Raw genomic sequence first — 115,343 nt, 5'->3', positions numbered from 1 at the left:
TAGTTGATGGTTATGTTAAAGCTAGTGGAAAATTAGTTGGAGCAAAAATACATTTTGATAAAATCTCAGTAGGAGCTACCGAAAATACAATTTTAGCTGCAGTTTATGCAAAAGGTAAAACCACTATTATAAATGCAGCTTGTGAGCCTGAAATAGTTAATTTATGCGATTTTTTAACAAAAGCTGGCGTAGAAATTAAAGGAATAGGGACAAATACTTTAGAAATTAACGGAGTTGATAATTTAAAGAGCGATTTTACTTGCGAAATTATTCCTGATAGAATAGAAGCAGGAACCTATCTTTGTGCAGGTGCAATCACAAAATCAAATATAGAAGTTAAAAATATAATTCCTGAGCATTTAGGTGCGTTACTTGCTAAATTTGATGAAATGGGTATTAAATACGAAAGCTTAAATAATTCTATAAAAATATTTTCATCAGATTATAAAGCAGCAAATATTCAAACTTCAGAATATCCAGGCTTTCCAACTGATATGCAAGCACAATTTATGGCACTTTGTCTTAAAGCAAAAGAAGAAAGCATTATTGATGAAAGATTATTTGAAAATCGCTTTATGCATGTAAGTGAGCTAAATCGTATGGGAGCAAACATTAAGCTAAATGGACATATCGCTAATGTTAAAAACTCTAATTTACAAGGCACACATGTAATGGCAACTGATTTAAGAGCTAGTTCAGCACTAATCTTAGCAGCACTTGCAGCAGAAGGTATAACTTATATTCACAGAATCTATCACTTAGAGCGTGGATATGAGAATTTATGCGAAAAGCTTAGCAAATTAGGTGCAGATATTACCGAACTAAAGGAAGAAGAATGAAAATTCAAGATGCCTTAAATAATATAGAATTAATTAAAGAAATAAATAATACCGAAATAATAAATTTATTTGAAGCAAAAGGAAGAGTTTTAGCAAATGATTTTTATGCTAAATGCAATGCTCCTTTATTTACAAACTCAGCAATGGATGGCTATGCCTTAAAAGCAAGTGAGTTTAACAAAGGTCTTAAAGTTATAAAAACTATTTTTGCAGGAGATATGAGTGAATGCGAAATTAAAAGTGGCGAATGTGTTAAGATTATGACAGGAGCAAAGTTACCAAAAGGTGCTGATAGTGTTTTGATGGTTGAAAAATCAATCATTAAAGATGATTTAATGTATGCTACAAGCGATAGTTTAAGAGTAGGCGAAGCTATAAGATACGAGGGCGAAGAATACAAAGTAGGTGATTTAATCATTAAAAAAGGTGTAATTACTGATGAAATCATAATGATGTTAGCTAGCAACGGAGTTTTTAATATTGAAGTATTAAAAGAAATTAAAGTAGGAATTTATGCAAGTGGCTTAGAAATCATTGAGCCATATTCAAAAGGGTTTGGAGTATATAATTCTAATGCTTATGGTATCTTTTCAGCATTTAAAGATTTTTCAAAGCCAACTTATTTGGGTATTTTAAAAGATGAATATGAGTATGTTAAAAATGCTTTAATAGGTGCTTTTGATAATTTTGATTTAGTAGTAAGCATTGGAGCTGCAAGTGTAGGCGATGCTGATTTTATCAAAAAGGCTTTAAATGAATTAGGCTTTACTCCTATTTTTACAAAGGTAAAAATGAAACCTGCAGGTCCTGTTAGCTTGTATCATAAAGATAATAAATATATTTTAGTTTTACCAGGCAATCCTATGAGTGCTTATATAGGAGCTTTAATTTATGCTAGAAAAATTATTTATAAAATGCTTGGAATTTCATTTAGGAATTTATCTTACGAATGTCCTATTTCACAAGATTTAAGCATTAAAAATGCTAAAGAAAACATTGTAATAGGTAATATTATTGATGATTGTTTTGTGCCTTTTAATAACGCAAAGCTTAGCAGTGGTCAAATTAGTCCATTAAGCAAATGCACTCATTATATAATTTGCGATATTGATTGTGATATAAAACAAGGTGAAAAAGTAAGAGTTTATGAACAAAGCATTTAGCCTATTTATATTAAGCCTTAGCTTGTTTGCAAATAATATAAGCGAAGATTTGATAAAACATTGGAAAAAACAAGATAGTTTTTTAGAAGTTACTAGCCTTAGTTTTAAACCTAAACTTAATAATAATTGCAAAATAATTAGCTATCCAGCTCTTAGTAAGCAAGGCTTTTTTAAAGTAAATTGCGGCGAAGAAACTAAGCAAATTTCTTTTAAATTACAAGCTTTAAGTAAGGTTTATATACTTAAAAAGAGTGTTTTAAAAGATGAGCTTATAAGCATTCTTGATTTAAAAAGTGAAAAGATTGATTTTTCTAAAGTTCCTTTTAATGCTTTAAGGGATTTAAATCAAGAAATTAGATTTAAAACCAAAGCAAATGCAGGAAGCATTGTAAAGTATTCAATGCTTATGCCAAATTATTTAATCAATAAAGATGATAATGTTGTGGGTATTTTAGATGATGGGGATTTGAGTGTTTTTATTGACTTAATAGCTTTACAAAGTGGCGTAAAGGGTCAAAAAATACGCCTTAAAAATACTCAAGGACATAATCTAACAGGCGAAATAATAAATGAAAAACAGGTTTTAATAAAATGAGATTTTTAGTAGCAATCAATGGAGCTAGTGGGGTTAATCTTGCTTTAAAATTAGCAAAAGTTTTAAGTAAAGAAAATAAAGTATATTTAATCCTTAGCAAAGGTGCTTTAAAAGTTTTAAAAGAAGAAAACAATAAAAAATTAAAAAAATATATAAAAAATACAAATATTACTCTTTTAAAAAACGATGATTTAGCTGCTTCTGTTTCAAGTGGAAGCTTTAAGCTTGATGCGGCTTTTTATTATGCAAGTAGTGATTTTTTAGCAAAGGCTAGTTATGGCTTTAGCGATACTTTAATATTAAGAAGTCTTGCAGTAAATCTTAAAGAAAATAGAAAAATAATAATAGCACCAAGAGAAATGCCACTTAATGAAATAATGCTTAAAAATATTTTAAAATTAAATAAATTAGGCTGTATAATAGCCCCTGCAATTTATGCTAAATATTCAAAGAGTTCTTTTAAAGAATTTGTAATAGGAAAATGGTGTGACTTGCTTGGTGTTGAATATAAAAAATTTAAAAGATGGAAGAGCGAATGAAAAAAGCAATTTATCCAGGGACTTTTGATCCTATCACTAACGGGCATTTAGATGTAATCACAAGAGCACTTAAGATAGTTGATAAATTAGTAATTGCAGTTGCTAAAAATGATAAAAAACAACCTAGCTATGATTTAGAAACTAGATTAAATTTAGTAAGAAGTGCTACAAAAAATTTAAATGTAGAAGTAATAGGCTTTGATAATTTATTAGTTGATTTTGCAAAAGAGCAAAAGATTTTTACGATAGTAAGAGGGCTTAGAGCGGTTAGTGATTTTGAATACGAATTACAAATGCATTATGCAAACGCTGAATTAAACGAAGAAATAGATACTATTTATCTAATGCCAAGTCTTAAAAATGCTTTCATATCAAGCTCAATTGTAAGAAGTATAAAAGCTCATGGCGGAGATATTTCAAAGCTAGTTCCTGCAAGTATTTTAAAGGATTTAAAATGAATTATTACGCATTTGAAGGAATTGACACTTTAGGTAAAAGCACTCAAATTGAGCTATTAAAATCTTTGCCAAATTCCTATTTCAAATTCCAACCGATTTTTGTAAAAGAGCCAGGCGAAACTAAGCTAGGAATAAAATTAAGAGAATTGATATTAAACGAAAAAATGAGCAAAAGAGCTAGAATGTTTTTATTTTTAGCAGATAGAGCTGAGTTATTTTCTACGATTGATTTTAAAAAAGAATTTATAATAGCTGATAGAAGTTTAATATCGCATTTAGCATATGAAGTTGATAGTGATTATAAACAATTGCTAGATTTTAATCTATTTGCAACTAATAATATTTTGCCAAATCATATAATATTTTTTAAAGGCGATGAAGAATTATTAAAAGATAGATTAGCAAATAAATCTCTTGATATGATAGAGCAAAAAGGTGTAGAATACTTTTTAAAAGTTCAAGAAAATTATGAAAAAATAATAAAAGCTTTAAATATTAATGTTTTAAATATAGATGCAAGATTAAATATAGAAGAAATAAATAAGATTATTAAGGAGTATATAAATGATACATGCAATTAAAGGAATGAATGATTTATTAGATGAAGATGCGTTAATTTATGAAAAGATTATAAAAACTAGCGAAGAAGTAGCAAAAACTTATGGTTATAGCTATATTGAAGTGCCGCATTTAGAAGTTACTCCTTTATTTAAAAGGAGCGTAGGAGAAAGTAGCGATATTGTAGGCAAAGAAATGTATGAATTCTTAGATAAAGGTGGAGATAGCGTATGTCTTAGACCTGAAGGAACTGCTGGGGTTGTAAGAGCTTTTATTGAGCGTAAAATGGATAAAGCTGGAGTTGTTAAAAGATGGTTTTATCATGGTTCAATGTTTCGCTATGAAAAACCACAACGTGGAAGATATAGAGAATTTCATCAATTTGGCTTAGAATGTTTTAATATAGCAAGTGTTTATGAAGACGCTAGTGTTATTATGATACTTGCTAGGATTTTTGAAAAGCTTGATATTGCTTATACTCTTAAAATTAATTCTTTAGGCTCGCCTGAATGCTTACAAAATTATAGAGCAGCACTTAGAGATTATTTAACAAAGGTTGAATCAAATTCCGATTTTAAATTCTGCGAAGATTGTGCAAAAAGAAGACTTACGAATGTAATAAGAGTGCTAGATTGTAAAAACGATAATTGTTCAAAACATTTAGTTAATGCACCTAAATTAAGTGAGTTTTTAGATGATGAGAGTAGGGCTGATTTTGCTAAATTACAAGAGATTTTAAAAGATAATGGAATTAGTTTTGTAATTGATGAAAGATTAGTTCGTGGGCTTGATTATTATTCAAAAACAGCATTTGAGTTTGAAAGTAGCGAAATAGGTGCAAAGGCAGCAATAGCAGGCGGTGGAAGATATGATTATTTGGTTGAATATTTAGGTGGAGCTAAGAGTTATGGAGTAGGTTTTGCTATGGGTGTTGAGCGTGTAATGGATATTTTAAAAAGCAAAAAAACAGAGCAAAAACCACAAAATACTTATTTTTGTGTGCTTGATACAGAATTATTAGAGCTCGCTTATAAATTAGTTGATGATCTACGCAAAGCAGGTAAAATAATAAACCTAAGCTATGATGCAAAAAAACTAATAAAACACTTAAATACAGCTGATAAACAAAATTATAAATATTTTATAGCAATCGGTAGCGATGAAGCTAGTAAAAATGAAGTGTTTTTTAAAGACTTAGAAAGTGGCGAACAAAAAAGCATAAAATATGAAGTTTTAAAGGAAATTTTATGAACGATTATGGCATAGATATTTGGGGAGATGATAATTTTATTATAAAAAATGGTAAGGTTTGTTTAAAATACGGAAGTGAGCCTGCTATTATTGATATAGTAAATACTCTTTTAGATGATGGTTATAAAGGTCCTATAATTTTAAGATTTAATCATTTAATCAAAAAACAAATAGAACAAATTTATACAAATTTTAATAACGCTATAAAAGAATTTGATTATCGTGGGAGCTTTAATGCTGTTTATCCATTAAAAGTTAATCAATTCCCAGGCTTTGTAAAAAGTCTTGTAAAGCTTGGAAAAAATCTAAATTATGGTCTTGAAGCTGGTAGTAAAGGTGAATTACTACTTGCTATGGCTTATAATAATGAAGGTGCTCCAATTACCGTTAATGGCTTTAAGGATAAAGAATTAATTACTATGGGCTTTATTGCTGCTGAAATGGGGCATAATATAACTTTAACTATTGAAGGTATTAATGAGCTTGAAGTAATTATTAAAACAGCAAAAGAGCGTTTTGGGATAAAACCAAAAATAGGGCTTAGAGTAAGGCTACATTCTTTAGGAAGTGGCACTTGGGCTAAAAGTGGTGGAATTAATTCTAAGTTCGGATTAACTTCAACTGAATTAATTGAAGCAGTAGGATTGTTAAAAGAAAATGATTTGCTAGATTGCTTTACTATGATACATTTTCACATAGGCTCACAAATAAATGATATTCATCCACTTAAAAAGGCTTTAAGTGAAGCAGGAAATATCTATTTTGAATTACGCAAAATGGGTGCAAATAATCTTGAAAATATTGATATAGGTGGTGGTTTAGCTATTGAATATTCTCAATTTCAAAAAACTTCACAAAGAAACTATACTTTAAGCGAATATGCAAACGATATTGTATTTATTTTAAAAACTCTAGCAGCACAAAAGCAAGAAATAGAGCCTAATATTTACATAGAAAGTGGTCGTTTTGTAAGTGGCTCTCATGCTGTTTTAGTTGCTCCTGTGCTTGAGCTTTTTTCTCAAGAATACTCAGAAAGCAAAATGCAACTAAAAGAAAAAAATCCACAATTAATAGATGAATTATGCGATTTGTATAAGAACATAAAACCTAGCAACGCAGTTGAATATATGCACGATAGTTATGATCATTTAGATAGTATTTTAACTTTATTTGACTTAGGTTATGTGGATTTACAAGATCGCTCAAATGCTGAAATCTTAGTTCATTTAATAGGCAAAAAAGCTGTTTCTATGCTTAGCCCAAAACACTTATTAAGAACTCAAAAAGAAGTTCAAGAAAGATATTTAGTGAATTTTTCAATTTTTCAAAGCTTGCCTGATTTTTGGGGCTTAGGACAAGAATTCCCTGTAATGCCACTTGATAGATTAAACACTCCGCCTACAAGATCAGCTAGTATTTGGGATATTACTTGTGATAGTGATGGCGAGATTTCTTATGATGCTAATAAAAGACCATTATTTTTACACGATGTTGATGTTGAACAAGAAGATTATTTCTTAGGATTCTTCTTAGTTGGAGCTTATCAAGAAGTCTTAGGAATGAAACATAACTTATTTACTCATCCAACGCAAGTAAGCATTGATATAGATGAAAAAGGTTATGAGATTGAAAGCATTATTGAAAGTCAATCAATTAGAGATATTTTAGAAGATTTAGATTATGATATTCGTGAAATTGATGAAAAAATTCAAGACAAAATCAATTCTTCAGAATTGATAAACGAAAAGACTAAAAAGCATATTTTAGGAGAGCTTTTTATATTTATGCACGATAATGGATATTTAAAGAAAATTTAAAAGGAGAGAGAATGCAATTTTCACAAAAAATTAAAGGTTTGGAAGAATCAATAACTTTAGCAATCACAGCTAAAGCAAAATTACTTAAAGAACAAGGTGTTAAAGTTATTAGTTTTAGTGCAGGAGAGCCTGATTTTGATACTCCACAAATAGTAAAAAATGCAGCAATTAAAGCTATTAATGATGGTTGTGGTAAATACACTCCTGTTGCAGGAACTACTGAAGTTTTAAAAGCAATTTGCACAAAACTTAAAAGAGATCATAATTTAGATTATGAAATAAGCGAAGTTATAGCTAATGTTGGAGCAAAGCATAGTTTATTTAACGCTATTCAAGCTCTTGTTTGTGATGGTGATGAAGTAATAATTCCAGCTCCATACTGGGTAACTTATCCTGAGCAAGTTAAGTATTCTGGCGGAGTTCCTGTAATCATAACTCCAAAAAATAATTTCAAATTAAGTGCTGAAGAACTAAAAGCAGCTATTACACCTAAGACAAAAATATTAATTTTAAACAACCCTAGCAATCCTACTGGTGCTTTATATACTAAAGATGAATTAATGGCTTTAGCAAAAGTTTTAGAAGGCACAAATATTGTAGTATTAGCTGATGAAATGTATGAAAAATTAGTTTATGATGGAGAATTTGTAGCTTTTGCAAGTTTAAGCGAAGATGCGCTAAATCGCACCGTTACTATTAATGGACTTAGCAAGTGTGCTGCTATGCCAGGCTATCGTTTTGGTTATAGTGCGAGTAAAAATAAAGAATTAAATAAACTTATGAAAAATCTTCAAGGACAATGCACAAGTAATATTTGCAGTATTACTCAAGCAGCTGCAATTCCTGCTTTAGTAGGAGAAATTGATAGTGACATTGCTATGATGAAAGAAGAATTTAAGAAAAGAAGAGATAAAGCTTGTGAAATGATAAGCGATATTAAAGGGCTTAAATTACTTTCAAAACCTAGTGGAGCATTTTATTTATTCATAGATTGCTCTAGTATTAATCCTGATGATGTTGAGTTTTGCGCTAAGCTTTTAGATGAGAAAAAAGTAGCTTGCGTTCCTGGAAGTGGCTTTGGTATGAAGGGTTATTTTAGAATATCTTATGCAACTTCAATGGAAAATATTATAGCGGGTATAGAAAAAATAGCTGAGTTTGTTAAGGAATATAAGTGAGTAAAATTGCTATAAGTATTTTAAGTGGTGGGCTTGATAGTTGTGTAAGCACTGCTTGTGCTATTCGTGATGGTTATAAGGTTATTGCAATTCACTTTAATTATCATCAAAGAACAGAGCAAAGAGAGCTAAAAGCATTTAATGATATTTGTGATTTTTATAAAATACAAAAAATGGCAATAGATATGGATTTTTTTAAACAAATCGGCGGCTCAAGCCTAACAGATATTAGTTTAGAAGTTCCAAAAGGCACTTTAGGAGAAAACGGAAAAGTGCCTAATACTTATGTGCCGTTTAGAAATGGTATTTTTTATAGTATTGCAGCAGCAATTGTACAAAGATTTAATGCAAGTGCTATATATACAGGTTTAGTTAGCGAAGATTCTAGCAATTATCCTGATACTACTTTAGATTTTGTAGAAAAAACTGCAGCATTTATTAAAGAAGGAAGTGGAGAAGATATAAAAATCATTACTCCACTAATTAAACTTAAAAAATCTGAAATCGTAAAACTTGGAATGAGTTTAAAAGCACCTTTAGAGCTTAGTTATAGTTGTTATGATAGCAATGAATTAGCTTGTGGCAAATGCGAATCTTGTCAATTAAGATTAAAAGGTTTTAGCGAAGCAGGATTTAAGGATTTAATAAAATACGAAAGTAATTCCTAATTCAAATTCTTTAAATTATATATAGCTTATTTAAGTTATTTAGATTTATTATATTCGTTAGCTAATGTAGTTTTATCTAGTTTAGACAGCAAACCTAATTCCTAATTCAAATTCTTTTTTTTGAATTAGGAATTTGAATTAGGAAATTAAAATAAAGCTTCTTTATTTTCTTCTACTTTAGGTATGAATAATTTAAGCCCACCTAACATATGAAAATGTAAATGAAATACTTCTTGTCCTGCATCAGCACCAACATTTGTAAGTAGTTTATAACCACTCTTATCAAGGCCTAATAATTTTGCAACTTCATGAATAAAATCAGTCATTTTAGCCATTGTAGCACCATCAACTTCTTGAAAACTTGTAAATCTTTTTTTAGGAATAATCAAAATATGAACAGGAGCTTTTGGGTCAATATCGTGAAAAGCTAAAAATTCATCATTTTCTAATACTTTACTTGAAGGAAGCTCTCCGATAACAATTCTTTCAAAAACATTTAAATCACTCATTTTCTTTCCTTTTTTAATAATTTTAATCGTTTATTTATGTAATTTACACTAAAATTGTAAAAAATCAACAAAAAGGCTAACTCTTGGAAGATATTTTAAAAAGTTTAAATAATTGTTCTTCGCTTGAAGAATTAGAGCAAATTAAGGTGCAAATTCTTGGTAAAAAAGGATATTTAACAAGTGAATTTGCTAAGTTAAAAGACTTAGAAGGCGATGAAAAGAAACAAAGAGCAGAAATTTTAAATAAGCTAAGAGATGAATTTAATGATAATTTTGCTCAAAAACAAAAGGTTTTAAAAGATGAGTTTATAAAAGCAAAAGCAAAAAAAGATGCTTTTAACTTTGCTTATTTTGATGAAAAATCAAGTTCAGGGGCACTTCATCCTGTAATGAGCACAATGGATAAGATTATTGATTATTTTGTAAGACAAAATTTTAGCTTAGAAGAAGGTCCATTAATTGAAGATGATTTTCATAATTTTGAGGCTTTAAATTTACCTAAATCTCACCCTGCAAGAGATATGCAAGATACTTTTTATTTCATTGATAAAATGCTACTTAGAACACAAACAAGTCCAGTTCAAATAAGAACAATGCAAAAACAAAATCCACCTATTAGAATGATTGCACCTGGTGCTGTGTTTAGAAGAGATTTTGATATGACTCATACACCGATGTTTCATCAAATTGAAATGCTTGTAGTAGAAGAGGGTGATAAAATATCTTTTGCTAACTTAAAATATGTATTAGAAGAGTTTTTAAGATATATGTTTGGTGATGTTAAAGTTAGATTTCGTCCTAGCTTTTTTCCATTTACTGAACCTAGTGCTGAAGTTGATATTTCTTGTGTATTTTGTGGCGGTTGTGGTTGCAGAGTATGTAAAAAAACAGGCTTTATAGAAGTTATGGGTTGTGGAATGGTGCATCCTAATGTATTTAAAAATGTAGGTTACAAAAATGTTAGTGGATATGCTTTTGGTTTAGGTGTTGAAAGATTTGCTATGTTACTTCATAAAATTCCTGATTTAAGGTCGTTATTTGAAGGAGATTTAAGATTATTGGAGCAATTTAAATGATTATTAGTAAAAATTGGTTGAATGAATTTATAGATTTAAAAAATATAAGTACAGATGAATTAGTAACAACTTTAAATAGTATAGGATTAGAAGTAGATGGCGTTCATACTCTAATAGCTCCTGCTAAAGTAGTAGTGGCAAAAGTTTTAAGCAAAGAAAAACACCCAGATGCTGAAAAATTAAGCGTATGCCAAGTAGATGTTGGTAATGAGACTTTACAAATAGTTTGTGGCGCTAAAAATGTGGAAGCAGGACAATTTGTAGCAGTTAGTTTAGAAGGTGCTAAAATAGGTGAAATTACTATTAAAAAAGCTAAATTACGTGGAGTTGAGAGTAATGGTATGATATGCTCATCAACCGAGCTTGGTTTTGCAAAAATCAATGATGGAATAATGGTTTTAGATGATAGTATAGGAGAGCTTGTTTTAGGAAAAGAACTTTGTGAATATTCTTTATTTAATGATGAATTAATTGAAATTGAACTTACTCCTAATCGTGGGGATTGCCTTAGTATAAATGGAGTTGCTAGGGATTTAAGTGCTGCATTAGACATTAATCTAAAAGAAAGAAAAGCTTTTAAAGATATTGATAATGCAGAAGGCATTAGAAGAATTTTAAATGTTCATTTTAGCGATGGAATAGATGGTAATGTAAGTATAAAAGCCATTGAGTTATTAGAAGATATTGAAAATTCTCTAAAAGTAAAATTAAGATTAGCAAGCATTGAAGAGCTTAAATCAAATTCTATTGAAAATTTATTATCATATTCAACCCATGCAAGCGGTGTATTATTTAATGCTTTTGATTTAAACAAAATATGTGATGAATGCGAACAAATTAGCCTTGATGTTAAAACAAAAGAAAATAAAGAATTTGCAATCAGATTTAAAGATAAAGAATTAGCCGTTTTAGGAATTACTCAAAATGAAGATTTTAAAATCAGCAATGAAAGTAAGAAGATATTAATAGTAGCTAATTATGTAAATCCAAACATCATAGCAAATACTCATAAAAACTATAAAAATACGGATATTTATAGAAGTTTTAGAGGTTGTGAGCCTGAGTTAAATATTGGAATTGATTATTTATTTAATCTTTTACAGCTTGATAAAAATATTAAAATTTATGGAAGCTCATGTCAAAACACTCCAACCAAAGAAAAGCTTTCAATAAGTTGCAATATTTTAGAATTAGAAAAAATGATAGGTCAAAGCTGTGAGAAAAACGATGTTGTAAAAATATTAAAAAGATTGGGTTTTGAGCTAAGTATTGCGGAAGATAATATATATCTTAAAATTCCTTTTTATAGACACGATATAAGCAATTCAGCAGATATTTGCGAAGAAATTGTAAGAATGATAGGAATTGATAATATAGAGCCAAAACCTTTAGAATTTTATGAATCAAATAGAACAAATAAAACTTATTTAAATTATCAAAAATCTTTAGAGCTTAGAAAAAGAGCTTTAATGAGTGGATATTTTGAAAGCGTTGGTTATGTATTTGATAGTAAAGAATTCTTAGAAAAATTAGGATTAAAATATATTAAAAATGAAATCATAAATCCTATTACAAGTGATATGAATACTTTAAGAAGTTCTATTATGGCTACTTTATTAAAGCAAGCTCAATTTAACTTTAATAACTCAAGAAAATCAGTTAAATTATTTGAAATCGGTAGCACTTTTGATGAAGCAGGTAATGAGAGTAAAAAAATTGCTTTTATTAGTTCAGGTTTAAATGAAAGCTCAAATATTAAAAATCATGCAAAAGCAAAAAATATTGATTTCTTTACATTTTTAAGTGAATTAAAGACAATTTTAAAAGAATTTGAATTAAGAACTAGCGATTTTCATTTATTTAGTGAATTTGAAAGAGCTGATATTTATAAAAATGGAGTAAAAATCGGAGTAGTTGGAAGACTTGATTTACATTTAGAAAATGAATTAGAACTACCTATTACTTATTTGTGTGAAATTGATTTTAATGCTTTAGTTTATGATTTTATTCAAGCAAAATCTTATTCTAAATTCCAAGGAACAACAAGAGATTTAAGCATATTAGTACCTAAAAATTATGATTATTCAATTATTAAAAACTTAATTAATAATCTAAATATTAAAAATCTAAAAGAGTTTAAAATCATAGATTTATATCAAGATGAAAGCTTAAAAGATTTTGAAAGTTTAAGTATTAATTTTAGTTTTGTAGATGATGAAAAAGTATTGAAAAATGATGATGTAAATAATGAAATTAGCCAAATCATAAGTGAATTAGAAAAAATAGGATTAAAGTTAAGATGAAAATTCCAACAATAAAAAAAGAATTTAATATAGTTTTAGAAAATATAGCAGCCGATAAATCAATATCACATAGAGCTGCTTTGTTTTCTTTACTAACTAACGGCGAATGTAGGGTGCTTAATTATTTATATGCGCAAGATTGCTTGCATACTTTAGAAGTAATAAAGCAATTAGGTGCAAAAGTTCAAATTAAAGAAGATGAATTAATAATAACTCCGCCTGAAGAATTAATTTCTCCTAATGTGGTTCTTGATTGCGGTAACTCAGGAACTTTAATGAGATTACTTATAGGTTTTTTAGCTAGCTCTAAAGGTTTTTTTGTTTTAAGCGGAGATGAATATTTAAATAAAAGACCTATGAAAAGAGTTAGTGCTATATTAAATGATTTAGGTGCAAATATTTACGGAAGAGATGAAGCAAATTACGCACCTTTGGCAATTGCAGGCAAAAATATAAAGTACTTTAAATACCATAACTATCTAAAATCGGCTCAGGTAAAAACTGCTTTAATTTTAGCTGGATTGTTAAGTAATGGTTGTGAAGTTAGCGAAGATGAATTAAGCAGAGATCATTCTGAAAATTTATTAAAACTAATGAACGCACCTATAAAAGTAGAAAATAATATAGTTAGGGTTGAACCAATAACTCAAAAATTAAAGCCATATTCAATAAAAGTGCCAAACGATCCTTCTTCAGCATTTTTCTTTGCAGTTTTATGTGCTATTAGCAAAAACTCTACATTGAAATTAAAAAATGTATTGTTAAATAAAACTAGAATTGAAGCTTTTGTTGTTTTAGAAAAAATGGGAGCTAATATTAAATATGAAATTAAAGAAAATAATTATGAATGCATAGGTGATATTATAATTAAAAGCTCTGAGCTTAAAGCAGTGGAAGTAAGCGAAAATATTTCTTGGCTAATTGATGAAATACCAGCACTTTCAATAGCGTTTTTATATGCTAATGGAAAATCTATTGTAAAAAATGCAAAAGAATTAAGAGTAAAAGAAAGCGATAGAATAAAAGCAGTGCTTGAAAATTATAAACTTTTAGGCGTTGAATACGAAGAATTTGAAGACGGATTTAGCGTTATTGGAAAAAGCGTTAAAGGAAATAATTTTAATTTAAAAAGCTTTGCAGATCATAGAATTGCTATGAGTTTTTCTTTACTAGCAAAAGACTATGAAATTAATATAGATGATACAAAATGTGTAGATGCGTCTTTTACTAATTTTTATGATATTTTAAGTAATTTTGGTATTAATAATGAAAATTGAATTAGCTAAAAGTTATGGATTTTGTTTTGGTGTAAAAAGAGCTATAAAACAAGCAGAAAAAACAAAAGATGCTGCAACAATTGGGCCATTAATTCATAATAATGATGAAATAACAAGATTAAAGAATGATTTTAATGTTAATACCTTAAATGATATTAGCGAATTAGGAAATGAAAAAAAAGCAATAATTAGAACACACGGAATTACTAAACAAGATTTAGATAATTTAAAAACAAGTGGCAGAGAAATTATTGATGCAACTTGTCCTTTTGTTAAAAAACCACAAGAAATAGTTGAAAAAATGAGTAGTGAAGGGTATGAAATAGTAATTTTTGGAGATAGTAATCATCCTGAAGTAAAAAGTGTTAGAAGTTACGCAACTACTAATAATTATGTGGTTTTAGATGAAAACGAATTAAACGAAGTAAAATTTAAAAATAAAGTAGCTTTGGTTAGTCAAACAACAAAAAAAGTAGAAAAATTTATGCAAATTGCAAATTATTTGATGTTAAAAGTAAAAGAAGTAAGAGTTTTTAATACAATTTGCGATGCAACTTTTAAAAACCAAGAAGCAATTAAGTCGCTTGCTATGAAAAGTGATGTGATGATTATAGTAGGTGGAAAAAATAGCTCTAATACAAAACAATTATTTTTAATTGCAAAAGAACATTGTAATGATAGTTACTTAATTGAAAATGAAAATGAATTAGATTATAGATGGTTTAATAATAAAAAACTATGTGGAGTAAGTGCTGGAGCTAGTACGCCTGATTGGATTATTGAAAAAGTAGTAAAAAAAATTGAAAATTTTTCATAGATATTTATTACTTGTAAGTTAAATAGTGATAGAATAGGGCATAATCATTTCTTAATTTGATTAATTTTATTACAAAAGGACCAAAATGGCTAAGTTAAATGGAGCTCATAACAATTTAGAAGATTTAGAAAACATTGATTTCGCGACAATGTTAGATGAGTTTGAAAGCGAAAAAAACCCTGAAAATATTGCAATTATTGAAGGTAAAATAATTAAAATCGAAGGCGATGAAGTTTTTGTTGATATTCAAGACAAATCAGAAGGCGTTTTAAATATAGCAGAAATAACAAAAGATGACAAATTATTATTCAATATAGATGACACTATTAAAGTTACTATCGTTGGTAGTAGTAATGGTCGTAGAATTTTATCTTATAAAAAAGCACTTAGAAAAGAAAAAGTTGTTGAATTTATAAAAAATTATAATGAAGATAATAATGAAATTTTTGATGTTAAAGTAATAGGTAAAAATCGTGGTGGTTTTGTAGCAGTAGATGCTAATGAAGTAGAATTCTTTTTACCAAAATCTCAATGCTCACATAAAGAATTAAACACTTTAATGAACAAGAAAATTAAAGTTAAAATTTTAAAAATTGATGAAGAAACACAAAGCATTGTAGTTTCTAAGAAAAAAGCGAACGATGAAGAACGCAAAAAGAGAAAAGAACTAATTACAAATATAGTAAATGATACTGAATTAAAAGAAGGTGTTGTAAGAAAACTTACAAGTTATGGTATGTTTGTTGATATCGGTGGCGTTGATGGATTAGTTCATTATAGTGAAATCTCTTATAAAGGGCCAGTTAATCCTAGCACTCTTTATAAAGAAGGTGATAAAGTAGTTGTAAAAATTGTTGGTTATGATGAAGAGAAAAAACACATATCATTATCAATCAAAGCAGCTCTTAGTGATCCATGGGATGAAATTAAAGATAGTTTAGAAATAGGTGATGTTTTAAAAGTAGTTGTTTCTAACATTGAAAATTATGGTGCTTTTGTAGATTTAGGAAATGATATAGAAGGATTTTTACATATTAGTGAAATTTCATGGGATAAAAATGTTAAAAATCCAAGAGATTACTTAAAAGAAGGTCAAGAAATTGATGTTGAAGTAATTGAAATAGATTGTGAAAAACGCCGCTTAAGGGTATCTTTAAAAAGCTTATTACCAAAACCATTTGATGGTTTTAGTGAGAAGTTTAAAGTTGGAGATATAATAGAAGGTGAAATCAGCACAATTACTAATTTTGGTGCATTTGTAAAAATTGATAATGTTGAAGGTTTATTATTAAATGATGATATTTCTTGGACAGAAAATGAAACTTGCAAAAAAGTTTACAAAGTTGGTGATAAAATTAAAATAAAAATAAGAAAAATAGATTCAGAAAATCAAAAAATATCTTTAAGTGTTAAGCACCTAGAAGAAAGTCCTAGTGCATTATTTACAAAAGATCACAAACTAGGTGATATTATTAAAGGTGTTGTAAGTGACATTAAAGATTTCGGAGTTTTTGTTAAGGTAAATGATAAAGTTGAAGCTTTAATTAAAAATGAAGATTTAGGAGAAGCTAAGCCTAATATTGGAGATGAAATTGAAGGAGCTTTAATATTTACAAGAAATGGAAAAATCCGTCTAAGTGTAAAAAAATTAAACATCATCAAAACTCGCGAAGATTTAGAGAAATTTAATTCTGATGATAAAATAACAATTGGAGATATTATTAAAGACCAATTACAATAATAATGAAAAGTAATTTACTTTATTTAATATTCGGTATTATCTCAAGTATTTTGATAATATCACTTATTTTAGTATTGAAATCTGTAAATCCAAAAGATATACAGATTTCTAAAATTATAGATGAAAAAGTAGAGAGTATTAAAAAGGTTATTGCTAATAATGATTGGTATTTGAAATTAGCAAATACTAATTCAAATGATTTTTTTCCTATATCTAATGAGCTTTATATTCATTTTGAATTGCAAGATACAGGAAATTTAAGTAAAAAGAAATTTTTTAAGTTAAATATTGATAAAAGTGACACATATTCAATGTTTTGTGTTAAGCAAACAATATCTAATTTAAACCTTAAATATTTTTTAATTAATAATAAAAAATATTCACAAATAGTGATTGATACAAATAACATTTCTTTGCTACATTACTTAGTAGATAGCTTAAAAAGTTATAATATCAATTCTAATTTTGAAGAAATTTGGATTTAATTTAATAAAAGGAAATAAAATGGCATCATATTCAATGGGTGATTTAAAAAAAGGCTTAAAAATTGAAATAGAAGGTATTCCATATAAAATTGTTGAATACCAACACGTAAAACCTGGTAAAGGTCCTGCTTTTGTAAGAATAAAAATCAAGTCTTTTGTAAATGGTAAGGTTTTAGAAAAAACATTCCACGCAGGCGATAAGTGTGAATCTCCAAATCTTATAGAAAAAGAAATGCAATATCTTTATGATGATGGTGAATTCTGCCAATTTATGGATACTGAAACTTACGAGCAAGTTGCGATCAGTGAAGAAGATGTAGGCGAAAGTAGAAAATGGATGATTGATGGAATGAATGTTAGTGTATTATTCCACAACGGAAAAGCTATAGGTGTTGAAGTTCCACAAGTTGTTGAGTTAAAAATCGTTGAAACTCAGCCAAACTTTAAAGGTGACACTCAAGGCTCAAATAAAAAACCTGCAACTTTAGAAAGTGGAGCAGTAGTTCAAATACCATTCCATGTTTTAGAAGGTGAAGTAATTAGAGTAGATACTCAAAGAGGCGAGTATATAGAAAGAGCTAACAAGTAATATGAATGATAAAGCAAAGCGTGTTAAATATTTAAGAGCACTTGAAAAAGTTGCTCACCGCTTTGTTTTAGCTCTAAAAAAAGAAAATTTTTCTCAAGAATTATTTAAATTAAGCATAGAGCAAAATATAAAATTAATCAATAAATGCGAACCTACTTATCTTGATTCTTCTTATTCTAAAGAGCTTGAAAATTTTGTAAATTTATGTTGTTTTTCTGAATTAAGTAAGGAAGAATTAATTAATAAGTATAACAATTTAGAAAAAATTAAAAAACAAAATCAATATAAAAAAATCAAACATAAAAATCAAATATATAGTGATTATTAAAGGTAATAAAATGGATGAATTTGATAAATTATTTGAAACAACCCCTGAAGAAAAATTAATTGATGTATTACAAAATGCACCAAGAGGTGCAGTTCATAATAGCGTTGTAAATTATTGCAAAGAAATTGTAGCTTTAAGAATATTATTAGAAAAAAACAATATTGATAGCTATCAAATAGAAAAATTTATGTTTGAAAACGATGCATTATTAGAAGATAAGGCAAATGATGTTTATATAGAGTTTTGTGCAAAAATTTTAGGACATGAAGGCTAAAATGAAATTAAATTTTGGTGATATTGTTGAAATTGTTGATGATAGTTTAAATAATGAAGAAATATTGCAAAAAGCAATATCTTTAAAGCCTTGGAGAAAAGGACCTTTTAAGATTAATGATTTACTCATAGATAGCGAATGGAGAAGTAATGTAAAATTTAATCTTTTAAAAGATCATTTAGGCTGTATTGAAAATAAAGTAGTAGCAGACATAGGATGTAATAATGGATATTATATGTTTAGAATGCTTGACTTTAAACCTACAAAAATCGTTGGCTTTGATCCTAGTAAAAGATGTTATGAACAATTTCAATTTTTAAATTCTTTATTTAAAACAAACATAGATTTTGAACTTTTAGGTGTGGCTGATGTTCCCAATTATAAACATAAATTTGATGTAATATTTTGCTTAGGTGTAATTTATCACAGAAGTGATCCAGTTCAAATGTTAAAACAAATCAAACAAAGTTTAAATAAAGATGGAGTAGTGTTTCTTGATACTATATATATTGAAAACGAGCAACCTTTTGCACTTGTTCCTGATACAAGTTATGCAAAAATGTCTAATGTGTATTTTATACCGACAATAAGTGCTTTAAAAAACTGGTGTAAAAAAGCTAATTTCAAAGATTTTGAAGTTTTAACAACTTGCAAAACAACGATTGAAGAACAAAGAAAAACCGAATGGATAGATGGGTTTAGTCTAGAAGACTTTTTAGCTGATGATGATTTTACCAAAGAAGGTTATCCTGCACCAAAAAGAGTTTATGTAAAATTAAAGGTTTGATATGGCAGAAGAAAAAGTAGAAACAACAGAAGGTGAAGTAAAAACAAATATTGAAGCTTGTCCTTCTATTAACAATGAATTAAGCGGATATATAACAGAAATAGAAGAAAATAGGGCTGTTCTACAATTAAAAATAACTTCTGAGCTTATATGCGATAGCGAAGGTCTAGCACATAATGGTTTTATTTATTCATCTGCTGCTTATGTAGCGCAAGCTGCAATTAATAAGAAAAATACTTGTGTAATTGGCTCAAGGACAAGTTTTTATGCTCCAGCAAAAGTTGGAGATGTTTTAACTTATGAAGCTAATGCTAAATTTGATAATAGTAAAAAAAGAGAAGTAGTCGTAAAAGCCTTTATAAGAGATGTTTGTGTCTTAGAAGCAGTTTTTCATGTAATAGTAACTGAAGAGCATATTTTAAAAATGCAAAAAAGCGAATTAGCAAAATATCAAAGCAAAAAGCAAGATTAATAAGTTAGCTTAATGGCTAACTTGGATTATAGTATTTAAATTATAATTAGTATTGAAAACTATAATTTTCACATTTTAACTTTTTTACTCTTTTAATATGTTTGATCCAAGAAAAAGATGTATTATTTGCACTCTTTTATTATTTATTTATTTTAATTAATTTAAATTGATTTATAGATTAATTTATTAGTATTCTATTCTATTATGAAAGCAATTAAATTACAAATAGAAAATTTTTTCAATTTTCAAATATTTTACTTTATAAAAATATTTGCTCAAAATAATTTAATAAATATTCATTTGAATTGCAGTATTTTTAAAATTATGTATTAAAAATACGAAAATTAGTATAAATCATATTTTAATCATATTATTTTATGTATAATTATATGCAAAATAATCATATTAAAATACTTATAATTTTCAAATTATTTTATGATTTAAAAAAGTATTGAAAACAATAAAAATTTTTAATAATCTTAATCTAAGTATATTATCATTATAAAATCTTAAAATAAATACTTTAAAGGACATATATGAAACACCCGCTTGATTGTGAAGATAATTTTTCTAATTCATTATTGTTTTGGATTGCAAGGTATTTAAAACATAAATTAAATTCCTTATCTAATAAACTTTTAGAAAAAGCTGAAGAATTAAGAGAAATTAACATCGCATTAAATGCCTTACATAATATTGAAGAATTAGATGAGTTAGCTAAAAAAGCAAGAAATATTGGAATGATAGGAATAAATACATATTTTAACCCTATTAAAAAGTTTTATGAGCAAATCATTCACTATAAGCCCTACTCTTTAAAACAAATTGATGAAGAACTAGTAATTGAAATTTTATCAACTATTACTGCAGGTTTAAGTGATGCTAGTAAAAAAAATTACAAAATAGCTATTGTTAATTTCTTTAAATATTTAAGCTCACAAAACAAAGATGAAGAAGGAAGCCATTATTATGAAATTGAGCTTAAAAACTGGTCTGGACTAAACTCAAGCTCGGGAACTAAACTTCCTGAATATATGAGTGAAGAACAAATGAAATTATTTTTAAGCACTTTAAATGATTTTCAATACAAAAGCAATAGCGATAGAAACAAACTAGCAATTAAAATAATATTATTTACTGGTGTTCGTGTGAATGAGGTTTTAAGGCTTAGACTAAAAGATATTAGCTATGAAAATGATTTGATTAGCCTTAGGATTCATGCTAAAGGTAATAAATATAGAGTTGTTTTGCTTAATGTAAATTCAATAAAAGAGCATTTAGAATATTTCAAGCAAATTGCTAGTCCTGATGATTATTTATTCACAAACAAGCAAGGCAAACCGCTAACTCAAGCATATATTTCAAGACTAATTGAAAATGTTTTAATGCAAGCAGGCATTAGAAAAGAAAAAAACGGAGCTCATATGCTAAGGCATAGCTTTGCTACCCTACTTTATAAAAAAGAAAAAGATTTGCTATTAGTCCAAGAAGCTTTAGGACACGCATCGCTAAATACTTCTAGGATTTATACACACTTTGATAATGATAAGCTCAAATTAGCTGCAAAAATAGCAAATAATTTAAAAAACGATTAATACAAATTCCTGTTTCAAATTCTCATAATTTTTAAAGGAATTTGAAAACGGAATTTAGATTTATTTTATCTTAAAAGGTTTTTGTATAGCCTTATTTGCTTTAAAAGCTTTAATTTCATTAGGCTTTAAGGTTATAAAAGTATTTAAAATTCCTATTTCAAATTCTTTTTAAAATCTGCTTTGGATTAGTTATATAACTTTCTCCTTATTAAACTTTTCTTCTATAAGCTGTGATTGCGATTTTTGTAAAATCACCCCTTATATTATCATCATCTATTAGATTTGTAATGACTGCTTTATAAGTTTTATTCTCAGGTATAAAATAAAATCCAAGATATCTTACCGCCATAAAAACTTTTTCATTTTTTATACTCATAGTTCTACGACTGCCTACATTTGTATTTGCATTTGGCGTAGCGATTTTATCAAATACCAATATTTCATCACCATCTTTAGTAAGCTCATATATTTTAATATCAAGTGCAAGTGGATAATAAGAATTATCTCGTATATTATCTTCTATTTTTTTATCATATAAATCAACTGAATAAAAATCCTTACCTACTTCACCATATTCAAAACGCAAAGGATAAAAAGCATAAAATCCTAAATGCTCTCCTATATCTTTTCTTTGTGGCTTAAAGATTATTTCAAATTTAGTGCCTTTTTTACTTAAATCAAATAAAGTATATATAGGAGTTTTTGGTGTTTTATCTTTATGAAATATATCAAATAATCCAGTAATTAATAACGAAACTAGAATAAGCAATAAGCAAGTCTTTTTAAACATTTAAATTCCTTTATATAAGTTCAAATTCCTATTTCAAATTCTCATGATTTTTCAAGGAATTTGAATTAGGAATTAGAAGTTTTATACCCTACTTTCTTTTATTTATTATGTTTTTTATTTTCATTAATTTCATCAATCTCTGCTCTTATTCTTTTTCTTAATTCTTTTTCATTAGGACAAGAATTTTCTAAAACTCCTAATATTTCTAAACTTGTTCCAGAGAAAGAAAGGGAATAATTCTTTGTAGTTTTTACATAATCAATAATTTTTTGAAAATTATCGTATATTTCAAATATATCTTTTTTATAACATATATCTTGTGGGATTATTGCTGGTTCAATCATTTTTCCGTTTTCATCACCTTGTAAATTTAAGTATATATCTTTAGCATGAAGCATAACCACTGTATTTATATAAATGTAATAAAAATATTCCTTTGACTTTTGCGAATCAAAGTATCTTTTATAAGCCATATCTAAATATTTATATACTTCATCATGTTTATTTGATTCTTCTTTTAAATAATATACAAATCTATCAGTATCTAAATCTGTATATATTGAAACAAGCTTTAACATAGTTGCAAAGCGATTTTGATTTAGCTCAATATTATCAAAATAATTTTTCCCATATGGTAAGCGTTCAATCATTGAATAAATCTCATTAAAAAATTCATCTTTATAAGTATTTGCAACATACTTAGCATACGATAAATCATCACTTTTAAAAAACATATTTCTATTTAAAATCATCCACCATAAAATATCTTCTATGCTATCTTTTGGTAAAAGCTCTTTACCTTCTTTAAATTTATCATTCATTTGATTTATAAGAAATACCATTATAAAATTATCATAATTCAAATATGTATGCAATAATTCAATAACAATTCTATATTCCATCGCATTTACAAATTTAGCAGAAGCTTCTGGGTTTTTACTATATTGTATGTCAAAAGTTTCTTTTTGAGTTTCGCTAACCATTGCATAAAAACTTCCTATAATAAGAAAAATTATAGTAAAGACAAAAGCTATTACTTTTTTAAAAATGATTTTTAAATATTTTTTGTAATTTACTTGCATATTTAACCTTAATAAAATAATAGTTTAAATTATAATATATAAAAATAATTATTAAAATTATTTAATCAAATTCCTATTTCAAATTCTAAGGATTTTTCAAGGAATTTGAAATAGGAATTAGGACTTATTTTACTAAGCCCTTTTTTAAATCTCTTATTAAAAATCTAGCAGGATGAAGTGCGTGTTCGTATCTTTTAAACATTCCGCTAGGTGTATTATTAAAATAACTAGTAATTAATCTAGCCGATGTTAAGGCACTTGCAAGTCCCCTTGAACCATGCGCTGTGCTAATAAACACCCTACTTCTTGGAGCGTTGGTCTGAGGTTTGTGTTTATCAAACTGAAGAGCTTTATAAGTGCTTTTGTATTTATTCTCATTAAAATAAGCTCCTACGATAGGAAATCTATCCGATGAATAACTTCTATAACCTACCCTATTTCCTATAATTAAATGAGAATAATCAGCTTTAAAAATCTCTTTAAAATTATTAATATTAACTTCATCATAAACACTGCTAGCATCTGCTATAAGATTTCTATCATAAGTAGCACCTAATAACACAATGCCATCTTTAGCACCTGTAATATAGGCTTTTGAGCTTATTGGGTGTTTGTATTTTACTTGATTTTTTAGCCAAGTTGCTTGACCTCTTACTACTGATAAAGGAAGATTATTAAATATTTCTTTAGAATAAGCTCCTGTTGCAAAAATCACTGCATCAAAAGTCATTGTTTTGTTTTCAAAATCTAATTCTACTCTATCATAAAATTCTCTAAAGCCATTAAGCTTGTAGTTTAAAAATATCCTAGCATTTGATAAGGCAAATATTTTAGGAACTAATTTACAAGGCTCTAGCGTTCCGCCGTCTTTTAAAAAAGCAAAATCAAAATGTAATTTAATTAAAGGATTATCCTTTTGCATTTTAAATCTATCTTGCAGTTCTTTTGTATAAGCATGCTCTAAAACCCCTTCTAATTTGTAACCTAATTTTTTGTATAGTTTTGAACTATGCCAGAACGAAAACTGACTAAATTCTCCTAATAAACTTGAAGGATTTTGTATAAGAGCTGTTAATAAGCCGATTTTATTACCGCTGCCTTCGTTTGCTAAAGTATGGCTTTGCTCAAATACGCTTATAGTTTTACCTAATTTTGATAATTCATAAGCTAAGGTTGCACCAGCTATTCCACCACCTATTATTGCAATATTATTTACTTCTAGGTAATTTTTATGAAAATAACCATCAAGCTCTTCTTTTTGAACTTTATTTTTTAATATTGCTAAAGTGCTTTCTCTTTTAATACCTATTTCTATATTATTTATTTCAAAACCTAGTTCAATTAGGGCTTTTTTAAAATTAGAATTTGAACTATAACTTATTAATTTACCATTTGGTTTTAAAAGTTTTTTTACTTTTTCTAAAGTGTTAATTGAAAACATTTCTTGATTTTTACTAGGAGAAAATCCATCAGCATATACAACATCAGCTAAAAAATCCAAATCATCTAAAGCCACATCAACATCTTGAAAAACCAAATCAAGAGTAATTCCGTCAAATTCAATTCTATAAATACCATTTTTACAAGGCGGATAGTCGTTTATGAAGCTTTTGTTTAGTTCTATATTAAATTTTTTGCAAAAAAACTTAATATCTTCAATACTTTGATAATGATTTTCTATTGCTACATAATTTAGTTTTATTCCTTGTTCTATTGCTTTTTTTGCACTTAAAAAAAAGTTAAGCCCAAGACCAAAACCTAATTCTAATATAGTTAATTTATTATTTGCATTTAAAAAAGCATTCTCAACATAAATGCCATTTCTTTCTTTTAAAGGCTCTTTAATATTGTAATAAAAATCATCAAAATCTAAAGAAAAAATTTCATCGTTTTTTAGTACCCAATTAGCCTTTCTCATATAATTCTCCTTTATTTGTTCTTAATAAAATAATTTTCTATCCCATTAACAATACCATTTACTAAAAAATCTTGATATTTACTATCTGCTATATTTTTCCCTTCAATAGGATGAGAAATATAGCCTATCTCAATCAATACAGCAGGCATTAAAGCTCCTACTAATACCCAAAATGGTGCTTCTTTAACCCCGCCATCTTTTTTAAGATAATTTTTAGGAATTGAACTTAAAATCCCGCCTTGTATATCAATGGCTAGTTTATTAGACGATATTATTTTTTCTCTATTTAAAAAGTTTAAAAATGTTTGCTTAGAAAAATAATTCATTTCTTCTATATCACTTTTGTTTTCAATAGCTGCAGCATTTTTGCTTCTTTCACTTCTTGCTGGTGAGAGAAAATATGTTTCTATGCCGTAAATTTTATCTGTTTTTGACTTATCAGCAATTGAGTTTGCGTGTATGCTTATAAACAAATCACTCTTTTTATCATTTGCCATTTTTGTTCTGTCACGAAGACCTATATATATATCTTTATTTCTTGTTAAAAATACTTTATAGCCTTTATTTTTCAATGCTTTACTAAGCTTTAATGCTACCGATAAGGTAATATCTTTTTCATTTCTTCCAAAAGCATTTGCCCCTGTATCTTTCCCACCATGCCCTGCATCAATTGTAATTAATAAATTCGCTTTATTAAAACTCGCTTTACTTGATTTTAATTCTTCAGTAGAAAAAACAACTTCATTATCATCAATATTAAAAAATAGCTTTTGCTGTGCTTTAGTATATAAAACTACTCTTGTTTTTTTAGGGTTAAATTGAAGAATACTGATAGAATAATTTTTAAAATCATAGTTTTTTCTACCACCTAACAATACTCCATCAAATTCAATTATTTGATTTGTTCCATAGTTTATTGTTTTGATATTTTCTATTTCATAGCTTGTATTAAATTTAATACCATTACTTGTTTTTGTAACTTTACTTATGTTATTAGTGCCTTTTGTTTCTGCTTTTTCTTGATTTTTTTCTTCTATTTTTAATGAAGGCTTGATTATTTCTTCAGTTTTTTTGATTTGAGTATTTGCTGGTTTTTCTTCTTTTTTTACCGATGGTTTTTCTTCTTTTTTATTTACTATATTTTGTGTTTTTGATAAAACTTCTATATTAAATCCACTATCAATATTATATTTTATATCTATTTCATCTTTACTTCTAGCTACAATTCTAATTCTTTTCGGATTAAATTGCACTATGCTTATTTCGTAATTTTTATCAATAAAGGTTTCTTTTTTAGCATCTAAAATGCCATCAAATTCAAGGATTTTATTGTTTATTTCTTTGGTATTGTAAGTGCTTAAAGATATTGATTTTTCATCAATATTTCCTTTAATATTAAAATTAATTTTATTATCTTCTTTAATGATTTTTGTAATATAAAAATTACTATTAGTTTGAACTACCTTTTCACTAACTTTTGTAGTATCAGTTGGCTTTTGTATAGGCTTTTTGGTATCGTTTGTCTTAAAACTTAGTTTTTTAGCATTAATCCCTAATTCTTCTAATTCTTTTTGATAAGTAGAAGAATCAAGTTTTAATATATTTGAACTTAAAACTATTCTTTTTAAAACTTCTTTTTTAGTATCTAAATCGCCTGAAATTATACTTTTTATATAAATAGTTTTAAGTTTTTGATGAGTTGCTAATTGCTCTGTTTTGCTAGAAACTAGAAAATTCTTATCAAAATTTTTCAAATCTTCATCAAAGCTTCCAGCAAATAAAGCAATACTAAAAATTAGCAAAAAGAGTTTATTCATCTTCGCCATTAACTAATTTTTCAATTAACTCTTTAACACTAATTAATTCATTTAATCTATAACCATTAGCACCTGTAAAGAATAATCCACTCTCAACTTTTCCACTATAAGCATCATAAAGTCTTTCAGCTATACAATAGCCTACTTTTTTAGCTCCCCTACCACGCTCACATGGTGCAACACAGTTTGCTACACAAGATATTTTTGGAGCTGTGCCTTCTTCTATCATTTTTTGAAGATTAGTTCTAATTCCACGAGCTGGATAACCTACTGGGCTTTTTAATAATTCAATATCTTCTTTTTTAGCATTAAGCAATACTTGTTTAAACTCTAATGCAGCATCACACTCATGAGTTCCTATAAAGCGAGTTCCCATTTGAACCCCATTAGCACCTAAGCTAATTGCATGTAAAATATCATTCCTATTCCAAATTCCACCCGCTGCAATTAAAGGAATATTATTTCCCCATTCATCAAGCTCTGCTCTTACTTCAGGTATTAATTTATCTAATTGATAATTAGGGTCTAAGCATTGCTCGTAGGTAAAGCCTTGATGACCCCCGCTAAGTGGTCCTTCTAATACAACAGCATCAGGTAATCTATCATATCTTTGAGTCCATCTTTTGCAAATTATCTTAAGTGCTTTTGCTGATGATACAATAGGAATTAGTGCAACTTCTGGAAAATCCTTTGTAAATTCAGGTAAATTTGTAGGAAGTCCTGCGCCGCTAATAATCGCATTAAAGCCTACATTACAGGCATCTTTTACAATTCTTTCATATTCATTTGAAGCATGCATTATATTACAGCCCAGTGGTGCATCATTGCAAATCTTTCTTGCATTAGTAATTACTGCTTTTAAACCTTTGCTTGAATAAAAGTTTTCACTTCCGTAAGGCTTTCCATTTAGCTCTTTATTTATATGAGCTCTATTTTCATAAAAACCTGTTCCAACTGAAGAAATAATTCCTAAAGCACCATTTAAACTAACATTACCAGCCAATCTATCCCAACTAATTCCAAGTCCCATTCCACCTTGAAATACAGGAACTTTTAAAGTAAAATTTCTTATTTTTAATTCTGGTAAGCTCATTTTTATCCTTTAATCATTACTTTTGCGAATTTTCTTTTTCCAACTTGAATAATAAATTCACCATTATTTAATTTTAATTGCTCATCACTAATCTTTTCGCCATTAACGCTAACTGAATTAGCTTTTATCGCTCTTCTTGCTTCACTTCCTGAACTTGCAAGATTAGTATCCTGCATTAATTTTACAATCCATTGCTCTTCATTAAAACTAAACTCGGCAATATCACTTGGAAGTTCATTTTTGCTATGGATATTATCAAATTCTTCTTTAGCCTTAAGAGCTAATTCTTTACCCCAAAATCTTTCAACAATTTCTAAAGCTAAATTTTCTTTAGCTATTTTTGGATGTAAAGAATTATTGTTAATGCTTTCAAATATTTCATTAATTTCTTTTGTAGTTTTAAAACTTAAATAATCATAATAATTTTTCATAAGCTCATCGCTAATACTAAGAACTTTTGCATACATAGTATTAGGTTCTTCGCTAACTCCTATATAATTACCTAAGCTTTTACTCATCTTATTTACACCATCAAGCCCAACTAATAATGGCATCATTATAATACCTTGTTCTTTACCTGTATTATAAGTTCTTTGTAAAGTTCTTCCCATTAGTAGGTTGAATTTTTGATCAGTTCCACCCATTTCAATATCGCATTTTAATGCTACGCTATCATACCCTTGTAATAATGGATATAAAAATTCGCTAATAGATATAGGACTTTGTTCTTTAAATCTTTTTGTAAAATCATCACGCTCAAGCATTCTAGCTACACTAAAAGTTGAAGTTAATTCAACAATACCAACTGCACCTAATTTGTTTAACCAAGTTGAGTTAAATTTTAATTCAGTTTTATCTTTATCTAAAATCTTAAAAACTTGTTCTTCATAAGTTTTTGCATTTTTTAAAACTTCTTCTTTGCTTAGTTGTTTTCTTGTTGCACTTTTGCCTGTTGGATCACCTATTTGAGCTGTAAAATCACCTATTAAAAATTGAACAATAGCTCCATGGTTTTGTAAAAATCTCATCTTATTTAAAACCACACTATGACCTAAATGTAAATCAGGTGCTGTTGGATCAAACCCTGCTTTTACATAAAAATGTTCGCCTTTTTCATAGTAGTTTTTGATTAAATTTTTTATTTTTTCTAAATCTATAAATTCAGAAACTCCACGTTCTAAATCTTCATATATTTCATTTAAATTCATTTTCTATCCTTTATTCGCTATAAGCATCATTTAATGATACAAATTCGTAGATTTTACATTTTGATTTAATTTTTTCTTTTGCTATTTCAATATTTTGATTATCAGGAACTTCAAAAATTATTTCAAAATATTCTAATAAACTATCGGTATTTTTAGAAATATTAATACTGCTTATATTAATTTGAAGTTTTAATAACTCTGATAATAAAGCTAATAATGTGCCTTTTTTATTTTCTAACGAAAAAATCATTTTGTAATTTTTAGGCGCATGTTTTGACCATTTTATAAGAACCATTTCTGCCTTATTATCTTCCATTAATTTACTTGCTCTTTCGCATAATTTATTGTGTATAGTAACAGAATGATTATGCTTAAAAGCAATAATATCATCTCCTCTTTTTGGATTACAGCAATAATCAAAATCTATATTATTGATTTTGTAATTTGAATAAACTACAAGATTTTCAATTCTTTGTTTTTTTAAATCATAGTTTTTTACAAGCCAAATTCTTTTTGCGTATTTTTTTAAACTATCAATTGCTTTGCTTAAGGTTATATTATCACTTGCACATTTTTTAACAATTTTTGATAATTTTTCATTATTAATCCAAGTATTAATTTTTTCTTCATCAGCACTAAAAATAGTTTGCAATAATCTTAAGCCTACTTTTTGATCTATACTTGAAATTCTTTGTTTGCAATGTGATTTAATCATAGCCTTTGCTCTAGCTGTTACAACACTATCTAGCCAAGAACATCTTGGCTTTGCATTATCATCAATTTCTATTCTTACAATATCTCCATTTTTAAGGCTTGTAAGTAATGGCGATCTAACTCTATTAATATAAGCATGGCTTGCTTTAAGACCAATTTGTGAATGAACTTCAAAAGCAAAATCAAGTGCAGTAGAGCCCCTAGGAAGTGTAAAAATCTCGCCTTTTGGTGAATATACTGCAATATCTTCTACATACAAACTATCTTTTGCGTATTCGTAAAATTCTAAATCATTGTCCTTTTCTTCTAAAGAATTATTTGTAGCAATATCGCTAACCCAATCAGCCTTAAAGTCTTCTTTATCATTTTTGTATTTCCAGTGAGCTGCAATTCCTAATTCTGCAGTTTCGTGCATTTTATAAGTTCTAATTTGTGCTTCAATAATTGATTGAGCATCAAATAATGTTGTATGAATTGTCTGATAACCATTTTGTTTTGGTAATGCAATATAATCTTTAAATCTTGAAGCAAGTGGGTTAAAATGAACATGTAAAAGCCCTAAAACAATATAACAATCTTTCACATCTTTTACTAATATTCTAATACCTAATAAGTCAAGAACTTCTTCAATACTAACGCCTTTTCTTTGCATTTTTAAATATATTGAATAAACATGCTTAATTCTTTTTTCTATTTTAAAATCTACATCTTCAATATATCCATTATCACGCATAAGATTTATGATTTTTTCTATAAAATCATTTAAGGTTAATTGTAATTGAACATTATTTGCTTTTAAATAATCAGCAATCTCCTTAAACTCAGTTGGCATTAAGTATTTAAAGCTTAAATCTTCTAAATAGTTTTTAATACTTGAAATCCCTAATCTATGAGCTATCGGAGCATAAACCATTAAGGTTTCTTCCGCAATTCTTTTTTGTTTTGCTTCTTTTAAAGCATCAAGAGTTAGCATATTGTGTAGTCTATCACATAATTTAACTAATAAAACTCTACTATCTTCAATGCTTACCATAAGCATATTTCTAAAAGTCATTGCTGATTTTCTAAGTTTTTCATTAGATTCTGAGCTAGCTAGATTATCCCCACGAATTTCAACAATTTTAGTCATACCTTCAACCAAAATGCCAACCGAATGACCAAACATATTCACAAGTTCTTCTTGAGTGCATTCTGTATCTTCTACAACATCATGCAATAATGCAGCTAATATCATGCTTTCATCTTTTGAAAAGAAAGCTACAAAACAAGCCACTAAAATAGGATGAATAGAATAAGGTTCTCCACTCTTTCTAAATTGTCCTTCGTGAGATTTTATACAAAAATCTAAAGCTTTTTCAAGCATAGGAGTGCTTGAAAATAAAGAATATAATAATTCCTTAGCTTTATTTAAATCATTGCAGTATCTAACATCTTCTAATAATGTTTCAAAACTTAGAATATTTTTCATTGTATTATTCGTTAATTACACCATCAAAAATTATTTTTTCTTCTGCAACTTCTAACATTGCAATATCGCTAAACTTCATTTTACCTTTTTCTACTTTTACTAAAGGAGTTGCACCATCGCTTAACTCTCTAGCTCTCTTTGCTACTATTAAAGATAAAATATATCTATCATTTCCTACTTTTTCTAATGCTTTTGCTGCTATTTGTTCTGTTCTCATATAAATTCCTTTAAAATTATTGATTTTTTACTATTGAGCAATTACTAAAATCATCTTTAATAATTTTTAAAATATTACCTTCTTCAAACATATTGCAAACTACAATAGGAAGTTTATTATCTTTTGCAAGTGCGATTGCTGTATCATCCATAACCTTAATGTCATCGCCCATTGCAAGCTCATAACTTAATTCATCATATCTTTTTGCATCTTCAAATTTCATAGGGTCTTTATCATATACACCATTAACTTTTGTTGCTTTTATAATCATTTCAGCATTAATTTCAATCGCTCTTAATACTGCTGCAGTATCTGTTGTAAAGAATGGATTTCCCGTTCCAGCTGCAAAAATTACAACTCTACCTTTTTCTAAATGTCTTTGAGCTCTTCTCATAATGAAAGTTTCACAAAATGCTTCCATTTGAATAGCACTTTGAACTCTTACGCTAATTCCACAGCTTTCAAGTGCTTCTTGCATAGCAATAGAATTAATTACAGTAGATAGCATTCCCATATGATCGCCACTAACACGCTTTATAATACCATCTTTTGCAGCACTAACACCACGAATAATGTTACCACCACCGATTACTATACCTATTTGTGTGCCTTCATCTACTAGTTGTTTTATTTGTTCTGCAATAAATTTTAAAATATGTGTATCAATGCCAAAACCTTGCGAACCCGCTAAAGCTTCGCCTGAAAATTTAATTAAAACTCTTTTAGCCATAACTTCTCCTTGAATAATAAACGCGATACTACAAAAAAACTTTTAACGCTTAAACTCAAGCAAAAATTTTTCAATTTGATATCTATCTCTATAAGCAGAACTCATTAAATGTATTAAACAATCTCCTAAATCAAGAACACTCCACTCATCAGCACACTCTTCATAATATACTTTGCTATTATGTTTTTTTATTAATTCTTTTATATCTTCTATTAAAGCAATAGATTGCTTACTTGATATCATAGTAGCTATTATTACTTCATCTACAAAATATTCACTTCCTTTTAAGCTAATTAGCTCTACATTTTCAGCTTTTTTCTCATCTAAAAGCTTAATTATCTCTTCGTTTCTACTCATTTTTTTCCTTTGTAAAATTCTTTTACTTCATCTTTTATTTTTGGATTAACTTTTTCTAAAACTAAATTATCTCTTATAAAACTTGATGATATATCTTCGTTAATATCAAGCTTTAAATAATCATTAGGTATAAAAATATTATCCCTACTTGCTATTACAAAAACAACATTTCTTGATAATTCTTCATAATTATGCCATTTATGTAAAGTTTTTAAATGATCTGCTCCTATTATAAAATAAATTAAACTAGGATTTAGTAAATTTTTAAAATACATTACACTATCAAAGCTAGGAACAGGTCTATTTTGTTTAACTTCATAATCACTTATTATTAATTTGTCACTTTTTGTAAAAATTTTTTCAAGCCATGAAATTCTTAACTCAGGACTTGCACTAAAATTTTCTTTAAACAAACTAATGTAAGTAGGTAATATTATAAGCTTATCAATATCTAATGTATTTAACGCTACATTTACTACTTTTTCATGACCTAAATGCACAGGGTCAAAACTACCGCCAAAAATTGCTATTTTCAAAATCTCTTAACCTTTTTTTATTAGTATTATCTCAAATTTTTTAAATAAAGGGTTAAAAATGGGAGTAAATGTAGCGATAAATGGATTCGGAAGAATCGGAAGATGTCTTAGTAGAATAATTCTTAGCGAAAACAAGCTAAATTTGGTGGCAATTAATTGCTCGTGGGATATGAAAAGTATTAAATACCTTCTAAAATACGATAGCGTTCATGGGAATTTCAATCAAGAAATTGATAATGATGGAGAAGATGTATTAATAGTAGGAAATAAAAGAATTCAAATAATTAGAAGTAGAGAAATTGAAAATATTGATTTTGCTAAATACGGAGCTAGTTTAGTTTTTGAATGCACGGGAGCTTTTTTAACACAAGAAAAAACTAAAGCTTATTTAGATAATGGTATTAAAAAAGTAATCATGTCAGCACCACCAAAAGATAATACTCCTATGTTTGTAATGGATGTAAATCATAATAATTATAAAGGTGAAGCAATTATTTCAAATGCAAGTTGCACAACAAACTGCCTTGCACCAATGGCAAAAGTTTTAGATGAAAATTTTGGTATTAAAAAAGCCTTAATGAATACAATTCACGCTTATACAGCAACTCAAGAGCTTTGCGATACAAAATGCCCTAAAGATATTAGAAGGGGTCGTGCAGCAGCACTAAACTTAGTTCCTTCAAGCACAGGTGCAGCTAAATCAATAGGAAAAGTTATACCAAATCTTTTAGGTAAAGTTGATGGTCAAAGCGTAAGAACTAGCTTAGCAAATGTTTCAATGCTAGATTTAACATTATTACTAGAGAAAAAAACTTCAAAAGAAGAAATAAACGAAACCTTTATAAAAGCTAGTAAAAATATGAGCGAAATATTAGCGATTGATTATGATTGCTGCGTTTCAAGTGATTTTTGCACTAGCACTTATGGTTGTGTTTTTGTTCCTGATTTAACTCAAATAATTGATGAAGATTTTGTAAAAGTTCTAGCTTGGTATGACAACGAATACGGATATTCATATCAATTAAATAGACTAGCTCAACATATTAGCAAGGAGTTATAAAATGCCTTTAATTTCCATAAAAGATGTTGATTTAACAAATAAATGTGTTTTTATTAGATGTGATTTTAACGTTCCGCAAGATGAGTTCGGAAATATTAGTGATGATAGAAGAATAAAATCTGCTATTCCTACTATTAAATACTGCCTTGATAATGATGCTAGAGTAATTCTTGCAAGCCATTTAGGTCGCCCAAAAGAAGTAAGCGATAAATATTCATTAAAACCTATTGCAAAAAGACTTTCAAAACTACTAGGAACTGAAGTAATTATGGCAAATGATGTAATAGGAGATGATGCTAAGGCTAAAGCTAGTGAATTAAAGCAAGGTGAAGTTTTATTGCTTGAAAATCTAAGATTTATTAAAGGTGAAACAAAAAATGATGAAGAACTAGCTAAAAGCTTGGCTTCAATGTGTGATGTATATTGCAATGATGCTTTTGGAGTTTGTCATAGAGCACATTCAAGCGTTGAAGCAATTACTAGATTTGCTAAAGAAATTTGTGCAGGATTTTTACTACAAAAAGAATTTAATTTCGCTCAAGATTTATTAAAATCACCTGCTAGACCATTTGTAGCTGTTGTTGGTGGTAGTAAGGTTAGCGGAAAATTACAAGCTTTACACAACCTACTTCCTAAGGTAGATAAAATTATCATAGGTGGTGGAATGGCATTTACTTTTCTTAAAGCAAATGGCTTAAATGTAGGCAATTCTATCGTAGAAGATGATTTAATTGAAGATGCTAAACAAATTATGCAAACAGCAAAAGAACTTGGAGTTAAGCTATATTTACCTGTTGATGTGCTTGCAGCTCAAAGCTTTTCAAATGATAGTGTTGTTAAAAAAGTTAGCGTTCAAGAAATACCAAATGGCTGGATGGGGCTTGACATTGGACCTGCTAGTTCAATATTATTTAAAGAGATTTTAAGTGATGCTCAAACTATATGGTGGAATGGACCTATGGGAGTTTTTGAGTTTGATAAATTTTCTAAAGGTAGCTTTAAAATGAGCCATTATATAAGCGATTCTTACGCAACTAGCGTTGCTGGTGGTGGAGATACTGCTGATGTTATAAATCGTGCAGGAGATGCTGATGATTTTAGCTTTATTTCTACTGGCGGTGGAGCTAGCTTAGAACTAATTGAAGGTAAAGAATTACCTGCTATAAAACCACTTATATTAAAGGAAGAATATTAATGATTATTGCTGCAAATTTTAAATGTAATCACACTAGAAAAGGCTTTGCTGAATATGCAAAAAAGCTTAATGCTTATCTTAGATTTAGCGACTTTTCAAACCTAGAAGTTATAGTTGCTCCGAGCGCAACTTCATTTATTGATAGTGAGTTTAGCTTCATTCAAGCTGCACAAAATATATACCCAGCTTATAATGGAGCATTTACAGGAGAAATAGGATTATCTCACTTGCAAGAATTTGGGATAAAAACTATTATTTTAGGTCATTGTGAAAGAAGAAATTTGGGTGAAAATGATGAATTTTTGGCACAAAAATTTGATTTTTGTGCTGAAAACGATTTAAGAGTTATTTATTGCATAGGAGAAGATTTTGCTACTTATGAAAAGAACAAAAGCATAGAATTTTTAGAAAAGCAACTTAATGCAATTGATTTAAAATACAATAAATTAATTCTAGCTTATGAGCCAATTTATAGTATCGGCAAAAGCGCTGCAAAATTAGAAGATATTGAAAAAATTATGCAATATCTAAAAAGCAAAACAAAACAACCTATTTTATATGGTGGTAGTGTTAATTCTAGCAATATTGCTGAGATTAATAGACTTTGTGATGGTGTTTTGGTTGGTGGCGCTAGTCTTAATGTAGATGGCTTTATAGATTTAATAAATGCTGCAATAAGGGGCTAATTTGATAGGCTTAATCGGCGGGATGAGTTATGCTAGCACTATAACTTATTATAAATTAATAAATGAGTTTAGCCAAACTCATCATAATTCTTTATCTCGTGCAAAGATTTTAATATCAAGCGTAGATTTTGATGAGATTGAAAAATATCAACATAATAATGAGTGGCAAAAAGCTGCAAGTTTATTAAACGAAGAAGCAAAAAGATTAGAAAAAGCTGGTGCAAGTATAATCGCACTTTGCACAAATACTATGCATAAAGTTGCAAATGAATTGCAAAAAGATTTAAAGGCAAAATTCATCCATATAGCCCATTCAAGCCTTGATGAGCTAAATCTCAATAATATAAAAGATGTTTTATTGCTAGGCACTAAATACACTATGCAAGAAGACTTTTATAAAAATGAGCTAAAAGGCTTAAATGTTATCACTCCAAATAACGATGATATGAATACGATAAATGATATTATCTTTAATGAACTTTGCAAAGATTTAATAATACAAAGTAGCAAAGAAAAGTTTATAAATATCGTAAATAAACATAAAGTTCAAGGAGTTTTACTAGCCTGCACTGAGATTTCACTACTAATTAACGAAAGTGATTTTGATAATTTAAGGGTATTTGATACAACTTACATTCATGCAAAAGATATTTTTAATCAAAGCTTAAAGAATTTGAATTAGGAATTAGCTTTAGGCTAATTCTTATTAAATCTATATTTTAATTAATATTTACACTTATAAAACGCTTTTTGTTTTATCACTTGATTATTGTTGTTGTATCCTTGATAATACTCATCTTTAGAATACTCAAAAAACTCAAGATAAAAATCTATATGCTTATTTTGTAATTTTATATTTTTCATCATACTGCAAATTTCATTGCTTGTAGTTCTATCTACATTATTATAAATATTTAAATAAATATTATTAAAAGCCGAATCGTATAAAACATAAGCTTTATTATCACAATCTTCTTTAGAGTTGCAATAATTATTTTTAATAAGAATTTCTTGTATTTTATCAATAGATAAACTAACGGTATCTATAATCTCACTATCAGCTTTGCCATAACTTAAAAAAACTAAAAAACCAACAATAAAAAAGATTAGAAAAATCATTATATATAATACAGTTTTAAACAATTTAAGTATTTTCATCAAACCATACCTTTAGCTCTATTAATCAAACCAATTATAACGCTTGATATTGTGGTTTTGTAAAATTTCAATAAAACTATTAAACTCATCTTGAGAAAACAATTCTTGATTTATATGTAAAGGTAATTTAAATTTTTTAAATTTTAACATCAAAGAACACATAACACCACAATTAGGCAAATAAGATTTAAACTCATTATAATAAAATTTTTGCATAAAAAATGCTCTCCTAATTACGAAAAAGTCTTGATAACAAACAATAAATTTAATATCAAACAAGTAAAAAAATCCATAAAAAGTAAAAAATATTAAAAATATACCAACGATTTTTGCAAGAATACTTTCTAAAAGTATAGAGCCAATGCCAAATAATAGCATTGTTAAATGCACGATAACAGCAAGTGTATAATAAATAAAAAGCGATTTTTTTCTAGTCATTATAAATATAGCTTCATTATCATTCTTCATTTTCTCTCCTTATTTATATAAATTTTAAAAAGAATTTGAAATAGGAATTAACTATCTTTTATAATCTAAATCTACCTTTAGAACTTATTGCTTTATATCTATTTTCAATATAACCACAACTATCTATAAAAAACTCTTCACTAACTTCTTTAAAATCATTATTTTCATCAAAGTAATAATACTTCACAAACAATCTTTCAGATTCAAAAACAAATGAAGTTTCATTATAAAAATATTTATCATTTTTTATTACTAGCTCATTATTAAAATTATTTATTTTTGAAGTTTTTAATAAGTCTTTGTTAAATTCTTTTATTTCTTTTATTTCATCTATGTTTTTATAATTTTGAACTTTTTCTAATTTTTCTACATTTGCATGACGATTAAAATAATCTTTTATAGCGAGTTTTTGTCGTTCTAGGTATTCAATTCTACACTTATAGCCGAATTTATTATAATCTATTTTATAAGTTTTATCGGTATTAAAATCATAATAGCTCAAATTATTCTCACTTAGGTCTGCTTCAATTCTATATAATTTTGATTTAAGCTCATTAAATTCTTTTAATGGGTCGGTATTATTACTTATAAAATAAGTTAATGCAAAATAACACAAAGCAAGTATTAAACATAATAAACCTATAACAAATATCAGTGTTTTTATTAATTTAACTATTCTAAAAAACATTTAAAATCCTAATAATTATTAATTATTTTCATATTATCTCTTTTACTACATACGCTCAATATAACCACAATCATCTATTAAAAACTCATAATTTTCTTCAAGCAAATTATTATTAAAATCAAAGTAGTAATATTTTACAAATAATTTTCCATCTTTAAAAATAAAAGAATTTTTATCATAAAAATGCCCAAAGCCATCAATTGTTAGCTCGTAATTAAATTCATAGATTTGTGAAGTTTCTAATAAATCTTTGCTAAATTTTTTTATTTCTTTTATTTCATCTATACTTTTATAATTATTGATTTTTTCTAATTGCGTTTGTAGGTATCTCTCAAAAAAATTTTGAATAGCGTATTCTTGTTTTTGTAACTCATCAATAATGCAACCATATCCAAGTTCATTGTAATTTACCTTATATGTTCTTTTATCACCAAAATCATAATATGGTTTATATCCTTGCTTTAATAAAATTTCTTCAACTTTTTTTAATTCTTTAGTTACTTTAACAAAATCACTATAATCGTAAGGTTGAAAAAAATTATATATCGTCATAGAAACAATACCAATCATTAAAATTATTAATGCAAAAAGAAGTACAAACAAATAATATAATGATTTTTTTATAAACTCTATCAGCTTAGAATACATTTATCGCTCCGTCTGTTTAAATTGCAATAATATATCTAAAAATAATTATTAAAATTATTTAATCAAATTCCTATTTCAAATTCTAAGGATTTTGCAAGGAATTTGAATTAGGAATTTGCTTTGTAATGAATCTCTTCAATTCTTTTATTTTTATAAATTAAAGTTATGAAAATTGTCTTGCCAAACACTACATTTTTATAACAAATATTAGCGTTTTTATAACATCTTAGCATTTTAAATTCTTTAAAATATTCATAAACTTCATAAGGATTTTTATCCTTTATGTTTTCATTAAGGGCTTTAATTAAATTGATATCATCTACTAAAAAATAATCATCAAAATTAATCTTTTTAGCCTTTATAATCTGCATTATAAGTTCATTTGGCTGTTTTAAAAAATAATCATAATATTTATAAGCACAAAATACCAATAATAAAGCCAAAGCAAATACTTGATATTTAACTACATTCTTATTAAAAAGCTTATAAATCATGAAAAACAAAATCGCATAAATAAGATCTAAAATAAAATCATTTTTTACATAAAGATTAAACAAAGCATTAGCTAAAGCAATAAACATTACATAAAATAATAAATGCTTTAAAACACTATAAAACCTATCTTTTAAATATATTTCAAAGTTTTTTGACCTTTTAGAAATTATGCAATAAAGCATAAAACATAAGCTTGAAATTATAAAATAAATTATGAAATCTAAGTGATTATTAAAGCTTAGTGGATTTATATAAACTAAATAAAACAAAACTAAAGCTACAAAAAAGCAAAACCAAGCTAGATAAAAAAGCATATTTTTAATTAAGAAAATAAAATCATTTTTAAAAGCCATTACTATATCCTTCTAGCTTATACCCTATTGTGTTTTGCTAAATTTTTAGATAATTTATGTATTATGATATTAATAACTTTATCGTTTTCAAGTGCAAAATCAATACCAATTACTTCACCTAAAATCATTTTATAGCAATAAAAATAATCTGGCTCTTTCGTATCTAAATCATATTGCTTTAAAATTTCTTTTATTTCACTATAACTTTTGCCTTTGATTTGATTATTTATATCATCATAGATACTACTATCATTTACAAAATAACCATTTTCGTATTTTCTAGGTTCTAACTTAGCTTGTAAAATCTTTGTTATAAAAGCATTTGGTTGTTTTATATAATCATTATAATACCAATAAGCACAAAATATAGCAAAAAATAAAATAAAATATATTTTAAAATAAATCTTATAGTTCTTACAAACTCTAATAAGATATAAATATACAATGCCAGAAATTATTACATATACAATATTAGCAGTAATTTGAACATTTTTATAAGCAATATCATTATAAAGACACATAACATATATAATTTTCATAAAATACAAGCAAGATATGTAAAACATAATATTTTTTAAAATTAAATAAAATTTATCTTTAAAGATTATTTGATTTTTTACATCATTTTTAGTTGTAAAAAGATATGCTCTATAAAAAATAAAAGTACAAAACCAATAGACAACATCACCTAGATAGAAAAAAGCTACAAAAAAGCAAAACCAAGCTGTATAAAAAAGTATATTTTTAATTAAAAAAATAAAATCATTTTTAAAAGCCATTTCATTCCTTTATACCCTATCCCAAAAGCCTAATTCCTATTTCAAATTCTTTTATATTTTTTGCAGTTTTTTTATCTCATCTCTATAAAATGCCGCTTGTTCAAAATCAAGCTCTTTTGCTGCAAGGTGCATTTTTTCTCTTAATTCTTTTACTAATTTTGCTCGCTCATTTGCTGGCATTTTTTCTATTTTGCTCTTTTTAAGAGTTTCATCAGTTTGTTTTAATGTATGCTCTAATTTTCGCTCAACACTTCTTGGAATAATTCCATGCTCTTTATTATAAGCTTGTTGAAGACTTCTTCGCTCACTTGTAATATCAATTGCTTCTTGCATTGATTTTGTGATTTTTTTAGCATATAAAATTACTCTACCATTGACATTTCTTGCTGCTCTTCCCATTGTTTGAATTAAACTAGTAGTTGAGCGTAAAAAGCCTTCCTTATCAGCATCTAAAATAGCTATAAGACTAACTTCAGGTAAATCAAGTCCTTCACGAAGCAAGTTAATACCTATTAAAACATCGTAATCGCCATTTCTAAGACCAATTATTAATTCATTTCGCTCAATCGCATCTATATCTGAGTGCATATATTTACACTTTATCCCTAATTCTGTGTAGTATCTTTGCAATTCTTCTGCCATTTTTTTAGTTAGCGTTGTGATTAATACACGCTCATTTCTTGCGATTACCTTTTTAATCTCATCGTATAAATGCTCTATTTGGTTTTCACTATCAACTATACTAATTTCAGGATCAAGCAGTCCCGTTGGACGCATAATCTGCTGATATACACACTCACCACTAAGCTCTAGCTCTAATTCAGCCGGAGTTGCACTAACAAATAAGAAAAAGCAATCCTTATTAATAAATTCATCAAATTGTAATGGGCGATTATCCAAAGCGCTTGGCAAACGAAAGCCATAATCAACCAAAACTTCCTTTCTAGCCCTATCTCCTGCATACATTCCCCTAAATTGTGGCAAACTAACATGGCTTTCATCTACAATTACTAAAAACGGCTTTTGCTTAATCTTAAAATAATCAAATAAAGTATAAGGAGTCTCCCCTGCATTAAGCCCACTTAAATGCCTTGAATAGTTTTCTATTCCTTTAGTCATTCCGGTAGTTTCTAGCATTTCTAAATCAAATTCCACTCTTTGCTCAAGGCGTTGAGCTTCTAATAATTTGCCTTGCTTTTTGAAATATTCAAGCCTTTCATCAAGCTCATTTTTTATATCTATACAAGCTTTTTCAAGCGTAGGTTTTGCAACGATGAATTGATTTGCAGCATAAAGAGTAAATTTATCTAAATCTTTGATTTTTTTATTATCAAATGTATTAAAAGTATAGATTTTTTCTAATTCATCATCAAAAAACTCAAGTCTTATGGCATCATCTTCATAATAAGCTGGATAAATATCTATTATTTCTCCATTTACTCTAAAATTTGCTCTATCAAAAAATGTATCATTTCTACTATATCCCATAGCTACTAGATGAAGTAATAATTCTTTTTGTTTATAGCATTTACCTACTTCAAAAAACTCTACCATTCCTATATATTCAGCAGGATTTCCTAAACCATAATTAGCACTTACACTTGCAATGCAAACACAATCATCATAAGCTAAAAGCGAAGCGGTTGAGCTTAGGCGAAGTCTTTCTAAATCGCTATTAACTGCACTATCTTTTTCTATAAATGTATCGGTTCTTGGAATATAAGCTTCAGGCTGATAATAATCATAATAACTTATGAAATACTCCACATGATTTTTAGCAAAAAAGCCCTTAAATTCGCTATATAATTGAGCGCAAAGTGATTTATTGTGACTCATTATTAGTGTTGGCATTTTAAGTTCATTTATAACATTTGCCATAGTAAAGGTTTTACCTGAGCCAGTAACCCCTAAAAGAGTTTGATATTTATTACCATTCTTTATACCTTTTACAATTTTTTCTATTGCTTGTTTTTGATCTGGTGATGGTGTATAATTACTTGTTAGTTCTAACATTTTTATCCTAAAAACATTTTTTTTATTATTATATTAACTATAAATAATTAAAATCATAGCTTTAAAATTTTACTAAGGATAAACAAAATGAGCGATAACATAACAAACACTTTAAGTCAAAAAATAGTTGAATTAATGGAAAAATATAAATACCTTGTTAGTGAAAATGAAAGACTTATGAATGAACTAACACAAGCAAAAGCAAAATGTGAAGCACAAGCTTATGAAATAAGCAAATTAGAAGAAGAATTATTAAATAAGAATTTAATAGAAGAAGAAACATTAAGATCAATCGAGCAACTACTTGGAAACAACTAAGTTTACGATAACCCTAGGAGCTAGGGGTTATAATTTCAATGTTCCGACTAAGGATTTTTTAGCTTATTTAAATGATGATATTAAGAAAATTAATCCTAGTAATGGCAATATTGAAATTCCACAATTTATTAATTTATACCTTAAGAAGTGTTATTCACACTTTCAATTAATGCAAGAATTTGAAAAAGCAAAAGAAGAAAACGAAAGATTAAAATCAGAATTACAAAACTTAAGAAATGAATTGGTAGATATTCTAAATATTCTTAATCATAAAGGAAAAGCAGATGAAGAAAGCCTTTAGTATGATAGAAATGATTTTTGCAATTGCAGTTATAGGAATATTATCAGCGATTGCGATACCTAAAATGATGGCAAACAGAGAAACAGCTCATATTGTTAAATTAAAAGAACAAGTTGAAGCTATTAGAAAAGGTATTGAAACCTACGCAGGAAATCAATATCTTGAAAAAGGATTTAAAGAATATCCAAAGAATACTTTATGTGCATATAAAAATCCAGCATTTTATAACAATATGACTTGTAAAGGAGCTAAAGTTTTTGCGGATAAAGTAGCTACCGGAATACACAGAAGAGCTGCTAATTCTATTGGTTGGGATAATTTTGATGAAGATTTAATTTTTGTAACAAATTCAAAAAATAAAAGAGCTGTTTTCTTTAATTATGATGAAAATTTAGGAACTTTTAAATGCGATACAAGTAAAGCTAGGGGTGGCTGGGCAGCAGAAAATTGTTCTATTATAGGAGAGTAATATGAAAAAAGCTATGAGTATGATAGAAATTATTTTCGTAATCGTAATTATAGGAACTTTAGCAGGAGTTGCAATACCGAAATTATTCGCTGGTCGTGATGATGCTTATGCTTTAAAACTAAAAGAACAACACGCTTTAATCATCACTAATTTAGAGCAATATTCTCAAAGTATGCTTTATGAAACAGGTTCAAAAAAATTCCCTAAAAATATATATTTTGGAAATAAGACCGGGGTAGTTACGGATAGTGAAAATTTGGTGTTTAATAAATTAGCAGAATGCAATTCTTCTAAATCAAATGCACCTTGTTGGACTTCAGTAAATAATGGCACAGGAGAAAATACTATAACATTTTATTTTAATAACAAAAAGAGCATAAGTTTTGCATATTCACAAACTAATAAAAGTTTAATTTGTAATAATATTAGTGAGTGTAATAAATTAAAAATAGGAAAATAAAGTGAAAAAAGCTTTTACTATGATTGAATTAATATTTGCCATTGTAATAATAGGAATATTATCAGCAGTTGCTTTACCTAAATTTTTTGATTTAAGATTTAAGACAGAATTAACAAGCCTAAAAACAGGAATTGATACAATTAATTCTAAAGCTAATAATCAATTACTTAAAAATATAATCATAGGTCAAAACGAAAGCTATAACGATTTTGAAAAAAAAGCAGCAGATGCTAGTAAAATTTTTACAAATTTATTTAAAGATGGTTTAGATAGAGGAGATGAGGATAAGGGTTGGTTTTTTCTTGGTTTAAAAGAAAAAGCTAACACCACATTCACACCTTGGAGTGCTACTTATGACCCTGAATTAGATTACGGAAACTATCTAACAAGCGTTAGTGATAGAGCTCAAGATGGAATTTATTTAATCTATAAGTATTCTGTTAATAGTAATATTTATTTTAATTTAATTTACAAAAGCTTAACTGGCAAATTCGAATGCGCAAAAGCAACTTGTAATGGTTGCAATAGAAGTAGAATTGATTCAATTAACAATCTAATACCTTGCTTTGAACCCGCAACAATATAATGTATTTTTATAAAGTAGCTATCCTAGGTCATAATTTAGAAGAATTAACCTACGAAAGCTCTTTAGAAATAAAATTATTCACTAAAGTTGAAGTTGAACTTAGTAAAAAAATAGTTCAAGCAGTTATAATTTCTAAATGTGAAAAACCTGAATTTAAAACAAAAGAAATTATTAAAATATACGATGATAGCCTAAGCCCTACTCAAATTGAATTAGCTAATTTTATGAGTAGATACTATGCTGCTAATATTTCATTATGTCTTGATAGCTTTGTTTTTAGTAAAAATTTAGAAAAAACCACAACTAAAATTTGTAGCGAAACTAACATAGAGCTAAATGAAAAACAAGAACAATGCTTAAAGAGTATTCAAGAAAATAAAATGAATTTAATTTTTGGAGATACAGGCAGTGGAAAAACAGAAATATATGCAAAATTAATAGATGAATGCATAAAAAGCGGAAAACAAGCTTTGTTTTTAATGCCTGAGATTAGCCTAACTCCGCAAATGCAAAAAAGAATGAAAGTATATTTTAAAGATTCATTCATAACTTGGCATAGCAAGATAACTAAGGCAAAAAAACAAAAAGATTTAATAGAATTTGAATTAGGAAATAAGCCTTTAGTAATCGGAGCAAGATCAGCACTTTTTTTACCATTTACTAATCTAGGCTTAATCATTGTAGATGAAGAACACGATAATTCGTATAAATCTTCAAAATATCCTTGTTATAACGCTAGAGATTTAGCCATTTATCTAGCTAGTATTTCAAATGCTAAAATAGTCTTAGGTTCTGCAACACCAAGTCTTCAAAGTTTTTTTAATACTAATATTAATAAGTTTAGACTTAAAGGAACGTATTTTAAAAGCGAAAAAGAAATTCTTTTTGATAGCGATAATGAAATAATAAGTCCATATTTACTAGATTTATTAGAAGAAAATTTAGAGAAAAAAGAACAAAGTATGATTTTCTTACCAGTTCGTGGAAATTATAGACAAGTAGTTTGCAAAGACTGCAATACAAGAAAAATTTGCCCTAATTGTTCAGTTCCAATGAGCTTACACAATAAAACTTATAAGTGCCATTATTGTGGTAAAAAAGAATATTTAAAAAACACTTGCGAAAATTGTGGTAGCACGATGCTTGAGAGTAAAATCATAGGCACAGCACAATTATGCGAAAATCTTAAAATCGCCCTACCTAGTGCAAGAATAGCTAAATTAGATAGCGATGAGCTAAGCTCAAACACAAAATTAAAAGAAATCTTAGAAGAATTTGAATTAGGAAATATAGATATTTTAGTAGGAACTCAACTTATCTCAAAAGGACATGATTATAAAAATGTTACATTTTGTGCGATTTTAGGTCTTGATGAGTATTTATTCTATCCTGATTTTAAAGCTCGTGAAAATACACTTGCACTTGCTATTCAAGTAGCAGGTCGTGCAGGAAGAAGCAAAAAAGCAAAAGTTTTAATCAATACTCAAAATAAAGATTTTTTTGAAAAATATCTAACAAATTATGATGAGTTCTTAGAAGATGAAAAATTATATAGAAACAATTACCCACCATTTAAAAGATTATTAAGGCTAATAATATCATCAACAAATGAAATGGAAGCTTCTAATTTATGTGATGAACTAGCAAATCATCTAAAAAATAGTAAAGAAAATTACGATGATTACGAAATTATTGGCTATGGAAAATGCGCCATTGAAAAGATAGATAAAAAATACAGATATTATGTATTAATTAGATCAAGCAAGAAAATTTTGTTAAGTAAATTAGCAAGCCATTATAAAAAGTTACAAAAAGTAACAATAGATATTGACCCTATTCATTTTTCGTAAAAATATACTAATTCATTATTTAAATAACCTACAATTTTTAAAAATTTTAAAGGAGTTAACATGGCATTTTTAGATGAATATCAAAAATTAGTTGATGAGCGTGCGGCTTTAAATGTCCCTGCACTAGCGTTAAATGTAGAGCAAACTAAGAAATTATGTGAGTTGTTAGAAAATAACGATAGCAATAGTGAAAAATTAAAAGATTTATTAGCTAATCGTGTTGGTGTTGGTGTTGATGATTCGGCATTAATTAAGTGTGATTTTTTAGAAAAAATCTTATTTGATAAAAGCAAATGCACCTGTATATCAAAAGCTGAAGCAATTTCAATGCTAAGCACAATGCTAGGTGGATACAATGTAAGAGTATTGTTAAAAGCATTAGAAAACAACGAAATAGCAGAACTTGCTGCAAATGCTTTAGAAGATATTATTTTCGTTCATGATGGTTTTGATAAAGTTGTAGAACTTCATAAAAATGGTAATAAATACGCTACAAAAGTTCTTACAAGCTGGGCAAATGCTGAATGGTTTATCAAAAGAGCAGAAGTTGCAAAGCAAATTGAATGCGTTTGCTTTAAGGTAAATGGCGAAACAAATACCGATGATTTAAGCCCTGCTAGTGAAGCATTTACAAGAAGTGATATTCCTTTACACGCTCAAGCAATGCTTGTAAGAAGACAAGAAGGAAGTATTGAAAAAATCGCAGAACTTAAAAAAGCAGGAGTTGAAGTTGCTTATGTAGGTGATGTTGTAGGAACTGGCTCAAGCCGTAAATCAGCAATAAATTCAGTTCAATGGCACTTAGGTAAAGATATAAAAGGAGTTCCAAATAAACGCACAGGTGGTGTTATTTTAGGTCAAACTATTGCTCCGATTTTCTTTAATACTGCTCAAGATAGTGGAGCTTTACCTATTGTTTGTGATGTAACAAGCCTTGAAATGGGTGATAAATTTATAATAGATATCGAAAAAGGCGAAATAAGAAAAGAAGGAAAGGTAATTTCTACTTTTGAGCTTACACCAAATACACTTTTAGATGAAGTTCGTGCAGGTGGTAGAATCCCACTAATTGTAGGTCGTGGATTATGTGCTAAAGCTAGAGAAGTTTTAAGAATGCCAAAAGAAGAAATATTTAAAAAACCAGCTCAACCTGAAGTTAAAGTTAAAGGTTATACCTTAGCTCAAAAAATGTTAGGTCGTGCTTGCGGCTTAGATGGAGTTGTTCCTGGAATGTATATTGAGCCAAAAACAACTACCGTTGGCTCACAAGATACAACAGGACCAATGACAAGAGACGAGATAAAAGAACTTGCAAGCTTAGGATTTAATGCTGATTTTGTTATGCAAAGCTTCTGCCATACTGCAGCTTATCCAAAATCAAGCGATGTAAATACTCATCAAACTCTACCTAGTTTTATGAGCTCAAGAGGTGGGGTATCACTTAAGCCTGGTGATGGTGTTATTCATAGTTGGTTAAATCGCTTTGCTATGCCTGATGAGGTTGGAACTGGTGCTGATTCACATACAAGATTTCCAATAGGAATAAGCTTTCCAGCTGGAAGTGGTCTAGTAGCATTTGCTGCTGTTACAGGGGCTATGCCACTTAACGTGCCTGAGAGCATTTTAGTTCGCTTTAAAGGTGAGTTACAACCTGGAGTAACTCTTAGAGATTTAGTAAATCTAATCCCTTATGTAGCGATTAAAGAAGGTTATTTAACGGTTGAGAAGAAAGGCAAAAAGAATATTTTTGCAGGTAAAATCTTAGAAATTGAAGGACTTGAAAATCTAAAAGTAGAACAAGCATTTGAATTAAGCGATGCAAGTGCTGAAAGAAGTGCAGCAGCTTGTTGTGTTAATCTTAGTAAAGAAAGCATTGCTGAATACTTAAAATCAAATATAAGCTTAATTGATGCAATGGTTGAAGCAGGTTATAATGATAAAAATACGCTTTTAAGAAGAAAGGCAAGAATGCAAGAATGGCTTAACAACCCTACTTTATTAAGAGCTGATAAAGATGCAGAGTATGAGCATATCTTTGAAATAGACTTAAATCAAGTAAAAGAGCCTATTTTAGCATGCCCTAATGATCCTGATGATGTTGCAACTTTAAGCGAAGTTTTAGCTGATAGTAATCGCCCTAAGAATATTGATGAGATATTTATAGGTTCTTGTATGACAAATATAGGACATTATAGAGCTTTAGGTGAGATTATAAAAGGTAAAGGTATGCTTAAAACTCGCCTTTGGATAGCACCTCCAACAAAAATGGACAAAGCTCAACTAACAAATGAAGGATATTACTCAATCTATGGTGCTGCAGGTGCTAGAATTGAAGTTCCTGGTTGTAGCTTATGTATGGGTAATCAAGCTCGTGTAAATGATGGAGCAATTGTGTTTAGTACAAGCACAAGAAACTTTGATAACAGAATGGGAATAGGAGCTAAAGTTTATTTAGGAAGTGCTGAGCTTGGTGCTGTTTGTGCTATCTTAGGACGCTTACCAAATCCAAGCGAATATCTTGAGCTTGTAAATGATAAATTAAACGATAGTAAAAAAGCAAATATCTACAAATATCTAAACTTTAACGAAATTGAAAACTTTAAAGTAGATTAATACTCTAGGGCTTAATGCCCTAGAATAATTATTAATAAACTTTTATAATAATTAAGCCAAATCAATAAAACAAACAAAAAAGACAAATATAATCTCATTTAAAAATTACGAAAGGAAAAATATGGAAAGTTTATATCCATTTGCACTTATTATTCATGTTTTTTGTGCGATTATTTTTGTTGGTTATTTGTTTTTTGATGTTGTTATTTTTAGTAAAGCTAAAAAGAATTTAAAACAGGAATTAAGAACTGAAGTTCAGGAAGTAATTACTAAAAAAGCTATTAAAATCATGCCTATTTGTGTGCTATTATTGCTACTTACAGGCGGAATGATGATGAGTAAATGGGTTGGTAGTCAAATCGGATATTTTGATACTACCTTTCAACAAATTTTTATGCTAAAAGTTTTCTTTGCTTGTTTGATTTTTATCATGGTTGCACTTAGTTTAAGTTATAAATTTATTCTTAAAAAACCAAACCCTTTAAATAAAATCATTCATCCATTAGCTTTAACTTTAGCAATATTAATTGTGCTTTGTGCAAAGCTTATGTTTTATGTATAAATTTCTTATTTCTTTAATAATCTTAGATGCAATTTTATGCTTGATATTTGCTAGTTTGAGCGCGTTTTTTAGCATTCAACTAGCATTTTTTGCAAATACTTTAATACCATTAATTAGCTATATAAAACTAAAAAAATCTTTACCAAAGTTTCAAATAGCTTGTATGCCAAGATTTTTTTTATATAATCCTTTAGAAATTGAACTACCAAAAAAAGGCATAAAAGAAAGCTTAAAACATTTAAAGCATTTTAATGTGTTTATAAATTTATATAAAATTTTTGCATATATTATTTTTATAATTCTAACTGGAATTTTAATTAAGAATAATCTTTTTCATGTTAGTGCATTTTTTGTAAGCTCAATATTAATATTATTAAGCATTACGATACTAAAGGCTAAAAATGGTTAAAACTATAAATTCTTTAAAGGCTTTATTATTTGCTTCACTTTTATTATTTGTAGGCAACTCGTTTTTGCTTAGCACTAATCCTATATTATTAAAAGAATTAGGTTATAACGATTTTTACATAGGCTTAATTAGTTCTTGCATATATTTAGGAGCATTAATTAGCACTTTTGCATCTCATACTTTAATTCAAAAAGTAGGACATATTAGAAGTTTTGGTTTTTTTACTTCATTATTTGCAATCGCAACCATACTTCATATAGTTATTAAAGATATATATTTATGGGCAATCTTAAGATTTATCATAGGATTTTCATACTATACATTATTAATTATCATTGAATCATGGATAAATCAAAAATCAAAAAACGAAATCCGTTCAAGAATGCTATCAATTTATGAAATAGTATTTTATTCAGGCTTTGCCATAGGTGTATTATTAATGTATTTAAAGCCTAGTTATAATAATGTTTTTATAATTGCGGTTTTGGTTATTTTATTATGTTCTTTGCCACTTAATTTATTAAAAATAAAGCAGCCAAAACTAAAAGAAAGGAAAAAAATTAGCGTTCCAAATATTTTCAATGTATCAAAATTAGCTTTTATAGCTGCTTTTGTTGGTGGATTTTTAATGAATGGGTTCTTTTCTATGTCGCAAACATATTTTCTAGCCCTAAATTATAATATTCAAGATATCTCATTGCTTATTTTTACTGCTATGCTTGGTGGATTTATAGCTCAGTTATTTATGGGTAGATTATCTGATGTTTATGGAAGAAAAATTGCTATTTTATTTTGTGTAAGCCTTGCTTTTGTTTCTAGTGTTGGTTTATATTTTTTAGCTAGCAATAAAATAGCTATTTTTATTTTTTGCTTTTTTCTTGGAATGGGGCTTTTTTGCATTTACGCATTAGCACTTGCAAGAGCAAGCGATAGAGCAAAAGAAAGCTCACAAATACTTGAAATAGGAAGAACGCTAATGTTTGCTTATGTATCAAGCTCTGTTGTATCTCCTATAATTTTAGGATATGCGATTAATACTTTTGGTGCAAATGCTTATATTTTAGTTTATATCATCTTATTATTTGGCTTAGGTGTTTTTACACTAACTCAGCCAAAAATAGATGCAACAAATAGAATTGAATACGAACAAAAACCTAGCCAGTTCGTTCATTTAGGCAACGATGAATAATATCAACACTACTTTAAATTCTTTAGTAAATAGCGACTTAGGACTAAAGCAACAAGGTGCAAACCTAAAACCAAATAATACTAAAGATATAAAAGAACCCATAAAAGAAGGAAGTTCTTTAATAAACGAAGCTATAAGCGAAGACGAAACTCTTGAGCTTGGCATTAAAAAAATTGTAAATAAATTACTAGATAGCATAAAAGCTAGTAAAGATTTAAATCAATTAGGTGAAAATGCAAAAAACATTAATATTTCTAAAAATATAGCCGAAGATTTAAAGGAATTAAAATCAATACTTAGCAAGGATAAAGATTTAGAAGTTTTTGTAAAAAAGCTTGATAATTTATTAAATACCAAAATGCAAGATTCAAAAGCATTGTTTCAAGCCTTGAATAATTCTGGTATTTTTTTAGAAAGTAAATTAAGGGCTAATCTAAACGAACAAGTATTGCCACAAAGCTTCTTTAGGCTAATTTCTTTTATGAAAAACATTAAAACAAGCGAGTTAAAAAGTGAGATTTTTAAGCTTGGACAAGAGAAAATGGACGCTAAAGAATCACTTTTAAAACTTGAAAATTTTATAAATGAAAAACTAGAAAATAAAGGCACAAATACTAATAATTCTATTATAAAAACATTTGAATTATTAAAAAATGCAAGAGCGTATTTGCAAAAAAACAATGAACCATTAAAGCTAATAGAAGTAGCGAATAAGCTAGAGAGCAAAATCAATAACGAAATAAAAAATCTCATAAACATAGAAGTAAAAAATGATAAATTAAAAACAATATTACCAAAACTAGCAAGCCTAAAATCAAGTTTGCAAGATATTAAAAACATAGCGAAAGAATTAGTAAATAACCCAGCAAATATGCATAATAATTATAAAAAGCCAAATGGGGAAAACAATATCTTAAATAAGCTTGAAAATATCAAAGAAATTCTTAAAAACAATCACGAAATCTTTAATAAATTAAGCGATATTAATAAAAACCTAAATGAAAAAGTAGAAATAAAACAAGAAAATACCTTAAATAAAACTCAAGAAAATAAAACAAATACAATCACAAAAGAAGATATTAAAGAGCAAATCAAACTACCACAAAATAAAGAAGAGATAAAAACAAGCGAAAAGCCTATTATAAAAACAAATGATGAGATTAAAAATGATTTAAAAGCATTGCAAGAAATCACAAAATCTCAAGATATTAAAGAAGAATTAAAGCTAATTTCAAATCCAGAAATCAAGCAAGTAATAAATCAAAATCAAATTATAAGCAATGTATTAAACGCAGAAAATCTAAGCCTACAAAACAAAATTGAAAACCTTACAAGATTACTTAGTGCAAACCTAAAAAACGAAGAAAGTTTTAAAAATTATGTAAGCACAAACGAGCTAAAAGGATTAAAAACTCATCTAAATCAAGCAAAAAAAGATATGGATAACATAAGCCCTAGAAATAACGAGCATATAAGCAAAGCCGTATCAAATGATGCAAAGGCGATTTTGCTTCAAACTAGCAAAATGGCTTTAGCAAAGGATAATAAAGTAGCTTATGAAATGAGTCAAAAACTATTAAATCAAATTGAATTAAACCAAATAATCTCAGTAGCAAATAACGAAGTTAATACTTATTTGCCCTACTCTATTGATGATTTAGATGAATCAAATATCAGTTTTAGAAGTGATAGTGAAGATAGATTTTACGCTCAAATTAAATTAAAATTTAAAAAATTAGGCTCTTTAAATATAATGCTTGGGCTAAATAAAGATAAATATTTAGATATAAATATGATGATAGAAAATGATGTTTTTAGGCAAACTTTGATAAATCATGCAAAAATGTTTAAAAAGGACTTAAGAAAAGCGGATTTGATAGTTTCTAATTTTTTCATTAGCAAACTTAGAGAAAATAAATATGAAGAAGAATATAAAATGAATATAGGATTTGATAAAAAAATATGAATAAAATTAAAAAAGCTCTAGCCTTAGGCTATAACAAAGAAAAAAACAACGCCCCAAAAGTAATGGCAACAGGTAGTGGCGAAATAGCCGAGCGCATTATAAAACTAGCAAATGAAAACGGAATACCAATTAAAGAAGATGAAGAATTATGCGAAGTTTTAAGTAAGCTTGAATTAGGAGAAGAAATCCCACCTGCTATGTATAAAGCAGTAGCCGAAATTTTTTCATTTATTTATAGAATGTCAAAAAAAATGGAAGAAAATTAAAAGAATTTGAAATAGGAATTTGAATTTTAAATAGCTTTCATAAGCTTAGCTTTTAGTGTATTTATAAACCAAATGCGAATGAAAGAAAAAGGGCTTGATTTTAACATCAAGCTTTGTTATATCAATATTAAAATTATTTAAAAAATATTCATACAAAAGCGAATAGTTAGATTTATCCGTATAAATACAAATAATATTCTCATCATCTTCTATTAGTAAAGTATCATAAAATCTTTGATAATTTAAAGTAAAAATTTTATAAATATTTTTAAAAAACACTAAAAGTATAAAATTACAAACACTTATAAAAATATAAAATATACTTAAAAAATTATTTAATTTATATAATTGTTGTTTGCTTTGAATATTAAGGCAGGTTTTATAGATTTTAGCATTTTTTAAATATATTGTTTTTTCTTCTTCATTAAGCTCATCTCTTTGCCTACAACTATGATTAACAAAATCTATAAAATCCTTATGAAAATATAAAATATTAGGTTTTTTAAACTTATAATGTAAATATCGCTCATCAAAATATGCAGCAATAATAAATAAATTAATACTAGAAACTTTCATGGAAAAATTGCCAATATACATAAAAACACAAAAGCAAATAAACAAAGCGCTAGAATGAACTAAACTAGTAATATAAGCGTTTTTATCTTTTAAATAAAATAAAGGCGTAAAATTACTAGAAGTTAAATATTCGCTCAAACTTTCTCCTTATTAAACTTTTCTTCTATAAGCTGTAATTGCGAAAAATCACCCCTTATATTATCATCTATTAGATTTATAATGACTGCTTTATATGTTTTATTCTTAGCTTTAAAGTAAAATCCAAGATATCTTACCACCATAAAAACTTTTTTTATATTAACCTAAATTCCTATTTCAAATTATTATAATTTTTTAAGGAATTTAAAATAGGAATTAGAAGTTTTATAATTACTTTGTTATGAGATTTATTTTTGTCTATATAATTCTAATATTTATAAAACCACCATTTAAATCTAATCTAAAATTTGCCATGCTTTCTCCTTTTATTTAAAGTTTATTTCTTCTAAGCTTTCTTTTGCTTGTTTTTCTGGGTTTAGGTTTGAATAACCACAATTATCAAATTTACGTCTATAACTACGTTTTTTCTTTATATCAGCTTCGTATGATAAAAACTCATGATTAAAAACTCTAAGTCTATATTTATACTCTTTTTCTTTATCTTCACGCTCATCAAATTCATCAAGAAGAAATAATTTATAAATTCCATATGTATAATCTTGAAAATCAAAAGCTATATCTGTATAAAAAATAACACCTTTATCAAAGGAGATAATAGGCTTAGTAAATCCTGCTATATTATTTTTAACTACTATATATTTAGTATAATCAACCGGTTCTAATTCTTTATAATTAACATATTCTTTAGAATAAACATTTTTTCTTAAGTAATCTTTGTAATTAGCTAAATTAATATCTTTGTGTATATAGTATCCACACTCACAAGTTTCGTTATAACGTATTTTCGTATATATCTTTTTGTATTCTTGTTGTTTTACAAAGTGATCAATCACCACTCTTTTATAAAGCTCATCTTTAGGTAATACCCTATCTTCTTTTAAGCAATAGCCTTGCTGATATTTTTTATAATCACTTAGAGTTACTATTCTTTCATGAGTTTTACTTGAATAATCAGGAACAACTTTTAAAAAATAACTACATAAAACAAATATTATTATCATAGGTATTATGCTATATTTAAAAGCTATTTTATTGTTAAATCTTTTTCTTAATTTAAAGAAAAATATTATAAAAAATATGATTATAAAAACTTTAAGATATATTAGTGGATAAAGTATAAGTCCTTTGTAAAATAAAATTATTATTTGACTTAAATTTTCACAAATAAAACCATTAGCTGCAAAAAAGAAAAAAAGAATTGAATAAATCACATTTACATCTGAGCCAATGCTAAAAATTACACCTGCAAAAACTGAGCCAATAGCAATCATTATTTCAATTATTATAAAAATCTTAAAAAGTATTTTTAAGATTTCTAATGTGTTTTTCATACTATAACCTTAAATGTTTTTCGTATCATAGCATTTAATAAAATAATTATCAATTTTAATATTTAAATTCCTATTTCAAATTCTAGTAATTTTTAAAAGAATTTGAAATAGGAATTAGCTTTCTTGATTAAAGCAAAAAGACTATAAAATAAGCTATCATCAATGTCTGAAATTTCTTCATTAATACCTTTATTGTTTAATAATTCTAAAAATTTTTCCAACTCATTTGGATTAAATATAGAGCAATTAATAATAGTAACAAATTTTACATAGTTATAACATAAATACAAATCTTTATTTAAAAACTTTTCTACAACTTACAAAATAATATTTATATAAATCAGCGTAATTCACCCTTGTCTTTCTAAAAATCCTAATTATTTCAAAATATTCATCATAGCATACAATTTTTCTTATTATAAGTGGCATAAGTTGGGAAATAAAGAATTACAAGCAAAATTGGTAAAACAAAAGCAATAAATGCTATAAAACCACCTATTGAAAGACTTAAAATTATCGTAAAAAACATAAAAACAATAATATATTTTAATAAAAACAAAGCTTTAAATATTGTATATAATTTGTTCTTTTTGCAAGTTCTAATCCTTATTTAGCTTGTTTTATTCTGCCATTTTTTACTCTTCCAACGATATGTATTTGCAAGCCCACGCAAAAACTCATCAGCTACAAAGGCACTCCAAATCCCAACCATTGCAAAGCCAAAATGTATTCCTAAAATATAAGCCAAAGGAACACTAACTCCCCACATAAAAATAATTCCCATATAAAACGGATATGCAGCATCACTGCTCGCTCTAAGCGAATTTACCATAACGATATTCATAGCCCTTGAGGTCTCTAAAACAAAAGAAATAATGAAAAGTGGCTTAATAATCTTAATCAAATCATCATTTAAATCAAGTGCTTTAAAAATATAATCTTGAAATACAAACACAAAACTAGCAAAAATAAAGCTTAAAATTATTGCTATTTTTAAAATTACAAAGCTATGTTTATACGCTTTTTCGTATTCTTTTGCCCCTACTAATCTTCCTATGATTATCTCATTTGCAACACTTAAAGCCGAACTAGTTGTAAAAATAAACATTGAAATCTGAAAAAATATGCTCTGAATACTCATTGCGTCTTTTCCAAGCAAGCCAACAAAAGCAAAAACCACCATATATTGAGCCGACCAAAGTAGGTTTTCACCAGCACTAAAGCCACCTATCGTTAAAATCTTTTTAAAAATATCTTTATTAATATTGAAAAATAACTTAAAGTATATGCGTAATTTTGCAATCTTAAAATAAATATAAACAAGCATAATAAGACAAACAATTCTTGAAATAATACTTGAAATCCCAACGCCAAATAATCCTAAATCATATTTATATAAAAATATCGCATTAAAAATTATATTAACAGCATTCATCACAAGTGAAACTATCATAAGCTCTTTTGCTTTTGCATAAGTTCTAATTACCGATGATAATGCTATATTTACGCAATCAAGCAAGATTACATAAGCAATAGTTTGTAAATAAATCAAAGAATAGTTGAAAATCTCATCAGGAACATTGAGTAATTTAAGCATTTTAAAATCAAAAAAATGAATTATAAAAAATATAAATATTCCTAAAATCACATTAAAAGATAAGCTTATATGAGCTGATTTTATTGCTAGATTTTTGTTATTTGCTCCTAGTGCTTGAGAGATTAATACGCTAGAGCCAATTGATAAAAATGAAAAAATCGTAGTAGCTATTATAAAGATTTGATTCGCACTACTCATAGCTCCTATTAAAAATACATTGTATCTGCTAATCATAATAGTATTTATAACTACCGAGCTAAATCTTAGCAGCATTTCTAAGTAGATATTTAAAGATAATTTAAAAAAATTGATTTCTTTCATGTTATTTAGCTAAATGAAATTCTTAAAGAATTTCATTTAGGAATTATCTTCTTGATAAATAGTTTGTATCAAATTTATTATTAATAAAATCAGGATTTTCCATCATAGAAATATGAAAATCTTTTGTAGTTTTAATTCCACCTACAATTAATTCTTGTAAAGCACATTTCATTTTATGAATTGCCATTTCTCTAGTTGGAGCCCAAACTACAAGCTTACCAATCATACTATCATAAAACGGCGGAACTGAATAATCTTGATAAATATGGCTTTCCATTCTTACGTTTGCACCACCTGGAGCTGAATATCTTGTGATTTTTCCAGGACAAGGAGTAAATGTCTTAGGGTCTTCTGCTGTAATTCTGCACTCAATTGAATGACCTTTAAAGCTTATTTCTTCTTGTTTAGGTAGAGCTTTTCCTTCTGCTACATTTATCATATGGCGGATTATATCTTCACCACTACACATTTCACTTACGCAGTGCTCAACTTGAAGTCTTGTATTCATTTCTATGAAATAAAAGTTTTGATAATCATCTAATAAGAACTCAAATGTTCCGGCACCTTCATATCCTATCGCTTTTGCAGCTCTTACTGCAGTTTCAAGTAATTTCGCTCTTGTTTCAGGAGTTAAAATCTTCGCAGGACTTTCTTCTATTAGCTTTTGATGTCTTCTTTGCATAGAGCAATCACGCTCTCCTACATGAATAACATTACCAAAGCTATCTCCTATGATTTGCACTTCTATATGGCGTGGGTTTTTGATATATTTTTCTATATACATTCTTCCATCACCAAATGCACTTGTTGCTTCGCTTTCTGCTGACCAATATGCTTTTTCTAAATCTGCAGCCTTTTCAACCACACGCATACCACGGCCACCACCACCTGCAGCAGCTTTTAAAATAACAGGATAGCCCATTTCTTCTGCTAGTTCTTTTGCCATATTAACATCTTTTATAGCTCCATCACTACCAGGAATTACAGGAACACCTGCTCTTTTCATAACTTGCTTAGCTTTACTTTTATCACTCATTGTATTCATAGCTTCTACGCTTGGACCAATGAACTTAATATTATGACGCTCACAAATCTCAACGAAATTTTGATTTTCACTTAAAAATCCATAACCTGGGAAAATCGCATCTGCACCACATAATTCTGCAGCACTTATAATTGATGGAATATTTAAATAACTTTCGCTTGACTTTGGACCACCAACGCAAATACTTGCATCGCAATATTTTAAGTATAAAGCATCTTTATCGGCACTTGAATATATACAAATCGCTTCTTTTCCCATTTCTTTAATCGTTCTAATAGCTCTTAGGGCTATTTCACCACGATTTGCAATTAATATTTTTTTAATTTCTCTCATAATTACCTACTTATAGTTTTTCAACTGCAAATAATTCTGTTCCAAACTCCACAGGTTGTCCATCTTCTACTAATGCACTTACAATCTTGCAATCAAACTCAGCTTCAATTTCATTCATAATCTTCATTGCTTCAATAATGCAAATAGTATCGCCTTTTCTTACTGTTTGACCAACTTTTACAAATGGTGCTGCCCCTGGACTTGGTGCTTGATAGAAAGTTCCTACCATTGGGCTTGTAATTGTTGGGTGTGAATTTTTAACCGGTTGAGCTTCATTTACTACATTTACATTTATTGGAGCAGGTGCTGCATGTGGCATAGCTGCAGGAATTGGAGCACATTCAACAACAGTTCCTTGCTTTTCTAGGCTTATTTCAAAATCCCCTTCTTTGATTTTGATTTTACCTATATTTGCTTGTGCAAACATATCTATTAATTCTTTTATTTCTTCTCTTTTCATTTTTTCTCCTGATATAAAATTCTAGCAATTCTAGTCATTTAAATATAACAAAAATAAAATATAAAACATTATTAATTTCAATTCCTAATTCAAATTCTTTGGATTTTCAAACTTATAACCCATTTTATGTATCGTTTTGATACATTTGCCATATTCTTTAAGCTTGGTTCTTAAAGTATTTATATGAATATCAATAGTTCTACTTGAATAAATCCCACCCCAAATCAATTCAAATAAGCTATCTTTACTAAAACATTGATTAAGATTTTGTATAAAAAGCAATAATAATTCATATTCTTTCAATGTTAAATTAATAACTTCATCATCAAGCTTTACTAATCTAGCATCTAAATCTACGCTTAATTTGTTTAATAGTATTAAATTTTTATTTTTCTTAGAATATCTTAAAATATTTTTAATTCTTGCTAAAAATTCTAAAATTGAAAATGGCTTTGTAATATAATCACTTGCACCTAAATCAAGTCCTTTTACCTTATCTAATTCATTATCTAAAGCACTCAATAATAATATTTGAATATTTTTTGTTTTATGACTAGCCTTAAGATTTTTTAAAACACTAAAACCATCTTCATAAGGAAGCATTATATCAAGAACTAAAATATCGCATATTTCTTTTTCTAATGCTTCATATAATTTAGAAGCTTCATAAAAGCATCTTACTTCAAATTCGTTTGATTTTAAAGCATAATTAATTAATTCATTTATATTTAAATCATCTTCTAATACAAAAATCTTAACCGAATTTACCATTTATATAATCCTTAGTTCTTGTATCTTTTGCATTATTAAAAATATTATAAGTATTATCCGATTCTACTACTTCTTTATTTAAAAAAAATGAAGTAGTATCTGATATTCTTGCAGCTTGCTGCATATTATGAGTAACTATTATTATTGTATGGTTTTGTTTTAATTCTTGTATAAGCTCTTCAATCTTTGCAACGCCTATTGGATCAAGTGCTGAAGTTGGCTCATCCATTAATAATACTTTAGGAGAAATAGCTAAAGCTCTTGCTATACATAATCTTTGTTGCTGACCACCACTTAAAGAGCTTGCATTTTGTTTTAATCTATCTTTTAGCTCATCAAATAAAGCGGCTTTTTTTAAAGAATTTTCTACAATTTCATCTAAATCATTTTTATTTTTAATTCCATAAGACTTTGGAGCAAAAGTTATATTTTCGTATATACTCATTAAAAATGGATTTGGTTTTTGAAATATAAGCCCTACTTCCTTTCTTAATGAATTAGTATCGTAATCTTTATAAATATCTTTATCTTCATATCTAATCTCTCCTGTGATTTTTGCATATTCAATTAAATCTACCATTTTATTTAATGTGCTTAAAAAGCTAGACTTTCCACAACCACTAGGTCCGATTAAAGCATGAACTTTATTTTTAGCAAAGCTTAAATTAATGTCTTTTAATGCTAAAAAATCTTTATAATACAAATTCATATTTGATATTTCAAAACAATTCATTTAATTCTCCTAAGTAAATAATTAATAATAAAACAAATAATAAAAATAAATATCATTAAAATAAAACTACTTGCATAAGCACTATCTAAATATAATCCTTCACTTGCTAATACATACAAATGAACACTTAAAGTTCTGCCACTACTATTTAAACTAGCAATTTCATTTAATGTTCCAAAGGTATAAATTAATGCAGCACTTTCGCTTATTACCTTAGCAATAGATAAAATTAATCCTGAAATTATTTCTTTTTTAGCTATAAATAAAACCAAATACACCACTCTTAATTTTGAAGCACCTAGTGCATAAGCTACTTTTTGATATGTAATATCTACTGATTTAATAGCTTCAAGTGTATTAGATAAAATAATTGGCATACACATAATGCTTAAAGTTAGAGTTCCTGATATAAAACTAATCTTAAAACCACAAAAAATCACAAAAGCTAAATAACCAAAAAGCCCATAAACTATTGATGGAATTGCAGCTAAAGTATTTGAGCTTAGCGAAATCATCTTGTAAAACAAGCTATTTTGTTTGGTATAAAATGCTAAATATACACTACCACCTATACCAAAAATTCCTGCTAAAAATATGCTAGAAATAATTATATTTATTGTATTAATAATTGAAATTACCACGCTTTCTTCACTACTTAAATCAAACATTTTTAAATTTATATGAGATAAGCCATTTATTAATACAAAAGCAAAAATACTCACAAAAATTGCTGCTACAAAAAAACTAAAGCTATACATTAAAATTTTAAAAGTATTAATTTTTGACATTTTTATCCTTTAAAAAAGTTATAAAAACATTAATTAAAAGTATCATCATAAATAATACAAAACCACTTGCAATCAAGGCGCTTTTATGTAAATTTGCAGCATATCCCATTTCTAAAACTATATTAGCGCTTAAAGTTCTAAAGCCTTCTAGGATTGTGCTTGGAATTTGAACTTGATTTCCAGCAACCATAACTACTGCCATAGCCTCTCCTAAAGCTCTTGCTAATGCCAAAACTAAAGCTGTTAAGATACCGCTAAAACCTGCTCTTAACATAATAATTATTGATTTTTGTCTTGATAAACCTAAAGCTAAAGAAGCTTTAAAATAATCCTTATTTACAGCATCTAAATAACTAGAAAATAATAAAATAATAGTTGGTAAAATCATAATACTAAGAATTATTAAAGCGCTTAAAAACCCCTTACCTGATGTATTGCTAATACTTGCTATAAATGGAACAATTACAACTAGTGCAAAAAATCCATAAAGAACCGAAGGAATCATTGATAAAATAGATAGTATAAAAGTAAAAATGCTTTTAATTTTAGCTTTAGCAAAAAATACCATATAAATAGAGCAAAACCCACCTATAATACTAGCTAATAAAAGACTTAAAAAACTTATTAAAAGTGTATTAACAAGCATAGAAAAAACACCAAAAATTTCTTGACTTGGATAATAATCCTTGCTAAATAAAAATTCAAAAACTCCTATATTTTTAAAAGCATCAAAAGCACCGATAAATAAAAATAAACAAATACTACCTAGCACTAAAAGTAGTGCTAGTGCTAAGCCTAAAAATATATTTTTACTCACTTAAATCCTTATAATTTATGATTTTGCCTTCATAAATATCTTTTATATTTTTGCTTGAAAGATTATTTAAAGGATTTTCTTTATTTACAATAATAACTATTGCATCTTTTGCTAAAACCATAGATTTAAGACCCTTTTCTAATTCGCTTTGTTTTAAATCTCTAGAAACCATCGCAATATCTGCTATATTATTAATTATTGAACTAATTCCCATTGATGAATCGCTTGTTAATACTTTTATTTTTGCATTTTTATTAATTTGCATATAAGCATTTGCTAATTTTTGCATTAAAGCAGATATTGAGCTTGAACCTTGAATTATAAGTTCTCCACTTAATTGCTTGCTCTTAAATTCTTTGCTTTCTAAAGGTATATATTTTAAATCACTTATGATTTTGTTAGCTTCATTTGATTTTAAATACTCAAAAAAATCATTAATCAAATCAGATTGCTTAATAATTGCTAAATTAAAATCTCTTGAAATTTTGTAAGAATTATTTTTTATATTTTCAATATTAGGCTTTACATTATCTATATTAAGCGCTTTTAAATCTTCATTTAAAGCACCTAAAGATATATAACCTAATGCAAATTTATCATTTTTAACACTTGTTATCACTACTCCAGTTGAATTTGTTACAGCTATTTTTGGACTAATGTTATCAACTTTTTTGCCCTTAATTTCTTTTGAAATATCAAAAAGTTCCACAAATACACTTCTAGTTCCCGAACCTTCTTCTCTTGTAATCGCATTAATAGGATTTGCAAGTAAGCAACTTGCAACTAAACTTAAAAACGCTATTTTTCTCATTTTTTCTCCTTATTTTTTAATAGCGTTAAAAGTATAAATGTGAGTTGAAAAGTTATTTTCAAAAATATGTAAATTTTATGTAAATTTTATAAATTAAATTAAAAGAATTTGAAATAGGAATTACAAAGGGCTAAAAGCCCTTTAGATTAAGCTAGTAATGAAGCTAATTGACTTTGATTTAAGCTAACTTGTTGTGCGTTTTTAAAACTTTCTTCGTTTTGTTTTAAAAAATCAGCATTTAACTTAGAAAAATCTTCGCTTTTCATTCTGTCATTATTTGTTGCAGTTTTTAAGCTATCTTCAATTTTTACTAAGCCTTCTTTTAAATCAGATTTATTAGCATTATTCATGGCTTTTGAAATCATATCATCTTGTAAATTTGAAATTTCTTGATATTTTTTCTCACCTAATTTTTCTTCACCTATTTTTTTCTCATTTACTTGCTCTGCTGAAGTATCTTCAACTTTTTGAATAGGTTTATTTTGAGCCATTAACACATTGCTTTGAATACTACTATTAATTTGCATGCTAAACTCCTTTTAAATTTTGCCGATTATACATTATTTTTCTTTTTTCTTAGTAAAGAATAAAATAAATTGTAAAACTACCATTACTTTAAATAATACTTCACTTTGTTTGTGGTTTGCATTAAACTCATCGCTATTAGTTATGCCTAATTCTTGCATATTTAAAACATTTTGCGTGTAATAAAAAACAAAAATTAAAGCCAAAATTACTATTAAAAAGCTCAAAAACACTCTAAAACTAGCTAATTTATTTGTAAAAATTTCATAAAAAATATTAAAAAAGCTTACAAAAAGTAACAAATAATTAAATTTTACAAATACTTGAGTCATTAGCAAGCCACTCTCTAAATGACTTAAAATCCCATCTCCTATAATTTCACTTGGAAAAAATATAATAGGAGCAACTATAATTCCTATAAAAATTTCAATAAAAATTATTCCTGCTAATAAAAAATCATTAATTTTTCTCATAATCTAACCTTTCTGCTATAAACACTCTATCAAATCCATTTAAATCTTTGTAAAAACTAGCTTTAAAATTATATTCTTTTAAATACTCTCTCAAAACTTCTTTTTGATCGTATCCAAACTCACATATTAAGCATTTTACATTTTCTAAATAACATTTTTTAATAATTTTAAATAATAATTCATAGCCTTTTTTACCGCCATAAAGTGCTGTTTTTGGCTCTTTTTTTACATATTCATCTAAAGCATAATCTGTGCTAATATAAGGTGGATTTGATACCACTAATTCATAGTTTTTAAATGATAAGCTATTAAAATCTGCTAGATGAAAATCACAATCTACATTATGTTTTTTAGCATTTTTACAAGCTAGCTCTAAAGCCTTTTTATTTATATCACAAGCTTTTATATTAATATTTGTAAAAAGCTTTAAACATATACTAACAATTCCACTACCAAAGCCTATTTCATAAGCATTTTTTACATTATGTTCTTTTATATAATTAATCGCTAAATCAATTAAAATTTCTGTATCACACCTTGGAATTAGCACTCCGTTTTCGCATAAAAATTCCAAATCTTTTATATAGGTTTTTTTGAAAATATATTGCAAAGGCATATTGTTTAAATATAAATTTGCAATATTTATTAAGTTTTTTCTATCATTTTCGCTTATAGTATTTGACCTTGCAAGCGAGTATTCAAGCAATGAAAATGAAAAATACTCCATAATGATTTGCTTAGCAATTAAATCTCCAACTAAGCTTTTTAATTCATTAAAAGTTACTATCATTTAGAGCGCTTATTCTTTTACTTAAACTTGGATGAGTTTTATATATAGCTTCATAAATAGCGTTATGATCTAGTAAGGCTTTATTGTGAATTGCTAATACTTTTAAAGCATTTATCATATCGCTTTTACTTGTTTTTAAAGCTCCGTGTTTATCTGCATTAAATTCATTCTTTCTTGAAATAGAATTTAAAATAGGACTTAGAACAAAAGATATTGCTGAAGCTACCATAATAAAGGCAAATAATGAGCTAGAAACAAAGCCTTCTAAATTGAACTGATTTTCAAAAAAACTTGAAAAATATCCAAAAATTGCAAAAGTTATTAAAAGATTTAATCCACTTATAAAAAGCATTTTTAAAATATCTTTATTTTTAAAATGTCCTAATTCATGCGCTAAAACAGCTAATAATTCATTTTTATTCATAGCATTAATTAAAGTATCATAAAGAACTACCTTTTTTGCTCCAAACATACCAGCAAAATAAGCATTTAGCCTTGTATCATTTTTGCTTGCATCCATGCTAAATACTCCATTGCTTTTAAAGCCGCAATCATTTAATAACGCTTGAATATTGTCCTTTAACTCGCCTTCAATAGGACTTAATTTATTAAACATAGGCACGATAAAATTAGGATAAACAACCATAGCTAAAAGACTAAAAATAAATAATATCGCAAAGCCACCTATCCACCAAAACTCGCCTAATTTAGCAATTGCAAAAAGCAAAATATAAACTAAAGCTCCACCTATAATTACTAATAAAATTAGTGATTTTAAAAGGTCTTTAAAATACATAAAAGGTGTTTTTTTATTAAAGCCATGCTTGGTATCTACAACCATAGTTTTATAAAAATCTACACAAGTTAGAATGCAAGAATTAATCACAAAATATAGCAATACTAAAATAGTATTATCTAGCAATGAATTAGGCTCAAAATGAACTTTTAATACCTTAAATAGCACTAATATAAACACGCAATTTAAAACTAAAGCTAAAAAATTATTAAGAATTGAAAACTTATGTTCAACTATCGCAATATTTTTAAACTCTACAAATTGCTCATCACTTAAAAAACCTTTATTTGTTTTGGTTTTAATATGATTTATCTCAAGTAATTTAAGTAATGTTTCAATTATAAAAACAAGACTAATGATACTAATTATTAGCATTTTCTAACTCCTGTGCAAGTTCTAAAACTTCAAAATATTCATTTTCTAAAAGCTCTAATTCCGAATTCAAATTCTCAAGCCTTTCATTTAATGTTAATATGCCGTATTTTTCATATTTGGCTGGGTCGCTTAAATATTCGTTTAATAATTTAATCTCTTTTTCAATTTCTTCAATTTTACTTGGGTGTTCTTCTAAAATCTTATTTTGTTTATAGCTTAATTTTATGCTTTTTTTGCGTTCAACTTCTTTTGGCTTTATTTTATCGTTTTCTATTTCTTCATTTAGCTCGTTTAATTCATCATTTAATTCTAATAATTCGCTAAATTTCATGGTTTCTATATTAATTTCTTGATTTGAAAACGCAAAAAGCTTAGTAGCAAGTCTATCCGTAAAATATCTATCATGACTTACAAATATTAAAGCCCCTTTAAAATCCATCAAATATTGCTCTAAAATATTAATTGTAGCTATATCTAAATCATTCGTAGGCTCATCTAAAATTAACACTTCATAATCTTTTGTAAAGAGTTTTGCTAAAGCCACCCTGCTTTTTTCGCCACCACTAAGTGAGCCGATTTTATAAGTTAATTGCTCTTTTGGAAATAAAAAATGCTTTAAATATCCATATACATGCATATTAGAGCCCTTTACATTGATAGTATCTCCGCCATTTGGACAAAAATATTCAATCAAAGTTTCATCATCATTTAAATCGCTTTTTTTCTGATCAAAATATCCTATATTTATCTCACCTTTTTTGATAAACCCACCACTAGGGCGTAATTTTTCAAGTAAGATTTGTAAAAAGCTTGATTTTCCACAGCCATTTTTACCAACAATTGCTATTTTTTCACCTTGCAAAATCCTTGCATTAAATGGCTTAAACAATAACTTTTCGCCTAATGTTAGGCTAATATCGTGTAATTCAAAAAGCATTTTTTTCTTATTTGCTATGAGTGGATTTGATTTTATATCACTTGCACGGGCAAGCTCAACTCTTAGCCTATTTAAAATACTAGGATTTTTCTTAGCCTCTTCACGCATTTTGAAAATACGCTCTTTTCTTCCTTCGTTTCGCTTAAGTCTAGCTTTTACTCCACGACGCAGCCATTCTTCTTCGCTTTTTAGCTGTTTTACTAAGGTTTCATAGCTTTTATTTAGGCTCTCAAGTAGCCTTGCTTTTGCCTTTAAATAATCGCTATATCCACCCATAAATTCTCTTAAAACTCCATCTTCAATTTCTACGCATTTACTAGCCACATTATCTATAAAATATCTATCATGGCTTATAAATATAACGCTTTTTTTACTAGCTTTTAACATATCTTCAAGGTATTTACACATTGTTACATCTAAGTGATTCGTAGGTTCATCAAGTATTAAAACATCAGGAGATTTAAGCAACATACAAGCAAGACTTAATCTTCTTTGCTCTCCACCACTTAAAGACGCTAAACTTCTATTTAAAAAACTTCCTAATTCAAATTCTTTTAAAGCTCTTGTAATCTTACTATCAATACTCCAAGCATCTTTGCTCTCAATTAATTCAAATAAAATTTGCTGGTTTTTAAGCAATTCTTTATCATCTGGCTTAGTTGCAAGCTTTTCATTTATTTCATTATATTCTTTTAGGGCATTAAAAATATCGCCTAATTCAAGCTTAATATATTCATCAACACTTAAATCCAAATCATTATTAATACTTTGAGAAAGCATAGAAAAGCTAATGCTAGAATTTATAAGTATTCTGCCATTATCTGGTTCAATTTCTTTTGTAATTATTTTTAAAAATGTAGATTTGCCTTGCCCGTTTTTACCTATAATTGCGATTTTTTCGCCATCATTTATACTAAAATTTACATTTTTTAAAATAACTTTTTCGCCGTAATTTTTACTTATATCAATACAATCAATTAAAATCAATTAAATAATCCTTAAAGTAAGTTAAAGGCTAGTATTCTAGCCTTTAAAGATTATTTAACATCTACATCAAAATAAATTTCAACTTCTTCCCAAGTCTTTTTGCCATGAAGTGCTGCGATTTGCTTATCTGTTGAAAGTGCAATATAAGCATCTTCAGTATTAAAATCTGTTCTCATATTGATTTCGCCTTTTACAACTAATTTACCATCAGCAACACTATAAGTCATAGGAATTTCTTTTGTAACATCATTAAAAGTAATAACTCCTGTTACACTTCCATTTGTCTCATCACCTTTTGCGTCTTTTAAACTTGCTTCAATTTTGCTATTTTTAAGATTTGCAATGTATGTTCTATGGATATTATTTTCACGAACCTTATCTTTTGTATTTTCATTAGCAAAATCTAAACTAGCTTTAACTTCGTTTAAAATATCTACAACCGAACCACTTGTTTTACCAAATTCAAATTTAGCATCATCAATAACACCAGGAACACCTAGTTTTTTAGCCATTTTAAAGCCAACGAAATGTGCCTTAACACTAGCTTCATCAATATTAATTGCATAAGCACCTGAACTTAAAATCGCTGTTACGATAATTGAAGAAAATAACTTTTTCATTTTTAATCCTTTTTTTTAAAATGCGATGAAATTATACTAAATTATGTTAATCATTATCATTTGGAATAAATTTTTATTAATTTAAATCTTATATATTAATGCAATTTTTTTAAGGAGAAAAAATGTTTAAAAAATTAAAAACAATAACTTTTGCTTTAATATTAAGCTCAAACCTATTTGCTCTAAGCGAAGGTGTTGAATACAATGTGCTTGAAAATCCTATTTCAAATTCTAATAATTCTTTAACTGAAGTTTGGTCTTATCAATGCTCGCATTGTTATCTACACCATAACTACAATACTCTAGGATTAATTAGCGAAAAATTACCTAATCTTGAAATCAAGTCTTTAATGGTTAAATCTTGGGGACAATTTGGTAAAGAAATGGCTAATTTATTAAACTATGCAAAATATCAAGATGAAAAAAATAAATTAAGTTTAGTTGATAAAAATAGCTTACACCACAAATTAGCAAGTGCTTATTTTATAGATTTATTTAAAAATAAAAATACTTGGAATAATAACCCTGATGAATTTTATAAAGCAGGTTTAACCCTACTTGAAATCTCAAAGAAAAAACTAGAAAAATTCATAGAAAGCCCAGAAGGAAAGTATTTAGCAAGCGTAAATGATGCAGCTGATGAAATAGCTAATACTTATGGAACTCCAGCTTTCATCGTTAATGGAAAATATGTAATCAATTTAGCTCACGCAAAATCTCCACAAGATTTAATTGATATAATTGAAGAACTTTCAAAACTAAAATAAGGATTTACTAAGGTAAATCCTAAATAATTCCTAATTCAAATTCTTGTGATTTTGGTATTTGAATTAAAGAAAGAGCGAAATGAAATATAAACTTATAAAACTTTTACAATATTTATCTTATTATTTATCTTGGTTATGCGTAGTTGTTGGCTTGATTGAGCTTTTTATGGGCTTTGATTTTGCTTATTATTTTGTATCTGCGATTTTGCTTTCTACTGCTTATGGAAGTTTAAAAAAAAGATTAGATGAAATTAAATTTAATAAATATTTTTTAATAATTTTAGCTTTAGTTTCTGCTTATAAATACTATGAATATTTTATAAAAGAGCCAAATGACTTAATAGCAAAAATTATAAATGCTGATAAAACTTGCTTTGAAAATCAAAAATATTGCATAATAAATGAAGTTACCACAAAAGAACTCAATGCTATGTTGCTAGATAAAAATAACGATGAAATTCTTAAATATCTAAAAGAATATGGATTTAGAAAAAATGAAAAAAATAATATACTGTATTTTCAAGATATTATTTATAAAAATCCAGTTGATATAGCAATAAAACTGCAAGATAATCAAATAAACGAAATATACTATAAGCAAGATAGAAAATAAGCTTATTTTTAAAGAATTTAAAATAGGAATTAGCTTTTACTATATATATTAAATTTAAAGCCTTAATTCCTAATTCAAATTCCTAAATTTACATAAATATAAAGCACTAAAAAAGATGGTTTTAATTAAAAAAAGAAGAATTTAAAATAGGAATTTAAAAGTATATAAAAAATAAATTTCTTAATTCAAATTATTGAATTAAGAAATTAAAAATCTTATTCCCACTCAATAGTTGCAGGTGGCTTACTTGAAATATCATAAACTACTCTATTAATTCCATTAACTTCATTTATGATTCTTCTACTTACATTTTCAAGTAATTCATAAGGTAAGTGTGAGAATGTCGCTGTCATTCCATCGCTTGCATCTACTGCTCTTAGAGCTATTGCATTATCATAGGTTCTATTATCTCCCATAACTCCAACGCTCTTTACATTTAATAATACGCAGAATGCCTGCCATGTTTTATCATAATAACCATTAGCTTTAAGTTCTTGAATGAAAATATCATCAGCTTCTTTTAAAATATTTAAGCTTTCTTCATTTACTTCACCCATAATTCTAATCGCTAGACCTGGACCTGGGAAAGGATGGCGATATACTAAATCTTTAGTAAGACCTAGTTCAAGTCCAAGTAATCTTACTTCGTCTTTAAATATTTCTTTTAAAGGCTCAACTAATTTTAAATTCATTTTTTCTGGTAAGCCGCCTACATTGTGATGGCTTTTAATTGTTTTTGAGCTACCTACAACGCTACTTTCAATAATATCAGTATATAAAGTTCCTTGTGCTAAAAATTCAACGCCTTCTTGTTTTTTTGCAAAATCTTCAAATATTTCAATGAAAGTATTTCCGATAATTTTACGCTTAGTTTCTGGGTCTGTTACACCTTTTAATTTTGTTAAGAAAATTTCTCTAGCATCAATAGTATTAAGTTCTATACCGAACTTTAATTTAAGCATATTTTCTACTTGCTCTTTTTCATTCTTTCTAAGTAGTCCAGTATCTACGAAAACTAAAATAGTTTGATCTTTGATAGCACTTGCTAAAAGTGCAGCAACAACACTACTATCTACACCACCACTAATTGCACAAAGAACTTTTTTATCACCAACTTGTTCTTTAATCTTTTCAATTTGTGTTTTAGCAAATGAACCCATATTCCAAACGCTTTCACAATTACATACATATTTTGCAAAGTTTTTAAGGATATTTTTACCAAATTCACTATGTTGCACTTCTGGATGAAATTGTAGTGCATACATTTTTTTCTCATCATTTCCATAAGCACAAAATGGGCTATTTTCACTAACTGCAATTGTTTTAAATCCAGCAGGTAAATTCTCAACCTTATCAGAGTGGCTCATCCATACTACTTGAGATTTTGGTAAGTTTTTAAATAAACAACTATCTTCTTGAACACTAATCTTAGCTTTACCATATTCTTTATGACCTGCAGGTGCAACAACTGCTCCAAAATGATGAGCCATTAATTGCATTCCATAGCAAATTCCTAAAATCGGTAATCCTAAATCAAAAATCGCTTTATCGCAAAAATAAGCATCGTTTGCATAAACGCTAGCAGGACCACCACTTAAAATAATACCTTTAGGCTCATAGCTTTTAATTTCATTTGCACTAATATTAAAAGGTAAAATTAGAGTATAAACTCCTTGTTCTCTTAGCCTTCTGGCAATTAATTGGGTGTATTGCGACCCAAAGTCAAGCACTAAAATATCTGCTTTTTCCATTAAATTCCTTTCCTAATATAAATCAAAATACTCAAATTGTAACCACCAAATAATAATACTTAGAATATAACCTAATAAAATAGTCCAAGCATATTTCATATGTGATCCAAATGTATAAATTCCACGCATTTTACCCATTACACCAACTCCAGCTGCTGAGCCAAAGCTAATTAATGAACCACCTATTCCGGCAGTTAAGGTTACTAAAAGCCAATCATCTATATTCATATTTGGATTTGCTTTAAGAACTGCACTCATAACAGGCACATTATCAACAACTGCGCTTAAAAGCCCTACTCCGATATTTGTAGTAGTAACTCCAGCAATATCATAAAGCTTAGATGCGTAAGCAAGCCATCCTGCAAAATGTAATGCTCCAACAGCTGCTAAAATACCAAAGAAGAATAATAATGTATCCATCTCAATTTTAGTCATATAATGAAAGATATTTATGTCTTTTTTACCACGAGATACATTAAATCTGTATGTATAAATGCTTAATAATGATAAGCCAAACATCATTCCCCACATAGCAGGTAAGCCAAATAATGAATGCATTAAAACAGCACTAGCAATTGTTAAAGCCCCTAATAAAATAATAGCCTTACCACCTTCTTTAATACATTCAACTTCCATTGTTTTAGTATCAAAATTAGGCTTAACATTAGGCACATAACGACTTAGTAAAAATGCAGTAAGCCACCAGCCAATAAAACTAGCAGGAAATAAAGCAAAAAAGTCTATAAATGGACTTTTTCCAGCTGTCCAAACCATAAGAGTTGTAATATCTCCAAATGGACTCCAAGCACCACCTGCATTAGCAGCTACAACTATATTTATTGCCCCAGGAACTAAAAACTCTTTTTTCTCGCTATCAATTGTAAGTAAAACGGTAGAAAGAATTAAAGCTGTTGTTAGATTATCAGCTACTGGAGAGATGAAAAATGCTAAAAGACCTGTAAGCCAAAACAATTTTCTATAAGTATAGCCTTTAGTAACTAGTTTATATTTTAATGTATTAAATACATTTCGCTCAATCAATGCCTCAATATAAGTCATAGCAACCATTAAGAAAAATACAATTTCAGCAATTTCTTCAATCAAAGCCTTTACTTCTTCTTCTAAAGGCTCGGTGCTTTTGCCGTTAATTGCTAAAAACATACCTAAAATAATAAACATTAAAGTTCCGATAAATATTGCAGGTTTTGTTTTGTTTATATGATATTTATCCTCAGCTGCTATAAAATAATAACCGATGATAAATATCACCAAACATAAAATTCCCGCCCATGAAAATGTGATTTCCATTGAAGCTCCTTTTTTAAAAAATGTTAGATATTATTTACTCTAATTCAACAAAAGGTAATTTTTGTGTTTGCGTTGACTTGTTATCATAATAGACAGGATCGCTTTTATATCCACAAGCAGAAAAAACTAAGGCAAATAACAAAACAATATGACTAAATTTAAAGATATTAAAAATATTCATGAAGAACTTGCAGCTCATAATAAAAACCTTTTATTTTTAAAACTTAATAAACAATTAAAATTATTTATTTTAAGTATGCCACCCGATATTAAATACAAATTAACCCAAAAAGGTGTTGTATGCGATGTATATACGAAATTTGATAGGAATTATTTTAGAATAAGAGTATATCATCCAACCCTAGCTCAAGATATAAGAAATGACTCTACAAAAAGAGCTATTTTAAACCATATTAATAATTATAAAAGATTTTCACCTATTGAAGCAAGAGTTCTTAATCTAAGAAATGATGAAATAATAATAAATTCAAATGCAATTTTAAATGCTTATGTAGATTACGAAAAATCAAGACAACCAAAGATTTTATTAAAAGATTTAATGTGCGAAGATTTTAATAATCTCGCAAAATTAAAAGAACATCAAATATTAGTGGATAATTTAAAAGAAAGTATTAAAAAAACAAATGCAAAAATCAAATCTATTAGACAAAATTAATTCTTTACCAAACGAATCAGGGGTTTATAGGTATTATCACAATAATACTTTGCTTTATGTAGGAAAGGCAAAAAATCTTAAAAAGCGTGTTAGAAGTTATTTTAGCTTTACGCCAAGCCTTAGAGCTAATCCTAAAAATTCTCCTAGAATTATAAAATTAATTGAAGAAGCAAATAATTTAGAATACACTCAAACAAGTAGTGAATTAGACGCTTTAATCTTAGAAAATTCGCTAATAAAACAAATGCATCCAAAATATAATATTTTATTAAGAGATGATAAAACTTATCCTTATATTTGTTGTGATTTAAAAGAAGATTACCCTAGATTTGAAATCACAAGAAAAGTTAAAAAAGATTCTTTAACTAAGTATTATGGACCTTATGCTAGTGGGGCAAAAGATTTATTAGAAGCTTTATATTTATGTTATCCCTTAAGACAAATGAAAAGCTGTAAAAAAAGATGTATTTTTTATGATATGTCAAGATGTTTAGCACCTTGTGAGTTTAATGTAAAGCTTGAATATGAAAATATTTTAAAACAAGCCTTACAAGCTTTAAAAAACCCAAAGCAAATGCTAAAAACTCTAAATGAAAAAATGTTTAAATACGCAGAAAACGAAAACTACGAAGAAGCAGCTAAAATAAGAGATATGATAAATCATATTAAGAATTTAAATCAGGAAATTGAAGTAGATTTAGCAAAAGATGTTAGCTTTGATGTCTTTGCAGTAGTTAGTGATAACGAGTTTTTATCAAGCACAAGGCTTGTGATTAATCATGGAAAAGTTGTAAGCGTAATTAATGAAAAAATCATAAATAAAGAAGGCGATTTTTTAAGTCAATTATTGTTTGCAAACTACAAAGAAGGAATAATTCCTAATAATATTTACATAAAAGAAGAAAATGAAAATAAAGAATTATTAAGCGAATATCTAAGCAAACTAGCAAATCATAAAGTTAGCATAAAAATAGCAAAAACAAATGAAGTTAAAAAGCTAATAGAATTAGCAGAAAATAACGCTTTAATAAATCTTAAAAAACAAGAAAATAATTTATTGTTTAAATTAAAAAGCTTTTTTAATTTAACAAACATGCCTTATGTAATAGAAGTTTTTGATAATTCTCACTTTCAAGGAGAAGCTATTGTGGGTGCTATGATAAATTATAATTTATCAAGCAATGAATTTAATAAGCAAAATTATAGAAGATATAATCTTACAAGTAGTAATGATTATGAACAAATGCAAGAAATGCTTATTAGAAGAATTAATTCTTTTAGCGAATTAGCAAGTCCTGATTTATGGATAATTGATGGTGGAAAGGCTTTGCTTGATTTAGCAAATGAACTTCTAGCTCAAAATGAAATAAATGTAGATGTAATAGCAATTTCTAAAGAAAAATTAAATCATCTAGCACATAGAGCAAAGGGTGCGGCTCGTGATAAGCTGTATTTTAAAGATAAAGTATATGAACTCAAAACAAATGATGAGGTTTTACAATTTATTCAAAAACTAAGAGATGAAGCACATAGATTTGCAATCACTACTCATCAAAATGCAAAACGCAAAAATGATTTAAAAGCGTCAAAATTAGAACAGCTTGGCATTTCAAAAGCAAATATTATTAAATTATTAAAATATTATGAAAATTATGAAAATATTTACAAGGCTGATTTTGATGAAATAGCAAAAGTTACAAATAAAAATGTAGCTTCTAAAATTAGTAAAAATATTAAATAATCATTTAATCTAATAGCCATAATTTAGCTTATAGTTTATATAAAGGATTTTTGTGTTTCCAAGTTTGTTTAATATATTATTATGTGCTATTTTAATAGCTAGTTTATTTGTAGAAAATTTGCTAAATCAAACGATTTTTACAATCATTTTGGCAGTGATTTTGATATTTAACGCAGTAAGTTTTATAGCTGCACTTATTAGAAAAAAAAGTGCAAACCAAAAAATAAATATTTTAAAAGAAATATTAAAAAGCTTAGGCGCTAATAGCGATAATTTAGATTTGAATAAAAATCTTAGATTAATAGTAGATGAAGTAGGCAAAATAAAGCAAAAAATGATGGCTTTACAAAACCACAATGAGTTTTTAATAAAGCATTTGAATAGCAGTGCTAAAGAGCTTAAAAACATTAACAATGTTTTATCATATACAAATGAAAATAATTTAAATCAAATAAGAGAGCTAATAGAAAAGCACAATGATGATAGTATTCAAAACATTTATTCATTAACAAAAACAACGATTTCTTATGAAACAAATTATGATAATTTTGAAAATGAATTAAATCCTAGTTTTAACGGAGTTAAAATCGCTATTTTAAATAATGATTTATTAGAAAATTTCTTGCTGAAAACAATATTAAAGCAATATGAAATAAATGTAGATTTTTATAATAGCATTAGTGATTTTTCAAGTTATCCTTGTGTAATAGTTGATGAAGATTATGATTACAGGACAAAAAACACAATAATTTTAAGCGATAATTACAATAAAGATAATTATTTAAAACGCCCGTTTAGTAAGATAAAACTAAAAAATATCTTGATTACTTTATTAAGTGATTATAAAGTAGAAAACAAAACGCAAGAATTTAAAAACGATGTTTTAATATTCTTAAGCTCAGATATACAAACTGATTATTTATATCACATAGCAAACAAACACGCAAAGCTAAATACAAAAGTAGATAGCATAAGTGCCTTTATAAATGAATTAAATAATAATTACAAAATAATAGCAATAGGTTATGAGGCATTATTGTTTGATTATGAAAATTTAGTAAGCCAAATAAACAAAATCAAGTACGAAAATCCAAAAACTTTCATAATCTTATTTTTAGGCAATAAACACGCTAAAAAGAATTTAGATTTTGCAGATTTAATAATAAAAGATGCAACCGAAACCCAAATAGCAAAAGCACTTAAAGATAATTTATGACAAAATATTTATTATTTAAATACCTTCGCTTTGATAAATCAATGCCTTTTATTATGATTACAAAGCTACTTGCTTTTGTTGGTGTTGCTCTTGGCGTTTGTGTTCTAATCATTTCTATGGCTGTAATGAATGGAATGAATAAGAGCTTTATGGATAAATTACTTACTATGAACTACCCTATTACTTTATATCCAAGAAGTGTTTTAATAGATGAAGATTTAATAAATGAGCTTAGTAAAGATTATAAAATAAGCCCATTTATTCAAACTCAAGCAGCGATAAGATTTAATTCTACTATGCATGGTGCTGTTGTATTTGGGGTTGATTTTGAAAAAGAAAAGCAAATTAATAAGATTTTAAATATTCCTAATTCCGAATTCAAATTCCAAGCAATTTTAGGCAATGGTCTTGCAAATAGATTGGGAGCTAATATAAACGATAAATTACACTTAATATTTACCGATTTAAGCGCTAATGCCTTTAGTATAAGTCCAAATATTAAGAGTTTTTATTTAGGTTCAACCTTTCATTCAGGCTTAAATGCTTATGATAATTCTTATGTTTATGTAGATATTAAAGACTTGCAAAAAGTTTTAAAAAATACAGATATAACAGGTATTCATATAGATACAAATAATCCAAAAGAAGATATTTCAAAACTTAAAGCAAAATATAATGATAGATATTTCTTCATAGGTTGGTGGGAGCAAAACGGAAATATCTTAAGCGCAATTGATTTAGAGAAAAAAGCTTTATTTTTTATACTAATGATGATAGTAATAATTGCAAGTTTAAATATAATCACTTCTTTATTTATGATTGTTTTAAATAGAAGAAGTGAAATAGCATTATTATTAGCCCTAGGTGCTAGTAAAAAAGAAGTAAAAAATGCCTTTTTTACAATAGGTTGTTTTATAGGTTTTGTAGGCATTATTTTTGGCTGTTTATTAGGCTTTTTTGGACTTTGGATTTTAGATACATTTGATATTATTTCGCTTCCTGCTGATGTATATGGAAGTGCAAAATTACCTATAAATCTTAGCTTGAGCGATTTTTTAACAATCACTTTTGGAGCTAGTATTATAGTAATGCTTTCATCTTTATATCCAGCATATAAAGCTAGTAAAATAGATGTATTAAAAACTTTAAGAAATGAGTGAAGGAGAAATTATGCAAATTTTTAAAAAAGAAGAAATGAAAAAAATTATTGATTTTTTTACAGCGAATATTTATAGATACTTTTATGATATAGATTTTGAGTTTTGCTTAGCTTTTATAAAAAGTCCTGATGAAGAACATAGAAAAGTAATTGCAAGTATTTTAAGAAAAACTGATTGTGTTTTTGAGCTAGAAAGCGGGATAATTATTTTATTTTCAGGTGCAAGTAAAGAAAATACTCAAAACATAAGCAATGAAATTTATAGTTTTTTAAATACAAGGGCAAAAGAATGTGTGGCGTTTTATCCTTATGATGGTGATACTTATGAAGATTTAATGTTAAGACTTAATGCACTTACTACAAAAAACTATAAAGTAAATATAATTGATGAATCAAAGTAAGTATATAATTGACTTATTAAAACAAGGAAGAAATGTATTTTTAACCGGTGGTGCAGGAGTTGGAAAATCTTATACCATAGATAAGATTATTAAAAGCAATGCTTTTAAGACAATAGTATTAGCTAGCACTGCACTTGCTGCTGTAAATATCGGCGGAGATACGGTTCATAGATTTTTTAAACTTCGCCTTGCAAGAAACATAAACGAGCTTAAAACTAGCAAAGATGACTTGCAAGAATTATATAAATCCTTATCAGGAATAGAATTAATCATCATTGATGAAATATCTATGATAAGTAGCGATGTATTTGATATGATTTATTCAAGACTTTTTGGATTTAGCAATATTAGATTATTAATAGTTGGAGATTTTTATCAGCTTGAGCCTGTTAAATCTGATGGCAATTATGCTTTTTGCTCAAAATACTGGCAAGAATGTAATTTCAAAGTAATTGAGCTAATTACTCAGCATAGAATGGGCGATAAAGAATTTTATGAAAATCTAAGAAGCATTAGAATAGGAAATATTACAAATAATTGCATTGAGTATTTTAAGCAATACAAAATAAAAGATGATATAAATAATTATGATGATTATACGATTATTTGTGGCACAAACGAAGAGGCAAAAAATATCAATATAGCCAAATTAAAAGCTATTGATAATAAAGAATATTCTTTTAATGCTAGTGTTAAGAAAAATATAGAATTTGATGAAGAATTAGATAATGATTTTAAGCAATGGCTAAGAGCTCAGCCTATTGAAGAAGAATTTGTTTTTAAAATAGGTGCAAAGGTTATTTTTACATATAATTTTGATAATTATTACAATGGAATGCAAGGTGAGATAATCGCCTATGATGAAAAAGAAAAAGAATTAAAAATTCGCTCAAATCAATATATTTATTCAGTAAGCCCTAGAGAGTTTTTATACTTTAGCGACCCAGAAATTGCAGCTAGTTTTAGAATAAATCCTAGCTTAATTGACAAAAAGCCCGATGCTATCTTAAAAGCCTTTCCCCTAAAGCTTTCTTATGCAATAACAATTCATAAAAGCCAAGGAATGAGTATTGATAAATTAATTTGTAAATGTGATAAAATATTTGCTCAAGGTCAGCTTTATGTAGCATTATCAAGAAGCTCAAATCCAAGTAATTTTAAAATAATTTTCAATGGTAGCGAAAAATCATACGAAAATCTATTTAGAATTAAGGCTAAGGCTAATTTAGCAGTAAAGCAGTTTTATCAATTTTGCGATAAGGAACAAATATGAAAAAATTTGTTTTTACTTTAGTAAGTGTTGTTGCTATGGCAGGTAGTATTGAAATAAGTAATTTTGAAACCGATTTATATTCTAAATCAAATGGCTTAAAGAAAATTAATTTAAGCATAAAAGTGATTGGCGATAATGTAGCTAATGAAAAAGACTTCATACAAGATAGTTTAAATATGGTTATATCAAGTTATTATTATGAAGACTTATTTACAGAACTTGGCAAAGAAAATCTTAAAAAGACTATCATCAAATACGCAGGCAAAAAGTATTCAGTAAATATTGATGATATTTTAATAATGAATCTAAAAAGCAAAGATAGTGCCGAAGCTATAAAAGAAATACTAAAAGACGCTAATTTACTTTAATCAAATTCCTTAGAATTTCAATCAAAAAATCAAAGAATTTGAAATAGGAATTTCAGATTGTATTTTTCTCTAAAAAGTTTTTTGGCATTTTTATAATACTTTTTTATGGAAGTGGGTAGGGAAAACTTTGTGGTAGTCTTTCACTATCCACCCCCCCCCACTTCCGTAAGCTTTTCCCACCCTTTTTTCTATCACTACTATTGGGTAAAGATAAGTAAAATCTATAACCTACTTTGTAGTTCGATGGATTTTAACGCTATCTTTACGGATTTTAATGTAGTTTTGCCCCGCAAAATTACATTAAAATTTCAAGCAAAAAATCAAAAAATTTGAAATAGGAATTTCAGCATAATTTTGCTCATATACATTTAAAGAATTGAAAATTTTATTTTAAGTAAGTTTTATTATAAAAAATTGAAGAGATTGTATAACCCTAGCCTTTTGGCTAGGGCTTGTTTATTTTATAAACTCTATTGTAAATGTAGAGAATGAATCTAAATACTTATAAGCTGAATCTTTTATGTCAAATCTAATTGTATCTTTAACATATTGATTATGCTTTAAGTTATTTGGTATTTCATATTTATTTCCAGCTAAACTTGAGCGAGAATAATCAGAAATTAAATTAAATGAACTTATTGCACTATTATATAGTGTATTAAAGTTATTAATATAATGTCCTTCTAATGGTTTAAAGCCTTTATTTTCAACATACTTTAATAAACCTGCATTACCTGATTCAATATTATAACCATTTGCACTCTTGTTATTTACCCTAATGTCCTTAAAGAATAAACCAGTATAAGCAAATCTATAAGGTCTATCTAAGATATTATTTTTTGGCTCTTCACTACCGCTTGTAAATGTGATTTTTGAATCAGCATTTGATATAACAAATTCCTTTTCTAAATTAGCTTTACCACTAGAAGTTTTTGGATAACCTATCTTATACTCAAGCTTAGCAAAGTTTTTCGCATCAAAATCACCTTCATTATAAGTGCTTAGCTTGTTTGTAATATCTAATGCTGCTAATTTATCATCAAATTTTCTATTTAAACCTGAAAGCTCAAATTGGTTTTGGCTAATTACTTTAACATCTAAATCTGAAGTAGCATTAATAATAACTTTTTTAAGGTCTTTTGGCTCTTCTGCGTAGGTTATATTTAATTCTGCTTTTACGCTATCACTATCGTATTTCTTATAAAAATATGAACCATTATTTGTGTTAGCAATCTGTAAAGGTATTCTTAATCTCTCATTATCTAAATCACTAAATGGAACATAATTAATAAAGTTAGTATTTGTAACACTAGCCTTAATATCATTACCTATTGTGTCTTTTTCTAAGCTAAAGCTTTGATTAGCTATAAATTTAACGCTAATTTCATTTCCTGGAGTTTGACAATTTATCTTACCATCTAACTCAATTTTATTAGCTTCATCTTTATAAAGCGCTCTATCATTATTGTTACATAAACCATTTTTTAAATCTTCATGAGTGAATTTATTTTCAGCTAATAAAATCTTAGCATCTGTTACCATAGGGAAAATTGTCTTAATTGCAAAGTCACCTTTAGTCTTATCAAAATCTACAAACGAAGTTGTTGTATTAGTAACCTTATTTAATAAATTAGTATTTATATCTTCTAAATTAAATGTTTTTACACCTTTTGTTGTATCAGCATAAGTCACTCTTAATTCCGCAATACCTATACCAAATTTATCATCTTTCATATTAGAAGTAAATATTACATTATTATCTGTGTAATTACTATCTACTTTACCAGTATTCTTTTGAAATTCATCTTTTCCTGCAACTTTATACTCAATTTTTTCAGGTCTAATTGTAAATTCATTTGAATATCTCTGACCTAAAATATTGCAAGCTTCATCAATAGTATCATATTCAGCTGCTTCATAACTTAATTTGTAATTTTGTCCAACAGACAGTTTTCCTAATTCTAAAACCATTTTATTTTCTAAAGGAAAATATCCTTGACATTCACTATTTTTATCTAATAATTTACCATTTACTCCATAAACTTTAACTTTAAGTGGATTATTATTAGCGTCTAAAAATCTTATATATTGTCTATATAAAGTTGGTACATTAGCCTTTTTAATACCTAGGTAAATAGACTGATTATTGGTTCTTGTATAAATTTGATTTGCAATTTCTACATTTGAAGCAATTCTATTACCATCAACAACTTTACCATTATTTACATTAGCATAAGCTGTTCCAAATGAAAGACCTGGCATTTGTCCATGGCCTAAAATAATTTTAACTTCACCTAATTGCTTTCCTTTGATTATTCTATTACTATCTTCTTCAAATAATGGTCTTTTGTAAATTCCATTATCATCTATTATTGTTTTGATCTTGAAAGTAATTTCATAAGTTTTACCATCTTCTATTTCTTTTTTAGAAATACCAACTAGCTTATAAAACGCATTTTGATCAAACTTAAGACCTAAACCATTAATACCTTCTTGGATTTGAAGCTCTATTGGATCTGTGTTTTCAATATTTATAAGCTTACCATCAACTGCACCATCTGAATCTGAAATTTGTCTTTTACTCATAGTAAACTGACTTAAATAGTATTTTGTCCCCGCATTTCTTACTGGAATACTATCACCATGATTTTTTAGAGCAATATATACATTATCTAAATCATTTACCTTTAATGGCTTAGAAAGATTTCTATTGTCTTGATTTGCTATGTCAGTAATAAACAAACTATCAGCATCAGCATAAAATTTAAGTTTTATACTGTTATAAATACCGCCCTCATTTCCGGTAGGATTATTATCGTAAAATGGAGAAGTATTATCAAAAGATGGTCTTACATTTATGCTAAATTTAGTATTCTTACCTTCTTCAAAAATACCTTTCGTGTTATCAAAGCTCTTATGGATACTAAAAGTATATTTTTTTGGTTGAAATTCAGGAGCTCCACTATTAAATACAAAATCATTTAAATTCTGATAATCAAAATAAGATGCTCTAGAATATTCTGATTTAAATTGTTGTAAGTCATAGTTATAACACTTACTAGGTCCGCCTAAGTTACCACCTTCTCTATAATTTTCTGGATAATCTCTAAAATAATTGCTTGTAATTGGTCTTACTCTTGAATTTTTTAAGAATAAATATTCATAAATTTTATTTCTTAGCTCTTCATTATTGTCTAGATACTTGCTTCTATAATTTAAGAAATGCTCATAAACGTTACCCGCACCTTGAGCACCATTAAAAGTTCTTCCGTCAATTTGAATGATTTTATTGTTATCAGAATCTACTACCTTACCATCATGGCTACCCCAATCAAGCCAACCTAAACCTTTAGACCAATTGTGTGCAGCATCATTTCCAACAATATATTTTGCAAAGTTTTCTACTTGCCACTCAACATCAGGTTGCTCTAAGAAATAAATAAGCGTTCTTGTATATGTCTTAGCTGCATTTGATTCTACTTCAATTCTTCCTGTTGTATCTGTTACAAACTCTTTATAATAATCTTGAATAATCTTCTTTTCTGTTCTAACATTAAATTTTGCTTCTACTTCAAAATTTTGAATATTATTTTTTCTTATCTGAATTATATCAGGTAAAGAATATGGAAAATATACAGGATAATCAACAATAGAACGCTTAATACCCTTTTCTCTATACAGTTTCACATCATCTAATTCTTGCTTTAAAACACCTTTACAATAATCACTTGGATTATTATTCAAAGTTTTTTCTACTAAATTTTGATAAAGTTTCACAAAATCATTTTTACCACAATCACCTCGTGCACTTTCAAAATATTTGCATATATCATATTTCCTTGCATCAAAATGTTGAATTGAACATACTCTTAAGGCATCATATTTAGCTTTAAATTTATCTGATAGTAAATTAATTCTATGAAAGTCTTCAGAACGCTCAGCTAAAGGAACACCTCTTTGATTAATACATTGAACATAAAAATTATCGTGAGCTTTTCCAAGTCTTGTACATTTATCAAAAGAATTTCTACCTCTTTCATCACCAGTATTTGGATCATACGCTTTTAGACAACTATCAAAATTAGCAATATGATCTTGGCTATTTGGATTTCCAAGTTTAAATTGCCACCTAATTTTAGCGCACTGATTAAAGTTGCTATTTTTATTGTCTTTACAAGTAATGTCATCATCTATATAGACACCACTTACATATGAAAAGGCTGATAATACAGCTAATGAAAACACAATTTTCTTATTCATATTATTCTCCTTAATTAATTAAAATATTAAATTATAAATTTATTCATTAAACAATTTTTCCCTTAAGGGCATTATTTTGCCTTTGGCCTAAAGACTTTTGGAGCGTTTTCGCTTTCATTTATATAAGCTGCTTCAATTAAGTCTAGGCAATAAGGTATCGCAGGAAAGATTGGCTCTATACATTCACGAATAGCTTTTGGCTTACCGGGAAGATTAATCACTAATGAATTTCCCCTAATTCCTGCTAATTGACGACTCAAAATTGCTGTTGGAACAATTTTAAGTGAGCTTGCACGCATTAATTCTCCAAACCCTGGTAATTCACGCTCGATTGCCTTTTTTGTAGCTTCTGGGGTAACATCTCTAATAGCTGGACCTGTGCCACCTGTTGTAAAGATTAAATCGCATTTAAACTCATCAGCCATTTTGATAATTTCATTTTTTATTAATTCTTCTTCATCAGGGATTAAAGAATATTTAAAATCTATTTCGTTTAATAAATATTCTTTCATAATTTTTCTAATCTCTTCTCCGCTAATATCTTCATACACACCTGCACTTGCTCTATCTGAGCTAGTAATTATTCCAATTTTTACAATATCCATTATTTATCCTTAAAAAATATTCTTTCTTTTTGCATTAATTCATCTGCTAATTGCTTGATATCTATCTCATAAGCTTTTAAAAACTCTTTGCATTCTTCTTCTAAAATTCCTATTTCAAATTCCATGTAAAATTTGCTTAACTTTTGGATTTTTTCATTATCTTTAGCGAAATTATCATAATTTTCACCCAAAAACATCTCATTAGCAAGCATTCCTGATAATAAAATTTTTATTTCATTTTTGATTTCTGAGAATGATTTTATATTTTCATTTGGATAAAAATATTCAAAATGAAATAAATCAGCATAAACTAATCTAGCATCACAAATCTTTGCCATTGTGATTTTGCCTGCTTGATAGATTGCTTGAATGTATCTTTCGCTCTCATTTAAATGTAAATCTTCACTAATTCCATGCTTTATGTTTAAAATCTCAAGCATTATTTCATCTTCGCTAAGCTTATTTTTAAGTCTTAATTCATTTTCTAAACTCTTAAAACTAGCCCCACTAAAATCTCTTGAAATAAAAGCTAAATAATCTAAATTATAATCAGGACTAATCAAGTCTTTTGCCACTAAATCCTTTAAAAACTCTAGCCTATCGTTATAAGTAGGTAAAGTAAAGTGAATTTTCCTATCAAATCTTCTAAGCAAGGCATTGTCTAATACATCAGCTCTATTTGTAGCTGCTATTATTAAGACATTTTTAAGCTCGCTAAAGCCATCAATTTGAGTTAATAACTCATTTAAAGTATTTTCACTATCGTTTGCTAAGGCATTTCCACGCTGTTTTCCAAGCGCGTCAATCTCATCAATAAATACTATGCAAGGTGCAAGTTTTTTAGCATTTGCGAATAATTCTCTAACCCTTTTTGCACCAAGTCCTACAAAAATCTCATTAAAACTACTAGCACTCTGATATAAAAAATTCACTCCGCATTCATTAGCTAAAGCCCTTGCTAGCATAGTTTTTCCAACCCCACTAGCCCCTGTTAGCAAAACTCCTTTAACAAAACTTGAATTATTTTTCTTAAACAAAGCGCTTAATTTTCTAAGCTCATTTTTTGCCTTTTTTTGCCCTATTACATCGTTAAAATTGCTATCGGTTTTAATTACGAATCTAAATTCTGGCTTTAGCATATTATTAATAGGATGAGAGCTTGAGCCTTGTTTTGTGCTAAGACTTCTAATATACATTAAATAATATACAAAAACACCTATCATTATTAAAAGCAAGATTATTGAATAATCAAACTCTACTTTATTTTCTATGCTTGTATGATTTAAGATTTTTTTGATGATTTCATCATTTGCTAGTATTTTATAATCTTTATTATTTATAGAAAAATAAAGCATATTTTCATATAAATATGCATTATTTATGTTCTTTAAATCTAAGCTTGAAAACTCATTTATAGATATATTTTGCTCTTTTTTAGTTAAAGAAAATACGCCTAAAGCAATAATAATTGCAATAATACAAACGATAATAATTTTTATTTTTTTAGTAAATGGCTGTTGTTTTGTCAATTTCTACCTCGTAATCTTTTATATTTATCCAAGTTTTTAATAAATCTTTATCTGATTTAATTTTTACTAGATTAAAAAACTGATCATATCCTTGATAAAATCCATCTTTAAATTGTTCTACTAAAACTAATAAATCTTTTTGTTGTTTTCTAAACTCATAATTTTTCATTTTAGTAATTTCTTTAATCTCATTTAGTCTTGCTTTTGCTATATTTTTGTCTATTTCACCTAAGGTTTTTGCTAATTCCACACTTCTTGTGCCATCTCTTTTAGAATAAATAAAAGCATGAAGATGAGTGATAGGAAATTTCTTAAAATTATTTATAGCATCAGCCCATACCTCATCACTTTCGCCTGGATGAGCTACTATATAATCAGTCCCTAAAGCATAGCCTTTAGATGCTAAAAACTCAAATAATTCTAAATCTTTATAAGCTTTATTTCTTCTTTGCATAAGTTTTAGCATATATTCATTTGTGTGTTGCAAGGCAATATGAAGATGACGCTCTAAAAAATCTTCATCTAAAAGCTCTTTAAGCTCATCATCAATTTGAACCGGCTCAATACTTCCTAAGCGAACTCTTTTTATACCTATTTTGCTAATTTCCTTTAATAATTTTGCTAAAGAAAAATCAATATCCTTACCATAGCTTCCTATATTTGTGCCCGTTAAAACTACTTCTTTATAACCATTATTAGCCAGTGTTTTTATCTGAGTTATGATTTGCTTACTTTCAAGACTTCTTGCTTTACCACGCACACTAGGAATTATGCAATAGCTACATGCAAAATCGCAACCTTCTTGGATTTTGACAAAGGCTTTTGTGTGATTTTCGTAATTACTAACGATTTTTTCATCAATGAATTTTAAATTTCCTAAATCAAATTCCTTTGGATTTAATATGAATTTATTCACATTTGATTTAAGTGATGCACCCATTACACCATCTACAATCTTGCTATCATATAAGCTTTTACCAATACTAGCTGCTGCACAGCCTGTTAAAATAAATTTCGTATTTGGATTATGATTTTTTATATGTCTTATGTATTGTTTTAAGCCTTGATCGGCTTGATTTGTAACTGTGCATGAATTAATGATTATCATATCGGCGTTTAATTCATCGTTTGTTATTTCGTTATCTTTTATATAGCTTTTGATTAGCTCGCTATCATAAATATTGGTTCTACAACCAAAAGTTTTAATATATATTTTCATTATTTTCCTTTAGAATGGTTGGTTTGTTCTTTTATCTAAATACAAAGTTTGTGATGGGAATGCTAGTTTTATATCATCACATTCTTTTAATCTTTTTATTATTTCTTCACTTACTATACTTCTCATTTTTAAAGCTTCCCTTGAGTTTGCCATATACCAAATAGATATTTTCACTCCATATTGTTCTAACATTACAAACATTTTTGGGTCTGTTCCTGAGTTTTTCATTTGATAGTGATTTCTCATTTTTTGAATAGCTTTTTTTGCACTATCGCTAAATGCTTGAGTGTGTGTTTGTGCTGATTCTAAGATTATTTGCTTTGCTTTTTCAATATTGCTTGAAAAATCAAGAACAATGTCTATTCCATCCCAAACCGTTTTCATATAAGAATAATTATAATTTGAAATTAATTCTGTAAAAATATAATTATTAGGAATATAAATAATCCTTCCTGCACGACGATTTGTTAAAAAAGTAGTATATGTAACATCTTCATATATAGTCATTTTAAGTAAAGATATATCAATGATATCTCCTACATAAGTAACTCCATTTTTAGTAGCTTTTATCCTATCGCCTACATGAAATCCACCACCAAATTGAAGTGTAACCCAACCTAAAAGACTCATAAACATATCTTTCATAGCAATAGCTAGACCAGCTGAAGCAAAACCTAAAACGCTTACTAAATAACTAATATTTTCAACAAAATAAAATAATGAAAACATAGTTACTATAATAAATGTAAAAATATTTAAAATCTTAAAAGAAGTATAAACCTTATCTTTATCATCTACATATTTTCTAAGAATTAAACCTACTAAATATCTAGCTATAAAAATACAAATAATAATAGCTATAAATTTAATAGCACTATCGTATTGTTTTTTAATATCTGCATTAATTAGTTTAATACTATTTGCAACCTTTACTTTAAATATCTCATAAGCATTTGTTATGTTTTCTAAGGTGCTTTTATAATCGCTTAGCTCTTTTATTGAATATACTAATTCCTGATTTAAATTCTCGCTAGGTTCAAGCTCATATAAACTCTGTAAAAGCTTTGTTTTTTGCTCTACTTTTGAAACTAGGCTTGTGAAGTCTTTTAGTTTACTTTCATATTCTTTATTTTCATTTAACAATTGCTTACGCTCTGATAATCCTTCAAGAACTAAATAAATATTTGAAATCTTTTTATATTCACTTGGCTCACTTGGAAGATTTAAATATTTTACTATGCTATAAGTCTCATAATCTTTTAATACATTAAGCTTATCTTCTAATATTTTAATCTTGCTTTCAAGCTGTTCTCTTTGAGTTTTTTTAGCTTTAATTAAGCTATCATTTGCGTCTTTTAATTCGTTTTTTAGTTTTAAATATTCTTGGTAATTTTTATAATTTTTTATTGTGATATTTTCTTTTAATTCATCATTTATTTTATGTAATTTTTCTTTAAGATTATAAATACTTTCAAGGTTTTTGCTAAACTCATCTTCAGCTATAACAAAACCAAATAAAAGAAAAATCGCAAGTAAAAATCTCATTCAAATTCTCCTAAAGTATCTAAAATAACTTTTTGATTAATATCGTTTTTGATAATACTCATTTCTTTATTGTCTAATAAAATAAAATTAATCTTTCCACTTAGAGTTTTTTTATCTTGAAAAAAACCTTCATAAAAACTATTTTTTGAATTAATTTTGTATTCAGTAGGAAGTTTAAAATTATTTAAAGTATTCTTAATTCCTATTTCAAATTCCTTTGAAATAAGCCCTAAATTATAAGCTAATCTATTAGCCATTACAATGCCCATAGAAACTGCTTCTCCGTGTAAATAAGTATTGTAATTTGTCTCATTTTCAATAACATGAGCGAATGTATGCCCGTAATTTAATTTCATTCTAAGATTATCTTCAAATTCATCGTTAATTACAACATTTGCTTTTATTTTGATTGATTTTTCAACAAATTCTAAAATATTTTCAAATATATTTTCATAATTTAAAGCACTTAATTTCTTATAAAAATCTAAATCAAAACATAAAGCCATTTTAACAACTTCTGCCATAGCAGCACTAAGCTCTCTTTGCTCTAAAGTTTTAAAATAATTTGTATAAATATAAACAGCACTAGGTTGCTTGAAAGTTCCTATTAGATTTTTTCCATATTTATTGTTTATTCCTGTTTTACCGCCCACTGCAGCATCTACACTTGCTAGTAATGTAGTAGCTATATTTATATGACTTATTCCACGCTTATAAATACTAGCAACAAAGCCACCTATATCGCTAATCACTCCGCCACCTAAATTAACAAGCAAATCACTTCTACTAATTTCAGCCTTAAATAATTCATCTAAAATATAATTTACACTATCAATATTTTTATATTTCTCGCCATCAGGAATTACTATAATTGCTTTTGGTTTTTTACCTATTTTATTTATTACATCTTCTAAATATAATTTTTCTAAAGTTGTATTTGTTAAAATCGCATAATCTTTGTTGATTTTAATAACTTCATCTATATAAACTTTATAAGCTTTATCTTTTAAATCAATATCTATTATCATGTTCTACCTTATAATATCGTAATTATTTGGGATTTCATACTTAAATAAACTATCTTCTAAATCGGTGTTAATTTTAGTATTTGTAAAATCAATACTTACTTGATTATCTAATTCATCTTTATAACTAATATTTGTTAAAACATCATTAAGGACTTTAACATAATAAATCACATTTTGATAATTAGCTTTATAAATCAAAGTATTTTTGTCTTTTTTATCTAAAACTACATTTTTTAATATATTTTCTAAATCAATTTCTTCTTTACTTATTACAACCTGCTCTAAATCATCGTCTATAACAACCACTTCTTCTTTATTTATATAAACACGCTTTTCATCGGGATTTAAGTATTGCCATAAGCTTTTATCGTTTTTATAATAAAATTTTCCTTCATATATTAAAGTCTTATTAGAAGTATCAACTACAACTTGAGTAAAATCAGCTTTAAAACTATTATAATTTATATTATCAATTTTAAATGCAAATGCAAAAATGCTGAAAGCACACAGCAAAAAGATTTTTTTAATATCCATTTAATATCCTTTTATTTATTTTAACAAATATAATTATATTCAAAAATCAAAACCAAGAGGTAAATTTAAATGTTTAAAAGTATAGCAAAATGTATATTTGGAACTCGTAATGATAGACTTCTTAAAGCATACAAAAAAAGAGTATCAAAAATAAACGCACTTGAAGAAAAATACGAAAAATTAAGCGATGATGAGATAAAAGCTGAATTTAACAAACTACAAAACAAAGTTTTAGAAAATCATGAGAATTTAGATTTGGTATTAGAAGATGTATTTGCAATAGTTAGAGAAGTAAGTAAAAGAACTCTAGGACTTAGACATTATGATGTTCAATTAATAGGCGGTATGGTTTTAAACGATAAAAGCATAGCAGAAATGAAAACAGGAGAAGGAAAAACTCTTGTAGCAACCTTGCCTGTTGTATTAAACGCAATGACAAAAAAAGGCGTTCATGTAGTTACTACGAACGATTACTTAGCAGCAAGAGATGCTAATGAAATGAGCGCTATTTATAATTTCTTAGGATTTAGCGTAGGAATTTTAGTAAGTAATGACCATAGAAACAGAAAAGCTATTTATGATTGCGATATAGTTTATGGAACTAATAGTGAGTTTGGTTTTGATTATTTAAGAGATAATATGTGCTTTGAAGCGGCTGATAAGGTGCAAAGAAATCATTATTTTGTTATCGTTGATGAGGTTGATAGTATTTTAATTGATGAGGCTAGAACTCCGCTAATTATCTCAGGTCCAACCAATAGAACTCTTGATGGTTATATTAAAGCTAATGAAGTAGCAAAGCAAATGATTAGAGGAGTTGCCCCAGAAGATCCTAAAGAAAAACCAAGTGGAGACTTTATAGCAGATGAAAAAAATAGAACTATATTAATTACCGAAGCTGGAATTTCTAAAGCTGAAAAATTATTTGGAGTTGATAATTTATATAGCCTTGATAATGCTATTTTAGCTCATCAATTAGACCAAGCTCTTAAAGCAAATAATTTATTCTTAAAAGATACTCATTATGTAGTTAAAGATGGCGAAGTAATGATAGTTGATGAATTTACAGGTCGTATTAGCGAAGGAAGACGCTTTAGCGAAGGACTTCATCAAGCATTAGAGGCTAAAGAAGGTGTAAAAATCCAAGAAGAAAGCCAAACTCTAGCAGATATTACATATCAAAATTATTTTAGAATGTATGAAAAATTAGCAGGTATGACAGGAACTGCTCAAACAGAAGCTACTGAGTTTTCTCAAATTTATAATTTAGATGTAATAAGTATTCCAACAAATGTGCCTGTAATTAGAAAAGATTTGGATGATTTAATTTATAAAACTCAAGATGAAAAATTTAAAGCCGTTGTTGAAGAGATAAAAAAGGCTAACGCAAAAGGACAACCTGTATTAGTAGGAACTGCAAGTATAGAAAAAAGTGAGCTTTTACATGAATACTTAAAAAAAGCAAAAATCGCTCATAATGTATTAAACGCTAAAAACCACGCTCATGAAGCAGAAATTATTAAAGATGCTGGTAAAAAAGGAGCAGTTACAATTGCTACAAATATGGCAGGTCGTGGGGTTGATATAAAAATTACCGATGAGATTAGAGAGCTAGGTGGTTTATATATAATAGGAACAGAAAGACATGAAAGCCGTAGAATTGATAATCAATTAAGAGGTCGTGCGGGAAGACAAGGCGATCCTGGGATTTCTAGATTTTATTTAAGCCTTGAAGATAATTTACTTAGAATATTTGGTGGAGATAGATTAAAAGCTATTTTTACAAAGCTAAAGATTGCTGAGGGAGAAAGCATAGAAAGCTCTCTTGTAACTCGTGCAGTAGCAAGCGCTCAAAAGAAAGTTGAAAATCTTCATTTTGAAAGCAGAAAACACATACTTGAGTACGATGATGTAGCAAACGAGCAAAGGAAAACTATATATAAATATAGAAATGAACTGCTTGATGCAAATTATGATATTGATACAAAAGTAGAGCAAAATGTAGCTGAATACGTTGATTATTTAATAAATAATCTACACGATGTAAGTGCTGAAAATCTAATAGAATTATTTAAAAATGAAATTAATTTAGAGCTTGATATTGAACTATTAAAGACATTAAATCTTGAAGAAAGTAAAAGTGTAATTAATAACGCAATTCTTACTATGTTAAAAAATAAATTTAGCATAGTACCTGATGGAGAAAGAGAAAGAATTGAAAAGTTATTATATTTACAAGTTTTAGATGGAGCTTGGAGAGAGCATTTATACCAAATGGATATTTTAAAAACAGGTATAGGACTTCGTGGATATAATCAAAAAGACCCATTAGTAGAATATAAAAGAGAAAGCTACAATCTATTTATGGAATTAGTTGAAAGAATTAAGAGTGAAAGCATAAAAGTATTATTAATAATTCAACTAAGAGCTCAAGAAGAAGTTATAGAAGAAGAGCAAGTTATAAATAAAAAACAATCAAGAAATGATTTATGTGCTTGTGGAAGTGGTAAAAAATATAAAGATTGTTGCGGTAAGAGTGGTCCTAAAACAGGAGTTTTTGCTTGAAATTTTTTATAATAAATTTAGAGCAAGACATTGAAAAAAGAGAAAAAATAACAGCCCTTTGCGAAAGCTTTGGGCTCGATTACGAAATAATACCTGCAGTATATGGCAAAGCATTAAGTGAAGATGAGATAAGACAAAACACCTATCCTAAAAATGAGCAATTAAGACTATTTAAAAGAGAATTAGGACTTGGCGAAATTGGCTGTGCAATGAGCCATAGAAAATGCTATGAAGAAATAATAAAAAGAGATTTAAAAGAAGCTATCATTTTAGAAGATGATGCTGTGTTTAATGAAGAATTAATTGACTTCTTAAAGCATATTGATGAATTTCCAAAAGATTTAGAACTATTATTATTAGGTCATTACAAACAAATGTATTATGACGATGGTTTTATGATAAATAGTCCATATTACAAAAAATTTTCTTTATCAATAGCTAATCAATGGAAATTAAGAAGACTTGTAGGTGGAGGCAATGGAACTCATGGTTACCTAATTACAAACAATGGTGCTAAAAAATTATTTCATATTATGAATAAAATTTACATTCCTGCAGATTGGTATACAAATAATGATAAACACACTAACATGTATGCGCTATTTCCTACATTAATAAATCCAGACTTAGCAGAGTTTAGTTCTACTCAACTAAATCCAGTTAATAAAAAACGTTCAAAAATTAGCAAATATTTTAAATTAATAAAAAATAAAATTCAATTTTTTATTCCATCACTTAAAAAACCAAAAGATTACATTTAGCAGTTTAACTGCTAAATGTAAAATCAACTTCCATTAAATCACATCTTCCAAAACCACAAGCATTTGCATTGTTTGGATTTAAGAAGTTTCCATTACCTCTTCTGTGATTTCCATCTCCTGTGCAATCAAATTGATTTAACACTCCACCTAATTCATTTTCTCTACTACCAACTAAACCAATTAGAGTTAAGCCTGTAATATTATATCTAGCATGTGCATTTAAAGATGCCCTTAGATTATAAACACTTGTAGAAGGAGTAATCAAGCTTGAAAATTCTTCTTCTGTTATATTTTCTGCATTTGTTGGAATTACTACAATTCCTGCATTAGTAGCTATAATAGGAACAGCATGAGCTCTACCATTTTCTAAGTTTAATAATCCTATAAATAAAGATCCTAATGGAGCGCTAAATAATCTTCTTAATTGATTATCAATTTCTCCTTCTTCACTAATAGAACTTAAACTCCACTCAAGCCAAGGCAATACTCCACTAGTAAGCGCCCACATAGCTCTAACACCTCTTGAATATAAAGATTCTCCAAACACAAGCTCTCCTCCCCATAAACCAAGTGCTTCTTGCATTGAATTATATGATGCAGGATTATGTCTTTGAAATGAGATAAAAGGACTTGTATGGTCTGCATAATCAAACAATAAACCTATATTAGAGCTTTCTAAATCAGGATTTTCAACATAAGCATGAGTAAGTAAAGAAATTATTTCATAAGTTTGTAGCATACAAATTCCACATAAACCACTTGAATCACCACTACTATCGGTAGATCTTGCGATTCTTAATAGCCTATCCTTCCAATTTGCTAACAATGGATTAAAATTAGCTAAAGCATCACTTCTAATATCTCTTTTAAATATTCTTTCATTTCCGCATTTATTAGCACTAAATGTAGCATTTTTAGCATTATAATTTCTTATTTGATAAACACTTGAATCAAAGAAAAATTGACCATTTGACTGCTTGCTAGCTGCTAAATTTTCTTTATAATATTTTTTAGTTACTATAAATAATTTACCAAAATCCCCTCCTCTTGCAACATCTAACAAGTTGTTTTTACCATCTACTATGAAAGAATTTTCAAATAAATTAAAATTCCAAGCAAATTTACTTTCCCTATCTTCAAAATTACATTTTTTAAATCCTATAAAAGTAAAGTCTTTATTATTTAAATTACTTTCAAGACATTCAAAACTAGCGCTTTTAGGATTATAAACAGCTATTTTTCCTGTAAAGGTATCATAATAAAAATTAAATGGTGTTTTACTAGCTCCATTTTTATTTAAATAAAATCTTTCTACTTTATTGCCCGTTTGATTTAGAAAATAAATCGGAGTTTTAAGAGCATAATTTACAGGTGGTGGAGTAGCCTCTAGCCATTCTTTCATCACTTCTTTAAATATATTTAATTTATTTCCAAAATTATTATTTGTAGCAACTACTAAAAAGTTTTTTTCTGTAATTTTTATCTTAGGATAAGCACTTAAACTGAATTCATCTTTTATGTTAAACCACTGAGAATCATCATTTAAAATACAAGGCTTAAGCTCAACATAATCACTTGTTTTTCTGTTTCTTTTCATATCATCACTTAAACTTGCACATAGCCAGTTATCATTAAATCTAAAAGCTAATCTTTTATATAAATCATATCTTGAGGTTCTAACATCCTTGCAAGGCAACATTGCAAGCAATGTTCTATCTCCTATTATTTTTGGCCCAAGACAAAATACATTACCATCCCAAGCTTTTACAAAAAGTCTTGCGTCTTGAATCTTATTTGCTCTATTTTGTGCTACACTTTGTGCAAAAAGCGTAAGGCTTAGAGTAAAAAGTATAAAAATCTTTTTCATCAAATCTCCTTTTTTTTGTTATTATTAAAGTAAAAAAATAATATAGGAGAGTTAATGTTAATAAAATACGATAATTTTTATCCTAAAATTTCAAGCCAAGTTTTTATCGCCTATAATTCTTGCATTATAGGCGATGCTTTTATAGATGAGAATTCTTCTATTTGGTTTGGAACTGTTATTAGGGCTGATGTAGCAAGTATAAAAATAGGTAAAAATACAAATATACAAGATAATTCTACAATTCATGTAGCAAGGGCTTTAAAGGATAGTGAAGGTAAAGAAATTAGCCCAAAAATTGATTGTATTATAGGTGATAATGTAACGATAGGGCATAACTGCATAATCCATGCTTGCACTATTGATTCAAATGTTTTAGTTGGAATGGGTAGCACTATAATGGATGGTGCAAATATAGGAGAAAACTCAATTATAGGTGCTAATTCTTTGGTTACAAAAAATAAAACCTTCCCACCAAATTCACTTATTCAAGGCTCACCAGCCAAACTAATAAGAACTTTAAGCGAAGATGAAATGCAAGCTATTAAAAATCAAGCTTTAGAATATGTAGAGCTTAGTAAAAAATATATTTAAGAGCAAAAAAGCTCTTAATAATTAATATGTTCTTCAAATTCCTTTAAACGCTTGTGAATACTTCTTAATTCAGTTATGGTAGTCCAGTTTTTAGTAAGCACGCTAAAGCTTGAACGAACATTACTAAAAGCATTGTTAATTTGCACTAAAACTCCAAGAGTAATAATTCCTAAAAATAAATTCTCTCCAACAAGCAAATAAGCAAAAATAACCATAAATTGCTCGTACATATAAAGCCAAATATCAAAATATCCATAATGTAAAAACAATCTTTTGTAATTAAACTTAAGTCCTGTAAAAAGCTCTAACATTGTTTCAGGTAAAGCATGATTTGTTCTATCGTTTTCTGCATATACTAATTCTTTTCTAAATGCTGCTTCTGCTTTTTGATTGTTATATTCTAAATTAGGCAACTTTATTCCAACAAACCAAGATATCATAAGCCCACCAATACTCATTGTAAAAGCCCAAATTATAAGCCCAAATTGATTGCTAAAAAATGGTAAAACTAAATTAGTTCCTAAAGTATATAAAATAGGAACAAAAGCTATTAAAGTCATAAAGGCTTTAATAATATCAATCCCCAAACTCTCAACAATTTTTGCAAATCTATATATATCTTCTTGAATACGCTGTGATGAACCTTCTATATAATCATTATTTTTTCGCCAAGCTTTAAGATAAGAAAAAGTAATCGCTTCTCTCCAAGCAAAAGCAAAATGCCTTGAAAAAAACGAAGTTAAAGTAGCGATTAATATATAAGGTAAAGCAATAAATAAAAACTTTATCAAATCATTCATAAATTGCTCGTAAGTGCTATTTTGTGGAGCGTTTTGTAAAATATTATAAAAATTTTTATACCAGTTATTAATTTCTACATTTAATAAAGTTTGAGAATAAATAGCTAATAAAATAAATAAACTACCGCCCCAAGCCCAAATAACCCATTTTTTTGAAAAATAAAAAGCTTTAAACATAATAAACCTTGATTTAAAAGAATTTGAAATAGGAATTTAGTTTTAATTCCTATTTCAAATTCTTGTTATTTTTTAGCTTTAATATGCTTTTCATCAATATATCCAAGTTCTAATAATTTATTAAAAATTTTAGCAACAATAGGACCTGCAGTTGCACCCCCATGCATTCCATGCTCAACTAATACAACAACAGCGTATTTTGGCTCTTCATAAGGACCATAAGCATTCATCCAAGCGTGACTTCTTGTGTAATACTCCATATTTTCTTCTTTCATTCTCTTTTTTTCACTTTGAGAGATTCCTACTACTTGTGCTGTTCCTGTTTTTGCTGCTAGAGTGATTTTGCTTTCTAATAAAGGTTTATAGCCTGTTCCTTTAATATTATTTGCAACATCAAACATTCCTAAACGCAAATATTTTAAATCTTGCTTTTCGCTAGGCGTAAAAATATCCTTTTTTTCAAATACGATTTTTTCTTTATTAATTTCATCTATAAAATGTGGTTTTATTTCATATCCACTAGCAAGTTTTGCAGTATAAACAGCAACTTGCATAGGAGTTGCTAAGAAATTGCCTTGACCTATACTTGTAATTAGTGTTTCTCCTTGATACCAAGGCTGATTATATCTTGAGCTTTTCCAAACTTTATTTGGTAAAATTCCAACACTCTCAAGTGGCAAATCTATATCGGTCTTTTTACCAAAACCTAATTTATATAAAGTTGCACTAATATCAGCTATTCCAACCCTTAAACTTCCTTTATAAAAATAATCATCACAACTTGATCTAATAGCTGATTTTAAATCCATTACTCCATGACCATAAACATTATGGCATCTAAACTTTCTTCCACCAAAATTAAATGTTCCAGCACAAGTAAAAGTCGTGCTTGCATCAATTTTTCCACTTTGCAAAAACGATAATCCTACACCCATTTTTACAACCGAGCCTGGAGGATAGCGACCATTTATAATCTTATTTGTGAAAGGATGGTCTAAATCTTGTATCATCATATCCCATTCTTCTTGAGAAATGCCTGTTACAAATGGATTTAGATTATATTCAGGGTATGAACCCGCTGCTAAAATAGAGCCATCTTCAATATTTAAAATAACAGCTGAACCACTCATATTTTTAAACAACTCATCTAAAAATTGCTGCATTCTAATATCAATTGTAAGCTTAATATCGTTATCCATAATAGGCTTTTTAAACTCTATTTCTTCTACTTCTTGGTTTATAGAATTAACCTTTGTTACTTTTTTACCTGGAGTTCCTTGCAGTATCTCATCATAGTATTTTTCTATTCCGGTTTTTCCTATTTTTTTAGTAACTTTTACTACATCATTGCTTACCATATCATCAGAATTTGCTCTTGCAACATAACCTATAATATGACTTGCTAAAGAGTTGTATGGATATAATCTTTTAAAACTAGCTTTTATTAAAATATTTTCATCTAAATTAAGCTTAAAATAGCATTTATTTAAACTTTCGTATTCTATAAAATCAATAATTTCAATCTCATCTTGATTATAGTAGCTATTTTCTCTTTTATAAATTTTAGTAATTTTTTCAGAGTCAATATCGCTTAAACATTCTTGTAATTTATTAATAGTGTTATTTAAATCATCTTGTTTTAGATGAGGTTTTAACGATATAGAAAATCCTAATTGATTAACCGCTAAAGGGGTGTTATTTCTATCTAAAATAGCACCTCTAATAGGAGCTATTAGTTCTTCTTTTGTTGAGTTTTTTAAAGCTAATTCTTCATAATAATCGTTGCTATAAATACTAAGCCAATAAACCCTAGCTATTAATAAAATAAAAAAACTTAGTATTACAAATACAACAAATTTTAATCTCAAACAATTCCCCTAAAAAGCACTATGGCTAGCAACGATTCCAAACAAATATAATAAATAAAAATAATATCGTAATTTAAATGCCCTACTTCAAAAATATATGAATACGCAAGGTTTAAAATTAGATTAAATCCATATACAAAAATTATGAAAAGTATTATTAAAATATCTCTATTTTTTAATTTATAAATTAATTTATTATAAAAATAATAATAAAAAATTAAAAACGAAATAGTAGTGCAGAATAAAAATAAGCCATGAGTTAGCTCAATAAAACAAAAATATAAAATTATAAATAAACTTGTCCTATCAAAGCCTTTTTTATTAAAATGTATGATTAAATAAACAAAAAATACACCAAACAAAGGTGGTAATAAAAACACAATAGAGCAAAGTATTTGGTAAAAAAATAGAATGAAAAAACCTAAATAATAACTTAGATTTAATCTTTCTTTCATTTTATATACTCATATAGTTTTGCTTGTAATTTATCAATTCCTTTTTTATTTGAACTTGAAACAAAAATAGCATCTTTATGCTTAGCTTTTAGTTTTGAAAATTCGCTTTGATTTAATTTATCAATCTTTGTAAATACTTTAATATAAACTTGTTCTTCACTCATAAAATCTTGTAAATAATCAAAAACACCTTCATCAATATCTAAATTATCATGCCTTGAATCAATTAAATGAATAAAGCATTTTATTTCTTTTCTTTTTTGTAAAAATTCATTTAGGTTTTTATTCCAAGCTGCCTTTTTATCCTTAGAGACCCTAGCATAACCAAAACCCGGTAAGTCTATTAAAATTAATTGTTTTTTATCAGCAAATGTAACTTCAAAAAAATTAATTAATTGAGTTTTTCCTGGTGTTGATGATGATTTTGCTAAGCCTTTATGATTTGCTAAAGCATTGATTAGTGAGCTTTTACCGACATTTGAACGACCCAAAAAAGCAATTTCGCCTAAATCATATTCTTGTGTTTGAAAATATTTTTCACATGATATTAAAAATTTCGCACTTACTATATTCATTTTGCTATCTCAAATATTAATTTAACAGGTTTATTTTCTTTATTACTCTTAACTTTATAAGTTCCATCTTTTTGATTAATATATATATAATCAGCTACTAGTTCTTTATTATTTTCTTTGATTTTTACATTGCCACTTAGCTCATAAGAGTTTTTATTTACATCATAAAAAATCTTATCAGCCATACCCTTAAAAACACTATCAGCCATAGTAATTGAAAAGCTTGTAACGCTTCTTGCTTCATAGCTTGAGATTTTGTTATCTTTGTTTGTTTTTATTGTTAAAACTTGACAATTTAAAAAATCGTTGCCTTGTTTTATACTAACATCTTTACTAAAAACACCTGTTTGATTATCTTTACTGCCTTCAAATAACTTTGCGTTTATTTCAATTTTTTGCGCTAATAAACTAGATACGAAAAATAAAACAATAACTATTTTTCTATACATAAATTTACCTCTTCTAATACAAGCTTTTGTGTTTTTAAATCATATTTAAAAGAATTAGCATTAATTAAACTACCATTATAAGTGGCTTTGGTTTTGGTATCTGAGCTTAATATTTGCTGATTTTTTAAATATTTTACATAATCACTTTCTAAATTAATTTCTTTATCTTTAAAAACCACCTTGTTTTCTAAAATTATTTCATCATTTTCTTTTGTAGCTTTTAAAGCGCTTAATTCTTTATCCAAGCTTTTAACTTCAAAATCTAATAAATTATCTTGATTGCCTATTTTGTAATATTGCTTTGCATAGGCTAGAGTTTTTAGTTTTGTATCAATCTCATAACCTATAATATCATTAGCTTCAAGGCTTTTAAAATCTAGCTTATAATTCATCTTGTCTAATTCATAAGGCTTTTGAATAATAATAAAAAAAAGCATAGATAACATTGAAACTAAAATAATATTAAAGGTTTTTACTAACACTTAAGCCACTGCCTTGTTTGATTATTTTCTTTATAAATAATTTCTAACATTTCATGCACACAACCTGCTCCACCTTTTGTATTTAAAACTCTTCCAAATACTCTAACGCCATCATTCGGTATGAAAGGTAAAAAAACAGCTTTTAATAAATCCAAATCATTGTAATAATCGCCTATCGCAGCTACTTCATTAAAACTTATATTTAATTCTTCTAATAAGCTTTTAGCACAAGTTAATTTATCCTTAATGCCGCAATAAACATAATCAATTCCTAAATCTTTAGCCCTATTTAATACAACATCAGAACTTCTTCCAGTAATAATTGCAAACTTCATACCGAGTTCTTTTGCCTTTAAAATAGCTGCTCCATCTTTTACATTAAATTCTTTAATCAAATCAGCTTTTGGAGAATAAATAATCTTTCCATCACTTAAACATCCATCAACATCTAAAATTACTAATTTAATCATAATTACTCCCTAAATATAAAAGAACCTAAAAAATTAGCTAAATTAATAAAATCTCTAGCTTCTTCTTCGCTTCTAAATCCTTTTAAAAACACTCTATAAAATCCATCGCTTGAGTTTAAAACCTTACTCGTATAACCTTTATAGTTTGCATATTTTTGAGCTAAATTATAAGCATTACTTGAATTTTTAAAAGCTCCTATTTGTATCATAAAATCGCCACCTGTTACGCTATTTAGAGCTTGTGAAAAACTAGAATTTGAATTAGGAATTTGGTTTTTAAAATTAACTTGATCAAAACCTAAAACTGTAAGTTTTACTCTAGCAGTTCCTTTTTTTGTCATATCAATTTCATGTGCTGCTTTATTTGATAAATCAATTATCCTACCAGCTACGAATGGACCTCTATCATTAATTCTTACGATTACACTTCTTCCGTTTTCAAGATTATCAACCCTTACCATAGTATTCATAGGTAAGGTTTTATGAGCTGCTGTCATTGAATTAGTATTGAATGTTTCACCATTAGAAGTTTTTTTGCCATGAAAACCTGGTCCATACCAACTAGCAATTCCACTTTCAGTATCACCTATATTTACCTTGCTAGGATAATAAGTTTTACCATTAATAGTGTATGGTCTCATAGTTGCAGGAGTATTTGGTTTAGCTACTCCATAATTTGCAGCAGGAGTGCTAGAACAGGCAGTAAATAAAGCAAGAAAACTAGCAAATACTAAAAACTTTTTCAATTTTTAGCCTCCTTGCTATTATCAAAATCTAAAATAGGAATTAATAGATTTTGATTAATTCCAATTCTATCATCTTTTAAATTATTATAAGCCTTTAAAGTGCTTGTGCTAACATTGTTTTTCTTAGCAATTGCATATAAAGTATCGCCTTGTTTTACTCTATAACTTATAACATTTTTTATATTATTTTTAGCATATTTAATTGAACTTTTATTGTCTTTATAACTAGCTATTTTTTCTATTGGTAAATATGCATAATATGGATATGGAGGTGCGTAATTACCTTTAAATTGTGGATTTAATTCTTTTAATTCTGATAAACTCATTTTTGCTTTATTTGCTACTAATTGCAAACTTTCATTTGGTTTTATTTCAACCTTGCCTATATTTAAAGCCATAACTTGATTTAATAAATAAATATCTCCATATTTAGCAATATCGTTTTCAGCTATTAAACTTGTGCTTAAAATCTTTTTAAAAAATCTTCTAGTTTCTTTAGGTAAATATTTTTGCTCTTCATCAAGCAAAGTATTTAATTCATCTGTTCCTGCATTTCTAATAGCTTTTCTAACACAGCCATTTCCACAATTATATGCAAAAATTGCCAAATACCATTTGCCAAACTCATCTTTTAATTTATGTAGATATTTTGCAGCAGCCACACTAGCAGCAACTACATCTTTTCTCTCATCAACAAATTTATCAATTCTTAAGCCAAAATTCTTAGCCGTTGGCTCCATAAACTGCCAAACTCCAGTAGCTTTTACACCTGATCTTGCATCTGTTTTAAAATTACTCTCAACCATTGCAAGGTATAAAAATACATCTGGAACACCTTCTTTTTTTAAAATTGCTTTAATGATAGGAATATTCATATTAGCTTCATTTAAAACTTTTGTAAAATAAAGCACCTCACGCTCACTCATGTCGTAAAAAATTTCCATGAATGATTGATCTTGCAAATATTTAACATCAACATCAATACTTTTTAAAATTTTTTCTTGTTTATCATATTTATCCACCGAAAAACTAGCAAATAAACAAATATTTATCATTATTAATAATATAAACTTTTTCAAATTAATCCTTTAAATAAATTTTTTGCGTTATTTGTTGTTAGGTCTGTTATCTCCTCAATTGATTTATTTAATAATTCTGCCATTTTTTGTGCAACCAATGTGCAATATTTTGGCTCATTTAAAGTTCCTCTAAAAGGATGCGGGGTAAGATAAGGCGAATCTGTTTCGATAAGTAACCTATCTAATCTAATTTTAGGAAGTATTTCAACTAAATTTTTTGCATTTTTAAATGTTAAAACACCACCGATTCCATAATAAAATCTATCACTTAATTCAAGCAATATTGGGCTAGCATTAAAACAATGCAAAACTCCAAAAGCTTCTTTATAGCTTTTCAAAATCTCAAGCGAATCAGCGCTCGCATCTCTTATATGTATAATTAACGGCAGTTTTTTTTCTATTGAAAGCTCAATTTGTTTAATAAATACTTCTTTTTGTAAGGCTTTTTCTTCTTCACTAGGACTTCTGTAATAATCTAATCCACATTCACCTATTGCTATACATTTCTTATCATCTAAAAAGCTTCTTAAATAATCTAAATTAAAATCAGCAATATCATAAGGATGAACCCCTGCTGCATAATAAACATTATCGTATTTATTAGCAATATTAGAAGCTTTTTTTAAAGTTTTTATATCAGCACCTGGGATTATATGAAGTTTTACCCCATCATTACTTGCATTGGTTAAAACTTCATCTAAGATATCATCATATCTATCATCATCTAAATGCGTATGTGTATCAATAATATACATCAATCACCATTGTATATTTCAACCCTGTCACGGCCGTTATTTTTAGCTTCATATAAAGCTTCATCAGCTTTTTTAATCATTTCTTCAATTTCTGATTTTTTAGAGCCAACTGCAACACCTATTGAAGCTGTAAAATTGATTGTTTTATCTAAATAAATAGCAGGAGTTGATTTTATTGCGCTTCTAATTTTAACTGCCATTTTAATAGCATCTTCTTTTTTAATATTTTTTATTAGTAAGCAAAATTCTTCACCACCAAATCTAGCAACCATATCTCCACCCTTTACTTGCTCAAGTAAAGTTTGTCCGCATTGAACTATTACGCTATCTCCTGCTGCATGGCCTAAAGTATCGTTAATGTTTTTAAATTTATCAATATCTATCATTAAAACAGCAAAATCTACATCATCATTTATTTTAGAATAATAATCTTTTGTAGCTTCAAAAAAGCTCTTTCTATTATTTAGTTTAGTTAAGAAATCTTTTGCAGCCGCATCTTTTAATTGCTCTGAATAATAAATCAAATCAATACTATTATTGATTCTGCAAATCATATTTTCTCTTGAAAACGGCTTTTGAATAAAATCATTTGCACCTGATTTTAACATTCTAACGCCTACATCATCACTTCCGTGAGCTGTTAGAACTATTATGCCTAATTGATTTTTATTATATTCTTTTCTAACTTCTTTAATAAGCTCTTCACCACTCATTGCTGGCATTTCTTTATCTGTTAGAATAAGTTTTACATCAGGGTGTTGTTCTAAGTATCCTAAAGCTTCTGCTCCATGTGCTGCTGGAAATACTTGAAATTTATAAGCTTGAAGAATATTTTTAATAATATTTCTCATAGCCATTGAATCTTCTGCAACAATTATTTTCGTATTTTCGTTTCTTTGTAAGCGTTCTATAATATCAATAATATAATCGACACACTCGCTACCTTCTTTTAAAACATAATCAACTATATCTTTATCCATAAAGCTTTTTCTAGTAGCATCATCATCAAGACCAGTTAAAATAATACTTGGTAATTTTTTAGAAAGTGCATAATCAACAACTTGACCATGCATAGCATCAGGCAAACATAAATCAAGCAATGCAGCAAAATATTCATTATTATCTATTAATTCTTTAGCTTCTGCAAAATCATAAGCTATATCAAATTCACAATTTAATGCTCCACTAACTTTTTTTGCTATTGCTTTAGCTAACATTTTATTATCATCTACTAATAATAATTTCATTCTTTTCCTTCTAATATGGTTTTTGCAAAATCTAAGGCTGATTGACTAATATTCTCATCGCTAATCATCCTTGCAAGCTCATTTGCAATTTCATCTTTTTTAAGCTCTCTTGCAAAGCTTTTGTTGTTTTCTTTACTTACCAAAAAATGCTGATTTGCTTTAGCGCAAATCCAAGGCATATGAGTTATTACAAAAATTTGATAATGTTTGCTTAATCTACTTATCACATTTGCTATGCTTATAGCCTCTTTTCCACTTAAATTAGCATCAATTTCATCTAAGAATATATAACCATTTGCATAATCAATAAAATCAGCAAAACTAGCTAAAAACGCAAGTCTTAATCTATTTAATTCACCAGAACTAATCTCTTTAAACCCTGCTTTATTTAAGCTGATTTCAAATCTATCAATACCGCTAATTCCTAATTCAAATTCCACTAGTTTAAGAGCAATTTTGTCTAAGTATAACAAATTTAGATAATCATTAATTTTGCACTCAAGTTCTTTCAAATAAATTGCTCTTATGTTAGAAATATTTCTAGCATCGCTTAAAAGCTTATTTTTTAATGCTTTTAGCTCTTTTTCAATATGGCTTTTTTCGTAATCAATATTTTCATAAATATTTAATTCTTTTTCCTTTTCTTCTAAACTAATCAAAGCATCTTCTACACTGCCATATCTTTTAACAAGATAATGAAGTTTTTCAAGCCTATTTAAAATCTCTTCTATGTTTAAATCACTGCTTTCATTATTTAAATCATTGAAAATATCATTTAGCTCACTCATGGCATTTACAAAAAATTCACTATCAATATTAGCTAATCTTAATAATTCTAATACACTATTTTCATAAGAAAATATGCCTTCTGATTTACTTAAAGCTTGCTCTATTTTATCTCTTCTTGATAATTTAGTTTTTAATTCAAGAAGTTTTTCATATTCACCTTTTTTTGGATTTATTTCTTTAATCTTTCTTATTTCTAGGCTTAATAATTCTTTTAAATCATTAATTTTATTTTCATCTTCACATAATTTATTATATTCTTTTTCTAATTCGTCTAATTTTTTAAAATTATTTTTATACTCATTTAAAATATTTTCATAATTTGCTTCTTTTTTTATAACCACTAAATCAAGCATTTTAAGTAAATAACTAGGCTCAAAATCATCATAATTTTTAGCCGATAAATAACGAATATTACTAGCATTTAATTCGCTCATTATTTTTTTTGATACTGCTTGATTATTTATAAAATATCTTGTTACTTTATCTTTTTTTACTCTAAAAACATTAGGATTAGCATTTTCTATGCTTTCATCATTAACCTTATCATCTATGCTAATTTCTAAAAGGTTTGCAGTGCTTTCAAAAATCCCAAAAGCAGCTAAAATGCTTTTAAAAATCACTGACTTTCCAGCTCCACTTGAACCTGTAAAAACAATAAGCCCATTTTTAAAATCTAAATTAAGTTCATCAAAAGTTATATTATTTGTAAAATATAATCTTTCTATCATCTTATTTCTCCCCAATGTAGCTTTTCATTTAAAACTTTAAAATAAGAACTATTTTTTTTCCTAATAATATTAGCTCTTACATTGCTAAGCCCTATTCTAGCACTTATAAATTCATCTTTATTAAATACTTCTTGTCCGTCTATACTAAGAGTGCAATTTGAGCTAATTACATCTATAAAAAAGCTTTTAGGAAGAACAATAGGTCTTTGAGTTAGCGAATGAGAGCATATAGGAGTTAGCATAAAAACACGGCTAAGTGGATATACAATAGAACCACCTGCGCTAAGGTTATATGCAGTTGAGCCTGCTGGGGTTGAGATTATAAGTCCATCGGCATTATAATTATTAAAAATTTCTCCCTTAAAACTTGTCTTAATATCAGCTAATAATAAATGATTTGCTCTATTAAATACTGCGTCATTAAAAGCATATTTTTGTAAGACTTTGCCATTTTTTAACTTTATTTGAACGCTTAATAAAAAAGGTCGCTCAAGCTTATAAGAACCATTTATAAAATCGCTAATTCCTAATTCAAATTCCTTGATTTGAAACTCCGTTAAAAAGCCTAGATTTCCAGCATGAACACCTAAAACAGGAATATTTGTATTAGCTAAATACCTACAAGCTGAAATAATGTTTCCATCTCCACCTAGAGAAATTAATAAACTTACATTTTCTAAATCAAAATTAATATTATCTTTTCTATTATTTATATATAGAGAATATTTTATTTTTTTATGTTCTAAAAAATTTTTTATATGTTTTAGCTCAGAACTATCTTCTAAACCAAGTTTGCAAAATATTATAATTTTCTTAATTTCTTTATTTTTCATAATCTTTTCTTATATTTTTTATTATAAATTTACAATTTTTGAGTAAAAAACAATATAATTTTATAAAAAATCATTAATTAAGGAAAAAAATTGAGAACACATTATAGCACTGAGCTAAGTATTAAAAATATTAATGAAGAAGTAGTTGTAGCAGGTTTTGTTAATTCATATCGTGACCATGGTGGAGTTGTATTTTTAGATTTAAGAGATAAAGAAGGTATTATTCAATTAGTATGCGACCCAGAAATTAGCAAAAAAGCTCACGAAATTGCAAGCACTTTAAGAGATGAATATGTAATAAGTGCAAAAGGTAAAATAAGAGCTAGAGGAGAAGGATTAGTAAATCCAAGACTAAAAACTGGTGAAATAGAAATAGTTTGCGAAGAAGTTGAATTAATAAACGTTGCAAAAGCACTACCTTTTGATATAAATGATTTAAATGTTAATGAAGAATTAAGACTTAAATATAGATTTTTGAGCCTTAGAAATCCAAAATTATTAGATAATTTCAAAAAGCGTTCAATTATTACAACAGCAGCTAGAAATGCTCTAACAAAATTAGGCTTTATGGAAGTTGAAACTCCGATTTTAACAAAAGCTACACCTGAAGGTGCAAGAGATTATTTAGTTCCATCTCGTGTGCATGAAGGTGAATTTTATGCCTTGCCACAAAGCCCACAATTATTCAAACAACTTTTAATGGTTGCAGGATTTGATAAATACTTTCAAATCGCAAAATGCTTTAGAGATGAAGATTTAAGAGCTGATAGACAGCCTGAATTTACTCAAATAGATGTTGAGATGAGCTTTTGCGATCAAGAAATGGTTATGCAAAATGCTGAAACTTTCTTAAGAGAAACATTTGCAAGTGTTGGTATAACAATGCCTGAAAATGTAAGAAGAATGACTTATAATGACGCGATGGAAAGCTATGGAAGCGATAAGCCTGACTTAAGATTTGATATGCCGATGATTGATGTAGCACATATTTTTGCAAAATCAAATAATGCTATTTTTAGTGAGCCTGCAAAAGATACTAAGAAAAATCGTGTAAAAGCAATTGTTGTTAAAAATGGAGATAATATTTTCTCAAAACGCCAAATGCAAGGATTTGAAGAGTATGTAAGAAAATTTGGCGCTAAAGGACTTGCATTTATTCAAATGAAAGAAGATGGGCCAAAAGGACCATTAACTAAGTTTTTTGATGATGAAGGTGCTGAACTTATAAATTTCTTAAAAGAAAAAGCAGATTTTAGTGTAGGAGATGTAGTATTCTTCGGCGTTGGTGCTAAAAAAACTGTTTTAGATTATATGGGAAGATTTAGATTATTCTTAGCAAATGAATTAAAAATCATTGATGAAAATAAATTTGAGTTTTTATGGGTTGTTGATTTTCCTATGTTTGAGCAAAACGATGATGGCACTTATTCAGCAATGCACCACCCATTCACAATGCCAAAGAATATTGATGCACCAATTGATGAAATAAGTTCTGTTGCTTATGATATAGTTTTAAATGGAGTTGAGCTTGGTGGCGGAAGTATAAGAATTCATAGAAGTGATATCCAACAAAAAGTATTTAAACTGCTTGGAATTAGCGAAAATGAACAAAAAGAAAAATTTGGCTTTTTATTAGATGCTTTAAGTTATGGAGCACCTAGCCATGGTGGATTTGCGATAGGACTTGATAGATTATTAATGCTAGTTACAAAATCTAGCTCAATTAGAGATGTGATAGCATTCCCTAAAACTCAAAGAGCACAATGTCTAATGACTGATGCACCGAGCAAAGTTGCTTATGCTCAGCTTAATGAATTACACATTGCATTAAAAGAAAGTAAAAAATAATTTTTGCCCCTAAAAAGGGGCTTTTAATACTATGATTATTAGATATTTTAGACAATATAAGCTTCGTAAAAATGTTAAAAACTTTTTAAATCTTTCTTGGCGTGATGCTAGCCTTGATAATGTTTATTATGGTTGGGGAAGAAAAGAAAGTGGAAGAATAGCTGAGAATTTAGCTAAGAAAAATAATGCTAAATTTTGCTTGCTTGAAGATGGTCTTATTCGTTCTTTAGGGCTTGGGATTAATGATAAAAATAGCTTTTCACTAGTATTTGATGATGTTGGGATTTATTATGATGCAACTGCTCCAAGTAAGTTAGAAAATATTTTAAATACTTATAAATTTAGCGAAGATGAATTAGAACAAGCAAAAAAAGCTATAAAATATCTAGTAGATAATAATATAAGCAAATATAATAATGCTTACAAAGAATTTGAATTAGGAAATAAAGATAATGTTTTGGTAATTTTACAAAGTGCAAATGATTTATCTTTAAAATACGGCTTAGCTAATAATATTAATTCACTTGATATGATTAAAGATGCAATTAAAGAAAATCCTAATTCTAAAATTTATGTAAAAATTCATCCAGATGTGCTCAGTAGTAAAAAACAAAGTGATATAAATATAAATGAAATACCTAAAGTTTGCGAAATTATAAGTGATAGTTATAATCCAATAAGTCTTCTTAAAAACTTTAAAAAAGTTTATACAAAAACTTCAACAATGGGATTTGAAGCTTTACTTTGTGGCTGTGAATGCGTATGCTATGGAATGCCGTTTTATGCAGGATGGGGGCTTACAAAAGATAAGCAAAAATGTGAACGTAGGATTAAAATAAGAAGTATTGAAGAGATATTTTATGCTATATATTTTTTATATACAAAATATTATAATCCCTATTCTGAAGAAGTTTCAGATATATTTGATACCATGAAAACTATAGTTCAGTTTAGAGAAATTTATAAAGCTAATTCAGGAAGATTGTTTTTCTTTGGCTTTTTATGGTATAAAAGATTTTATATCAAACACTATTTTAAATCAGATAACAATCAAATTATTTATATTTCATCACTTAAAAAACTTAAAAAATATAATTTAAACAAAAATGATAAAGCATTTATTTGGGGTAAAACCTACGAAAAATCAGAACTTTTAAAATATTTTAAACATGTTAGTATCGTTGAAGATGGGTTTATTCGCTCAATAGGATTAGGTTCTAACTATGCCATACCCTACTCACTTGTGGTTGATGATATGGGAATTTATTTTGATCCTAAAACTCCAAGTAGATTAGAATATATATTAAAGAATACTGATTTTAATGATGAGTTAATACAAGAAGCAAAAGAAATTAGAAAACTAATCTTAGATAATTCTTTTTCAAAATATAATTGCCTTAAACACAAAGAACTGCCAAAAAGGGAGCAAAAAACAATATTAATCCCAGCACAAGTTGAAGATGATGCGTCTATAAAATGTGGTGGTTTAGGATATGATACCTTAAAACTTATCAAGCAAGTTAGGGCTGAAAATCCAGAAGCTTATATAATCTATAAGGTTCACCCAGATGTAGTAGCCGGTAATCGTAAAGGTCTTAAGGATGAAAAAATTATCCTCCAATACTGTGATGAAATCATAACTGATATTAGCATTGATAGTTGTATAAAAGCCTGTGATGAAGTGCATACTATCACATCAACAGCAGGCTATGACGCACTTATCCGCGATAAAGTAGTAGTAACTTACGGAGCTCCATTTTACGCCGGTTGGGGTCTTACAATTGATAAAAACTTAAACCCAAAAATCCTATCTCGTCGCAATAGAAAATTAACTATTTATGAGTTAATTACTGGAGTTATAATTTTATATCCTAGATATTTAAAACCTCAAGTCAAAACTCTTAGTGACTGTCTTACAATAACAAGGAAATTAATTAGTCAAAAAAGTGAAATGCACAAGAATATATCTTAAAGATCTATTTTTTATCTTTAGACTTATCATTATTTTGTTTACTATCACCATCTTTCTTTGTACCCCTTTTAAGGGCTTTTATCAATTCAGGGTTTTGAGATAAACTTTCGTTAGATATATTTATCATAAATTATTCCTTTATATTTCAATAATACACAATATTATAATAAATAAAAGTAAAAACACAACACCTGCTATAAAATTTTCCCTAACTGCATTATCCAATATATTTAATTCTTTATATAATTTTTTTTCTTCTTCTGATGGCTCATCATAAATATTGCTTTTTCCAACAATTAACAACATAAGAGCTTTGTTTTTTGGTATTATTTCAAACAGTTCAGCGTCTACAACACATAAAAATAATAAAGCCGATGTAGAACCAAATATTATAGATAAAATATTCCAAGTATCTATTATGTTTTTAAAATCAATTTTAAATATTAATGTAGACAAAAAAGCTAATGCTCCAAGGGATAAATTTAAAAATAACTTATCTATACTAATAGATTCATCTAAATGCTTTTGAAAATATATTTTTTTAATCTCAATATTTAAATTTTGTTCTTTAATACTTTGGAATTTATTTTCTAATAATTCATCTAAATACTCTTCTATTTGTTCTATATTTTTATTCATAATCAATACACCTTTTTACTAAATCTAAAATATTTTCTTTTTAATTATTTTTAATCCAAGCTTATATTCATTGCTACTTTCTATGAATTTAATTTTTTGATAATCTATAAATTTTTTTAATATAGGCTGTTTTTTTCTAAGTCCTAACTTAACCATTATAATATCACTTATCTTTCTAAAAAAATGAGTAATAAAAATATAAATATATATAAAAAATAACAAAATTTTCTTATAAAAACAATCAGCCCATAATTTTGCTCTACCTAATCTGTATGGCAGAAGATTTCTAAGTATTTTATCTGAATTAAATATTTTATTATTTTCATTATAATTCTTATTACATTCATATAATATTTCTTCATAAAATAAAGTATTTTTAGCATAACTCCACCAAATATCAGCATTAGGTATAGTATGATTAATCCAAGGCTTTATAGAACTTGTAAAGTGTAAAAATTTTGGATTACTTAAATAATTAATAAAATCATTTTCATAATCAAATATAAAAATTTGATTTTGAACATTCCAACAAGGGTCTACTAGCTTTACTTTATCATTTATTGCTATATTTAAAATATCTTGATCTGGATATTTTAAATTTCTTTTTGTTTTTATCAATTCCAAACACTTATTAATCAAACCAAACTCATTGCATTTTTTGATATCAAAAATAATAAAACCTGAATTAAAATAATTATCAAGATTATCAATATTTAAAATATTTGTAATATAATTTTGCATTTGTTTAAACTTTAATATACTAAAATCCTTAACAGCACCGATTAAATTATCATCTAAATCAATACCATAAGCCTTAGCAATATCATCTAAAAATACAGCATCACAATCACAATAAATGACCTTATCATAATCAGCCATAATCTCAGGTATAAATATTCTATAATACATGCTAGATGAAAAATGTCCACAAGAGTAATAATTAGCTTTATATTTATGTAAAAGATATTCTACATTATAAAATCTAATATTGAAATTACTAGCACTGTAATTATCTAAAATATCACCAATGTTGTTTTCTTTTATACTATTATGTAAAATTATTACATCATAATTTTTTGTCATATTTATATTATCTCTCAAAGATCTTAATGCTACGTGCAAATACGGGATATATCTACCATCACAAGAAAAAATTATCGGAATATAATTTAAATTAAATATTTTTTTTAAGGTGCTGTTTGTTTGCGTTTTTTGCACATATAAAACATCTAATTCTTTTATTTTATTACCTTGTAGTTTAAGATAAGTGAAATATATCCCAGTAAGCCATTCTGCAATATATCCAAATACTCTTTGCTCCATATCATTATAATTATCAGTATTGATTAAATCTTTTAATTTAAACAAAACACCAAACACAATTTCGCAGTATTTAAAAAAATAGTCCTTTGGTAATATAAACATATTACAAAAATATTTAATCTTACCACTATTGTAAACTCTTGAAGCTTCTTTATATTCTAAAAATTCATTATCTATAATCTCTAAGCATTTATCGTAATCCTCTATATGTAAATGTTTAGCTGTTACTTCATAATGCCTATATGGGTTACCTTTTCTAGATTTAAATATAAAAAAATCATTACTATTTATATGGCTTTTTATTATATTTTTATTAAACAGTCTTTCTATAAGCTCATCATCTAAAAAATCTATATTAGGTAGTCCTATACCTTTATTAATTTTAAGTGACTTTGAAATCCCTATAAAATCAAACAATCTCCTATAATGCATGACACCAAAATATTCAGGATTTCCTAATTTATCATAATTTTTCCAAGCCCAATAAATACCAGTCATCTCACAAAAGTATCTATTAAGATAAGATATATTATCTCCTGTATCATCTCCTATCATACTAGACAGTAACCATTCTTTATCATCATTACTTAAACCAGCATCTTTACTTTGTTCATTCATTACAGCTCGTCCTAAATGTATAGGAACTAATATTTCACTTTTAAGTAATGTTGCTGGTTTATGATAACCTACTAGGATTTTAATCATATCAATATTTAAATTTTCAATATACTTTTTACTATACAACGATTAGTTATTTTATATCCAAGTTTTACAGTAAAATCTTTTATACATTCCTGATAAATAATATGATCATTTTCTTCAATTAAACCAATTTGTTCACACTCAAAACTATTTGAATAATATCTATATTCACCATATAATAATATTGCTAAATTGTTATCTTCTAAATATTTTTTTAAATAATTCTTGCGTATTACGATACTAACATTATTAATACAAGCCACAGTATATGTACCATCAAAATAAAATCCATTCATTTGCTTTAACTGAAAATAATTTATAAAATCATCTTTAAATTGCATACAACCATATTGATTAAAGTCAAATATTCTATATATACCAACATTTTGCCCATTAACATTTATACTAGTCGCACTAAATTTGCCTATACAACTACAACCTTGCTTTTCATGTTTTAAAATCTGTTTAATATTATCTTTAGAAACCAATAAAGAATTTAAATAAATATTTTCGCAATCATTAGAAAAATTGTTGATTTCATTTGCATAATAAATATAAACAAACTCTTCATTTGCAATATTAATAATATAGTTCTTAAAATTG

The 115,343-nt window shown here is 27.4% G+C and carries 115 protein-coding genes (1 of these 115 running past the window's edge); 52 read left to right on the top strand and 63 right to left on the bottom strand.

Annotated features, from left to right (window positions below):
* The 10 genes in view from murA to queC are tightly spaced (at most 11 nt apart) and all read left to right on the top strand, a layout consistent with a single transcriptional unit that may run on beyond the window.
* Positions 1 to 839 carry the 3' portion of a UDP-N-acetylglucosamine 1-carboxyvinyltransferase gene (murA, locus tag AVANS14531_RS01925; protein WP_336611118.1) on the top strand. 415 nt of this gene lie to the left of the window's left edge, so the window shows 839 of its 1,254 coding nt (coding positions 416-1,254); its start codon lies beyond the left edge, outside the window; its stop codon occupies positions 837 to 839.
* Positions 836 to 2,002 carry a molybdopterin molybdotransferase MoeA gene (locus AVANS14531_RS01920; protein ID WP_336611117.1) on the top strand — a complete coding sequence of 389 codons (1,167 nt, stop codon included), beginning with the start codon at positions 836 to 838 and terminating at the stop codon, positions 2,000 to 2,002. The genes murA and AVANS14531_RS01920 overlap by 4 nt, the downstream gene beginning before the upstream one ends.
* Positions 1,986 to 2,597, top strand: a complete 612-nt coding sequence (flgA, locus tag AVANS14531_RS01915) for a flagellar basal body P-ring formation chaperone FlgA (RefSeq protein ID WP_336611116.1) — start codon at positions 1,986 to 1,988, stop codon at positions 2,595 to 2,597. Before AVANS14531_RS01920 ends, flgA begins: the two co-directional genes overlap by 17 nt.
* Entirely contained in the window at positions 2,594 to 3,136 is a 543-nt protein-coding gene (locus AVANS14531_RS01910; protein WP_336611115.1) for a UbiX family flavin prenyltransferase, read from the top strand. The genes flgA and AVANS14531_RS01910 overlap by 4 nt, the downstream gene beginning before the upstream one ends.
* Positions 3,133 to 3,594 (top strand): pantetheine-phosphate adenylyltransferase, encoded by a 462-nt coding sequence (gene coaD, locus AVANS14531_RS01905; RefSeq protein WP_239816771.1) that lies wholly within the window; start codon positions 3,133 to 3,135, stop codon positions 3,592 to 3,594. The genes AVANS14531_RS01910 and coaD overlap by 4 nt, the downstream gene beginning before the upstream one ends.
* Positions 3,591 to 4,175, top strand: coding sequence for a dTMP kinase (gene tmk, locus AVANS14531_RS01900; RefSeq protein ID WP_336611114.1), 585 nt, complete (start codon positions 3,591 to 3,593; stop codon positions 4,173 to 4,175). Before coaD ends, tmk begins: the two co-directional genes overlap by 4 nt.
* Positions 4,159 to 5,403: a histidine--tRNA ligase gene (gene hisS, locus AVANS14531_RS01895; protein WP_239816773.1), complete on the top strand. Its 1,245-nt coding sequence runs from the start codon at positions 4,159 to 4,161 to the stop codon at positions 5,401 to 5,403. Before tmk ends, hisS begins: the two co-directional genes overlap by 17 nt.
* A complete protein-coding gene (speA, locus tag AVANS14531_RS01890; protein ID WP_239816774.1) occupies positions 5,400 to 7,220 on the top strand; it encodes a biosynthetic arginine decarboxylase in 1,821 nt (606 codons plus the stop codon). Before hisS ends, speA begins: the two co-directional genes overlap by 4 nt.
* An 11-nt stretch (positions 7,221 to 7,231) precedes the next feature.
* Complete coding sequence (locus tag AVANS14531_RS01885) at positions 7,232 to 8,398, top strand: pyridoxal phosphate-dependent aminotransferase (protein ID WP_336611113.1); 1,167 nt, start codon at positions 7,232 to 7,234, stop codon at positions 8,396 to 8,398.
* On the top strand, positions 8,395 to 9,066 hold the full coding sequence (queC, locus tag AVANS14531_RS01880; RefSeq protein ID WP_336611112.1) for a 7-cyano-7-deazaguanine synthase QueC: 672 nt from the start codon (positions 8,395 to 8,397) through the stop codon (positions 9,064 to 9,066). Before AVANS14531_RS01885 ends, queC begins: the two co-directional genes overlap by 4 nt.
* Before the next feature lie 146 nt (positions 9,067 to 9,212).
* Here the strand turns inward: queC and AVANS14531_RS01875 are convergent, their stop codons facing one another.
* On the bottom strand, positions 9,213 to 9,575 hold the full coding sequence (locus AVANS14531_RS01875; protein WP_239816777.1) for a histidine triad nucleotide-binding protein: 363 nt from the start codon (positions 9,573 to 9,575) through the stop codon (positions 9,213 to 9,215).
* Between the two features lie 92 nt (positions 9,576 to 9,667).
* Here AVANS14531_RS01875 and pheS point away from each other — a divergent pair, with 92 nt between their 5' ends.
* The 12 genes from pheS to AVANS14531_RS01815 all read left to right on the top strand — a co-directional run bounded on the left by pheS (position 9,668) and on the right by AVANS14531_RS01815 (position 21,319).
* Positions 9,668 to 10,651 (top strand): phenylalanine--tRNA ligase subunit alpha, encoded by a 984-nt coding sequence (gene pheS, locus AVANS14531_RS01870; RefSeq protein ID WP_442862386.1) that lies wholly within the window; start codon positions 9,668 to 9,670, stop codon positions 10,649 to 10,651.
* A complete protein-coding gene (gene pheT / locus AVANS14531_RS01865; RefSeq protein ID WP_336611111.1) occupies positions 10,648 to 12,954 on the top strand; it encodes a phenylalanine--tRNA ligase subunit beta in 2,307 nt (768 codons plus the stop codon). The genes pheS and pheT overlap by 4 nt, the downstream gene beginning before the upstream one ends.
* On the top strand, positions 12,951 to 14,231 hold the full coding sequence (gene aroA / locus AVANS14531_RS01860; protein ID WP_336611110.1) for a 3-phosphoshikimate 1-carboxyvinyltransferase: 1,281 nt from the start codon (positions 12,951 to 12,953) through the stop codon (positions 14,229 to 14,231). Before pheT ends, aroA begins: the two co-directional genes overlap by 4 nt.
* Positions 14,221 to 15,048 (top strand): 4-hydroxy-3-methylbut-2-enyl diphosphate reductase, encoded by an 828-nt coding sequence (locus AVANS14531_RS01855; protein ID WP_336611109.1) that lies wholly within the window; start codon positions 14,221 to 14,223, stop codon positions 15,046 to 15,048. Before aroA ends, AVANS14531_RS01855 begins: the two co-directional genes overlap by 11 nt.
* Before the next feature lie 85 nt (positions 15,049 to 15,133).
* A complete protein-coding gene (locus AVANS14531_RS01850) occupies positions 15,134 to 16,789 on the top strand; it encodes a 30S ribosomal protein S1 (protein WP_336611108.1) in 1,656 nt (551 codons plus the stop codon).
* A 2-nt stretch (positions 16,790 to 16,791) separates the two neighbouring features.
* Entirely contained in the window at positions 16,792 to 17,274 is a 483-nt protein-coding gene (locus tag AVANS14531_RS01845) for a hypothetical protein (protein ID WP_239816783.1), read from the top strand.
* Positions 17,275 to 17,293: 19 nt separating this feature from the next.
* Positions 17,294 to 17,863: an elongation factor P gene (gene efp, locus AVANS14531_RS01840; protein ID WP_239816784.1), complete on the top strand. Its 570-nt coding sequence runs from the start codon at positions 17,294 to 17,296 to the stop codon at positions 17,861 to 17,863.
* Position 17,864: 1 nt separating this feature from the next.
* Complete coding sequence (locus tag AVANS14531_RS01835) at positions 17,865 to 18,191, top strand: hypothetical protein (RefSeq protein WP_239816785.1); 327 nt, start codon at positions 17,865 to 17,867, stop codon at positions 18,189 to 18,191.
* A 10-nt stretch (positions 18,192 to 18,201) separates the two neighbouring features.
* On the top strand, positions 18,202 to 18,465 hold the full coding sequence (locus AVANS14531_RS01830) for a DUF2018 family protein (RefSeq protein WP_239816786.1): 264 nt from the start codon (positions 18,202 to 18,204) through the stop codon (positions 18,463 to 18,465).
* The gene (gene cmoB / locus AVANS14531_RS01825) at positions 18,455 to 19,252 is read left to right on the top strand and encodes a tRNA 5-methoxyuridine(34)/uridine 5-oxyacetic acid(34) synthase CmoB (protein WP_442862385.1); all 798 of its coding nucleotides are present in this window, start codon (positions 18,455 to 18,457) and stop codon (positions 19,250 to 19,252) included. The genes AVANS14531_RS01830 and cmoB overlap by 11 nt, the downstream gene beginning before the upstream one ends.
* Before the next feature lies 1 nt (position 19,253).
* Positions 19,254 to 19,724: a hotdog fold domain-containing protein gene (locus tag AVANS14531_RS01820; protein ID WP_336611106.1), complete on the top strand. Its 471-nt coding sequence runs from the start codon at positions 19,254 to 19,256 to the stop codon at positions 19,722 to 19,724.
* 536 nt (positions 19,725 to 20,260) lie between these two features.
* The gene (locus AVANS14531_RS01815) at positions 20,261 to 21,319 is read left to right on the top strand and encodes a tyrosine-type recombinase/integrase (protein ID WP_336611105.1); all 1,059 of its coding nucleotides are present in this window, start codon (positions 20,261 to 20,263) and stop codon (positions 21,317 to 21,319) included.
* Positions 21,320 to 21,527: 208 nt separating this feature from the next.
* Here the strand turns inward: AVANS14531_RS01815 and AVANS14531_RS01810 are convergent, their stop codons facing one another.
* The 11 genes from AVANS14531_RS01810 to nadD all read right to left on the bottom strand — a co-directional run bounded on the left by AVANS14531_RS01810 (position 21,528) and on the right by nadD (position 33,249).
* The gene (locus tag AVANS14531_RS01810; protein ID WP_336611104.1) at positions 21,528 to 22,109 is read right to left on the bottom strand and encodes a hypothetical protein; all 582 of its coding nucleotides are present in this window, start codon (positions 22,107 to 22,109) and stop codon (positions 21,528 to 21,530) included.
* Between the two features lie 98 nt (positions 22,110 to 22,207).
* On the bottom strand, positions 22,208 to 23,191 hold the full coding sequence (locus tag AVANS14531_RS01805; RefSeq protein ID WP_336611103.1) for a hypothetical protein: 984 nt from the start codon (positions 23,189 to 23,191) through the stop codon (positions 22,208 to 22,210).
* A 124-nt stretch (positions 23,192 to 23,315) separates the two neighbouring features.
* The gene (gene mnmC / locus AVANS14531_RS01800) at positions 23,316 to 25,109 is read right to left on the bottom strand and encodes a bifunctional tRNA (5-methylaminomethyl-2-thiouridine)(34)-methyltransferase MnmD/FAD-dependent 5-carboxymethylaminomethyl-2-thiouridine(34) oxidoreductase MnmC (RefSeq protein WP_336611102.1); all 1,794 of its coding nucleotides are present in this window, start codon (positions 25,107 to 25,109) and stop codon (positions 23,316 to 23,318) included.
* An 11-nt stretch (positions 25,110 to 25,120) separates the two neighbouring features.
* Positions 25,121 to 26,926 carry an N-acetylmuramoyl-L-alanine amidase family protein gene (locus AVANS14531_RS01795; protein WP_336611101.1) on the bottom strand — a complete coding sequence of 602 codons (1,806 nt, stop codon included), beginning with the start codon at positions 26,924 to 26,926 and terminating at the stop codon, positions 25,121 to 25,123.
* Complete coding sequence (locus tag AVANS14531_RS01790) at positions 26,919 to 28,019, bottom strand: nitronate monooxygenase family protein (RefSeq protein ID WP_336611100.1); 1,101 nt, start codon at positions 28,017 to 28,019, stop codon at positions 26,919 to 26,921. Before AVANS14531_RS01790 ends, AVANS14531_RS01795 begins: the two co-directional genes overlap by 8 nt.
* 2 nt (positions 28,020 to 28,021) lie before the next feature.
* Positions 28,022 to 29,227, bottom strand: a complete 1,206-nt coding sequence (gene tyrS / locus AVANS14531_RS01785) for a tyrosine--tRNA ligase (RefSeq protein ID WP_336611099.1) — start codon at positions 29,225 to 29,227, stop codon at positions 28,022 to 28,024.
* Positions 29,228 to 29,237: 10 nt separating this feature from the next.
* Positions 29,238 to 31,409 carry a RelA/SpoT family protein gene (locus AVANS14531_RS01780; protein WP_336611098.1) on the bottom strand — a complete coding sequence of 724 codons (2,172 nt, stop codon included), beginning with the start codon at positions 31,407 to 31,409 and terminating at the stop codon, positions 29,238 to 29,240.
* Positions 31,410 to 31,413: 4 nt separating this feature from the next.
* Positions 31,414 to 31,626 (bottom strand): DNA-directed RNA polymerase subunit omega, encoded by a 213-nt coding sequence (locus tag AVANS14531_RS01775; protein WP_239816796.1) that lies wholly within the window; start codon positions 31,624 to 31,626, stop codon positions 31,414 to 31,416.
* A 16-nt stretch (positions 31,627 to 31,642) separates the two neighbouring features.
* Positions 31,643 to 32,356, bottom strand: coding sequence for a UMP kinase (gene pyrH / locus AVANS14531_RS01770; protein ID WP_239816797.1), 714 nt, complete (start codon positions 32,354 to 32,356; stop codon positions 31,643 to 31,645).
* Between the two features lie 42 nt (positions 32,357 to 32,398).
* Complete coding sequence (gene rsfS, locus AVANS14531_RS01765; RefSeq protein ID WP_239816798.1) at positions 32,399 to 32,713, bottom strand: ribosome silencing factor; 315 nt, start codon at positions 32,711 to 32,713, stop codon at positions 32,399 to 32,401.
* Entirely contained in the window at positions 32,710 to 33,249 is a 540-nt protein-coding gene (gene nadD / locus AVANS14531_RS01760; RefSeq protein ID WP_336611097.1) for a nicotinate (nicotinamide) nucleotide adenylyltransferase, read from the bottom strand. Before nadD ends, rsfS begins: the two co-directional genes overlap by 4 nt.
* 58 nt (positions 33,250 to 33,307) lie before the next feature.
* On the opposite strand from nadD, the gene gap reads away from it, so the two are divergent.
* Genes gap through AVANS14531_RS01740 form a run of 4 tightly spaced genes read left to right on the top strand, consistent with a single transcriptional unit; the run spans position 33,308 to position 36,872 of the window.
* The gene (gap, locus tag AVANS14531_RS01755; RefSeq protein WP_336611096.1) at positions 33,308 to 34,309 is read left to right on the top strand and encodes a type I glyceraldehyde-3-phosphate dehydrogenase; all 1,002 of its coding nucleotides are present in this window, start codon (positions 33,308 to 33,310) and stop codon (positions 34,307 to 34,309) included.
* Between the two features lies 1 nt (position 34,310).
* On the top strand, positions 34,311 to 35,504 hold the full coding sequence (locus tag AVANS14531_RS01750; RefSeq protein ID WP_239816801.1) for a phosphoglycerate kinase: 1,194 nt from the start codon (positions 34,311 to 34,313) through the stop codon (positions 35,502 to 35,504).
* Positions 35,504 to 36,190, top strand: coding sequence for a triose-phosphate isomerase (locus AVANS14531_RS01745; RefSeq protein WP_336611095.1), 687 nt, complete (start codon positions 35,504 to 35,506; stop codon positions 36,188 to 36,190). The genes AVANS14531_RS01750 and AVANS14531_RS01745 overlap by 1 nt, the downstream gene beginning before the upstream one ends.
* A gap of 1 nt (position 36,191) precedes the next feature.
* Positions 36,192 to 36,872 carry an aspartate/glutamate racemase family protein gene (locus tag AVANS14531_RS01740; RefSeq protein WP_336611094.1) on the top strand — a complete coding sequence of 227 codons (681 nt, stop codon included), beginning with the start codon at positions 36,192 to 36,194 and terminating at the stop codon, positions 36,870 to 36,872.
* Positions 36,873 to 36,913: 41 nt separating this feature from the next.
* Here AVANS14531_RS01740 and AVANS14531_RS01735 read toward each other — a convergent pair whose 3' ends face one another.
* From AVANS14531_RS01735 to uvrB, 7 genes are all read right to left on the bottom strand, one after another.
* The gene (locus AVANS14531_RS01735; protein WP_336611093.1) at positions 36,914 to 37,348 is read right to left on the bottom strand and encodes a hypothetical protein; all 435 of its coding nucleotides are present in this window, start codon (positions 37,346 to 37,348) and stop codon (positions 36,914 to 36,916) included.
* Positions 37,349 to 37,369: 21 nt separating this feature from the next.
* On the bottom strand, positions 37,370 to 37,816 hold the full coding sequence (locus tag AVANS14531_RS01730; protein ID WP_336611092.1) for a hypothetical protein: 447 nt from the start codon (positions 37,814 to 37,816) through the stop codon (positions 37,370 to 37,372).
* Between the two features lie 58 nt (positions 37,817 to 37,874).
* Positions 37,875 to 38,504, bottom strand: coding sequence for a hypothetical protein (locus AVANS14531_RS01725; protein WP_336611091.1), 630 nt, complete (start codon positions 38,502 to 38,504; stop codon positions 37,875 to 37,877).
* Between the two features lie 45 nt (positions 38,505 to 38,549).
* Entirely contained in the window at positions 38,550 to 39,152 is a 603-nt protein-coding gene (locus AVANS14531_RS01720) for a hypothetical protein (RefSeq protein WP_336611090.1), read from the bottom strand.
* 107 nt (positions 39,153 to 39,259) lie between these two features.
* Complete coding sequence (locus tag AVANS14531_RS01715) at positions 39,260 to 40,000, bottom strand: hypothetical protein (protein ID WP_336611089.1); 741 nt, start codon at positions 39,998 to 40,000, stop codon at positions 39,260 to 39,262.
* A gap of 17 nt (positions 40,001 to 40,017) precedes the next feature.
* On the bottom strand, positions 40,018 to 40,779 hold the full coding sequence (locus AVANS14531_RS01710) for a hypothetical protein (RefSeq protein WP_336611088.1): 762 nt from the start codon (positions 40,777 to 40,779) through the stop codon (positions 40,018 to 40,020).
* Between the two features lie 51 nt (positions 40,780 to 40,830).
* A complete protein-coding gene (gene uvrB / locus AVANS14531_RS01705; RefSeq protein ID WP_336611087.1) occupies positions 40,831 to 42,792 on the bottom strand; it encodes an excinuclease ABC subunit UvrB in 1,962 nt (653 codons plus the stop codon).
* Positions 42,793 to 42,879: 87 nt separating this feature from the next.
* Between uvrB and AVANS14531_RS01700 the strand changes: the two genes are divergently transcribed.
* From AVANS14531_RS01700 to AVANS14531_RS01645, 12 genes are all read left to right on the top strand, one after another.
* Positions 42,880 to 43,110: a hypothetical protein gene (locus AVANS14531_RS01700; protein WP_239816810.1), complete on the top strand. Its 231-nt coding sequence runs from the start codon at positions 42,880 to 42,882 to the stop codon at positions 43,108 to 43,110.
* Entirely contained in the window at positions 43,097 to 43,411 is a 315-nt protein-coding gene (locus tag AVANS14531_RS01695) for a bZIP transcription factor (protein WP_336611086.1), read from the top strand. Before AVANS14531_RS01700 ends, AVANS14531_RS01695 begins: the two co-directional genes overlap by 14 nt.
* Positions 43,395 to 43,880: a type II secretion system protein gene (locus AVANS14531_RS01690; RefSeq protein ID WP_336611085.1), complete on the top strand. Its 486-nt coding sequence runs from the start codon at positions 43,395 to 43,397 to the stop codon at positions 43,878 to 43,880. Before AVANS14531_RS01695 ends, AVANS14531_RS01690 begins: the two co-directional genes overlap by 17 nt.
* Position 43,881: 1 nt before the next feature.
* Entirely contained in the window at positions 43,882 to 44,340 is a 459-nt protein-coding gene (locus AVANS14531_RS01685) for a prepilin-type N-terminal cleavage/methylation domain-containing protein (protein WP_336611084.1), read from the top strand.
* Position 44,341: 1 nt separating this feature from the next.
* Entirely contained in the window at positions 44,342 to 44,926 is a 585-nt protein-coding gene (locus AVANS14531_RS01680; RefSeq protein ID WP_336611083.1) for a type II secretion system protein, read from the top strand.
* Positions 44,926 to 46,776 (top strand): primosomal protein N', encoded by a 1,851-nt coding sequence (locus AVANS14531_RS01675; protein ID WP_336611082.1) that lies wholly within the window; start codon positions 44,926 to 44,928, stop codon positions 46,774 to 46,776. The genes AVANS14531_RS01680 and AVANS14531_RS01675 overlap by 1 nt, the downstream gene beginning before the upstream one ends.
* Positions 46,777 to 46,836: 60 nt before the next feature.
* Positions 46,837 to 49,389, top strand: coding sequence for a bifunctional aconitate hydratase 2/2-methylisocitrate dehydratase (locus AVANS14531_RS01670; RefSeq protein ID WP_336611081.1), 2,553 nt, complete (start codon positions 46,837 to 46,839; stop codon positions 49,387 to 49,389).
* 121 nt (positions 49,390 to 49,510) lie between these two features.
* Positions 49,511 to 49,951 (top strand): copper resistance protein CopD, encoded by a 441-nt coding sequence (locus AVANS14531_RS01665; protein ID WP_239816817.1) that lies wholly within the window; start codon positions 49,511 to 49,513, stop codon positions 49,949 to 49,951.
* Positions 49,944 to 50,360 carry a hypothetical protein gene (locus tag AVANS14531_RS01660; RefSeq protein WP_239816818.1) on the top strand — a complete coding sequence of 139 codons (417 nt, stop codon included), beginning with the start codon at positions 49,944 to 49,946 and terminating at the stop codon, positions 50,358 to 50,360. Before AVANS14531_RS01665 ends, AVANS14531_RS01660 begins: the two co-directional genes overlap by 8 nt.
* Positions 50,353 to 51,549 carry an MFS transporter gene (locus tag AVANS14531_RS01655; protein ID WP_336611080.1) on the top strand — a complete coding sequence of 399 codons (1,197 nt, stop codon included), beginning with the start codon at positions 50,353 to 50,355 and terminating at the stop codon, positions 51,547 to 51,549. The genes AVANS14531_RS01660 and AVANS14531_RS01655 overlap by 8 nt, the downstream gene beginning before the upstream one ends.
* Positions 51,542 to 53,515 (top strand): hypothetical protein, encoded by a 1,974-nt coding sequence (locus tag AVANS14531_RS01650; RefSeq protein ID WP_239816820.1) that lies wholly within the window; start codon positions 51,542 to 51,544, stop codon positions 53,513 to 53,515. The genes AVANS14531_RS01655 and AVANS14531_RS01650 overlap by 8 nt, the downstream gene beginning before the upstream one ends.
* Positions 53,512 to 53,781, top strand: a complete 270-nt coding sequence (locus AVANS14531_RS01645; protein ID WP_239816821.1) for a FlhB-like flagellar biosynthesis protein — start codon at positions 53,512 to 53,514, stop codon at positions 53,779 to 53,781. Before AVANS14531_RS01650 ends, AVANS14531_RS01645 begins: the two co-directional genes overlap by 4 nt.
* Positions 53,782 to 53,826: 45 nt before the next feature.
* Here the strand turns inward: AVANS14531_RS01645 and AVANS14531_RS01640 are convergent, their stop codons facing one another.
* The 17 genes from AVANS14531_RS01640 to AVANS14531_RS01560 all read right to left on the bottom strand — a co-directional run bounded on the left by AVANS14531_RS01640 (position 53,827) and on the right by AVANS14531_RS01560 (position 69,026).
* Positions 53,827 to 54,495, bottom strand: coding sequence for a hypothetical protein (locus tag AVANS14531_RS01640; RefSeq protein ID WP_336611079.1), 669 nt, complete (start codon positions 54,493 to 54,495; stop codon positions 53,827 to 53,829).
* On the bottom strand, positions 54,492 to 54,638 hold the full coding sequence (locus tag AVANS14531_RS01635; RefSeq protein ID WP_336611078.1) for a hypothetical protein: 147 nt from the start codon (positions 54,636 to 54,638) through the stop codon (positions 54,492 to 54,494). Before AVANS14531_RS01635 ends, AVANS14531_RS01640 begins: the two co-directional genes overlap by 4 nt.
* 183 nt (positions 54,639 to 54,821) lie before the next feature.
* Positions 54,822 to 55,847, bottom strand: a complete 1,026-nt coding sequence (locus AVANS14531_RS01630; protein WP_336611077.1) for a hypothetical protein — start codon at positions 55,845 to 55,847, stop codon at positions 54,822 to 54,824.
* A gap of 610 nt (positions 55,848 to 56,457) precedes the next feature.
* Positions 56,458 to 57,765, bottom strand: a complete 1,308-nt coding sequence (locus tag AVANS14531_RS01625) for an MATE family efflux transporter (RefSeq protein ID WP_336611076.1) — start codon at positions 57,763 to 57,765, stop codon at positions 56,458 to 56,460.
* Positions 57,766 to 57,808: 43 nt separating this feature from the next.
* Positions 57,809 to 59,143 carry an acetyl-CoA carboxylase biotin carboxylase subunit gene (locus AVANS14531_RS01620; RefSeq protein WP_239816825.1) on the bottom strand — a complete coding sequence of 445 codons (1,335 nt, stop codon included), beginning with the start codon at positions 59,141 to 59,143 and terminating at the stop codon, positions 57,809 to 57,811.
* Between the two features lie 10 nt (positions 59,144 to 59,153).
* Positions 59,154 to 59,603, bottom strand: coding sequence for an acetyl-CoA carboxylase biotin carboxyl carrier protein (accB, locus tag AVANS14531_RS01615; protein ID WP_239816826.1), 450 nt, complete (start codon positions 59,601 to 59,603; stop codon positions 59,154 to 59,156).
* 84 nt (positions 59,604 to 59,687) lie between these two features.
* Positions 59,688 to 60,374 carry a response regulator transcription factor gene (locus tag AVANS14531_RS01610; RefSeq protein ID WP_336611075.1) on the bottom strand — a complete coding sequence of 229 codons (687 nt, stop codon included), beginning with the start codon at positions 60,372 to 60,374 and terminating at the stop codon, positions 59,688 to 59,690.
* Complete coding sequence (gene pstB / locus AVANS14531_RS01605) at positions 60,358 to 61,107, bottom strand: phosphate ABC transporter ATP-binding protein PstB (RefSeq protein ID WP_336611074.1); 750 nt, start codon at positions 61,105 to 61,107, stop codon at positions 60,358 to 60,360. Before pstB ends, AVANS14531_RS01610 begins: the two co-directional genes overlap by 17 nt.
* Positions 61,104 to 61,895 (bottom strand): ABC transporter permease subunit, encoded by a 792-nt coding sequence (locus AVANS14531_RS01600; protein WP_336611073.1) that lies wholly within the window; start codon positions 61,893 to 61,895, stop codon positions 61,104 to 61,106. Before AVANS14531_RS01600 ends, pstB begins: the two co-directional genes overlap by 4 nt.
* Positions 61,882 to 62,712, bottom strand: a complete 831-nt coding sequence (pstC, locus tag AVANS14531_RS01595) for a phosphate ABC transporter permease subunit PstC (RefSeq protein WP_336611072.1) — start codon at positions 62,710 to 62,712, stop codon at positions 61,882 to 61,884. Before pstC ends, AVANS14531_RS01600 begins: the two co-directional genes overlap by 14 nt.
* Positions 62,705 to 63,523 carry a substrate-binding domain-containing protein gene (locus AVANS14531_RS01590; RefSeq protein ID WP_336611071.1) on the bottom strand — a complete coding sequence of 273 codons (819 nt, stop codon included), beginning with the start codon at positions 63,521 to 63,523 and terminating at the stop codon, positions 62,705 to 62,707. The genes pstC and AVANS14531_RS01590 overlap by 8 nt, the downstream gene beginning before the upstream one ends.
* A gap of 146 nt (positions 63,524 to 63,669) precedes the next feature.
* Positions 63,670 to 64,050 carry a hypothetical protein gene (locus AVANS14531_RS01585; RefSeq protein ID WP_336611070.1) on the bottom strand — a complete coding sequence of 127 codons (381 nt, stop codon included), beginning with the start codon at positions 64,048 to 64,050 and terminating at the stop codon, positions 63,670 to 63,672.
* 33 nt (positions 64,051 to 64,083) lie between these two features.
* Positions 64,084 to 64,521 (bottom strand): DUF4149 domain-containing protein, encoded by a 438-nt coding sequence (locus AVANS14531_RS01580; protein ID WP_336611069.1) that lies wholly within the window; start codon positions 64,519 to 64,521, stop codon positions 64,084 to 64,086.
* Positions 64,508 to 65,311, bottom strand: a complete 804-nt coding sequence (locus AVANS14531_RS01575; RefSeq protein ID WP_336611068.1) for a HemK/PrmC family methyltransferase — start codon at positions 65,309 to 65,311, stop codon at positions 64,508 to 64,510. The genes AVANS14531_RS01580 and AVANS14531_RS01575 overlap by 14 nt, the downstream gene beginning before the upstream one ends.
* Positions 65,295 to 66,482, bottom strand: coding sequence for a M48 family metallopeptidase (locus AVANS14531_RS01570; protein WP_336611067.1), 1,188 nt, complete (start codon positions 66,480 to 66,482; stop codon positions 65,295 to 65,297). Before AVANS14531_RS01570 ends, AVANS14531_RS01575 begins: the two co-directional genes overlap by 17 nt.
* Positions 66,469 to 68,406 carry a ribosomal protection-like ABC-F family protein gene (gene abc-f, locus AVANS14531_RS01565; protein WP_336611066.1) on the bottom strand — a complete coding sequence of 646 codons (1,938 nt, stop codon included), beginning with the start codon at positions 68,404 to 68,406 and terminating at the stop codon, positions 66,469 to 66,471. The genes AVANS14531_RS01570 and abc-f overlap by 14 nt, the downstream gene beginning before the upstream one ends.
* Positions 68,407 to 68,456: 50 nt before the next feature.
* Entirely contained in the window at positions 68,457 to 69,026 is a 570-nt protein-coding gene (locus AVANS14531_RS01560) for a YceI family protein (RefSeq protein ID WP_336611065.1), read from the bottom strand.
* 122 nt (positions 69,027 to 69,148) lie between these two features.
* Between AVANS14531_RS01560 and AVANS14531_RS01555 the strand changes: the two genes are divergently transcribed.
* Together AVANS14531_RS01555 and AVANS14531_RS01550 are read left to right on the top strand one after the other, a co-directional pair.
* On the top strand, positions 69,149 to 69,793 hold the full coding sequence (locus AVANS14531_RS01555) for a thiol:disulfide interchange protein DsbA/DsbL (RefSeq protein WP_239816833.1): 645 nt from the start codon (positions 69,149 to 69,151) through the stop codon (positions 69,791 to 69,793).
* Between the two features lie 79 nt (positions 69,794 to 69,872).
* Complete coding sequence (locus tag AVANS14531_RS01550) at positions 69,873 to 70,406, top strand: hypothetical protein (protein ID WP_336611064.1); 534 nt, start codon at positions 69,873 to 69,875, stop codon at positions 70,404 to 70,406.
* A gap of 215 nt (positions 70,407 to 70,621) precedes the next feature.
* Here the strand turns inward: AVANS14531_RS01550 and guaA are convergent, their stop codons facing one another.
* Together guaA and nhaD are read right to left on the bottom strand one after the other, a co-directional pair.
* Positions 70,622 to 72,157 carry a glutamine-hydrolyzing GMP synthase gene (guaA, locus tag AVANS14531_RS01545; protein ID WP_336611063.1) on the bottom strand — a complete coding sequence of 512 codons (1,536 nt, stop codon included), beginning with the start codon at positions 72,155 to 72,157 and terminating at the stop codon, positions 70,622 to 70,624.
* A 12-nt stretch (positions 72,158 to 72,169) separates the two neighbouring features.
* Positions 72,170 to 73,465 carry a sodium:proton antiporter NhaD gene (gene nhaD, locus AVANS14531_RS01540; protein WP_336611062.1) on the bottom strand — a complete coding sequence of 432 codons (1,296 nt, stop codon included), beginning with the start codon at positions 73,463 to 73,465 and terminating at the stop codon, positions 72,170 to 72,172.
* Between the two features lie 148 nt (positions 73,466 to 73,613).
* Here nhaD and AVANS14531_RS01535 point away from each other — a divergent pair, with 148 nt between their 5' ends.
* Genes AVANS14531_RS01535 through AVANS14531_RS01505 form a run of 7 tightly spaced genes read left to right on the top strand, consistent with a single transcriptional unit; the run spans position 73,614 to position 80,299 of the window.
* Positions 73,614 to 74,141 carry a hypothetical protein gene (locus AVANS14531_RS01535; RefSeq protein WP_336611061.1) on the top strand — a complete coding sequence of 176 codons (528 nt, stop codon included), beginning with the start codon at positions 73,614 to 73,616 and terminating at the stop codon, positions 74,139 to 74,141.
* Positions 74,110 to 75,882 carry an excinuclease ABC subunit UvrC gene (gene uvrC / locus AVANS14531_RS01530; RefSeq protein WP_336611060.1) on the top strand — a complete coding sequence of 591 codons (1,773 nt, stop codon included), beginning with the start codon at positions 74,110 to 74,112 and terminating at the stop codon, positions 75,880 to 75,882. Before AVANS14531_RS01535 ends, uvrC begins: the two co-directional genes overlap by 32 nt.
* Positions 75,883 to 75,934: 52 nt before the next feature.
* Positions 75,935 to 77,098, top strand: a complete 1,164-nt coding sequence (locus tag AVANS14531_RS01525) for a hypothetical protein (protein ID WP_336611059.1) — start codon at positions 75,935 to 75,937, stop codon at positions 77,096 to 77,098.
* Entirely contained in the window at positions 77,095 to 78,258 is a 1,164-nt protein-coding gene (locus AVANS14531_RS01520) for an ABC transporter permease (protein WP_336611058.1), read from the top strand. The genes AVANS14531_RS01525 and AVANS14531_RS01520 overlap by 4 nt, the downstream gene beginning before the upstream one ends.
* Before the next feature lie 10 nt (positions 78,259 to 78,268).
* On the top strand, positions 78,269 to 78,658 hold the full coding sequence (locus AVANS14531_RS01515; RefSeq protein WP_239816841.1) for a hypothetical protein: 390 nt from the start codon (positions 78,269 to 78,271) through the stop codon (positions 78,656 to 78,658).
* A complete protein-coding gene (locus tag AVANS14531_RS01510) occupies positions 78,645 to 79,931 on the top strand; it encodes an ATP-dependent DNA helicase (protein ID WP_336611057.1) in 1,287 nt (428 codons plus the stop codon). The genes AVANS14531_RS01515 and AVANS14531_RS01510 overlap by 14 nt, the downstream gene beginning before the upstream one ends.
* Positions 79,928 to 80,299 (top strand): flagellar basal body-associated FliL family protein, encoded by a 372-nt coding sequence (locus AVANS14531_RS01505; RefSeq protein ID WP_336611056.1) that lies wholly within the window; start codon positions 79,928 to 79,930, stop codon positions 80,297 to 80,299. The genes AVANS14531_RS01510 and AVANS14531_RS01505 overlap by 4 nt, the downstream gene beginning before the upstream one ends.
* A gap of 456 nt (positions 80,300 to 80,755) precedes the next feature.
* Here AVANS14531_RS01505 and AVANS14531_RS01500 read toward each other — a convergent pair whose 3' ends face one another.
* The 7 genes from AVANS14531_RS01500 to lolA form a co-directional block, all read right to left on the bottom strand.
* Positions 80,756 to 84,559 carry a hypothetical protein gene (locus AVANS14531_RS01500; RefSeq protein WP_336611055.1) on the bottom strand — a complete coding sequence of 1,268 codons (3,804 nt, stop codon included), beginning with the start codon at positions 84,557 to 84,559 and terminating at the stop codon, positions 80,756 to 80,758.
* Between the two features lie 71 nt (positions 84,560 to 84,630).
* Positions 84,631 to 85,164 (bottom strand): molybdopterin adenylyltransferase, encoded by a 534-nt coding sequence (mog, locus tag AVANS14531_RS01495; RefSeq protein WP_336611054.1) that lies wholly within the window; start codon positions 85,162 to 85,164, stop codon positions 84,631 to 84,633.
* Positions 85,164 to 86,693, bottom strand: a complete 1,530-nt coding sequence (locus AVANS14531_RS01490; RefSeq protein WP_336611053.1) for an AAA family ATPase — start codon at positions 86,691 to 86,693, stop codon at positions 85,164 to 85,166. Before AVANS14531_RS01490 ends, mog begins: the two co-directional genes overlap by 1 nt.
* A complete protein-coding gene (gene mtaB, locus AVANS14531_RS01485) occupies positions 86,668 to 87,912 on the bottom strand; it encodes a tRNA (N(6)-L-threonylcarbamoyladenosine(37)-C(2))-methylthiotransferase MtaB (RefSeq protein ID WP_336611052.1) in 1,245 nt (414 codons plus the stop codon). Before mtaB ends, AVANS14531_RS01490 begins: the two co-directional genes overlap by 26 nt.
* Positions 87,913 to 87,921: 9 nt before the next feature.
* On the bottom strand, positions 87,922 to 89,457 hold the full coding sequence (locus AVANS14531_RS01480) for a mechanosensitive ion channel domain-containing protein (protein WP_336611051.1): 1,536 nt from the start codon (positions 89,455 to 89,457) through the stop codon (positions 87,922 to 87,924).
* The gene (aroB, locus tag AVANS14531_RS01475; RefSeq protein WP_336611050.1) at positions 89,454 to 90,485 is read right to left on the bottom strand and encodes a 3-dehydroquinate synthase; all 1,032 of its coding nucleotides are present in this window, start codon (positions 90,483 to 90,485) and stop codon (positions 89,454 to 89,456) included. Before aroB ends, AVANS14531_RS01480 begins: the two co-directional genes overlap by 4 nt.
* Positions 90,486 to 90,488: 3 nt before the next feature.
* Entirely contained in the window at positions 90,489 to 91,019 is a 531-nt protein-coding gene (lolA, locus tag AVANS14531_RS01470; RefSeq protein ID WP_336611049.1) for a LolA-like outer membrane lipoprotein chaperone, read from the bottom strand.
* A gap of 69 nt (positions 91,020 to 91,088) precedes the next feature.
* On the opposite strand from lolA, the gene secA reads away from it, so the two are divergent.
* Together secA and AVANS14531_RS01460 are read left to right on the top strand one after the other, a co-directional pair.
* Complete coding sequence (secA, locus tag AVANS14531_RS01465; RefSeq protein WP_336611048.1) at positions 91,089 to 93,584, top strand: preprotein translocase subunit SecA; 2,496 nt, start codon at positions 91,089 to 91,091, stop codon at positions 93,582 to 93,584.
* Positions 93,581 to 94,345, top strand: a complete 765-nt coding sequence (locus AVANS14531_RS01460) for a glycosyltransferase family 25 protein (RefSeq protein ID WP_336611047.1) — start codon at positions 93,581 to 93,583, stop codon at positions 94,343 to 94,345. The genes secA and AVANS14531_RS01460 overlap by 4 nt, the downstream gene beginning before the upstream one ends.
* A gap of 4 nt (positions 94,346 to 94,349) precedes the next feature.
* Here AVANS14531_RS01460 and AVANS14531_RS01455 read toward each other — a convergent pair whose 3' ends face one another.
* Complete coding sequence (locus AVANS14531_RS01455) at positions 94,350 to 96,212, bottom strand: DUF1561 family protein (protein ID WP_336611046.1); 1,863 nt, start codon at positions 96,210 to 96,212, stop codon at positions 94,350 to 94,352.
* A gap of 54 nt (positions 96,213 to 96,266) precedes the next feature.
* Here AVANS14531_RS01455 and AVANS14531_RS01450 point away from each other — a divergent pair, with 54 nt between their 5' ends.
* Positions 96,267 to 96,803: a gamma carbonic anhydrase family protein gene (locus tag AVANS14531_RS01450; protein WP_336611045.1), complete on the top strand. Its 537-nt coding sequence runs from the start codon at positions 96,267 to 96,269 to the stop codon at positions 96,801 to 96,803.
* Between the two features lie 14 nt (positions 96,804 to 96,817).
* Here the strand turns inward: AVANS14531_RS01450 and AVANS14531_RS01445 are convergent, their stop codons facing one another.
* From AVANS14531_RS01445 to AVANS14531_RS01385, 13 genes are all read right to left on the bottom strand, one after another.
* Positions 96,818 to 97,780 carry a putative transporter gene (locus tag AVANS14531_RS01445; RefSeq protein ID WP_336611044.1) on the bottom strand — a complete coding sequence of 321 codons (963 nt, stop codon included), beginning with the start codon at positions 97,778 to 97,780 and terminating at the stop codon, positions 96,818 to 96,820.
* 65 nt (positions 97,781 to 97,845) lie between these two features.
* The gene (mrdA, locus tag AVANS14531_RS01440; protein WP_336611043.1) at positions 97,846 to 99,648 is read right to left on the bottom strand and encodes a penicillin-binding protein 2; all 1,803 of its coding nucleotides are present in this window, start codon (positions 99,646 to 99,648) and stop codon (positions 97,846 to 97,848) included.
* On the bottom strand, positions 99,645 to 100,103 hold the full coding sequence (locus AVANS14531_RS01435; protein ID WP_239816856.1) for a hypothetical protein: 459 nt from the start codon (positions 100,101 to 100,103) through the stop codon (positions 99,645 to 99,647). Before AVANS14531_RS01435 ends, mrdA begins: the two co-directional genes overlap by 4 nt.
* Complete coding sequence (gene yihA / locus AVANS14531_RS01430) at positions 100,100 to 100,678, bottom strand: ribosome biogenesis GTP-binding protein YihA/YsxC (RefSeq protein WP_336611042.1); 579 nt, start codon at positions 100,676 to 100,678, stop codon at positions 100,100 to 100,102. The genes AVANS14531_RS01435 and yihA overlap by 4 nt, the downstream gene beginning before the upstream one ends.
* Positions 100,675 to 101,127: a lipopolysaccharide transport periplasmic protein LptA gene (lptA, locus tag AVANS14531_RS01425; protein ID WP_336611041.1), complete on the bottom strand. Its 453-nt coding sequence runs from the start codon at positions 101,125 to 101,127 to the stop codon at positions 100,675 to 100,677. The genes yihA and lptA overlap by 4 nt, the downstream gene beginning before the upstream one ends.
* Positions 101,112 to 101,564: an LPS export ABC transporter periplasmic protein LptC gene (gene lptC / locus AVANS14531_RS01420; protein ID WP_239816859.1), complete on the bottom strand. Its 453-nt coding sequence runs from the start codon at positions 101,562 to 101,564 to the stop codon at positions 101,112 to 101,114. The genes lptA and lptC overlap by 16 nt, the downstream gene beginning before the upstream one ends.
* Before the next feature lie 38 nt (positions 101,565 to 101,602).
* Positions 101,603 to 102,079 (bottom strand): KdsC family phosphatase, encoded by a 477-nt coding sequence (locus AVANS14531_RS01415; protein ID WP_336611040.1) that lies wholly within the window; start codon positions 102,077 to 102,079, stop codon positions 101,603 to 101,605.
* 2 nt (positions 102,080 to 102,081) lie between these two features.
* The gene (locus AVANS14531_RS01410) at positions 102,082 to 102,825 is read right to left on the bottom strand and encodes a septal ring lytic transglycosylase RlpA family protein (protein ID WP_239816861.1); all 744 of its coding nucleotides are present in this window, start codon (positions 102,823 to 102,825) and stop codon (positions 102,082 to 102,084) included.
* Positions 102,822 to 103,904 (bottom strand): lytic transglycosylase domain-containing protein, encoded by a 1,083-nt coding sequence (locus AVANS14531_RS01405; protein ID WP_336611039.1) that lies wholly within the window; start codon positions 103,902 to 103,904, stop codon positions 102,822 to 102,824. The genes AVANS14531_RS01410 and AVANS14531_RS01405 overlap by 4 nt, the downstream gene beginning before the upstream one ends.
* On the bottom strand, positions 103,901 to 104,659 hold the full coding sequence (locus tag AVANS14531_RS01400; protein ID WP_336611038.1) for a TatD family hydrolase: 759 nt from the start codon (positions 104,657 to 104,659) through the stop codon (positions 103,901 to 103,903). Before AVANS14531_RS01400 ends, AVANS14531_RS01405 begins: the two co-directional genes overlap by 4 nt.
* A complete protein-coding gene (locus AVANS14531_RS01395) occupies positions 104,659 to 105,906 on the bottom strand; it encodes a GGDEF domain-containing response regulator (RefSeq protein ID WP_239816864.1) in 1,248 nt (415 codons plus the stop codon). The genes AVANS14531_RS01400 and AVANS14531_RS01395 overlap by 1 nt, the downstream gene beginning before the upstream one ends.
* On the bottom strand, positions 105,903 to 107,423 hold the full coding sequence (locus AVANS14531_RS01390) for an AAA family ATPase (RefSeq protein ID WP_336611037.1): 1,521 nt from the start codon (positions 107,421 to 107,423) through the stop codon (positions 105,903 to 105,905). Before AVANS14531_RS01390 ends, AVANS14531_RS01395 begins: the two co-directional genes overlap by 4 nt.
* Positions 107,420 to 108,256: an NAD(+)/NADH kinase gene (locus tag AVANS14531_RS01385; protein ID WP_239816866.1), complete on the bottom strand. Its 837-nt coding sequence runs from the start codon at positions 108,254 to 108,256 to the stop codon at positions 107,420 to 107,422. The genes AVANS14531_RS01390 and AVANS14531_RS01385 overlap by 4 nt, the downstream gene beginning before the upstream one ends.
* A 90-nt stretch (positions 108,257 to 108,346) precedes the next feature.
* On the opposite strand from AVANS14531_RS01385, the gene aspS reads away from it, so the two are divergent.
* Together aspS and AVANS14531_RS01375 are read left to right on the top strand one after the other, a co-directional pair.
* The gene (gene aspS, locus AVANS14531_RS01380; protein ID WP_336611036.1) at positions 108,347 to 110,104 is read left to right on the top strand and encodes an aspartate--tRNA ligase; all 1,758 of its coding nucleotides are present in this window, start codon (positions 108,347 to 108,349) and stop codon (positions 110,102 to 110,104) included.
* Positions 110,105 to 110,135: 31 nt separating this feature from the next.
* Positions 110,136 to 112,076: a capsular polysaccharide biosynthesis protein gene (locus AVANS14531_RS01375; protein WP_336611035.1), complete on the top strand. Its 1,941-nt coding sequence runs from the start codon at positions 110,136 to 110,138 to the stop codon at positions 112,074 to 112,076.
* 4 nt (positions 112,077 to 112,080) lie between these two features.
* On the opposite strand, the gene AVANS14531_RS01370 is transcribed toward AVANS14531_RS01375, so the two are convergent.
* The 4 genes from AVANS14531_RS01370 to AVANS14531_RS01355 form a co-directional block, all read right to left on the bottom strand.
* Complete coding sequence (locus AVANS14531_RS01370) at positions 112,081 to 112,203, bottom strand: hypothetical protein (RefSeq protein ID WP_336611034.1); 123 nt, start codon at positions 112,201 to 112,203, stop codon at positions 112,081 to 112,083.
* Between the two features lie 11 nt (positions 112,204 to 112,214).
* Entirely contained in the window at positions 112,215 to 112,715 is a 501-nt protein-coding gene (locus tag AVANS14531_RS01365) for a hypothetical protein (protein ID WP_336611033.1), read from the bottom strand.
* Positions 112,716 to 112,739: 24 nt separating this feature from the next.
* Positions 112,740 to 114,743, bottom strand: a complete 2,004-nt coding sequence (locus AVANS14531_RS01360; RefSeq protein WP_336611032.1) for a DUF4422 domain-containing protein — start codon at positions 114,741 to 114,743, stop codon at positions 112,740 to 112,742.
* 8 nt (positions 114,744 to 114,751) lie between these two features.
* The coding region (locus AVANS14531_RS01355) for a hypothetical protein (protein WP_336611031.1) at positions 114,752 to 115,343 on the bottom strand (592 nt) is incomplete at its 5' end.

This window comes from Campylobacter sp. Cr9 (assembly GCF_020138295.1).
GTDB lineage: Bacteria > Campylobacterota > Campylobacteria > Campylobacterales > Campylobacteraceae > Campylobacter_E.
Note: the sequence above shows the minus strand (reverse complement) of the source record. Positions and strands in the feature narration are given on the sequence as shown.

What these genes read in the sequence shown, in the direction of transcription:
- AVANS14531_RS01920 (WP_336611117.1), top strand. Translation starts at nt 836, where the DNA reads ATGAAAATTCAAGATGCCTTAAATAATATAGAATTAATTAAAGAAATA.
- flgA (WP_336611116.1), top strand. Translation starts at nt 1,986, where the DNA reads ATGAACAAAGCATTTAGCCTATTTATATTAAGCCTTAGCTTGTTTGCA.
- AVANS14531_RS01910 (WP_336611115.1), top strand. Translation starts at nt 2,594, where the DNA reads ATGAGATTTTTAGTAGCAATCAATGGAGCTAGTGGGGTTAATCTTGCT.
- coaD (WP_239816771.1), top strand. Translation starts at nt 3,133, where the DNA reads ATGAAAAAAGCAATTTATCCAGGGACTTTTGATCCTATCACTAACGGG.
- tmk (WP_336611114.1), top strand. Translation starts at nt 3,591, where the DNA reads ATGAATTATTACGCATTTGAAGGAATTGACACTTTAGGTAAAAGCACT.
- hisS (WP_239816773.1), top strand. Translation starts at nt 4,159, where the DNA reads ATGATACATGCAATTAAAGGAATGAATGATTTATTAGATGAAGATGCG.
- speA (WP_239816774.1), top strand. Translation starts at nt 5,400, where the DNA reads ATGAACGATTATGGCATAGATATTTGGGGAGATGATAATTTTATTATA.
- AVANS14531_RS01885 (WP_336611113.1), top strand. Translation starts at nt 7,232, where the DNA reads ATGCAATTTTCACAAAAAATTAAAGGTTTGGAAGAATCAATAACTTTA.
- AVANS14531_RS01875 (WP_239816777.1), bottom strand. Translation starts at nt 9,575, where the DNA reads ATGAGTGATTTAAATGTTTTTGAAAGAATTGTTATCGGAGAGCTTCCT.
- pheT (WP_336611111.1), top strand. Translation starts at nt 10,648, where the DNA reads ATGATTATTAGTAAAAATTGGTTGAATGAATTTATAGATTTAAAAAAT.
- aroA (WP_336611110.1), top strand. Translation starts at nt 12,951, where the DNA reads ATGAAAATTCCAACAATAAAAAAAGAATTTAATATAGTTTTAGAAAAT.
- AVANS14531_RS01855 (WP_336611109.1), top strand. Translation starts at nt 14,221, where the DNA reads ATGAAAATTGAATTAGCTAAAAGTTATGGATTTTGTTTTGGTGTAAAA.
- AVANS14531_RS01850 (WP_336611108.1), top strand. Translation starts at nt 15,134, where the DNA reads ATGGCTAAGTTAAATGGAGCTCATAACAATTTAGAAGATTTAGAAAAC.
- AVANS14531_RS01845 (WP_239816783.1), top strand. Translation starts at nt 16,792, where the DNA reads ATGAAAAGTAATTTACTTTATTTAATATTCGGTATTATCTCAAGTATT.
- efp (WP_239816784.1), top strand. Translation starts at nt 17,294, where the DNA reads ATGGCATCATATTCAATGGGTGATTTAAAAAAAGGCTTAAAAATTGAA.
- AVANS14531_RS01835 (WP_239816785.1), top strand. Translation starts at nt 17,865, where the DNA reads ATGAATGATAAAGCAAAGCGTGTTAAATATTTAAGAGCACTTGAAAAA.
- AVANS14531_RS01830 (WP_239816786.1), top strand. Translation starts at nt 18,202, where the DNA reads ATGGATGAATTTGATAAATTATTTGAAACAACCCCTGAAGAAAAATTA.
- cmoB (WP_442862385.1), top strand. Translation starts at nt 18,455, where the DNA reads ATGAAGGCTAAAATGAAATTAAATTTTGGTGATATTGTTGAAATTGTT.
- AVANS14531_RS01820 (WP_336611106.1), top strand. Translation starts at nt 19,254, where the DNA reads ATGGCAGAAGAAAAAGTAGAAACAACAGAAGGTGAAGTAAAAACAAAT.
- AVANS14531_RS01815 (WP_336611105.1), top strand. Translation starts at nt 20,261, where the DNA reads ATGAAACACCCGCTTGATTGTGAAGATAATTTTTCTAATTCATTATTG.
- AVANS14531_RS01810 (WP_336611104.1), bottom strand. Translation starts at nt 22,109, where the DNA reads ATGTTTAAAAAGACTTGCTTATTGCTTATTCTAGTTTCGTTATTAATT.
- AVANS14531_RS01805 (WP_336611103.1), bottom strand. Translation starts at nt 23,191, where the DNA reads ATGCAAGTAAATTACAAAAAATATTTAAAAATCATTTTTAAAAAAGTA.
- mnmC (WP_336611102.1), bottom strand. Translation starts at nt 25,109, where the DNA reads ATGAGAAAGGCTAATTGGGTACTAAAAAACGATGAAATTTTTTCTTTA.
- AVANS14531_RS01795 (WP_336611101.1), bottom strand. Translation starts at nt 26,926, where the DNA reads ATGAATAAACTCTTTTTGCTAATTTTTAGTATTGCTTTATTTGCTGGA.
- AVANS14531_RS01790 (WP_336611100.1), bottom strand. Translation starts at nt 28,019, where the DNA reads ATGAGCTTACCAGAATTAAAAATAAGAAATTTTACTTTAAAAGTTCCT.
- tyrS (WP_336611099.1), bottom strand. Translation starts at nt 29,227, where the DNA reads ATGAATTTAAATGAAATATATGAAGATTTAGAACGTGGAGTTTCTGAA.
- AVANS14531_RS01780 (WP_336611098.1), bottom strand. Translation starts at nt 31,409, where the DNA reads ATGAAAAATATTCTAAGTTTTGAAACATTATTAGAAGATGTTAGATAC.
- AVANS14531_RS01775 (WP_239816796.1), bottom strand. Translation starts at nt 31,626, where the DNA reads ATGAGAACAGAACAAATAGCAGCAAAAGCATTAGAAAAAGTAGGAAAT.
- pyrH (WP_239816797.1), bottom strand. Translation starts at nt 32,356, where the DNA reads ATGGCTAAAAGAGTTTTAATTAAATTTTCAGGCGAAGCTTTAGCGGGT.
- rsfS (WP_239816798.1), bottom strand. Translation starts at nt 32,713, where the DNA reads ATGAGTAGAAACGAAGAGATAATTAAGCTTTTAGATGAGAAAAAAGCT.
- gap (WP_336611096.1), top strand. Translation starts at nt 33,308, where the DNA reads ATGGGAGTAAATGTAGCGATAAATGGATTCGGAAGAATCGGAAGATGT.
- AVANS14531_RS01750 (WP_239816801.1), top strand. Translation starts at nt 34,311, where the DNA reads ATGCCTTTAATTTCCATAAAAGATGTTGATTTAACAAATAAATGTGTT.
- AVANS14531_RS01745 (WP_336611095.1), top strand. Translation starts at nt 35,504, where the DNA reads ATGATTATTGCTGCAAATTTTAAATGTAATCACACTAGAAAAGGCTTT.
- AVANS14531_RS01735 (WP_336611093.1), bottom strand. Translation starts at nt 37,348, where the DNA reads ATGAAAATACTTAAATTGTTTAAAACTGTATTATATATAATGATTTTT.
- AVANS14531_RS01730 (WP_336611092.1), bottom strand. Translation starts at nt 37,816, where the DNA reads ATGAAGAATGATAATGAAGCTATATTTATAATGACTAGAAAAAAATCG.
- AVANS14531_RS01725 (WP_336611091.1), bottom strand. Translation starts at nt 38,504, where the DNA reads ATGTTTTTTAGAATAGTTAAATTAATAAAAACACTGATATTTGTTATA.
- AVANS14531_RS01720 (WP_336611090.1), bottom strand. Translation starts at nt 39,152, where the DNA reads ATGTATTCTAAGCTGATAGAGTTTATAAAAAAATCATTATATTATTTG.
- AVANS14531_RS01715 (WP_336611089.1), bottom strand. Translation starts at nt 40,000, where the DNA reads ATGGCTTTTAAAAATGATTTTATTTTCTTAATTAAAAATATGCTTTTT.
- AVANS14531_RS01710 (WP_336611088.1), bottom strand. Translation starts at nt 40,779, where the DNA reads ATGGCTTTTAAAAATGATTTTATTTTTTTAATTAAAAATATACTTTTT.
- uvrB (WP_336611087.1), bottom strand. Translation starts at nt 42,792, where the DNA reads ATGTTAGAACTAACAAGTAATTATACACCATCACCAGATCAAAAACAA.
- AVANS14531_RS01700 (WP_239816810.1), top strand. Translation starts at nt 42,880, where the DNA reads ATGAGCGATAACATAACAAACACTTTAAGTCAAAAAATAGTTGAATTA.
- AVANS14531_RS01690 (WP_336611085.1), top strand. Translation starts at nt 43,395, where the DNA reads ATGAAGAAAGCCTTTAGTATGATAGAAATGATTTTTGCAATTGCAGTT.
- AVANS14531_RS01685 (WP_336611084.1), top strand. Translation starts at nt 43,882, where the DNA reads ATGAAAAAAGCTATGAGTATGATAGAAATTATTTTCGTAATCGTAATT.
- AVANS14531_RS01675 (WP_336611082.1), top strand. Translation starts at nt 44,926, where the DNA reads ATGTATTTTTATAAAGTAGCTATCCTAGGTCATAATTTAGAAGAATTA.
- AVANS14531_RS01670 (WP_336611081.1), top strand. Translation starts at nt 46,837, where the DNA reads ATGGCATTTTTAGATGAATATCAAAAATTAGTTGATGAGCGTGCGGCT.
- AVANS14531_RS01665 (WP_239816817.1), top strand. Translation starts at nt 49,511, where the DNA reads ATGGAAAGTTTATATCCATTTGCACTTATTATTCATGTTTTTTGTGCG.
- AVANS14531_RS01660 (WP_239816818.1), top strand. Translation starts at nt 49,944, where the DNA reads ATGTATAAATTTCTTATTTCTTTAATAATCTTAGATGCAATTTTATGC.
- AVANS14531_RS01655 (WP_336611080.1), top strand. Translation starts at nt 50,353, where the DNA reads ATGGTTAAAACTATAAATTCTTTAAAGGCTTTATTATTTGCTTCACTT.
- AVANS14531_RS01650 (WP_239816820.1), top strand. Translation starts at nt 51,542, where the DNA reads ATGAATAATATCAACACTACTTTAAATTCTTTAGTAAATAGCGACTTA.
- AVANS14531_RS01645 (WP_239816821.1), top strand. Translation starts at nt 53,512, where the DNA reads ATGAATAAAATTAAAAAAGCTCTAGCCTTAGGCTATAACAAAGAAAAA.
- AVANS14531_RS01635 (WP_336611078.1), bottom strand. Translation starts at nt 54,638, where the DNA reads ATGGTGGTAAGATATCTTGGATTTTACTTTAAAGCTAAGAATAAAACA.
- AVANS14531_RS01630 (WP_336611077.1), bottom strand. Translation starts at nt 55,847, where the DNA reads ATGAAAAACACATTAGAAATCTTAAAAATACTTTTTAAGATTTTTATA.
- AVANS14531_RS01625 (WP_336611076.1), bottom strand. Translation starts at nt 57,765, where the DNA reads ATGAAAGAAATCAATTTTTTTAAATTATCTTTAAATATCTACTTAGAA.
- AVANS14531_RS01620 (WP_239816825.1), bottom strand. Translation starts at nt 59,143, where the DNA reads ATGAGAGAAATTAAAAAAATATTAATTGCAAATCGTGGTGAAATAGCC.
- accB (WP_239816826.1), bottom strand. Translation starts at nt 59,603, where the DNA reads ATGAAAAGAGAAGAAATAAAAGAATTAATAGATATGTTTGCACAAGCA.
- AVANS14531_RS01610 (WP_336611075.1), bottom strand. Translation starts at nt 60,374, where the DNA reads ATGGTAAATTCGGTTAAGATTTTTGTATTAGAAGATGATTTAAATATA.
- pstB (WP_336611074.1), bottom strand. Translation starts at nt 61,107, where the DNA reads ATGAATTGTTTTGAAATATCAAATATGAATTTGTATTATAAAGATTTT.
- AVANS14531_RS01600 (WP_336611073.1), bottom strand. Translation starts at nt 61,895, where the DNA reads ATGTCAAAAATTAATACTTTTAAAATTTTAATGTATAGCTTTAGTTTT.
- AVANS14531_RS01590 (WP_336611071.1), bottom strand. Translation starts at nt 63,523, where the DNA reads ATGAGAAAAATAGCGTTTTTAAGTTTAGTTGCAAGTTGCTTACTTGCA.
- AVANS14531_RS01585 (WP_336611070.1), bottom strand. Translation starts at nt 64,050, where the DNA reads ATGCAAATTAATAGTAGTATTCAAAGCAATGTGTTAATGGCTCAAAAT.
- AVANS14531_RS01580 (WP_336611069.1), bottom strand. Translation starts at nt 64,521, where the DNA reads ATGAGAAAAATTAATGATTTTTTATTAGCAGGAATAATTTTTATTGAA.
- AVANS14531_RS01575 (WP_336611068.1), bottom strand. Translation starts at nt 65,311, where the DNA reads ATGATAGTAACTTTTAATGAATTAAAAAGCTTAGTTGGAGATTTAATT.
- AVANS14531_RS01570 (WP_336611067.1), bottom strand. Translation starts at nt 66,482, where the DNA reads ATGCTAATAATTAGTATCATTAGTCTTGTTTTTATAATTGAAACATTA.
- AVANS14531_RS01560 (WP_336611065.1), bottom strand. Translation starts at nt 69,026, where the DNA reads ATGAAAAAGTTATTTTCTTCAATTATCGTAACAGCGATTTTAAGTTCA.
- AVANS14531_RS01555 (WP_239816833.1), top strand. Translation starts at nt 69,149, where the DNA reads ATGTTTAAAAAATTAAAAACAATAACTTTTGCTTTAATATTAAGCTCA.
- AVANS14531_RS01550 (WP_336611064.1), top strand. Translation starts at nt 69,873, where the DNA reads ATGAAATATAAACTTATAAAACTTTTACAATATTTATCTTATTATTTA.
- guaA (WP_336611063.1), bottom strand. Translation starts at nt 72,157, where the DNA reads ATGGAAAAAGCAGATATTTTAGTGCTTGACTTTGGGTCGCAATACACC.
- nhaD (WP_336611062.1), bottom strand. Translation starts at nt 73,465, where the DNA reads ATGGAAATCACATTTTCATGGGCGGGAATTTTATGTTTGGTGATATTT.
- AVANS14531_RS01535 (WP_336611061.1), top strand. Translation starts at nt 73,614, where the DNA reads ATGACTAAATTTAAAGATATTAAAAATATTCATGAAGAACTTGCAGCT.
- uvrC (WP_336611060.1), top strand. Translation starts at nt 74,110, where the DNA reads ATGCAAAAATCAAATCTATTAGACAAAATTAATTCTTTACCAAACGAA.
- AVANS14531_RS01520 (WP_336611058.1), top strand. Translation starts at nt 77,095, where the DNA reads ATGACAAAATATTTATTATTTAAATACCTTCGCTTTGATAAATCAATG.
- AVANS14531_RS01515 (WP_239816841.1), top strand. Translation starts at nt 78,269, where the DNA reads ATGCAAATTTTTAAAAAAGAAGAAATGAAAAAAATTATTGATTTTTTT.
- AVANS14531_RS01510 (WP_336611057.1), top strand. Translation starts at nt 78,645, where the DNA reads ATGAATCAAAGTAAGTATATAATTGACTTATTAAAACAAGGAAGAAAT.
- AVANS14531_RS01505 (WP_336611056.1), top strand. Translation starts at nt 79,928, where the DNA reads ATGAAAAAATTTGTTTTTACTTTAGTAAGTGTTGTTGCTATGGCAGGT.
- AVANS14531_RS01500 (WP_336611055.1), bottom strand. Translation starts at nt 84,559, where the DNA reads ATGAATAAGAAAATTGTGTTTTCATTAGCTGTATTATCAGCCTTTTCA.
- mog (WP_336611054.1), bottom strand. Translation starts at nt 85,164, where the DNA reads ATGGATATTGTAAAAATTGGAATAATTACTAGCTCAGATAGAGCAAGT.
- mtaB (WP_336611052.1), bottom strand. Translation starts at nt 87,912, where the DNA reads ATGAAAATATATATTAAAACTTTTGGTTGTAGAACCAATATTTATGAT.
- AVANS14531_RS01480 (WP_336611051.1), bottom strand. Translation starts at nt 89,457, where the DNA reads ATGAGATTTTTACTTGCGATTTTTCTTTTATTTGGTTTTGTTATAGCT.
- aroB (WP_336611050.1), bottom strand. Translation starts at nt 90,485, where the DNA reads ATGATAATAGATATTGATTTAAAAGATAAAGCTTATAAAGTTTATATA.
- lolA (WP_336611049.1), bottom strand. Translation starts at nt 91,019, where the DNA reads ATGGATATTAAAAAAATCTTTTTGCTGTGTGCTTTCAGCATTTTTGCA.
- secA (WP_336611048.1), top strand. Translation starts at nt 91,089, where the DNA reads ATGTTTAAAAGTATAGCAAAATGTATATTTGGAACTCGTAATGATAGA.
- AVANS14531_RS01455 (WP_336611046.1), bottom strand. Translation starts at nt 96,212, where the DNA reads ATGAAAAAGATTTTTATACTTTTTACTCTAAGCCTTACGCTTTTTGCA.
- AVANS14531_RS01450 (WP_336611045.1), top strand. Translation starts at nt 96,267, where the DNA reads ATGTTAATAAAATACGATAATTTTTATCCTAAAATTTCAAGCCAAGTT.
- AVANS14531_RS01445 (WP_336611044.1), bottom strand. Translation starts at nt 97,780, where the DNA reads ATGTTTAAAGCTTTTTATTTTTCAAAAAAATGGGTTATTTGGGCTTGG.
- AVANS14531_RS01435 (WP_239816856.1), bottom strand. Translation starts at nt 100,103, where the DNA reads ATGAAAGAAAGATTAAATCTAAGTTATTATTTAGGTTTTTTCATTCTA.
- yihA (WP_336611042.1), bottom strand. Translation starts at nt 100,678, where the DNA reads ATGAATATAGTAAGTGCGAAATTTTTAATATCATGTGAAAAATATTTT.
- lptA (WP_336611041.1), bottom strand. Translation starts at nt 101,127, where the DNA reads ATGTATAGAAAAATAGTTATTGTTTTATTTTTCGTATCTAGTTTATTA.
- lptC (WP_239816859.1), bottom strand. Translation starts at nt 101,564, where the DNA reads ATGCTTTTTTTTATTATTATTCAAAAGCCTTATGAATTAGACAAGATG.
- AVANS14531_RS01415 (WP_336611040.1), bottom strand. Translation starts at nt 102,079, where the DNA reads ATGATTAAATTAGTAATTTTAGATGTTGATGGATGTTTAAGTGATGGA.
- AVANS14531_RS01400 (WP_336611038.1), bottom strand. Translation starts at nt 104,659, where the DNA reads ATGTATATTATTGATACACATACGCATTTAGATGATGATAGATATGAT.
- AVANS14531_RS01395 (WP_239816864.1), bottom strand. Translation starts at nt 105,906, where the DNA reads ATGAAATTATTATTAGTAGATGATAATAAAATGTTAGCTAAAGCAATA.
- AVANS14531_RS01390 (WP_336611037.1), bottom strand. Translation starts at nt 107,423, where the DNA reads ATGATAGAAAGATTATATTTTACAAATAATATAACTTTTGATGAACTT.
- AVANS14531_RS01385 (WP_239816866.1), bottom strand. Translation starts at nt 108,256, where the DNA reads ATGAAAAATAAAGAAATTAAGAAAATTATAATATTTTGCAAACTTGGT.
- AVANS14531_RS01375 (WP_336611035.1), top strand. Translation starts at nt 110,136, where the DNA reads ATGATTATTAGATATTTTAGACAATATAAGCTTCGTAAAAATGTTAAA.
- AVANS14531_RS01370 (WP_336611034.1), bottom strand. Translation starts at nt 112,203, where the DNA reads ATGATAAATATATCTAACGAAAGTTTATCTCAAAACCCTGAATTGATA.
- AVANS14531_RS01365 (WP_336611033.1), bottom strand. Translation starts at nt 112,715, where the DNA reads ATGAATAAAAATATAGAACAAATAGAAGAGTATTTAGATGAATTATTA.
- AVANS14531_RS01360 (WP_336611032.1), bottom strand. Translation starts at nt 114,743, where the DNA reads ATGATTAAAATCCTAGTAGGTTATCATAAACCAGCAACATTACTTAAA.